At 66.9% G+C, this 85,475-nt stretch carries 81 protein-coding genes, 1 tRNA gene and 1 other RNA gene; 60 read left to right on the forward strand and 23 right to left on the reverse strand.

The features are described 5' to 3' along the window. From CXY91_RS21880 to CXY91_RS21890, 3 genes are all read right to left on the reverse strand, one after another. A partial coding sequence (locus CXY91_RS21880; protein ID WP_100963332.1) for an SspB family protein occupies nucleotides 1–444 on the reverse strand: 444 nt, incomplete at its 3' end. Between the two features lie 159 nt (nucleotides 445–603). Continuing rightward, nucleotides 604–990: a transfer-messenger RNA gene (gene ssrA, locus CXY91_RS29930) on the reverse strand. A 94-nt stretch (nucleotides 991–1,084) separates the two neighbouring features. Next, on the reverse strand, nucleotides 1,085–1,381 hold the full coding sequence (locus tag CXY91_RS21890; protein ID WP_158673542.1) for a PepSY domain-containing protein: 297 nt from the start codon (nucleotides 1,379–1,381) through the stop codon (nucleotides 1,085–1,087). A 297-nt stretch (nucleotides 1,382–1,678) separates the two neighbouring features. Here CXY91_RS21890 and CXY91_RS21895 point away from each other — a divergent pair, with 297 nt between their 5' ends. Genes CXY91_RS21895 through CXY91_RS21905 form a run of 3 tightly spaced genes read left to right on the forward strand, consistent with a single transcriptional unit; the run spans nucleotide 1,679 to nucleotide 3,472 of the window. Then, nucleotides 1,679–2,473 (forward strand): thymidylate synthase, encoded by a 795-nt coding sequence (locus CXY91_RS21895; RefSeq protein ID WP_100963336.1) that lies wholly within the window; start codon nucleotides 1,679–1,681, stop codon nucleotides 2,471–2,473. Continuing rightward, complete coding sequence (locus CXY91_RS21900) at nucleotides 2,470–2,952, forward strand: GNAT family N-acetyltransferase (RefSeq protein ID WP_100963338.1); 483 nt, start codon at nucleotides 2,470–2,472, stop codon at nucleotides 2,950–2,952. The genes CXY91_RS21895 and CXY91_RS21900 overlap by 4 nt, the downstream gene beginning before the upstream one ends. Nucleotides 2,953–2,956: 4 nt before the next feature. Further along, on the forward strand, nucleotides 2,957–3,472 hold the full coding sequence (locus CXY91_RS21905) for a dihydrofolate reductase (protein WP_100963340.1): 516 nt from the start codon (nucleotides 2,957–2,959) through the stop codon (nucleotides 3,470–3,472). A 20-nt stretch (nucleotides 3,473–3,492) separates the two neighbouring features. On the opposite strand, the gene CXY91_RS21910 is transcribed toward CXY91_RS21905, so the two are convergent. Both CXY91_RS21910 and CXY91_RS21915 read right to left on the reverse strand, forming a co-directional pair. Then, the gene (locus tag CXY91_RS21910; protein WP_100963342.1) at nucleotides 3,493–3,915 is read right to left on the reverse strand and encodes a type II toxin-antitoxin system VapC family toxin; all 423 of its coding nucleotides are present in this window, start codon (nucleotides 3,913–3,915) and stop codon (nucleotides 3,493–3,495) included. Beyond that, nucleotides 3,912–4,166, reverse strand: coding sequence for a type II toxin-antitoxin system Phd/YefM family antitoxin (locus tag CXY91_RS21915; protein WP_100963350.1), 255 nt, complete (start codon nucleotides 4,164–4,166; stop codon nucleotides 3,912–3,914). The genes CXY91_RS21910 and CXY91_RS21915 overlap by 4 nt, the downstream gene beginning before the upstream one ends. A gap of 408 nt (nucleotides 4,167–4,574) precedes the next feature. On the opposite strand from CXY91_RS21915, the gene hflK reads away from it, so the two are divergent. The 5 genes from hflK to CXY91_RS21940 all read left to right on the forward strand — a co-directional run bounded on the left by hflK (nucleotide 4,575) and on the right by CXY91_RS21940 (nucleotide 9,194). Next, nucleotides 4,575–5,765, forward strand: coding sequence for an FtsH protease activity modulator HflK (gene hflK, locus CXY91_RS21920; protein WP_100963352.1), 1,191 nt, complete (start codon nucleotides 4,575–4,577; stop codon nucleotides 5,763–5,765). Then, nucleotides 5,762–6,688: a protease modulator HflC gene (gene hflC, locus CXY91_RS21925; protein ID WP_100963354.1), complete on the forward strand. Its 927-nt coding sequence runs from the start codon at nucleotides 5,762–5,764 to the stop codon at nucleotides 6,686–6,688. The genes hflK and hflC overlap by 4 nt, the downstream gene beginning before the upstream one ends. A 20-nt stretch (nucleotides 6,689–6,708) precedes the next feature. Beyond that, entirely contained in the window at nucleotides 6,709–6,894 is a 186-nt protein-coding gene (locus tag CXY91_RS21930) for a DUF2065 domain-containing protein (protein WP_091840576.1), read from the forward strand. Between the two features lie 263 nt (nucleotides 6,895–7,157). Then, nucleotides 7,158–8,696, forward strand: a complete 1,539-nt coding sequence (locus tag CXY91_RS21935) for a Do family serine endopeptidase (protein ID WP_248307594.1) — start codon at nucleotides 7,158–7,160, stop codon at nucleotides 8,694–8,696. A 156-nt stretch (nucleotides 8,697–8,852) separates the two neighbouring features. Further along, entirely contained in the window at nucleotides 8,853–9,194 is a 342-nt protein-coding gene (locus CXY91_RS21940) for a DHCW motif cupin fold protein (protein WP_091840579.1), read from the forward strand. A gap of 3 nt (nucleotides 9,195–9,197) precedes the next feature. Here the strand turns inward: CXY91_RS21940 and serB are convergent, their stop codons facing one another. Continuing rightward, nucleotides 9,198–10,088 carry a phosphoserine phosphatase SerB gene (gene serB, locus CXY91_RS21945; protein ID WP_100963455.1) on the reverse strand — a complete coding sequence of 297 codons (891 nt, stop codon included), beginning with the start codon at nucleotides 10,086–10,088 and terminating at the stop codon, nucleotides 9,198–9,200. Here serB and miaA point away from each other — a divergent pair. The 9 genes from miaA (at nucleotide 10,056) to CXY91_RS21990 (ending at nucleotide 18,448) form a co-directional block, all read left to right on the forward strand. Further along, a complete protein-coding gene (gene miaA, locus CXY91_RS21950) occupies nucleotides 10,056–11,051 on the forward strand; it encodes a tRNA (adenosine(37)-N6)-dimethylallyltransferase MiaA (RefSeq protein ID WP_100963457.1) in 996 nt (331 codons plus the stop codon). The genes serB and miaA overlap by 33 nt on opposite strands. A gap of 210 nt (nucleotides 11,052–11,261) precedes the next feature. After that, the gene (locus CXY91_RS21955; protein WP_091840581.1) at nucleotides 11,262–13,025 is read left to right on the forward strand and encodes an acetolactate synthase 3 large subunit; all 1,764 of its coding nucleotides are present in this window, start codon (nucleotides 11,262–11,264) and stop codon (nucleotides 13,023–13,025) included. 141 nt (nucleotides 13,026–13,166) lie between these two features. Further along, on the forward strand, nucleotides 13,167–13,874 hold the full coding sequence (locus CXY91_RS21960; RefSeq protein WP_100963356.1) for an aspartate/glutamate racemase family protein: 708 nt from the start codon (nucleotides 13,167–13,169) through the stop codon (nucleotides 13,872–13,874). Further along, entirely contained in the window at nucleotides 13,871–14,584 is a 714-nt protein-coding gene (locus tag CXY91_RS21965) for a glutathione S-transferase family protein (protein WP_100963357.1), read from the forward strand. Before CXY91_RS21960 ends, CXY91_RS21965 begins: the two co-directional genes overlap by 4 nt. Then, nucleotides 14,581–15,117, forward strand: coding sequence for an acetolactate synthase small subunit (gene ilvN, locus CXY91_RS21970; protein ID WP_091840591.1), 537 nt, complete (start codon nucleotides 14,581–14,583; stop codon nucleotides 15,115–15,117). Before CXY91_RS21965 ends, ilvN begins: the two co-directional genes overlap by 4 nt. A 20-nt stretch (nucleotides 15,118–15,137) precedes the next feature. Next, nucleotides 15,138–16,412, forward strand: a complete 1,275-nt coding sequence (locus CXY91_RS21975; RefSeq protein ID WP_100963359.1) for an FAD-dependent oxidoreductase — start codon at nucleotides 15,138–15,140, stop codon at nucleotides 16,410–16,412. Then, on the forward strand, nucleotides 16,409–16,627 hold the full coding sequence (locus CXY91_RS21980; protein ID WP_091840596.1) for a hypothetical protein: 219 nt from the start codon (nucleotides 16,409–16,411) through the stop codon (nucleotides 16,625–16,627). The genes CXY91_RS21975 and CXY91_RS21980 overlap by 4 nt, the downstream gene beginning before the upstream one ends. A gap of 70 nt (nucleotides 16,628–16,697) precedes the next feature. Then, entirely contained in the window at nucleotides 16,698–17,438 is a 741-nt protein-coding gene (locus CXY91_RS21985) for a helix-turn-helix domain-containing protein (protein ID WP_100963361.1), read from the forward strand. Between the two features lie 284 nt (nucleotides 17,439–17,722). Further along, nucleotides 17,723–18,448, forward strand: a complete 726-nt coding sequence (locus CXY91_RS21990; protein WP_100963363.1) for a haloacid dehalogenase type II — start codon at nucleotides 17,723–17,725, stop codon at nucleotides 18,446–18,448. Here CXY91_RS21990 and CXY91_RS21995 read toward each other — a convergent pair whose 3' ends face one another. Then, entirely contained in the window at nucleotides 18,449–19,003 is a 555-nt protein-coding gene (locus CXY91_RS21995; protein WP_100963365.1) for a DUF924 family protein, read from the reverse strand. 146 nt (nucleotides 19,004–19,149) lie between these two features. Here CXY91_RS21995 and CXY91_RS22000 point away from each other — a divergent pair, with 146 nt between their 5' ends. The 7 genes from CXY91_RS22000 (at nucleotide 19,150) to CXY91_RS30625 (ending at nucleotide 23,313) form a co-directional block, all read left to right on the forward strand. After that, complete coding sequence (locus CXY91_RS22000) at nucleotides 19,150–19,800, forward strand: TetR/AcrR family transcriptional regulator C-terminal domain-containing protein (protein ID WP_100963367.1); 651 nt, start codon at nucleotides 19,150–19,152, stop codon at nucleotides 19,798–19,800. Nucleotides 19,801–19,834: 34 nt separating this feature from the next. Next, nucleotides 19,835–20,854 (forward strand): ketol-acid reductoisomerase, encoded by a 1,020-nt coding sequence (gene ilvC, locus CXY91_RS22005; RefSeq protein ID WP_100963369.1) that lies wholly within the window; start codon nucleotides 19,835–19,837, stop codon nucleotides 20,852–20,854. Nucleotides 20,855–21,139: 285 nt separating this feature from the next. Continuing rightward, entirely contained in the window at nucleotides 21,140–21,325 is a 186-nt protein-coding gene (locus CXY91_RS22010; RefSeq protein ID WP_091840610.1) for a hypothetical protein, read from the forward strand. A gap of 26 nt (nucleotides 21,326–21,351) precedes the next feature. Continuing rightward, nucleotides 21,352–21,570: a hypothetical protein gene (locus CXY91_RS22015; protein WP_143079780.1), complete on the forward strand. Its 219-nt coding sequence runs from the start codon at nucleotides 21,352–21,354 to the stop codon at nucleotides 21,568–21,570. 269 nt (nucleotides 21,571–21,839) lie between these two features. Next, nucleotides 21,840–22,667 (forward strand): helix-turn-helix transcriptional regulator, encoded by an 828-nt coding sequence (locus CXY91_RS22020; RefSeq protein WP_100963371.1) that lies wholly within the window; start codon nucleotides 21,840–21,842, stop codon nucleotides 22,665–22,667. A gap of 88 nt (nucleotides 22,668–22,755) precedes the next feature. Continuing rightward, nucleotides 22,756–23,136 carry a DUF1127 domain-containing protein gene (locus CXY91_RS22025; protein WP_100963373.1) on the forward strand — a complete coding sequence of 127 codons (381 nt, stop codon included), beginning with the start codon at nucleotides 22,756–22,758 and terminating at the stop codon, nucleotides 23,134–23,136. Between the two features lie 24 nt (nucleotides 23,137–23,160). Beyond that, the gene (locus CXY91_RS30625) at nucleotides 23,161–23,313 is read left to right on the forward strand and encodes a hypothetical protein (protein ID WP_199777533.1); all 153 of its coding nucleotides are present in this window, start codon (nucleotides 23,161–23,163) and stop codon (nucleotides 23,311–23,313) included. 62 nt (nucleotides 23,314–23,375) lie between these two features. Here CXY91_RS30625 and CXY91_RS22030 read toward each other — a convergent pair whose 3' ends face one another. Together CXY91_RS22030 and CXY91_RS22035 are read right to left on the reverse strand one after the other, a co-directional pair. Continuing rightward, nucleotides 23,376–23,744, reverse strand: coding sequence for a ComEA family DNA-binding protein (locus CXY91_RS22030; protein ID WP_100963375.1), 369 nt, complete (start codon nucleotides 23,742–23,744; stop codon nucleotides 23,376–23,378). A 205-nt stretch (nucleotides 23,745–23,949) separates the two neighbouring features. After that, nucleotides 23,950–24,486, reverse strand: a complete 537-nt coding sequence (locus CXY91_RS22035) for a DedA family protein (RefSeq protein WP_091840621.1) — start codon at nucleotides 24,484–24,486, stop codon at nucleotides 23,950–23,952. A 188-nt stretch (nucleotides 24,487–24,674) separates the two neighbouring features. On the opposite strand from CXY91_RS22035, the gene CXY91_RS22040 reads away from it, so the two are divergent. Genes CXY91_RS22040 through CXY91_RS22050 form a run of 3 tightly spaced genes read left to right on the forward strand, consistent with a single transcriptional unit; the run spans nucleotide 24,675 to nucleotide 27,767 of the window. Continuing rightward, nucleotides 24,675–25,544 carry an ABC transporter ATP-binding protein gene (locus CXY91_RS22040; RefSeq protein ID WP_100963377.1) on the forward strand — a complete coding sequence of 290 codons (870 nt, stop codon included), beginning with the start codon at nucleotides 24,675–24,677 and terminating at the stop codon, nucleotides 25,542–25,544. Further along, nucleotides 25,541–26,332: an ABC transporter permease gene (locus tag CXY91_RS22045; protein WP_091840627.1), complete on the forward strand. Its 792-nt coding sequence runs from the start codon at nucleotides 25,541–25,543 to the stop codon at nucleotides 26,330–26,332. Before CXY91_RS22040 ends, CXY91_RS22045 begins: the two co-directional genes overlap by 4 nt. Nucleotides 26,333–26,369: 37 nt before the next feature. Beyond that, the gene (locus CXY91_RS22050) at nucleotides 26,370–27,767 is read left to right on the forward strand and encodes a DUF3592 domain-containing protein (RefSeq protein ID WP_100963379.1); all 1,398 of its coding nucleotides are present in this window, start codon (nucleotides 26,370–26,372) and stop codon (nucleotides 27,765–27,767) included. A 98-nt stretch (nucleotides 27,768–27,865) separates the two neighbouring features. Here the strand turns inward: CXY91_RS22050 and CXY91_RS22055 are convergent, their stop codons facing one another. Further along, nucleotides 27,866–28,375, reverse strand: coding sequence for a hypothetical protein (locus CXY91_RS22055; RefSeq protein WP_158673543.1), 510 nt, complete (start codon nucleotides 28,373–28,375; stop codon nucleotides 27,866–27,868). Nucleotides 28,376–28,629: 254 nt separating this feature from the next. Between CXY91_RS22055 and CXY91_RS22060 the strand changes: the two genes are divergently transcribed. The 7 genes from CXY91_RS22060 (at nucleotide 28,630) to CXY91_RS22090 (ending at nucleotide 36,365) form a co-directional block, all read left to right on the forward strand. Next, entirely contained in the window at nucleotides 28,630–29,655 is a 1,026-nt protein-coding gene (locus CXY91_RS22060; RefSeq protein ID WP_100963383.1) for an ABC transporter substrate-binding protein, read from the forward strand. A gap of 138 nt (nucleotides 29,656–29,793) precedes the next feature. Further along, nucleotides 29,794–30,210, forward strand: coding sequence for a nuclear transport factor 2 family protein (locus tag CXY91_RS22065; protein WP_100963385.1), 417 nt, complete (start codon nucleotides 29,794–29,796; stop codon nucleotides 30,208–30,210). 158 nt (nucleotides 30,211–30,368) lie between these two features. Next, the gene (gene pdxY, locus CXY91_RS22070; RefSeq protein ID WP_100963387.1) at nucleotides 30,369–31,217 is read left to right on the forward strand and encodes a pyridoxal kinase PdxY; all 849 of its coding nucleotides are present in this window, start codon (nucleotides 30,369–30,371) and stop codon (nucleotides 31,215–31,217) included. Nucleotides 31,218–31,387: 170 nt separating this feature from the next. Then, nucleotides 31,388–32,509, forward strand: coding sequence for an endonuclease/exonuclease/phosphatase family protein (locus CXY91_RS22075; RefSeq protein ID WP_158673544.1), 1,122 nt, complete (start codon nucleotides 31,388–31,390; stop codon nucleotides 32,507–32,509). Further along, the gene (locus tag CXY91_RS22080; protein ID WP_100963391.1) at nucleotides 32,506–33,405 is read left to right on the forward strand and encodes a PhzF family phenazine biosynthesis protein; all 900 of its coding nucleotides are present in this window, start codon (nucleotides 32,506–32,508) and stop codon (nucleotides 33,403–33,405) included. Before CXY91_RS22075 ends, CXY91_RS22080 begins: the two co-directional genes overlap by 4 nt. Beyond that, entirely contained in the window at nucleotides 33,402–34,121 is a 720-nt protein-coding gene (locus tag CXY91_RS22085) for an NUDIX hydrolase (RefSeq protein WP_248307596.1), read from the forward strand. Before CXY91_RS22080 ends, CXY91_RS22085 begins: the two co-directional genes overlap by 4 nt. Before the next feature lie 171 nt (nucleotides 34,122–34,292). After that, entirely contained in the window at nucleotides 34,293–36,365 is a 2,073-nt protein-coding gene (locus CXY91_RS22090; RefSeq protein WP_100963461.1) for a M3 family metallopeptidase, read from the forward strand. Nucleotides 36,366–36,393: 28 nt separating this feature from the next. Here CXY91_RS22090 and CXY91_RS22095 read toward each other — a convergent pair whose 3' ends face one another. Both CXY91_RS22095 and CXY91_RS22100 read right to left on the reverse strand, forming a co-directional pair. Further along, nucleotides 36,394–36,729 carry a hypothetical protein gene (locus CXY91_RS22095; protein WP_091840652.1) on the reverse strand — a complete coding sequence of 112 codons (336 nt, stop codon included), beginning with the start codon at nucleotides 36,727–36,729 and terminating at the stop codon, nucleotides 36,394–36,396. 84 nt (nucleotides 36,730–36,813) lie between these two features. Beyond that, on the reverse strand, nucleotides 36,814–37,455 hold the full coding sequence (locus CXY91_RS22100) for a YoaK family protein (protein WP_248307597.1): 642 nt from the start codon (nucleotides 37,453–37,455) through the stop codon (nucleotides 36,814–36,816). Nucleotides 37,456–37,708: 253 nt separating this feature from the next. Between CXY91_RS22100 and CXY91_RS22105 the strand changes: the two genes are divergently transcribed. From CXY91_RS22105 to CXY91_RS22130, 6 genes are all read left to right on the forward strand, one after another. Next, a complete protein-coding gene (locus CXY91_RS22105) occupies nucleotides 37,709–38,194 on the forward strand; it encodes a hypothetical protein (protein WP_100963395.1) in 486 nt (161 codons plus the stop codon). Between the two features lie 482 nt (nucleotides 38,195–38,676). After that, entirely contained in the window at nucleotides 38,677–40,239 is a 1,563-nt protein-coding gene (locus tag CXY91_RS22110; protein ID WP_100963397.1) for a 2-isopropylmalate synthase, read from the forward strand. A 116-nt stretch (nucleotides 40,240–40,355) separates the two neighbouring features. Beyond that, entirely contained in the window at nucleotides 40,356–42,608 is a 2,253-nt protein-coding gene (locus tag CXY91_RS22115; RefSeq protein ID WP_100963399.1) for a tetratricopeptide repeat protein, read from the forward strand. A gap of 166 nt (nucleotides 42,609–42,774) precedes the next feature. Then, nucleotides 42,775–44,052 (forward strand): solute carrier family 23 protein, encoded by a 1,278-nt coding sequence (locus tag CXY91_RS22120; protein WP_100963401.1) that lies wholly within the window; start codon nucleotides 42,775–42,777, stop codon nucleotides 44,050–44,052. Nucleotides 44,053–44,246: 194 nt separating this feature from the next. After that, nucleotides 44,247–44,322: transfer RNA gene (locus CXY91_RS22125), tRNA-Lys, on the forward strand. A gap of 458 nt (nucleotides 44,323–44,780) precedes the next feature. Next, a complete protein-coding gene (locus CXY91_RS22130) occupies nucleotides 44,781–48,308 on the forward strand; it encodes a DUF2339 domain-containing protein (protein WP_158673545.1) in 3,528 nt (1,175 codons plus the stop codon). A 208-nt stretch (nucleotides 48,309–48,516) separates the two neighbouring features. On the opposite strand, the gene CXY91_RS22135 is transcribed toward CXY91_RS22130, so the two are convergent. From CXY91_RS22135 to CXY91_RS22160, 6 genes are all read right to left on the reverse strand, one after another. Beyond that, a complete protein-coding gene (locus CXY91_RS22135) occupies nucleotides 48,517–49,497 on the reverse strand; it encodes an ABC transporter ATP-binding protein (protein ID WP_100963405.1) in 981 nt (326 codons plus the stop codon). Continuing rightward, complete coding sequence (locus tag CXY91_RS22140; RefSeq protein WP_100963407.1) at nucleotides 49,494–50,534, reverse strand: ABC transporter ATP-binding protein; 1,041 nt, start codon at nucleotides 50,532–50,534, stop codon at nucleotides 49,494–49,496. Before CXY91_RS22140 ends, CXY91_RS22135 begins: the two co-directional genes overlap by 4 nt. Before the next feature lie 3 nt (nucleotides 50,535–50,537). Then, nucleotides 50,538–51,431: an ABC transporter permease gene (locus CXY91_RS22145; RefSeq protein ID WP_100963409.1), complete on the reverse strand. Its 894-nt coding sequence runs from the start codon at nucleotides 51,429–51,431 to the stop codon at nucleotides 50,538–50,540. A 1-nt stretch (nucleotide 51,432) separates the two neighbouring features. Further along, nucleotides 51,433–52,386: an ABC transporter permease gene (locus CXY91_RS22150; protein WP_091840679.1), complete on the reverse strand. Its 954-nt coding sequence runs from the start codon at nucleotides 52,384–52,386 to the stop codon at nucleotides 51,433–51,435. Between the two features lie 24 nt (nucleotides 52,387–52,410). Continuing rightward, nucleotides 52,411–54,009 carry an ABC transporter substrate-binding protein gene (locus CXY91_RS22155; RefSeq protein ID WP_100963411.1) on the reverse strand — a complete coding sequence of 533 codons (1,599 nt, stop codon included), beginning with the start codon at nucleotides 54,007–54,009 and terminating at the stop codon, nucleotides 52,411–52,413. Nucleotides 54,010–54,204: 195 nt separating this feature from the next. Continuing rightward, complete coding sequence (locus tag CXY91_RS22160) at nucleotides 54,205–55,857, reverse strand: ABC transporter substrate-binding protein (protein WP_100963413.1); 1,653 nt, start codon at nucleotides 55,855–55,857, stop codon at nucleotides 54,205–54,207. A gap of 123 nt (nucleotides 55,858–55,980) precedes the next feature. Between CXY91_RS22160 and ligD the strand changes: the two genes are divergently transcribed. From ligD to CXY91_RS22190, 7 genes are all read left to right on the forward strand, one after another. Next, nucleotides 55,981–56,208 carry a non-homologous end-joining DNA ligase LigD gene (gene ligD, locus CXY91_RS31330; RefSeq protein ID WP_465246885.1) on the forward strand — a complete coding sequence of 76 codons (228 nt, stop codon included), beginning with the start codon at nucleotides 55,981–55,983 and terminating at the stop codon, nucleotides 56,206–56,208. 84 nt (nucleotides 56,209–56,292) lie between these two features. Then, entirely contained in the window at nucleotides 56,293–57,333 is a 1,041-nt protein-coding gene (locus CXY91_RS22165; protein ID WP_100963463.1) for an ABC transporter ATP-binding protein, read from the forward strand. Between the two features lie 54 nt (nucleotides 57,334–57,387). Further along, entirely contained in the window at nucleotides 57,388–58,677 is a 1,290-nt protein-coding gene (locus CXY91_RS22170) for an ABC transporter substrate-binding protein (RefSeq protein ID WP_100963415.1), read from the forward strand. A gap of 4 nt (nucleotides 58,678–58,681) precedes the next feature. Then, nucleotides 58,682–59,560 (forward strand): carbohydrate ABC transporter permease, encoded by an 879-nt coding sequence (locus CXY91_RS22175; protein ID WP_100963417.1) that lies wholly within the window; start codon nucleotides 58,682–58,684, stop codon nucleotides 59,558–59,560. After that, nucleotides 59,557–60,423: a carbohydrate ABC transporter permease gene (locus CXY91_RS22180; protein ID WP_100963420.1), complete on the forward strand. Its 867-nt coding sequence runs from the start codon at nucleotides 59,557–59,559 to the stop codon at nucleotides 60,421–60,423. The genes CXY91_RS22175 and CXY91_RS22180 overlap by 4 nt, the downstream gene beginning before the upstream one ends. Nucleotide 60,424: 1 nt before the next feature. Continuing rightward, nucleotides 60,425–61,267 carry an endonuclease/exonuclease/phosphatase family protein gene (locus CXY91_RS22185; RefSeq protein WP_100963422.1) on the forward strand — a complete coding sequence of 281 codons (843 nt, stop codon included), beginning with the start codon at nucleotides 60,425–60,427 and terminating at the stop codon, nucleotides 61,265–61,267. Nucleotides 61,268–61,299: 32 nt separating this feature from the next. Beyond that, nucleotides 61,300–62,130, forward strand: a complete 831-nt coding sequence (locus tag CXY91_RS22190) for an inositol monophosphatase family protein (RefSeq protein WP_199777536.1) — start codon at nucleotides 61,300–61,302, stop codon at nucleotides 62,128–62,130. On the opposite strand, the gene CXY91_RS22195 is transcribed toward CXY91_RS22190, so the two are convergent. Continuing rightward, nucleotides 62,127–63,455 (reverse strand): NAD(P)/FAD-dependent oxidoreductase, encoded by a 1,329-nt coding sequence (locus CXY91_RS22195; protein ID WP_100963424.1) that lies wholly within the window; start codon nucleotides 63,453–63,455, stop codon nucleotides 62,127–62,129. The two genes, CXY91_RS22190 and CXY91_RS22195, sit on opposite strands and share 4 nt — an antisense overlap. A 326-nt stretch (nucleotides 63,456–63,781) precedes the next feature. On the opposite strand from CXY91_RS22195, the gene CXY91_RS22200 reads away from it, so the two are divergent. The 6 genes from CXY91_RS22200 to CXY91_RS22225 all read left to right on the forward strand — a co-directional run bounded on the left by CXY91_RS22200 (nucleotide 63,782) and on the right by CXY91_RS22225 (nucleotide 71,687). Next, nucleotides 63,782–64,633 carry a VOC family protein gene (locus CXY91_RS22200; protein WP_100963426.1) on the forward strand — a complete coding sequence of 284 codons (852 nt, stop codon included), beginning with the start codon at nucleotides 63,782–63,784 and terminating at the stop codon, nucleotides 64,631–64,633. Nucleotides 64,634–64,733: 100 nt separating this feature from the next. Further along, on the forward strand, nucleotides 64,734–66,338 hold the full coding sequence (locus CXY91_RS22205) for an ABC transporter substrate-binding protein (protein ID WP_100963428.1): 1,605 nt from the start codon (nucleotides 64,734–64,736) through the stop codon (nucleotides 66,336–66,338). Nucleotides 66,339–66,378: 40 nt separating this feature from the next. After that, complete coding sequence (locus CXY91_RS22210; RefSeq protein ID WP_100963430.1) at nucleotides 66,379–67,356, forward strand: ABC transporter permease; 978 nt, start codon at nucleotides 66,379–66,381, stop codon at nucleotides 67,354–67,356. 3 nt (nucleotides 67,357–67,359) lie between these two features. Next, the gene (locus tag CXY91_RS22215) at nucleotides 67,360–68,190 is read left to right on the forward strand and encodes an ABC transporter permease (protein ID WP_100963433.1); all 831 of its coding nucleotides are present in this window, start codon (nucleotides 67,360–67,362) and stop codon (nucleotides 68,188–68,190) included. Next, nucleotides 68,187–69,818, forward strand: a complete 1,632-nt coding sequence (locus CXY91_RS22220) for an ABC transporter ATP-binding protein (RefSeq protein ID WP_100963435.1) — start codon at nucleotides 68,187–68,189, stop codon at nucleotides 69,816–69,818. The genes CXY91_RS22215 and CXY91_RS22220 overlap by 4 nt, the downstream gene beginning before the upstream one ends. A gap of 249 nt (nucleotides 69,819–70,067) precedes the next feature. Next, nucleotides 70,068–71,687 (forward strand): GMC family oxidoreductase, encoded by a 1,620-nt coding sequence (locus CXY91_RS22225; protein ID WP_100963437.1) that lies wholly within the window; start codon nucleotides 70,068–70,070, stop codon nucleotides 71,685–71,687. A 1,173-nt stretch (nucleotides 71,688–72,860) separates the two neighbouring features. Here CXY91_RS22225 and CXY91_RS22235 read toward each other — a convergent pair. The 3 genes from CXY91_RS22235 to CXY91_RS22245 form a co-directional block, all read right to left on the reverse strand. Beyond that, nucleotides 72,861–73,367, reverse strand: a complete 507-nt coding sequence (locus CXY91_RS22235; RefSeq protein WP_100963439.1) for a cupin domain-containing protein — start codon at nucleotides 73,365–73,367, stop codon at nucleotides 72,861–72,863. A gap of 131 nt (nucleotides 73,368–73,498) precedes the next feature. Beyond that, nucleotides 73,499–74,527, reverse strand: a complete 1,029-nt coding sequence (locus CXY91_RS22240) for an alpha/beta fold hydrolase (RefSeq protein WP_100963441.1) — start codon at nucleotides 74,525–74,527, stop codon at nucleotides 73,499–73,501. A gap of 80 nt (nucleotides 74,528–74,607) precedes the next feature. Then, nucleotides 74,608–75,024 carry an organic hydroperoxide resistance protein gene (locus CXY91_RS22245; RefSeq protein WP_100963443.1) on the reverse strand — a complete coding sequence of 139 codons (417 nt, stop codon included), beginning with the start codon at nucleotides 75,022–75,024 and terminating at the stop codon, nucleotides 74,608–74,610. 149 nt (nucleotides 75,025–75,173) lie between these two features. Here CXY91_RS22245 and CXY91_RS22250 point away from each other — a divergent pair, with 149 nt between their 5' ends. Further along, nucleotides 75,174–75,656 carry a MarR family winged helix-turn-helix transcriptional regulator gene (locus CXY91_RS22250; protein ID WP_100963445.1) on the forward strand — a complete coding sequence of 161 codons (483 nt, stop codon included), beginning with the start codon at nucleotides 75,174–75,176 and terminating at the stop codon, nucleotides 75,654–75,656. A 223-nt stretch (nucleotides 75,657–75,879) separates the two neighbouring features. On the opposite strand, the gene CXY91_RS22255 is transcribed toward CXY91_RS22250, so the two are convergent. Then, complete coding sequence (locus tag CXY91_RS22255) at nucleotides 75,880–77,067, reverse strand: pyridoxal-phosphate-dependent aminotransferase family protein (RefSeq protein ID WP_100963447.1); 1,188 nt, start codon at nucleotides 77,065–77,067, stop codon at nucleotides 75,880–75,882. A 150-nt stretch (nucleotides 77,068–77,217) separates the two neighbouring features. Here CXY91_RS22255 and CXY91_RS22260 point away from each other — a divergent pair, with 150 nt between their 5' ends. The 6 genes from CXY91_RS22260 to CXY91_RS22285 form a co-directional block, all read left to right on the forward strand. Beyond that, complete coding sequence (locus CXY91_RS22260; RefSeq protein ID WP_091840730.1) at nucleotides 77,218–77,934, forward strand: GntR family transcriptional regulator; 717 nt, start codon at nucleotides 77,218–77,220, stop codon at nucleotides 77,932–77,934. Between the two features lie 128 nt (nucleotides 77,935–78,062). Further along, entirely contained in the window at nucleotides 78,063–79,043 is a 981-nt protein-coding gene (locus tag CXY91_RS22265; protein ID WP_100963449.1) for a Bug family tripartite tricarboxylate transporter substrate binding protein, read from the forward strand. Between the two features lie 195 nt (nucleotides 79,044–79,238). Further along, nucleotides 79,239–79,739, forward strand: coding sequence for a tripartite tricarboxylate transporter TctB family protein (locus CXY91_RS22270; RefSeq protein WP_100963451.1), 501 nt, complete (start codon nucleotides 79,239–79,241; stop codon nucleotides 79,737–79,739). 10 nt (nucleotides 79,740–79,749) lie between these two features. Next, the gene (locus tag CXY91_RS22275; RefSeq protein WP_100963453.1) at nucleotides 79,750–81,273 is read left to right on the forward strand and encodes a tripartite tricarboxylate transporter permease; all 1,524 of its coding nucleotides are present in this window, start codon (nucleotides 79,750–79,752) and stop codon (nucleotides 81,271–81,273) included. Next, on the forward strand, nucleotides 81,198–84,188 hold the full coding sequence (locus CXY91_RS22280) for an FAD-binding and (Fe-S)-binding domain-containing protein (RefSeq protein ID WP_100963467.1): 2,991 nt from the start codon (nucleotides 81,198–81,200) through the stop codon (nucleotides 84,186–84,188). The genes CXY91_RS22275 and CXY91_RS22280 overlap by 76 nt, the downstream gene beginning before the upstream one ends. Nucleotides 84,189–84,333: 145 nt before the next feature. Then, nucleotides 84,334–85,475, forward strand: a 1,142-nt coding sequence (locus CXY91_RS22285; protein ID WP_282569396.1) for a DNA translocase FtsK, incomplete at its 3' end; no start/stop codon positions are given.

Raw genomic sequence — 85,475 nt, forward strand, 5'->3', positions numbered from 1 at the left:
GGCCGGGGCGACGCTGGGCTCGGAGGCCGCGCCGCGCGGCGCCTTCGCCGGGGCGGCGGGCTCGCTCGCCTGCGCTTCGCCGGCGGCGTCCTGCGTCTCGAACTTCAGGCCGAACTGGACCGACGGGTCGAAGAAGGTGGTGATCGCGTCATAGGGGATCAGCAGCCGCTCCGGCACGCCGGAGAAGGAGAGCCCGACCTCGAAGGCGTGGTCGCTGACGTTCAGGTCCCAGAACTGGTGCTGGAGCACGATCGTCATCTCGTCCGGATGCTTCTCGCGCAGGCGCTGCGACAGCCGCACGCCCGGCGCGGTGGTCCGGAAGGTGATGTAGAAATGATGCTCGCCCGGGAGCCCGTCACGGCCCGCCTCGGCCAGGATCTTGCGGACGACGCCCTTGAGCGCGTCCTGCACCATCAGGTCGTAGCGGAGAATATCCTTGGTCATCGGGTCCGGGTTCCGTTTCCGCTCCTCTAGATCACGCCACGACGGGAGGGAAGCTCCTCGAAACGAAAAACGTGACCGATTCCATTAGTTTAGAGCGCTTCTCATGCAAAGGAAGACCTCCTCTGCTGCTCCGCACCGGCTGCCTCAGCCGCATAAAAAAGTGGAGGCTTCTGTTGCCAGGCGCCTCCGAGCCCCGCCTTACGCGGCTAAACGCAAGGGCTTTGGTTTGGGAACCAGCACCGCTTACGCGGCGACAGCAACCCGAGCATTGTTGTCGTTGGCAACTATGCTTTAGGCCCGATAACGGCGGTACCATGCCGAGCAAAAGAACAACCTTTACACCCTCGTCGATCCTATTTCGCCCCCGCCGCAGCCCTGCAACCTTGTGGCTGCAAGTCCCCTGCTGCTCGCGCCGCAGGGCTGTGGTGGAGGCGCCGGGTACCGCCCCCGGGTCCGAAAGGCTTATTCCGAAGTCCGTTTATCGCCATAGCCGGCCTTGCGGACGGCAAGGCGAATATAGGCACTGAGCGCGCGCGGGGAAAGAGAGCAGGAGGCCCTCCCGGCTAATTTCTGCGCAGGCGCGCGAAAGCCGCGGAAAACTCCCGCGGCTTTCGCATTGTTTCGGGAGCCGAAGCCGGGTTCAGGGCGCTGCAGCACCACCGACCACCGAGCCATCATAGGCATTGAGATCGAGCGTCACCTCGACACCGCCCTGGGCGCGCCCGGCGATCTCCCAGCGCCAATCGGAGAGGGCGATCTCCTCGATGTGGACGAGGCCGTGGCGGAAGGCGATCGAGCGCGCCTGGGATTCCGTGATCTTCGGCGCGGTGGCAGTCGCCGGGTTTTGAGGCTTGGCTTCAGCCGAAGCCGACGCCGAAGCATGCCCTGCCAGGCCGACTGCCAGAAGCAGCGCGGCCAGCATGGATAGTCTGGTCATGATACGATCCTCATCAGCCGGGCTCATGATGGAGCATCGGGTCGTTCCGTAAGCCGGAAGCCACCTTCGTCCGATGCTCCAAGCGCAGGCCCGAAGCGCCCCTTCTGTTCACCGGGCATTCACATCGGGATGGCGCTTCGGCATTGCAATATCCGCAGCGATCACGATTTCTTTCGATGCCGTGAGACTTGGCCGCCAGGGCTGCGTGAAAAGCGGTTGAGAGCTGCGGCGGGTGGGGAGCGCGCCGGCACGGATGGCGCTAAAGTCGCGCGCTTTTCAGATTCGAATTCGGGTTCAATGCACCAGTATCACGCCCTTCTGCAGCGCGTCCTCGACGAAGGCGTCCGCAAGGACGACCGGACCGGCACCGGCACGCTCGCTCTGTTCGGCCACCAGATGCGCTTCGACCTGTCGGACGGCTTTCCGCTGGTCACGACCAAGAAGCTGCATCTGAAATCGATCATCCACGAGCTGATCTGGTTCCTGCGCGGCGACACCAATGTGCGCTATCTCCAGGAGAACGGCGTCACCATCTGGGACGAATGGGCCGATGCGAACGGCGATCTCGGCCCGGTCTATGGCAGGCAATGGCGCTCCTGGCCGGCTCCGGACGGCAGTACGATCGACCAGATCGCCTGGCTGGTCGACGAGATCAAGCGCAATCCCGATTCGCGCCGGCTGATCGTCTCGGCCTGGAACCCGGCCGACATCCCGAAGATGGCGCTGGCGCCGTGCCATTGCCTGTTCCAGTTCTTCGTCGTCGATGGGCGGCTGTCCTGCCAGCTCTACCAGCGCTCGGCCGACGTCTTCCTCGGCGTGCCCTTCAACATCGCGAGCTATGCGCTGTTGACCCATATGGTCGCGCAGGTCACCGGCTTGCGTGTCGGCGATTTCGTCCACTCCTTCGGCGACACGCATCTCTATCTCAACCATCTCGACCAGACGCGCGAGCAGCTTTCGCGGACGCCGCGGGCGTTGCCGACCCTCAGGCTCAACCAGGCGGTGCGCAAGCTCGAGGATTTCCGCTTCGAGGACATCGCGATCGAGGGCTATGACCCGCATCCGGCGATCAAGGCCCCGATCGCGGTATGACGCTGACGATCCGTCCCGCCCGGCCGGGCGAAGAGGGGCTGGTGCTCTCCTTCGTGCGCGAGCTCGCCGAATACGAGAAGCTGCTCCACGAGGTCGAGGCCGATGAGGCCGACATGGCCGCCGCCCTGTTCGGGCCCGAGCCCAGGGTGTTCTGCGACATCGCCGAATGGGACGGCGCGCCCGCCGGTTTCGCGATCTGGTTCTACACCTATTCGACCTTCACCGGCCGGCACGGGATATGGCTCGAGGACCTCTATGTCAGGCCCGAGCAGCGCGGCCGCGGCATCGGCAAGGCGCTGATGGTGCGCCTCGCCAAGCGTTGCGTCGACGAGGGGCTGTCGCGCTTCGCCTGGTGGGTGCTGAACTGGAACGAGCCCTCGCGGGTGTTCTATCGCTCGATCGGGGCGGTGGCGCAGAGCGAGTGGACGGTGAAGCGGGTCGACGGCGAAGCGCTGCGCAAGCTCGCCGCCGGGGGCTGAGCCAGTGGGCAAGCTTCCCGTCGTCCTGATCGCCGCGATCGCCGACAATGGCGTGATCGGCCGCGACAACCAGCTGATCTGGCGGCTCCGGACCGATCTGCGCCGCTTCCGCGAACTGACCATGGGCTGCCCGATCATCATGGGCCGCAAGACCTTCCTGTCGATCGGCAAACCCTTGCCGGGGCGCCAGAGCGTGGTCCTGTCGCGCGATCCGCAGTTCGGGCCGAACGGCGTCTACGTCGTGCCGACACTCGACCAGGCGCTGGAGACGGCGCAGCGGCTGGGGCAGGCGATGGGCGCGCGCGCCGTCATCGTCGCCGGCGGCGGCGAGGTCTATGCGCAGGCACTGCCCTTTGCGGACCGGCTGGAGCTGACCTTCGTCCACGTCAGCCCCGAGGGTGATGCGATCTTCCCGGCTTTCGACCGCAAATCCTTCCGCGAGAGCGCCCGCAGCGAGCATCCGGCGGGCCCGGAGGACGAGCATGCCTTCAGTTTCGCATCGTTTGACAAGCAGGTTTGAGTTTTCGGTCGGGAATCCGGTCAACCCTGCCACGGGTCGATGACGACGACGCCGGCACCTTCGAAATCCCGGACATTGCGCGTCACCACGGCCAGACCGTGGACCAGCGCCGTGGCGGCGATGAGCGCATCCACTTCGTTGCGCCGATCGGGGACGTGGAGGTGTGCGCAGCGCGTGGCGATCTCGGCAGTGACGGGCAGGATGCGCCCGGCGAATTCCGGACGGACATGATTGTCGAGCCAGGCTCGCAGGCGCGCGCCCTGCGCGGCGTCCCGGCGCTGAACGCCGAGCACGCCTCGTTCCAGTTCGAGGATGGTGATGGCCGAGATGAAGAAACGCGCCGCGTCTTCCGCCGCGATCCAGGCCAAGACACGGCTGTCGGCCTTGCCGTCACCGATCTTGCGGAGCTCAGAGACGACGTTGGTGTCGAGCAGATAGCTCAAGACAGGTCGATCTTGCGCGGCGCGATCTCGGTGCGCGGTGGATCGAACTCGATGCTCGCCAGGCCGGGCATGGCGAGCGCCTCCACCAGACTGCGGCGTTTGCCGCTCAGGCGTTGGAATTCGCCATAGGTCATCAGTACATGCGAGGGCTTGCCACGGTCCGTGATCACGACGGGGCCTTCCTGCGCGGCCTTCTTGGCGCTGCTGACATCGTGGTTCAGCTCGCGACTTGAAATCGTGATCCGGGCCATGGCTGAGCTCCATGTAGGCACGTACCTACATATGGCATGTGGCATGGGACTGCAAGATCGGCCATATTTGGCATGCCCGGCAGCCACCGAATATCGGCGAGGGTTGAAGATGCCGACGATCGAATGCAAGCCGGCGGCTGCAGAACCGTGATTGACGCAATGGTGCTGATTCTGGCGCGGGTGTTCGGCGACAGCGCGGATTTATGCCCTCGCGGAACGCTGCCCGAGTGAGCTGCTCAAGCCGTCGAATGAACGACTGCGACGAAGGGTCTACGACCAAAGGCGCTTGCGTCGTTGACGAATCCGTGGCCGATGCCCAATTCAACGCCCATTGCGCCTGATGGCGCTGACAGCGTTCAACCGTTCAGCTATGCACGGTCGAAGCAAAGAATGAGGAACGGCTGAGGCATGCCTTGGAGTAACCAGAGCGGTGGAAGCGGCGGCAGTGGCGGCGGCGGTGGCGGTGGTCCCTGGGGCCAGCGCGGCGGCGGCGGCAATGGCGGCGGTCCCTGGGGCGGCGGCGGTCCTTCCGGCGGCAACACTCCGCCCGATCTCGAGGAGATCATCAGGCGCGGCCAGGATCGGCTGAAGAACTTCATGCCGGGCGGCAATCTCGGCGGGCGCGGGCTCCTGCTCGTCGGTCTCGGCCTGGTGCTGCTCTGGCTCGCCACCGGCGTCTACACGGTGCGGCCCAACGAGGTCGGCCTCAACCTGATCTTCGGCAAATATGTCGGAAAGACCGCGCAGGGCCTGAACTACAACCTGCCTTATCCGATCGGCAGCGTGATCAAGCCGCAGGTGACCAACGTCATCACCACCGAGGTCGGCTTCCGCACCGTCGAATCGGCCCGCACCTCGCGCCAGACCGATGTCGGCGAGGAAAGCCTGATGCTGACCGGTGACGAGAACATCGTCGACATCGACGTGATCGTGCAGTGGCAGATCGATCCGGGCGCGCCCGAGGCCTATGTCTTCAACATCCAGGACCCGCCGGGCACGGTGAAGGCCGTGGCCGAGAGCGCGATGCGCGAGGTGATCGGCCGGCGCAACATTCAGCCGGTGCTGACCACCGACCGCGCCGCAATCGAGACCGAAGTGCGCCAGCTGATGCAGGACACATTGAACACCTATCGGGCCGGCGTGCTGATCCGGCTGGTGCAGTTGCAGAAGGTCGACCCGCCACAGCAGGTCATCGACGCCTTCCGCGACGTCCAGGCGGCGCGCGCCGACCAGGAGCGCCTGCGCAACCAGGCCGAGACCTACGCCAACCAGGTCGTGCCCGAATCGCGCGGTCGTGCGGCGCAGCTCCTCCAGTCGGCCGAGGCCTTCAAGGACCAGACGGTCAATGAGGCGCTCGGCCAGATCAGCCGCTTCAACTCGGTCTATGAGCAGTACAAGAACGCGCCCGCCGTCACCCGCGAGCGCCTCTTCCTCGAAACCATGGAGCGCGTCTTCGGCGGCATGGACAAGGTGATCCTCGACCAGAACGGCACCGGAAACGGCGTCGTGCCCTATCTGCCGCTCGGAGAGCTCGGCCAGCAGCAGCGCCGGCCGGCCGGCCAGAACCAGGGCCAGGCCCAGCAGGGAGCGACCCGATGAGCGGCTTCCTTCGCATCGGCGTCCTGGCCGTCATCGCCATCGCGGCGGTGGTCTTCTACGCCGCGACCTTCGTCGTCCAGCAGACCCAGTCGGCGATCGTGCTGCGCTTCGGCGCGGTGCGCAGCGTCGTCACCGAGCCGGGGCTCTATTTCAAGCTGCCGGCTCCGTTCGAGCAGGTCACCTATCTCGACAACCGCATCCTCGATCTCGACTTGCCGGCGCAGGAAATCATCGCCTCGGACCAGAAGCGGCTCGTGGTCGACGCCTTCACGCGCTACCGGATCTCCGATCCGTTGCGCTTCTACCAGGCGGTCAACAACATCCCGCGCGCCAACTCGCAGCTCGCCTCGATCGTCAACGGTACAGTCCGCTCGGTCCTGGCCGAGGCGACCTTCACATCGATGGTCCGCAACGACCGCTCGCGGCTGATGAACCGCATCCGCGACGAGGTGAACCGCGAAGCAGGCCGGTTCGGCATGACCGTGGTCGACGTCCGCCTGCGCCGGGTCGACCTGCCGGCGGCCAACTCGCAGGCGGTGTTCCAGCGCATGCAGACCGAACGTCAGCGCGAGGCGGCCGAAGCGCGCGCCCTGGGCGGCCAGCAGTCGCAGGAGATCAGGGCACGGGCCGAGCGCGAGGCGATCATCATCGTCGCCGAAGCGCAGCGGAAGTCGGACGAGATCCGCGGCCAGGGCGAGGGCGAGCGCAACCGCATCTTCGCCGAGGGTTTCGGCAAGGATCCGGAGTTCTTCGCCTTCTACCGCTCTATGCAGGCCTATGAAGCGAGCCTGAAGTCCGGTGATACGCGCATGCTGCTGACGCCCGACTCGCCGTTCTTCCGCTTCTTCAACGACCCGTCCGGCAAGCGCGCCGGCGCGGCGACGAACGCAGCCCCGGCCACGCCCGCGGCTCCACAGCCCTGACCTATGACCGAGCGTTGCGCATGACAGATTTCCTCGCGGCGCTCGGCCTGGTCTTCGCCATCGAGGGACTGCTTTTCGCGTCGATACCGGAGATCGCCAAGGAGGCGCTGCGCAGCGCCTCCGAGACTCCGGCGGACCGGATGCGCCTGATCGGCATCGTCTCGGCGATCGTCGGTGTCGGCCTGGTCTGGCTGGCTCGCAGTTGATGGAAACCGGATCCGCCCGGCTTGCGCTGCGAGCCGGGCGGATTCTGTTCTGAGGGCCTCAAACGGGAGCCGCTCGGGTTCTGCCCAGGCTCCGAGCCGTTTTCCGGCGATCACGGCATTATGACGCAATCTTGCGTCGCCCTTCCGCCGTATTTTGGCGTTCTTAAGTTGCGTTCGGATTCCGGCTGCGCTGCAATGCCGTCAAGGCGACCCCGTCACCCTCGGTCTCTTGGCGCGACATCATCATGATCATGAGGACATCGATGGCATTCACACATTCCCACGCCTACCGCCTGGCGCGCGTCGCGACGGTTGCCGGCATGGCGTTCGCGACGGTGCCCGCCTTCGCCCAGGTGACGCCGGCGCCTGGCAACGTCCAGGCCACGCCGCAGGCCCACGGCACCACCATCTCGCTGGCCGATCTCGCCGAGCGGGTGATGCCGGCCGTGGTCAACATCGCGGCGGTGACGACCAGCGAGACGCGCGGCCGCAACCTGCCGCAGCTGCCGCAGCTCGGGCCCGACACCCCGTTCGGCGACCTGTTCGAGGAATTCTTCAACCGCCGCGGCCGCGGCGGCGAGCAGGGCCAGAACCAGAACCAGCCGCCGCAGCAGCGCCGCTCGCAATCGGCGGGTTCGGGCTTCGTGGTCGATCCGTCCGGCCTCGTCGTCACCAACAACCACGTCATCGGCGATGCCAACGAGATCACCGTGGTGTTCAGCGACGGCCTGCGGCTCAAGGCCGAGGTCATCGGCAAGGACACCAAGGTCGACCTCGCGCTGCTGCGCGTGAAGCACGACAAGCCGCTGCCCTTCGTCAAGTTCGGCGATTCCGACAAGATGCGGATCGGCGATCCCGTGATGGCGATCGGTAACCCGTTCGGCCTTGGCGGCTCGGTCTCGTCGGGCATCGTCTCGGCCCGCAACCGCGACATCAACCAGGGTCCCTACGACACCTATATCCAGACCGACGCGGCCATCAACAAGGGCAATTCCGGCGGCCCGCTGTTCAACATGGCCGGCGAGGTGATCGGCATCAACACCGCGATCCTGTCGCCGACCGGCGGCTCGGTCGGCATCGGCTTTGCCGTGCCGTCGTCGCTGGCGACCAACATCGTCGATCAGCTGCGCGAGTTCGGCGAGACCCGCCGCGGCTGGCTCGGCGTGCGTATCCAGAACGTCGATGACGCCGCCGCCGAGGCGCTCGGCCTCGGCACCGCCCGCGGCGCGCTGATCGCCGGCATCGACGAGAAGGGCCCGGCCAAGCCGGCCGGCCTCGAAGTCGGTGACGTGATCGTCAAGTTCGACGGCAAGGACGTCAAGGATTCGCGCGAGCTGCCGCGCATCGTCGCCGGCACTGCGGTCGGCAAGGACGTGCCGATCCAGGTGATGCGCAAGGGCAAGGAACTGAACAAGACGGTCAAGCTCGCCCGGCTCGAGGATGGCGAGAAGGTCCAGCAGGCTGCTGCCAACAAGCCCGCGGGCGAGCCCGCCAAGCCGGTGACCGCTTCGGCGCTCGGTCTCGAGTTCTCGGCGCAGAACGACGACCTGCGCAAGCGCTACTCGATCAAGGACGGGCTGAAGGGCGTCGTCATCACCAAGGTCGATGCCAACTCCAACGCCGCCGACAAGCGCATCCTCGTCGGCGAGCTGGTGGTCGAGGTCGGCCAGGAGCCGGTGAACTCGCCGGAGGACGTGACCAAGCGGCTCGACGCCCTGAAGAAGGAGGGCAAGAAGTCGGCCCTGCTGCTGGTCTCGAACGCGCAGGGCGAGGTCCGCTTCGTCGCGGTGACCATGAGCTGATCGCGTCAGCCTGATCCAGAGACAACGAAAGGCGGCCTGCGGGCCGCCTTTTTTATTGGGTGATTGTCCCGGGCGATGGCCGCGATAAGCATTTTGCATTGGTCGGGCGATAACCTCTTCGGCAGGGTGCCGGGACACGCTTCGGAGCGACTGTCCATGCGCATGAGCGAGATTCCCTTCGGCACGACCGACTGGTCCTCCGTCGAGCCGGAACATTTCCCAGGCGAGGAGGGGCAGGCCACCTGGCGCACGCGCCGCTTCGGGCCGGCGGACAATCCGATCCGCGTCAGGATGGTCGAATACTCGCCCGGCTATGTCTCGGACCATTGGTGCGAGAAGGGGCATATCCTGCTCTGCCTGGAAGGCGAGCTGGAGACCACCTTGGCGGATGGCCGGGTGATGTGGCTGCGAGCCGGGATGAGCTACCAGGTTGCCGACAAGGCCGAGCCGCATCGCTCGCGCTCGCCGAACGGGGCGCGGCTGTTCATCGTGGATTGAGGCTCAGTTCCTGACGATCTCGTCGCCGCGATAGCCTTGAGCGTAGAGCAGGGCGGAAAGGTCGGCATGGTCGAGGCGGGCATCGGCCGCGGCGGCCACCGCCGGCTTGGCGCGATAGGCGACGCCGAGCCCGGCCTCGCCCAGCATGGCAAGATCGTTGGCGCCGTCGCCGACGGCGAGCGTCGCCTCGTCCGGCAGGCCGAAACGGGTGCGCAGTTCGATCAGCGCGTCGAGCTTGGCCTGCTTGCCGAGGATCGGCTCGGCGACCAGCCCCGAGAGCAGGTTACCCTTGCTCAGCAGGATGTTGGAGCGGTGCTCGTCGAAGCCGATCGTCGCGCTGATCGGGCCGGTAAAGACGGTGAAGCCGCCCGAGACCAGCGCGGTATAGCCGCCATGGGCGCGCATGGTGCGCACCAGTGCGCTGCCGCCCGGCGTCAGCGTGATGCTGTTGGCGATGATCTCGTCGACGACGCCGAGCGCGATGCCCTTCAGCAGGCCGACGCGCTCGCGCAGCGCCGGCTCGAATTCGAGCTCGCCGCGCATGGCGCGCTCGGTGATGTCGGAGACCTTCTCTTTCAGGCCGACATAGGCGGCGAGCTCGTCGATGCATTCCTGGCCGATCATGGTGGAATCCATGTCGGCGAGGAACAGGCGCTTGCGGCGGGTCGCGGCCGGCTGGACGATGATGTCGACCGGGGCGCCGTCCAGCGCCTCGCGCAATGTCGCTTCGAGCTTGCGCCCATCGCCCGCTTCCGCGAAGAGGTCGGCCGCGATCTCGCCGTCGAGGCGCTCGACCGTCGCCGGAGCGGGCGCCGCGGCGCGCAGGCGGGCGAGCAGGCCATCGTCGAGCAGGGCCTGACCATGGGCGGAGACGAAGGTGGCGACGAGCGTCATGACGGAGCCGGAGACCAAGTGAAATACAGCGCGGTGCTCATCGCAGGTCCGACCGCGAGCGGCAAGTCGGCGCTGGCGGTCGAACTCGCCAGGCGCTTCGGCGGAGTCGTGGTCAATGCCGACTCGATGCAGGTCTATCGTGACCTACAGGTCATCACTGCACGGCCGATGCCGGAGGAGATGGGCGAGGTACCGCACCGTCTCTATGGCCATGTCGACGGAGCAGTGAACCATTCGGCAGCGGCCTATGCGGCGGAAGTCGGTGCGCTGTTGCAGGAGCTGGCCGGGCAGGGCGCCTTGCCCGTGCTGGTCGGGGGCACCGGGCTCTATTTCAAGGCGCTGACCGAGGGGCTCTCGGATATCCCGCCGGTGCCCGAGGATGTCCGCATCACGTTCCGTGCTCGGGCGGAGCAACGCGAGACCGGCGAGCTGCATGCCGAGCTCGCCGGCAGGGATCCGGAAATGGCGGCGCGCCTGCGGCCGAGCGATCGTCTGCGGGTGATGCGGGCGCTGGAAGTATTCGAAGCGACCGGGCGTTCGCTGGCGACATTCCAGGGTTCGAGGCGGCCGGGGCCGCTGGCCGGACAGGAGCTGCTCAAGCTCTTCCTCGCCCCGGAGCGGGAGCTGGTGCGCGCCAGGATCGACGCCCGCTTCGATGTGATGATGGACCAGGGCGCGCTCGACGAGGTCGCGGCCCTGCGCGAGCGCCGGCTCGATCCGCTGCTGCCGGTGATGCGCGCCCATGGCGTGCCCGGGCTGATCGCCCATCTCGACGGCAGGCTCTCGCTGGACGAGGCGGTGGCTCGGGGCAAGGCCGATACCCGCGCCTATGCCAAGCGGCAGGTGACATGGTTCCGCCACCAGATGGAGGGCTGGACCGCGGTCGCGCCGAAGGCAGCGCTCGATGTCGCGATCGCGGCTTGGGCCAGCGACGCCTCGATTGCCGGCTCTAATCCTGCTTGACCATACGACGCTGCTCGTTTAGCGTCCGGCAACTTTCGTTTCGACAGGGCTGCGACATGCGCAAGCTTATTATCGTACAGGTGCGCTGGTAGGGGCCGGTTCAACAACCGGGCGTCCCCGACGCCAGCGCACGCCCAGGCCCCTCTGAGGGCCTTTTTTATTGCCTTTTTCCGACCGACACCGACAGACAGACCTCCGCAGGAGACCGTTATGAGCGAGATGATGACCGGCGCCGAGATGGTCGTTCGCGCCCTCCAGGACCAGGGCGTGGAGCATCTCTTCGGCTATCCCGGCGGCGCCGTACTGCCGATCTACGATGCGATCTTCCAGCAGGACAAGGTCAAGCACGTGCTCGTCCGCCACGAGCAGGGCGCCGTCCACGCCGCCGAGGGCTATGCCCGCTCGGCGCCGGGCAAGGTCGGCTGCGTCCTCGTCACCTCGGGCCCGGGCGCGACCAACGCCGTCACCGGCCTGACCGACGCGCTGCTCGACTCGATCCCGCTCGTCGTCATCACCGGCCAGGTCCCGACGCATCTGATCGGCTCGGACGCCTTCCAGGAATGCGACACGGTCGGCATCACCCGCTCCTGCACCAAGCACAATTATCTGGTGAAGAGCATCGCCGACCTGCCGCGCATCCTGCACGAGGCGTTTTTTGTCGCGGCCAATGGCCGGCCGGGTCCGGTCGTGATCGACATCCCCAAGGACATCCAGTTCGCGTCCGGTGCCTATAGCCGCCCGCGCGACAACCAGCACAAGACCTATCGGCCGGTGGTGAAGGGCGACCTGAACAAGATCAAGGCCGCGGTCGAGCTGATCGCCAAGGCGAAGAAGCCGATCTTCTATACCGGTGGCGGCGTCATCAACGCAGGCCCGCACGCCTCGGCGCTGCTGCGGGAGCTGGCGCGCCTGACCGGCTATCCGGTGACCTCGACCCTGATGGGGCTGGGTGCGTTCCCGGCCGCCGACAAGCAGTGGCTCGGCATGCTCGGCATGCACGGCACCTACGAGGCGAACCTCGCCATGCATGACTGCGACGTCATGATCAACATCGGTGCGCGCTTCGACGACCGGATCACGGGAAGGCTCGACGCCTTCTCGCCGCATTCCAAGAAGATCCATATCGACATCGACCCGTCGTCGATCAACAAGAACGTCAAGGTCGACATCGGCATCATCGGCGACTGCGCCCATGTGCTCGAGGACATGGTCCGGATCTGGCGCGAGACCTCGCCGCAGATCGACAAGACCGCGCTCACCGCCTGGTGGACGCAGATCAACGGCTGGCGAGCGCGCAACAGCCTCGGCTACAAGCAGTCCGGCTCGGTGATCAAGCCGCAATACGCGCTCGAGCGGCTCCATGAGCTGACCAAGGACCGCAACACCTATTTCACCACCGAAGTCGGCCAGCACCAGATGTGGGCGGCGCAGTATCTGCGCTTCCAGGAACCGAACCGCTGGATGACCTCAGGCGGGCTCGGCACCATGGGCTACGGCCTGCCGGCGGCGATCGGCGTGCAGATGAAGCATCGCGATGCGCTCGTCATCGACGTCGCCGGCGAGGCCTCGATCCTGATGAACATGCAGGAGATGTCGACGGCGGTGCAGTACAGGCTGCCGGTCAAGGTCTTCATCCTCAACAACGAGTACATGGGCATGGTGCGCCAGTGGCAGGAACTGCTGCATGGCGGGCGCTACTCGGAGAGCTACTCGGCCTCGCTGCCGGACTTCGTCAAATTGGCGGAGGCTTATGGCGGGCACGGCATCCGCTGCTCCGACCCGAACGATCTCGACGCTGCGATCATGCAGATGATCGAGACGCCCGGGCCGGTGATCTTCGACTGCCTGGTGGCGAAGGAAGAGAACTGCTTCCCGATGATCCCGTCGGGCAAGGCGCATAACGAGATGATCCTGCCCGATTTCGAGGGCGATACCGGCGAGATCATCGACGCCAAGGGCAAGCAGCTCGTTTGAGCTAGACCTGATACGGGTCATCCCGGACCAGCCGCGGAGCGGCGCCGATCCGGGATCCAATGCCGGAACCGTTCAGGAATGGATCCCGGGTCGAGCAGTGCTCGCCCGGCATGACCTGGCGGAATTGAGTTGGGGGACCACATGGCGACCATCGGCCTGATCGGCGGGATGAGCTGGGAATCGACGGCGGTCTATTACCGGCTGCTGAACGAGGGCGTGCGGGCGCGGCAGGGCGGGCTTCACTCGGCCGATGTCCTGCTGCATTCGGTCGACTTCTCGCCGATCGCCGAAATGCAGGCGAAGGGCGACTGGGACCGCGCCGGGGCGGCGATGGCGTCGAGCGCCCGCCGGCTCGAGCAGGGTGGGGCCGTCTGCATCGTTCTTGCCACCAACACCATGCACAAGCTCGCCGACCACATCACCCAGGCGACGAACCTGCCCTTCCTGCATCTGGCCGACGTCACCGCCAAGGCGATCCGCAAGACCGCCTCGCGCCGTCCGCTGCTGCTGGCGACGCGCTTCACCATGGAGCAGCGCTTCTATCGCGACCGGCTCGGCGCCTTCGGCGTCGAGACGCTGGTGCCTCACGAGGCCGAACGGACGGATGTCCACCGCATCATCTATGAGGAGCTCTGCCGCGGAGTGGTCCTGCCGGCCTCGAAGGCGCGCTATCGCGAGATCGTCGCGCGGGCGGTGCGGGAGCAGGGCGCCGATGGCGTCATCCTCGGCTGCACCGAGATCGGGCTCCTGGTCTCGCAGGCCGATTTCGACCTCCCGGCCTTCGACACCACGGCGCTGCATGTCGAGGCTGCGCTCGACTTCACGCTGGCGATGGAGCAGGCGGCGTGAAGCTGATCATCGCCAACAAGACTCACTCGTCCTGGTCGCTGCGGCCCTGGCTTGTCCTCAAGCAGTTCGGTATCCCGTTCGAGGAGATCCTGATCCCATTCGGGCCGACCATGGACGATCCCGGCTGGAAGCGCACGGTCGCCGAGTACACGCCGGCCCGCAAGGTTCCCTCGCTGGTCGATGGAGCGATCGCGGTCTGGGATTCGCTCGCCATCATCGAATACATTGCCGAGACGCATCCGGAATTGCCGATCTGGCCGCGCGACAGGTCGGCGCGTGCGCTGGCGCGCTCGATCTGCGCCGAGATGCACTCCAGCTTCGGCGCCTTGCGCGGCGCCTGCCCGATGAACCTCGCCTGGGTGCATCCGGCGCGCGATCGCGGTGAGGCGGTCGCGGCCGACGTCGCGCGCATCACCGAGATCTGGCGCGATGCGCGCCAGCGTTTCGGTGCCGGCGGCGATTTCCTGTTCGGGGAATTCAGCGCTGCCGATGCGATGTTCGCGCCGGTGGCGACCCGCTTCACCACCTATTCGATCGCGCTCGATCCGGTCAGCGCCGCCTTTGTCGAGGCGGTACAGGGCACCGCTGGCTTCCAGGCCTGGCGCGAGGCCGCTCTGGCCGAGCCGTGGATCGTAACCGTCGACGAGCTCGACGAACCGATCCTCACCGATTTCCGTCCAAATCTCAGCCGAAGCCGAGCCCAGACATGAACACGACGCATTATCCGACCGCCCCGACCGCCCAGCCGATCGCCCGCCACACCCTGGCGGTGATCGTCGACAACGAGCCGGGCGTTCTCGCGCGCATCGCCGGGCTGTTCTCCGGCCGCGGCTACAACATCGAGAGCCTCACAGTCTCCGAGACCGAGCACGAGAAGCATCTCTCGCGCATCACCGTCGTCACCTCCGGCACGGCGAACGTGATCGACCAGATCAAGGCGCATCTCGACCGGCTGGTGCCGGTGCATCGCGTCGTCGATCTCACCCTGCAGGGCGAGGCGATCGAGCGCGAGCTCTGCCTGGTCAAGGTCGTCGGCAAGGGCGACTACCGCGTCGAGGCGATGCGACTCGCTGCGTCCTTCGGCGCGCGCACGCTCGACGCGACGCTGACCTCCTTCGTCTTCGAGCTCACCGGCGCGACCGACGAGATCGAGCGCTTCATCAAGCTGATGACGGTGGTCGGCCTCACGGAAGTCTCGCGCACCGGCATCGCGGCGATGAGCCGCGGCGCGGAGGCGATGTAGCTCGCTAGATTGGTTGCGGCATGAGTCGCAGCCTTTCGATCGCGATCATTGGGTGCGGAACCGCCGGGTTGGCGGCCGCGCTGCTGCTCGAACGGGTCGGCCACACCGTCACGCTGGTCGAGCGCTTCAACGAGCCGCAGCCGCTCGGCTCCGGCCTGATCCTGCAGCCGAGCGGGCTCGCCGTTCTGAACGAACTCGGCCTGGCCGCGCCGCTGATCGCCACTGGCAGCCGGATCGATCGGTTGTTCGGTCTGAATGCCACCACGGACTCGGTGGTGCTCGATGTGCGCTACGCCGCGCTGAAGCGCGAGCGCTTCGGCGTCGGCATCCACCGCGCGGCGCTGTTCGAGACGCTGTTCGCTTCCGTGCAGAAGCGAACTGTCGCGATCGAGACCGGGGTCGAGGTCAGCGACATCGATGCTTCTGCTGGCGGCAAGGTCTCGTTGATCGCCGCGAGTGGCCGCCGCATCGGCCCGTTCGACCTCGTCGTCGATGCGTCGGGAACGCGCTCAGCCCTGCTCGGCCATGCCGCTCGCCCTGTGAGCCGCACGCCGCTGAGCTATGGCGCGCTCTGGGCCAATGTGCCGCTCGCCGGAACCGACTTCGATCGTCACGCGCTCGAACAGCGCTATCGCCGCGCCAGCGTGATGGTCGGCGTGCTGCCGATCGGACGGCATGGAGAGGAGCTAGAGCCGCAGGCGGCGCTGTTCTGGAGCCTGAAGGCGCATGCGCTCGATGCCTGGCGCAAGGCCGGGCTGGCGGCCTGGAAAGCCGAGGTCGAGCGGATCTGGGCGGCGACCGCGCCGCTGCTCGCGCATATCGTCGCGCCGGAGCAGCTGACCTTCGCGAGCTATCGCCACCAGACGCTGCCGCTGCCTCATGGCCGGCGGATCGCCTTCATCGGCGACGCCGCGCATTCGACCAGCCCGCAGCTGGGGCAGGGGGCGAACATGGCCCTGCTCGACGCCCATGCGCTGGCGGTGGCGCTCGATGATACCGTCGATCTCGACGCCGCGCTGCGCCGTTATGCCCAGCTCCGCCGCTGGCATGTGCGGCTCTATCAGGCGGCGAGCCGGATGTTCACGCCGTTCTACCAGTCGGACAGCACCCTGCTGCCACTGATCCGCGACCGGGTGGTTCCGCCCTTGGCGCGCCTGCCCGGCATCGACCGGATGCTGGCGCTGCTGGTCGCCGGCTTGATCGGCGATCCCTTGGGGCGGCTGGGGTTGAAGGAGCCCGCGATTGCTGCTGAAAGCGATCGTCCGGCGCTGGCCGGGGAGAGGGCTGAGCGGTGACGATCGGACTGAATGAAATCTCGCTCGGCCTTGGCGGCATCGGCTTCGCCTGTTTCGCCTGGCCGATCTACCGGCGCCTGACCGGCCAGGCCGAGGCCGAGCCGCTGGGCTCGGGCAAGAGCCTGCGTTCGCCGCTGTGGTGGGCCGGCTTCGTGCTGACGGTGGCGGCGATCTTTCTGCAGCGGATCGCGGCGCAGCAGGCGGCGGGCGGCTGAGGCTCTTGATCGCCTTCGCCGATCGGCGGCAAAGTGGGCTGCATGATGCTCTCTTGCGCCTGAGCAGGTGATGTCCATCCATCTCGAACTCCGCAGCTATCGCGGCGGCGACCGCCACCGCCACGACTACAGCCAAATCCTGCTGCCGATGCAGGGCGCGATGCGGCTCGATGTCGAGGGGCATCGCAGCGTCGTGTCGAGCCAGTGCGTCGCGATCATCCCGCGCGAGCACGAGCATGATTTCGAGCCGACGGCTGATTGCAGCATGCTCATCCTCGATGTCGAGGCGGGAGCCTTCGCCGGCGAGGCCGAGCCGGCGCTGCTGCGCGACCCCGTGCCGTCGCTGACGCGGGTCGAGCCCTGGCTGTGGCGGATGTTCCGGCAGCTGGGCGCCGAGGTCGAGGCCGGCGCCTGCCGGCCGAGCGATGCCGCCCAAATGGCCATGGCGGGACTCCAACTGGTTGCGCCGTGTGCCATGCCTCGGCCGTTGTCGCGGGCGGAGGTCCGGGTCATCGAGGTCGCGCACTCTGACGGGGCAGGGAGCGTCGCGGAGATGGCGCGGACCGCGGGCCTCGGCCAGAGCCGGTTCCATGCGCTGTTCCGCGCGACCACGGGGCAGTCGCCAAAGCAGGCGCAACTGACCAGGCTGTTCGACGAAGCCGCCGAGCTGCTGGTCAAGACAGCGCTGCCGGTCTCGGAGATCGCCTACGGTCTCGGCTACCAGAACGCCTCGTCCTTCAACCGGCAGTTCAGGCGGCGCTTCGGCCTGACGCCGTCGGAATTCCGTGCCGCGAGCCGACTCAGTGGCTAAGCTCTCGTTGCCTTCGTCTTCCATCAAACGCGCGGTCATCCCGGACAAGCCGCGCTAGCGGCGCCGATCCGGGATCCATTCCGGAGCGTTGCCGACAAAGGCTCCGGAATGGGTCCCGGGTCTCCCTGCGGTCGCCCGGGACGACCAGCGCACAATCAGTTTTGAAGGATGGGGATCGGAAAGAAGCGCAGCTTCGGTCAAGTCGTTCGGAGCTTCGCCTCATCACGGCGGTGCGGGCGCTCGCTATGGTCGATGCAACTCCGCATCCATGAGGATCACCCGCGATGAAACTCACCGATTTCAAGGTTTTGACCTTCGACTGCTATGGCACGCTGATCGACTGGGAGACAGGAATCTGGAACGCGCTGCAGCCGCTGATCAGCGCCGGCCGACTCAACCTCGAGCGCGAAGAAGCGCTGGCGCGCTTCGGCAAGATCGAGAGCGAGCTGGAGGAGGCGGGGCCGTCGCTGCGCTATTCGACATTGCTCGCCGCCGTCCATGCCCGGCTCGCCAAGGATCTCGGCGTCAACATCCATGCCGATCTCAACGAGCGCTTCGGCGGCTCGGTGCCGGACTGGCCGGCCTTCCCCGATTCGGCCGAGGCGCTCGCCTATCTCAAGCGCCACTACAAGCTAGTCATCCTCTCCAATGTCGATCGGACGAGCTTCGCGGCCAGCAACCGCAAGCTCGGCGTGACCTTCGACGCGATCTACACTGCCGAGGATATCGGCTCCTACAAGCCCGACCCGCGCAACTTCGCCCATTTGCTGGCGCATCTGGACACCGATCTCGGCCTGAAGCCCGGCGATGTCCTGCACACCGCGCAGAGCCTGTTCCATGATCATGTCCCGGCCGAGCGGGCCGGGCTGGCGCGTGCCTGGATCGACCGGCGCTTCGGCATGGCTGGGAGCGGCGCGACGCAGATCCCCGCGAACCAGCCGAAGGTCGACTTCCATTTCAAGAGCATGGCCGAACTGGCCGAGGCTCATCGAAGGGCAACACGAGACTGATCAGCCGCTGAAGCCGCCATCATCGAGGAAGCGCTGCTCCTCGGCCGAACTCTCTCGGCCGAGGACGGCGTTGCGGTGCGGGAAACGGCCGAAATCGCGGATGATGTCGCGATGGATGATCGCGTATTTGACCGAGTCGTCATCGCCCGAAGCCTTGCTTAGGGCCACGCAGCGCTCCTGGTCCGCAAGGTCCTCGGAGTGCATGAACGGCATGTAGAAAAAGCGCCGCTCCGGATTCTCGAAGGCCTCGTCGAAGCCGCGCGCGATCGCCCGGCTGGCAACCTCGCGGGCCAGCGGGTCTGCGGCGAAGGCGTGGGCCGAGCCGCGATTGAGATTGCGCGGGAACTGGTCGAGCAGGATCAGCAACGCATAGACGCCCTCCGGGCTGTCCTCCCAATCCGCAAGCCTGCCGCGCGCTGCGGCATCGACCAAAGGCCGGAAGCGCCGGGCGATCTCGGCGTCGAAGTCCTCGTCCTTGGCGAACCATTTGTCCGGGCCGGCCTCCCGCCAGAAGGCGAGGACCTCGGCGGCTTCAGGTGGGGTCGTCTGTGGCATCGTAGGCTCCGGCGAGGCTGTCTTGCGGGGAAGATATAGGTGCCCTGACAGCCCAAGTGGCGATGAAATTTCTCCGGCGTGCCCTTGCGCCCCGGCAAGCCGTGCGGTAGACGCCAGAACCGTAACGTACGGTACTCTCCAGATCGATGAACGACACCGCGAACCATAGCCAAGGCGAGGCGCTGAGCGAGCGGCAGCAGGCCGTGCTCGACGCCGTGCTGGCACTGATGGTGGAGCAGGGCGACCAGCTGACCATGACCGCGGTGGCGCGGCGCGCAAGTTGCTCGAAGGAGACGCTGTACAAATGGTTCGGTGACCGCGACGGGCTGCTGACCGCGACCGTGCAATGGCAGGCCTCGAAGGTCCGCGCCGACAATTACGACCGCCAGGCGCTCGACGCGGCGACGCTGCGCAAGAGCCTGCGGGACTTCGCCGAGAACTGGCTGAGCGTGATCACGAGCCAGACCTCGATCGCGCTCAACCGCGCCGCCATCGGCCATGCCGCTTCCGGCAAGAGCAATCTCGGCGGCATCGTGCTGGCGAACGGGCGTTTCGCCATCGGCGAGCGTTTGAAGCCGGTTCTGGAAGCCGGTCGCGCCGCCGGGCTGCTCGATTTCGATGACGCGGAAACGGCGTTCCGCACCTTCTTCGGCCTGGTTGGCCGCGACGTCCAGATCAGGCTGCTGCTGGGCGATGCGCTCGCCTCCGGCAAGGCCGAGATCCAGCGCGACGCGGCCCGGGCCACCGACCAGTTCCTCGCCCTTCACGGACGGCAGGGTGCCGTACCGAAAGCCTGAAACCTACAGATCAACCCAAGGAAGGACGTATCCAATGCGCGTTTATTACGATCGCGACGCCGACATCAATCTGATCAAGGGCAAGAAGGTCTGCATCGTCGGCTACGGCAGCCAAGGCCATGCCCATGCGCTCAACCTGCGCGATTCAGGCGTCAAGGACGTCATCATCGCACTGAAGGCCGGCTCGGCCACCCGCAAGAAGGCCGAAGAGGCCGGCTTCAAGGTCATGACCCCGTCCGAGGCCGCCAAGGTCTCCGACATCATGATGATGCTGACCCCGGACGAGCTGCAGGGCGACATCTATCGCGACGAGCTGCATGCCAACATGAAGGAGGGCGCCGCCCTCCTGTTCGCGCACGGCCTCAACGTCCATTTCAACCTGATCGAGCCGCGCAAGGACCTCGACGTGCTGATGGTCGCGCCGAAGGGCCCGGGCCACACCGTCCGCTCCGAGTATCAGCGCGGCGGCGGCGTGCCGACCCTGATCGCGATCCATCAGGACGCGACCGGCAACGCCCATGACCTCGGCCTGTCCTACGCTTCGGCCAATGGCGGCGGCCGCGCCGGCATCATCGAGACCACCTTCAAGGAAGAGTGCGAGACCGACCTGTTCGGCGAGCAGGTCGTGCTCTGCGGCGGCCTGGTCGAGCTGATCAAGGCCGGCTACGAGACGCTGACCGAGGCCGGCTACGCTCCCGAGATGGCCTATTTCGAGTGCCTGCACGAAGTGAAGCTGATCGTCGACCTCATCTATGAGGGCGGCATCGCCAACATGAACTACTCGATCTCGAACACGGCCGAGTATGGCGAGTACGTCACCGGCCCGCGCATCATCACCGCCGAGACCAAGGCCGAGATGAAGCGCGTGCTGACCGACATCCAGTCGGGCAAGTTCACCCGCGACTGGATGCTGGAGAACAAGGTCAACCAGACCTCGTTCAAGGCGACCCGCGCTCGCTACGCCGCCCATCCGATCGAGGAAGTCGGCGCCAAGCTGCGCGACATGATGCCCTGGATCAAGGCCAAGGCCCTGGTCGACAAGACCAAGAACTGAGGGTTGATCCACGCTTCCTGATTTCGCGACGGCCCGGCTGCCGCCGGGCCTTTGGGATCAAGGCCAAGGCCCTGGTCGACAAGACCAAGAACTGAGGCGAGCGCCGGACTTCGCATCGCGATTCAACGCGATGGCAAGCTGATTCCGGAAAAGCTTGCAATTGCTTGAAATTGAAAGGGAACGGGCGCCTCGACGGGCGCCCGTTTCGCGTTGAGGGAACCCGGCTTGGGAACCGGCCCCCGCGCTGGACGTTGATGCTCCAGTCAATACATGCAGGAGCGTGCGATGACCGGCCAGGACGAACTGAGAGAGAGGGCGATCGAACGGCTGCATCAACGCCATGCCCGGCACGGGCTGGCCGATGTCGCTAAGCCTGTCTCGTGGGAGGATCAGCTGCCGATCCTGCTCCTGGGTGGATTTCTCGCCGTCACGCTGCTGGCGAGCGTGCTCATCCGCGCCGTCGGAGGTTGATGGCGAAGGAGCAAATGGAGGCGGTCATGCAAGACGACGTCAAGGCGCGCGAGGCGCGCATTCCTGAGCAGGGTGGCGATCCGATTCCGCCGATGCGGGCGGATGTCCATTCCAGCGCCGACCCGGCGGTCGAGACCCCGGTGGAGGCTAGGCAAGGCTTCCTCGACCGGCCAGTGCTGGTTGTCCTGGTCGCAGGCCTGGCGCTCGCGGTCGTCGGCTGGATCGTCGCGGGGGTGTGGGCCTAACAGAGCGAGCGCCAATTTCGGCGAAAGCATTCACTGACGAAACAGACCAAGCTGAACAGATGGAGGCGATGATGACACCGATCCGGTCGATGCCTGCGTCCCAGGGGTTTCAGTTCAAGCTCGCACATCTGGCGCTGGGCGCCTCGTTCGCCCTGCTGACAATGATCGTCTTCGGCGTGCTGTAGTTCGCGATGGCGCTAGAGCCGGCAGGGCTAAGCCAACTCAGCCTGGCCCGGCCGGCTCGTCTTGAGGCACCGCGGAAGGCAGGCATGTCGCAGTTCTCGGTGAGCAAGCTTCTCGACAGCGAGATCGTGCTGGTGCGCGACGTCGTCTGCTCCGGCGAGTGCCGGCATCGCAGCGACGAAGAGTGTGCGCGCGCCACCCATCTGGTCTTTCCCTATCGCGGTATCTTCGTCCGCCATGTCGGGCGTGAAGACGCGGTCGCGGAGAGCAATCAGGTCCTGTTCTTCAATCCGCATGAGGGCTACCAGGTCAGCCACCCCGTTGCCGGCGGCGATACCTGCCTCGATTTGCGCCTCAGCCAAGACATTCTGGACGAACTCGCGCCGGCAGAGCTGTTGCGCAAGGGGGCGGGCTCCTTCCTGATGCAGCGCCGCCGGATCGACCCGCGCGCGCAGGTGCTCGTTGCCCTGTTGCGGCACAGCCTGCAGCGCGGCATTTCCGAGCCGCTCGAAGCGGAGACGCTGGCGTTGACGCTGGTGCGGCGTGCCTTGGGCGAACGGACCTCGCATACTGCCGGGGCTTCAACCGGGCGGCGCAAGCTGGTCGACCGGGCCAAGCTGGTGATGGCCTCCGATCTCGCCCGGCGCTGGACATTGGCCGAGATCGCCTCGGAGGTCGGGGTCTCCCCGGTCTATCTCACGCAGGTCTTCGCCCAGGTCGAGGCCGTGCCGCTCTATCGCTATCACTTGCGCCTGCGGCTGGCGCGGGCGCTCGACCTGCTCGGCGGTTCTGACGACCTGACCCAGCTCGGGCTCGATCTCGGTTTCTCCAGCCACAGCCATTTCAGCGCCGCGTTCCGGCAGGCCTATGGCCGCACGCCGGCGGAGTTCCAGCGCTCCCTCAATCTCCGCTGACAGACGCTGTCACTGATCGCGAAAGATTCTGACAGCGGCTGACAGCCAGAGGGTGTCCTGTTCCGTCTCACAACGACGGAGACAGGTCATGATCAGCTTCATCATCGGATCGGCCAAGCCTGTGCTCGCGATGTTCGACGTGCTTGGCCGCATTCTCGGCACGCTCGACAATTGGCTGCAGTCGCGCCGCGACTATCGCACCCTTTGCGACATGAGCGAACGCGATCTGCGCGATCTCGGACTGCGCGACAGCGATCTGCGCGACGCCACGGCGGCGCCGTTCTTCGGCGACCCGACCGGCATCATCTCGCTGCGCGTCGAGGAGCGGCGGGGTCTTGCGGGTGGGGAAAGCGTGGATCAGGCGCTGCGCGGCCTGAGCGCCGGAACCTCGGTTTCACCCGAGCGGATCGCTAAAGAATCCGACAGCGCGGAGGGCGGCCGGGTGGTCCTTCTCAGGGCGGCCGAATGAGCGGCCGCGAGAAGGAGGAAGGCGATGAGGGGAACCTGCGCAGCCTGCGATTGCGAACTCGACGAAACCCCGATCAAGGTCACGATCGGCGGCAATACCGTCGAGGTCTGCTGCAACGACTGTGCCCAGGCGCTGCGGGAGGCTGATGCCTCGCAGGCGCAGGGCGATGGCATCTAGCCCGCCCGGAAACGGCAGAGCCGGCCGCGAGAGCGGCCGGCTCTTTTTTCGCTTGAGGGGGATCAGAAGGTGATGTGATCCTTGATCTCGGCCTCGACGTTCGAGGGCAGCACGCTGCGCTTCACCAGATCGTCGAAGTTCTTGAACTTCGCCTTGCCGCGCTCCTCGACGATCTTCTTGGAGCGGGCCTCGCCGATGCCCTTGAGCTGCTCGAGCTCGGCGGCGCTGGCGGTGTTGATATTGACCTTCTTGGTCTGGGCCTGGGTGGTCGGCGCGGCCGGTTTCGCCGCGGGGGCGGCCGGTGTGGCGGGCGTCGTCACGGGCGCAGCCGGCTTGGCCGGGGTGGTGGGCTGGGTCGCGGTCTGTGCGAGGGCCGGGCCGGCGGCGAGCGCGAGCGCGGCGAGGCCGATAGCGAAACGAGACATCGTCATGGCGTGGACTCCTGTAAGCCCTGCCCGGGGAAGCTGGAGCTGCGCGGATGCCGGGCCGTCCGCGCCGCCGCGCCGGTTACGGACCGGAGGATCCGGTCCAGGCGCGATGGCTGGACTTTCGGCCGGGGCGGCTGAACGCGATCTGAGGCGAGCGTTCAGCTGGCGTTATGCTCCTCGCCGGGTTTTCGCCGCGATTGGCGCGGCCTTATTTGCCGGTGAACTGCATCATGTATTCGGAGAAGCGACCGGCCCCGTAGATCAGGCCGAAGCCCCAGGCGAAGGACGCAGCGAAGTTCGCGATCTGGAAGGGCCAGAACGGCATCTTCACGATGCCGGCGACGAGCGCGATCACCGCCCGGATGGGTCCGAAGAAATGGCCGATAGCGACGCCGAGCACGCCCCATTTCTCGAAGAAGTCGTGGCCACGCTGAAGCAGGGCCGGGTTGTTGCGGATCGGCCAGTGGTCATTGACGCGCGGGCCGAGGACGAGGCCGACCCAGTAAGAAATCCAGAAGCCCGAGGCCGCGCCGAGCGCTGCCGCAAGCGAGAGCGGCACGAGGTTGAGTCCGGAGGCGCCGGCGATCGCGCCGAAAGCGGTGAAGAACACTGTCGCCGGCACCAGCCAGGACAGGATCGCGACGCATTCGGCGAAGGCGATGAAGAAGACGATCGGCGCCGCCCAGTACTGGTTGACGCGCATGAACGCGACAAGCTCGTGCATCCATTGCTCAAGCTGGGGCATGGGCTGGCGATTCTCCTGAAGCCGGCGCGAACGATACCCGGAGCGATAGAGCAGAAGCGTCGCTTTTTCGCTACCAGTTAGCAGGCTGGCGGGGCGGGTTGCCTTCGCGGGTTGATTGCCTAGTGTTCGCGACGAACGGAAATAAGCCGCGCGCCGGAAGGCTGGCGACGGCAGGGGATGGGATATCCATGGAGTCCAAGGTCAGCCCGCCCGGCGATAGGGGCGCGGCAGCGGAGCAGCCGGCGGTCAGGCTCGCCGGCATCGACATCACCTTCCATCTCAAGGGCGGCAGCCGCTACCAGGCGGTGAAGGGCATCGACCTGTCCGTCGCGCCGGGCGAGTTCGTCTCGGTGGTCGGACCGACCGGCTGCGGCAAGTCGACCCTGCTCAATGCCGCCGCCGGTCTGCTGACGCCGTCCGCCGGCAAGGTCTCGATCTTCGGCCAGCCGCTGTCCGGCCTCAACCGCCGCGCCGGCTATCTCTTCCAGCAGGACGCGCTGATGCCGTGGAAGACGGCGCTCGACAACGTCAAGGTCGCGCTGGAGCCGATGGGCGTTTCGGATGCCGAAGCCGACAAGCGGGCGCGCGACTGGCTTGGGCGCGTCGGCCTGCGCGCCTTCGTCGAGCGCTATCCGCACATGCTCTCCGGCGGCCAGCGCAAGCGCGTGGCCCTCGCGCAGATGCTGATCCGCGATCCCGAGATCCTCCTGATGGACGAGCCCTTCGGGCCGCTCGACGCGCAGACCCGGCAGATCATGGGCAATCTCCTGCTCGATCTCTGGTCGAAGGACCGGAAGGCGCTGATCTTCGTGACGCACGATCTGGAGGAGGCGATCGCGCTCTCCGACCGGGTCGTGGTGATGACGGCCGGCCCCGCCGCCGGCATCGTCGCCGACTATCGCGTGCCGCTGGCGCGGCCGCGCGACATCGCCGAGATCAGGCTGGAGAAGGCCTTCCACGAGATCCATCGCGACATCTGGGCCTCGCTCAGGGTCGAGGTCCAGAAGGCCTATGCGATGGGCGAAGGCAAAGAACTGGTCGAGGGGGCCTCGTCATGAACCGCGTCAAGCTCCTCTCGCTCCAGATCCTGGTCATGATCGTCTTCCTGACGATCTGGCACATCGTCACCACCACCAGCCTGTTCGGCGACATCAAGACGACGCAGTTCTTCTTCTCGACCCCGGCCGACGTGCTGGCCCGGACCTGGAAGCAGCTCACCGGGGCAGATATCTACTACCATCTCGGCATCACCCTGACCGAGACGGTGCTCGCTTTCGTCATCGGCTCGGCGGCCGGCATCTTCTTCGGCTTCGCCTTCGCCCGGAACGAACTGCTGGCGGCGGTGTTCGATCCCTATATCAAGGCGGCGAACGCACTGCCGCGCGTCGTGCTGGCGCCGATCTTCGCGCTCTGGTTCGGCCTCGGCATCTGGTCGAAGGTGGCGCTCGGCTTCACGCTGGTGTTCTTCATCGTCTTCTTCAACGTCTACCAGGGCGTGCGCGAGGTCTCGCCGACCGTGCTGGCCAATGCCCGCATGCTGGGGATGAACGAGCGCCAGCTCTTCCGCCATGTCTACTGGCCCTCGGCGCTGACCTGGATGTTCTCCTCGCTGCACACTTCGGTCGGCTTCGCGCTGGTCGGCGCGGTGGTCGGCGAATATCTCGGGTCCTCGGCCGGACTGGGCTACAAGATCCACGAGGCCGAGAGCGTCTTCGACGTCACCGGCGTGTTCTCGGGCATGCTCATCCTGGCGATCTTCGTGATCCTGATCGATTCGATCGTGACGCTGGTCGAGAACCGGCTTCTGGTCTGGCGGCCGGGCCAGAGCTCGACCACCACGACGTAGGGTCAGCGTGACTTGATTTAAGGCCTTAACGAGCGCCATGCTCGCCCTTCCATCATCGGGGGCGATCATGGAACTCGATGTCTGCGATCGCATAACGACCGATCCGACGGCCGAGGACATAACCCGCGCCGTCGACCAGCGCGGCAACGATCCCGACTGGTTCATCACCCTCTCCGACGATGACGGCTATGTCGAAGCGGGGCTGGAAGGGAGAGGTCGGTTCCGGTTGGCCTACCACTCGGGCAAGGCGCGGTTCGATGCGGCCGAGACGGTCGATGCTCCGACGCTGAAGCGGATACTCGTCGCCTATCTCGGCGGCGACAAGACCTGGCGGGGCAAGCTGGCTTGGCAGCCCAAGGTCTCGCCTGCCAAGGCGGCCGAGGCTAGAGGCGAGCCGCCGACCTGGGCGGTGATAGCCGTCGTCGCCTCGCTGGCGCTGATCTTCGTGATCGTGGAGGTGCTGCCGGAGAGCTGGGTCGAACGGCTGCCTTTCGCCGGAACGACCATGGGTAATATCGCGCTGATCGCGCTGCCGATGGTGGTGATGGTCGCCGCCATGATCGTCAATGCGATGCTCAAGGTGCGGCGCGCCAGCAGCTGGTCGCAGGCGCCGGGGCGCATCATCCGCTCACAGATGGCCGTGCGGCGCCCGCCCGAGGGCAACGAGATCGGGACCGTCGTCAACGTTCCCGCCGTGACCTACTCCTTCTCGGTCGGCGGAGTGACCTATCAGGGCACGCGGGTCAGCCTTGGCGACATCAGCGGCAAATATGCGCAGGAGGCGCTGGCGCGCTATCCGGCGGGCAGGAACGTGACCGTCCATTACGACCCGGCCGATCCCAGCGACTCCGTTCTGGAGCGCGAGGCGCCGAAGGGCGCGGTCAAGGGTTGCGGCCTCGCGCTGCTCGTCGTCTTGCTCCTCGTCTGGGGGCTTTACTGGGTGGCGACCGAGGGGGCCGAAGTCCTCAAGGCGCGCATGCCGGATGCGGATGTCCCGGTGATGCTGTTCGCCGGCCTGTTCGGCGGCGCGGCGCTGCTGTTCTTCGTCGGCCACCGGCGCTATCTCGCCCGCGCCAATGCCTGGCCGGTCACTGCCGGGGAGGTCGTCTCCAGCACCGTAGAGCAGCGCCGCTCGACGCAGAACGGCAAGACGCACACGACCTATCTCCCTGTCGTCGAATTCGCCTACATCGTCGAGGGCAACCGCCTGCACAGCCGGCAGGTCAAGCTCGGCCTTGAGGTCTCGGGCTCGGCGAGTTTTGCGCAGGGCATCGCCGATCGCTATCCGGCCGGCTCGCCGGTCGAGGTGCATTACGATCCGCAGGACCCATCCAACGCGGCTTTGGAAAACCCGACGGGAACGAACTGGATCCTGCTCGGCGTCGCGCTCGCCTGCTTCGCGATCGCGCTCTATGCGAGCCGCATCTTCCGCTAGAGCATTTCCGCAATTCTTTGAATCGCGAAATTGCTCTAAGTCCTTGCTTTATCGCATTTTCTTCACGCGAACCGGTGTCCACTTCGCTCGAAAATGCTCTAGCCCGATTCGTCCGTGCTCTTCTGGCCCGGCGAGGCTCCGAGCATCCGTATCAGCTCGGCATAGCGCGGCATCAGCTCCTCGCGCCGCTGCATGTCGCGGTCGAACTGCTCCTGTTTGTCCGTCGTGCCGCCCTCGTCCTTTACTGCGGCGCCACCCTGGAACATCTCGTCGAGCGCATTGGCCATCGCGCGGTCGTTGAGCCAGACGAGCTCCTGCTGGAGCGCCGTGTACTCCGTCATCAGCTTGAAGCGCTTTTCGACCCAGCTCGGCTCGGCCGGGTCGTCCCCGCCGGCTCCTGGTGTCCGCCCGCTTGTGCTGCCCTGGGCGAGGGCGGCGCGAGCCTGGTCGGACAGATCGAGGATGACGGCATCGTCCCGATCGGGCGTTGCCGAGGTCACCGTGGCAGGCGAAGAGCTCGCACTATCCGGAGCCAGCACGCCAGAGGGCAGGCTCTGCGGAAGCTCATAGGGGGAAGGCGCAGTCCGGGCCGCTACTGCGTCCACCATGACCGTCTCCTGTTTCGTCCGTTCTGGTCGAAAGCCGTCGTCGAGGCATCGTCGGAAGTTGCTGCGACGGCCAGTGTGGAAGACCGGCTTTAACAAGCCTTGAATCTTTCCTGTCGCTTCCGCGGCGATCGGCCCCGGCTTCGCGCGCTGTGCATCGGCATGCCTGCGCTTGCCCCGCTTGCGGCAATGCGCCTATCTTCGTCGCGAAATCGCGCCTTTTTCGAAGCGCGTCATCGCTCAACCGGAGGAAACCGATGTTTTTCACTCGTCGTGCGGCGCTGGCCGCGCTCGCTGTCACCACGGCCCTCGGCCTCTCGCCGGCCTTCGCCCAGAATGCCGAGAAGTCCAAGCTGACGCTTGGCGTCGGCGGCAAGCAGCTGCTCTACTATCTCCCGCTGACCGTCGCGGAGAAGAAGGGCTTCTTCAAGGAGCAGGGGCTCGACGTCGAGATCAACGATTTCGGCGGGGGCGCCAAGTCGCTGCAGGCGCTGGTCGGCGGCTCGGTCGACGTCGTCACCGGTGCCTATGAGCACACCATCCGCATGCAGGCCAAGGGCCAGGACATCCGCGCCGTGATCGAGCTCGGGCGCTTCCCGGCGATCACCATTGCGGTACGCAAGGACCTTGCCGACAAGGTCAAGTCCGCGGCCGATTTCAAGGGCCTCAAGATCGGCGTCACCGCGCCCGGCTCCTCGACGGCGCTGACCGCGCAATACGCCATGGTCAAGGCGGGCCTGAAGGCGAGCGACGCCGCGATCATCGGCGTCGGCGCTGGCGCCAGCGCGGTCGCGGCGATCAAGCAGAAGCAGGTCGACGTGATCTCGCATCTCGACCCCGTCACCTCGAAGCTGGAATCGGACGGCGACATCGTCTCGCTGATCGACACCCGCACGGAGGCCGGTACCAAGGCGCTGTTCGGCGGCTCGAATCCGGCTGCGGTGCTCTATCTCAAGAACGACTTTGCCGAGAAGAACCCGGTGACGACGCAGAAACTCGTCAACGCGCTGATGAAGTCGCTGAAATGGCTGGAGACGGCCAAGCCCGAGGATGTCGCCGATCTCGTCCCGGCGGAATACCATCTCGGCGACAAGCCGCTCTACCTGACGGCGGTGAAGAACTCGCAGGAGAGCTATTCGCGCACCGGCATCCCGACCGCCGATGCGATGAAGAGCATGTACGACTCGCTCAAGCTGCTCGACCCCGAGCTGACGAACTCCAATGTCGACCTGACCAAGACCTTCATCGACTCGTTCGCGAAGAAGGCGGCTGCAGGCTCCTGATCTCGTTTCGGCGCGACGCCGACCAAGATGGCGCCGCTGCAAAGCGGCGCCATCTCCATTTGAGAGCGGCGCAACTGCACGCTGGACTTGCAGTCTCTACGGCGCGAGACTGTGTCCGATGACGCAAGGAGAGGTCAGATGACTGAGCGCTCCGAGATCAAGGGCTTGATCGAGAAGGCCTATGCCGCACGGGTAAAAGGTGATCTCGACGCGTTGATGACCTATTTCCATCCCGATTGCCGGTTTCAGCTCATGGGAGCGGCGGAGCGCGAGGCTATCTGCCGGCCGCTGGAAGGCTGCGTAGCGGTGCGCGGTCAGATGGCCGAGTTCATCGGCGCTTTCAGATTTACGAATTTCGAGACGCTGGATGTCGTCGTCGAAGGCGACCGAGCCGCCTATCACTGGCAGGCCGATGTGACCTTCGTGCCGACCGGCCGCACCGAAACTTTCCAGACGCTCGATCTGCTGAGTTTCGAGGACGGCAAGGTGCGCAGTCTCGCGCAGTTCACCGATACGGCCGGGGTAGCGCGCATCACGGCTGCTGCGGTGAGCTGAGCGCTTTCGTCATCGCTCCCATCACCGCTTTCAATTGGCGCGGGCCCCGCCAGCCATCTTGCCGTCATCGCGCAATTCCGGCCGCAAAACCGCTACGCACTTTTGCTGGAATTGCTTTAGGTTCGCCGCCTCGTCTCGTCGAAGGCTGGCCTACCCTCATGAACATCCTCTCGATCCAGTCCCATGTCGCCTATGGCCATGTCGGCAATGCCTCGGCTGTGTTCCCGATGCAGCGGCTCGGCGTCGAGGTCTGGCCGATCCACACCGTGCAGTTCTCGAACCACACCGGCTATGGCGCGTGGAAGGGGCAGGTCTTCGATGGTGCGACGATCGACGAGTTGATGACGGGCATCGGCGAGCGCGGCGTGCTCGCCAAATGCGACGGCGTGCTGTCAGGCTATATGGGCTCGGCCGATATCGGCCACGCCATCCTCTCGGCGGTGGCAAGAGTGCGCGAGGCGAATCCCAAGGCGAGGTATTGCTGCGATCCGGTGATCGGCGACGTCGGCCGCGGCGTCTTCGTCCGGCCGGGGATCCCCGAATTCATGCGCGAGCAGGCGGTACCGGCGGCCGACATCGTCACGCCGAACCAGTTCGAGCTGGAATTGCTCACCGATGTCGAGGTCAGGACGCTCGCCGACGCCCATCGCGCCGTCGAGGCGCTGCGTGATGCCGGGCCGAAGGTCGTGCTGGTGACCTCGCTGATCACCAACGAGACGCCGGCGGATTCGATCGACCTGATGGCGGCGGACGGGCAGGGGACGTACCGGGTGCGCACGCCGAAAATCGACATCAACATCAATGGTGCCGGCGATGCGATCGCGGCGCTGTTCTTCGTCCATTATCTGCGCGACGGCTCGGCGGCGAGCGCGCTCGGCAAGGCGGCCTCCTCGATCTACGGGCTGCTGAAGCGGACCAAGGAGGCAGGCTCGCGCGAGATCCTGACCGTGGCGGCGCAGGACGAGTTCGTCACGCCCTCGCAACTCTTCGCAGCCGAAGCGGTCTGACTGGTGCTGGTGCTTTCCTCAGCCCTCATCCTGAGGAGCCGCGCAGCGGCGTCTCGAAGGATGCTCCAGGAGGCTCCGGAACCAGCTGGAGCATCCTTCGAGACGCAGCCTTCGGCTGCTCCTCAGGATGAGGGCTCGCGTTGGATGCCGCGGAATATCATGGGCGTGCCATGAAGCTGCGCCTCGGCACCTTCAATGTCGAGAACCTGCTGACGCGCCATCGCTTCGAGCCCGGCGGGCGGACCGAGACGGCGGCGGCGATGTCGCTGTTCCATTTCCCGCGCGCCGACGAGCGCGACGCGGTCGAGCGCTCGCTCGCCGTCGCGCTCGAGGACGACAAGCGCCAGATGACGGCGCTCGCCATCGCCGAGGCCAATGCCGATCTCTGGATGCTGCAGGAGGTCGACTCGCTGGCGAGCCTGCAAGCCTTCTTCGCCAATTACGTCCACCGCATCGCCGACCATCGCTACGGCCATTTCACGCTGCTCGACGGCAATGACCGGCGCAATATCGATATCGGCTTCGCCGCACGGCGCGATCTGGTGAAGCCGCCGCAGGTCACGGTGCGCTCCTACAAGGGCATGAGCTTTGCGGACGCTGACGCGTTCTCGCCCGGGATCGCCGCCTTCGGCATCAATCCGCGCGACAAGGTCTTCGCCCGCGACTGCCTTGCGGTCGAGCTCGACTTCGGCGACCGGCGGCTCACCCTGTTCGGCTGCCATTTCAAGTCGATGAACAATGGCCGCGACGATGGCCGGCAGGCGACCTTGCCGATCCGCCGAGCCGAAGCGCTGGCGGTGAAGACGATCATCAAGGACTGGTTCGGTCCTGGCTGGCGCGAGGCGAACTGGGCGATCCTCGGCGATCTCAACGGCTACCAGATCGGGCTCGGGCCGCTCGCCGCTCCGGTCGACGAGGGCGACAGCGGCATCGAGCCGCTGCTGGAGGATTTCGCCGTCGATCCGATGGAGAGCCTGCCGCCGCATGAGCGCTGGACGCATTTCCGGCGCTACTGGTCGGAGGAGCGCCAGGCGCTGATCGACAGCCATATGCCGCTCGACCACATCCTGCTCTCGCCGGCGCTCGCTGCGGCCAATCCGAACCCGGCGATGCAGCTGATCCGGCGCGGCCTGCCGTACCGTGTGCCGCTCGATCCGCGCGAGGCCGATCGCTCGATGGCCAAGCTCGCCCTGACCTGCGACCGCTATCCGCGCGTCGGCTGGGACCGGCCCAAGGCCTCCGACCATTGCCCGCTGACGATCGAGCTTACCATTCCGAAGGAGACCGCATGAGCCGCCGCTTCGTCACGCTCGACGTGTTCACGGCAAGACCGCATGCGGGCAATCCGCTCGCCGTGGTGCTGGATAGCGAAGGACTGGACAGCGCGGCGATGCAGGCGATCGCCCGCGAGTTCAACCTGTCGGAGACGGTTTTTGTCGCGCCGCCGGCCAACCCCGCCCATCGCGCGGCAATCCGCATTTTCACGCCGGGGCAGGAGCTGCCCTTCGCCGGCCATCCGACGGTCGGCACCGCCGCGCTGCTGGCCCTGCGCGATGCGGCCGAGGGACGGGCGGCGGACAGGCTCGTGCTGGAGGAGAAGGTTGGGCTGGTGCCCTGCATGATCGAGCTCGGCAATGCGCGGAGCGCCCGCGCCACCTTCACTCTGCCGAAGCTGCCGGAGCAGATCGCGCAGCCGATCGCTGTTGCCGAGCTGGCGGAGGCGCTTGGGCTTGAACCCGCTGATCTCGGCTTCGAGGTGCATCGGCCGAGCGCCTTCTCGGCTGGCGTCGCCTATACGGTGGTTCCGGTTGCTGGCCGCGAGGCGATTGCCAAGGCGCGCGTCGCAGGAGCGTTCGAACGCGTGATGGCGCCGGCCCAGAACGGCAATGCCTTCCTCTATTGCCGCGAGACGGAGGAGGCCGGTCATCACTATCACGCCCGCATGTTCTGGCCCGAGGCCGGCGTGACCGAGGATCCGGCGACCGGCTCGGCCGTCGCCGCCTTCGCCGGCGCGATCATGGCGTTCGACCAGCCGGGCGATGGCGCGCACCGCCTCGTTATCGAGCAGGGCTACGAGATGGGCCGGCCCTCGCAGATCGAATTGACGCTGACGGTCGCGGGCGGCGCGCTCGCTTCGGCGACGATCGGCGGCGCGGCGGTGGTGATGAGCGAGGGCGTGCTGCTGTGAATGGTGTACTCGATGGCGAGATCGTCGCGCTCGATCGCGTCGACGCAAAGGTCGAAGCTTACGACTGGGCTTTCGCTCGCGAGCGCGCAGATGAGATCGCGGCGCATTGGGCTGCGATCAGCGCCGGCAAGCCCTCGATGTTCAACGGCCGCGTCATGCTGCAGCACCGCGCCGCGATCGAGGGCGGGGTGTTCCACGCCGGCTATTTCGAGGCTGATTACGCCGCTTTCCTGAGCTGGCGCGATTTCGGCCAGCCGGGGCCGGCGATCCGCAACGGCTTCGCCATGGCGGCGCTCAGGGCGGCCGACGGCGCCTTCCTGCTCGGGCGGATGGGCGACCACACTGCCAATCCGGGCAAGGTCTATTTCGCCGCCGGCACGCCCGACCGGGAGGATGCCCGCCCGGACGGCACGCTCGACCTTGCCGGCAGCGTCACCCGCGAGCTCTGCGAGGAGACCGGGCTGACGCTCGACGAGATTTCTGTCGAGGAGCGCTGGACCGCGGTGATTGTGCCAGGGCGAGTGGCCTTCATGCGCCCGGTCGGGATCGACCTGCCGGCTGACGAGGCGCGTGAAATGATGCTGGCGCGGATCGCACTGCAGGACGAGCCGGAGTTGTCCGACATCGTGATCGTCCGCAATCTCGCCGATTGCGCGGCTTATGACATGCCGCCCTTCATGATGCCCTATCTCACCCATATCTTCGGTGGTGAGTAATCCGTCTCCTGGATCTCGGTCGTCCCGGACAAGCGGCGAAGCCGCGCCGATCCGGGACCCATTCCTGAGCCTTTCCAAGAGAGGTTCAGGAATGTGTCCCGGGTCTTCGCTTCGCTCCGCCCGGGACGACCACTCTATTCGATCGATGCAGTAATGCTGAAAGGCCAGCCCATGATCGCGTCCGAAGTCCTTGCCCTGCCCACCGGCAACCCATTCGGGCGCGCCTGGGAGACGCCGTTCGGCCTGCCGCCGTTCGCCGAGATCACGCCCGAGCACATCAAGGCGGCCTATCCGGCTGCACTGGAGCAGCATCGGGCCGAGATCGAGGCGATCAAGGCCGAGAAGGCTGCGCCCAGCTTCGCCAATACGATCGAGGCGCTCGAACGCTCCGCCCGTGGCATGAGCCGGCTCGGCGGCGTGTTCTATAATCTCGCCGGGGCCGACACCAACGAGGCGCTGCAGGCGATCGAGCGCGAGATGTCGCCGGTGATGTCGCGGCACTGGTCGGCGATCATGATGGATCACGAGCTCTTCGCCCGCGTCGATGCGGTGTTCGACGCGCGCGAGACCCTCGGGCTGAGCGAGGAGCAGCTTCGCCTGCTGGAGCGGACGCATCGCGGCTTCATCCGCTCGGGCGCCAGGCTCGAAGGCGAGGCCAAGGCGAGGCTCGCCGCGATCAACGAGCGGCTGGCCGGCCTCGGCACCAGCTTCGGCCAGAACCTGCTCAAGGACGAGGCGAGCTATGCGCTGATCATCGAGAACGAGGCTGATCTCGATGGCCTGCCACCCTTCGTCGTCGCGGCGATGGCGCGCGCCGCTGCCGATCGTGGCCGGGAGGGCAAGCATGCGGTGACGCTGGCGCGCTCGATCATCGAGCCCTTCCTGACCTTCTCGACTAGGGCAGCGCTGCGCGAGCAGGCCTTCAGCGCCTGGAGCAAGCGCGGCGAGAATGGCGGCGAGACCGACAACCGCGCCATCGTCGCCGAGATGGTCAAGCTCCGGGCCGAGAAGGCAAAGCTGCTCGGCTTTGCCACCTTCGCCCATTTCAAGCTCGACGATTCCATGGCGAAGACGCCGGAGAACGTGCGCAATCTGCTCGAGCTGGTCTGGAAGCCGGCCCGCGCCCGCGCCGGGCAGGAGGCGGCCGATCTTGCCGCGCTCGCCCAGAGCGAAGGGGAGAACGCGCCGATCCGCCCGTCCGACTGGCGCTTCTACGCCGAGAAGGTCCGGCAGAAGACCTATGCGCTCGATGAGGCCGTGCTGAAGCCCTATCTCCAGCTCGACAGGATCATTGCCGCCGCCTTCGACACTGCCGGCAAGCTGTTCGGGCTGTCCTTCGCCGAGCGCCCGGACCTCAAGGGCTATCACCCGGATGTCCGTGTCTTCGAGGTGAGCGAGACCGCCACCGGCCGGCATATCGGCCTCTTCCTCGGCGATTATTTCGCCCGCGCCTCGAAGCGCTCCGGCGCCTGGATGAGCGCCTATCGTGGCCAGCGCAATTTCGACGGCGAGGTCCGCCCCATCATCGTCAACGTCTGCAACTTCGCCAAGCCGGCCGAAGGCAAGCCGGCGCTGCTCTCGATCGACGATGCCCGCACGCTCTTCCACGAGTTCGGCCATGCCCTGCACGGCCTGCTCTCGGATGTGCATTACGGCTCGCTCGCCGGCACCTCGGTCTCGCGCGACTTCGTCGAACTGCCCTCGCAGCTCTACGAGCACTGGTTCCTCACCAGGGAGGTCATGCAGCGCTTCTGCCTGCATGCCGAGACCGGAGAGCCGATCCCGGATGCGCTGATCGAGAAGATCAAGCGGGCGCAGACCTTCAACCAGGGCTTCGCGACGGTGGAGTACACCTCATCGGCGCTGGTCGATCTTGCCTTCCACTCGCTGGAGGCGCCGGCGGAGGTCGATCCGCTCGCCTTCGAGGCGAAGGAGCTGGCGCGGATCGGCATGCCCGCCGAGATCACCATGCGCCATCGCACGCCGCATTTCTCGCATGTGTTCTCGGGCGACGGCTATTCGGCCGGCTATTACAGCTATCTCTGGTCGGAGGTGATGGACGCCGACGCCTTCAACGCCTTCATCGAGGCGGGCAACGTCTTCGCCCCGGAAGTCGCCGGCAAGCTCAAGCGCTACATCTATTCGGCCGGCGACACGCGCGATCCGGCCGAGGCTTATACGCTGTTCAGGGGCCGCCTGCCGACGCCGGACGCGCTCCTGGAGAAGCGGGGGCTGGCGGCCTGAGCTTCCTTCTCCCCCGAGAGCAGAGGGATCAGCCGGCCGGATAGCCGAACTTTGCTCGCGTGGCGCGGATCTGGGAGGTCGCACCGGCATCGTTGCCCGCAGCGCAGCTCTTTCGGGCCGTGTCGATCTCGGCGCTGACGCGGGTGTGGACGCCCTTGGTGGTGTGGCCGGTCTGCAAATCGTTGTCCATCACCGCCTGGAAGCGATCGACCTCGCCAGCGCAGCCCGAGCCGGTCGGCATCCGGAAGGTGTTGGGCGTGACGCCGGTCGGCGCCTGCTCGGGCGATGGTGCCGGCGGGGGAGCAGCCGTTTGGCAGGCGGCGAGGGAGAGGCCGAGGGCGGCGGCGAAGAAGGCAACGCGCATAAGCGGAGCTCCGGCTGGTCGGACCGGAACCATGGTTGATTCCATTCGCGAGGCAAAGGTCCCCGATGGAACGGATCTGATCGCTCAGTCCTCACTGGGCATGAAGAAGGCGACGATGGTGAACACGGCTGCTGCCATGGCCGCCAGCCAGATCGCCGCCAGTCCGACATGCCTGTGGGCATAGGCGCCGAGCAGCGCGCCGGCGAGCAGGCTTAGCCAGAGCACGAAATGGCGCAGGAAGGCGCGCTTGGGGCCGCCCAGCAGCGCGCCGGCGAGGCGCTGGCCCATCTTGACCAGCGTGCCGGTCATGTAGGTCAGGCCGATCGTGACCTCGCCGTCGCGCTGGAAGACGGCGTTCTCGGCACCCATCGCCAGAGCGAGGGTGCCGGCGGCGGCTATCGCCAGCCCGGCGCCGTAGAGACCGGCCGAAAGCGCCAGCGCCAGCGTGACGAAGGCGAGCACGGCAGCCTGACGCCGGTGCTTGCCGACATGGCCGACGAGCGAGCCGCAGATCACCCCGACGACGAAGAGAAGGATGATCATGCCGGCCACCAGGACGCCGTCCAAGCGACCTTCCACCAGCTCGATGCCGAGGCGGGTGGTGTTGCCGGTCATGAACGAGACGAAGAAGCCGCCGATGTTCAGGAAGCCGAGGGCGTCGACGAAGCCGGCGAGCCCCGAGAGGCCCAAGGCGAGTCCGACGGCTGGACGATCATAGCGCAACACAGGCAAACCACTCCGGTTAGGCAGGTCGGCCCTGCGTGCTGAGAACCCGCCTGGAAACTCCCCCGAGCCCTCATCCTGAGGAGCCATTCCGTTGGGAATGGCGTCTCGAAGGATGCTCCAGTAGACTCCGGAACCATCTGGAGCATCCTTCGAGACGGCCGCTGACGCGGCCTCCTCAGGATGAGGGCTGAGTTTCCAAACAGACTCTTAGAGCCTCTTACTCCCGTCACAATTCGACGGAACCCTGATTGTCATGACCGTGCTGCATACCACCGAGCTCGAAGTCTTCGCCGACTACTTCCAGTTCTATCTCCAGGACGAGGCGGTCGATGAGGATTGGGGGACGTTCTGGACCGATGAGACGGTGGAGCGGATGCTCGCCGTGGGCGACTGCTCGGTCGGCATCGCCACCGCGAGGAATATGAACGTACCCGTCGTGCTCTCGGTCCATGATGAGGCGCCGGAGGCCGATTTCGGCGAATGGGAGCTGGTCAACGAGTGCTCCTTCCGCGCGCGTTCGGGCCAGATGATGCTGATCGGCTGCACGGAAGGGGCGCCACAGGAGCGGGCCCGCTTCTCGCTGGCGCCCGGGAGCTACCGTTTGCGGGTCTCCTATGTCGGCCTCGACGACCTGAGCGATGACGGGCTGGAGGGGGACGACTTCTACCGGTTGCAGGTCTGGCCGGGGCCGTTCGGCGAGACCAGGACGCTGAAGGAGCGGGCCGGGGCGGCTGGATGAAGTGCGCGGGGAACCCCTCTCCCGGATGGGAGAGGGGCAGGGGTGAGGGCCCGCCGCTGATCATCTGAACGCAGCAGCGCCGCTGCGGCCTAGCCAGTTAGGGCAGGCCCTCATCCGGCGCTCCGCGCCACCTTCTCCCATCCGGGAGAAGGAAGAGGGGGCAGCGCACGAACGTTCAAGACCTTAGAGGCTTGCCTTCCTATCCTCCGATCCGGTAGACAGCCCAAGTCGTCGAGAGGATCGTTCGTGGCCGCATCCGCCACCCATGCCGAGAGCCTGAACCGCGCCGCTGCGCGGACGGCCGGCCTGTGTGTCCCGTCACGCGCCCCCTCGCTCCTTGGTCAGCTGCTTCTTCTTACCTGCCCCTGAGGGCCGGCCGGGCACGTGTGCCTGGGCGCTCAGGGGATGACGGGAACCAAGCTCCAGACCTCGCGCGCCAGCCCGAACCGAAATGCGGCGCGCCCTGACCAGGGACAAGACCGATGAGCAATGCAGGCAACACCGTGTCCGCCAAGGACCGCGTCCTGATCTTCGACACCACCTTGCGCGATGGCGAGCAATGCCCGGGCGCGACCATGACCTTCGAGGAGAAGCTCGAGGTCGCCGACATGCTGGACATGATGGGCGTCGACATCATCGAGGCCGGCTTCCCGATCGCCTCGGAGGGCGATTTCGAGGCTGTTTCCGCTATCGCCGGCCGGATAAAGCGCGCGACCGTCGCGGGCCTCGCCCGCGCCATCCCCGCCGATATCGCCCGCGCCGGCGAGGCGGTGCGCCATGCCGCCAGGCCGCGCATCCACACCTTCGTCTCGACCTCGCCGATCCATCTGCAGCACCAGATGCGCAAGAGCGAGGAGGAGGTGCTGGAGATCATCACCCGGACGGTGACGCAGGCGCGCAACCTGGTCGAAGACGTCGAATGGTCGGGCATGGATGCGACCCGCACGCCGATCGACTATCTCTGCCGGGCGGTCGAGACCGCGATCAAAGCCGGCGCGACCACGATCAACCTGCCCGATACGGTCGGCTACGCCACGCCGGACGAATACCGCGCCATGTTCAAGGCGGTGCGCGAGCGCGTACCCAATGCCGACAAGGCGACCTTCTCGGCGCATTGTCACAATGATCTGGGTCTTGCCGTCGCCAATTCGCTGGCGGCGATCGAGGGCGGGGCGCGCCAGGTCGAGTGCACGATCAACGGCATCGGCGAGCGCGCCGGCAATGCGGCGCTGGAGGAGATCGTGATGGCGCTGCGGGTGCGCGGCGACGTGATGCCCTACGACACCGGCATCGACGCGACCTATCTGATGCGCGCCTCGAAGGCGGTCTCGAGCGCCTGCTCCTTCCCGGTGCAGTACAACAAGGCGATCGTCGGCCGGAACGCTTTTGCCCATGAAAGCGGCATCCACCAGGACGGCATGCTGAAGCACCAGCAGACCTACGAGATCATGACCCCGGCCTCGGTCGGCGTAACCAAGACCTCGCTGGTGATGGGCAAGCATTCCGGCCGCGCCGCCTTCCGCTCGAAGCTGACCGAGATGGGCTACACGCTCGGCGACAACCAGCTGGAGGACGCCTTCACCCGCTTCAAGGCGCTCGCCGACCGCAAGAAGCATGTCTATGACGAGGATATCGAGGCGCTGGTCGACGAGAACCTCGCCACCGCCCATGACCGCGTGAAGCTGGTCTCGCTGACGGTGATCGCCGGCACGCGCGGCCCGCAGCGCGCCATGCTGAAGCTCGACATCGACGGCCGGGTCGTGGCCGAGGAGGCCGAGGGCAACGGGCCGATCGATGCGGTGTTCAACGCGGTCAAGGCGCTGGTGCCGCATGAAGCGGTGCTGGAGCTCTACGACGTCCATGCCGTCACCGAGGGCACCGATGCTCAAGCCGAGGTCACCGTACGCCTCGGCCAGAACGGCGCGGCCGTAACCGGGCGCGGCGCCGATCCCGATACGCTGGTCTCGTCCTGCAAGGCCTATCTGGCGGCGCTCAACAAGCTGGTCGCGCGCGGCAGCCGCGTGCACGCGCAGGCAGCGGAGTAATCTTCGGGTGTCGAAGCCGGAGCCGCTGTGCCGTGCTGTGACCAGCGCGGCACAGCGGCTCATTTTTTGCTTTCCACAGGAACAAAGTCTGGATTCGCAAAACGGGTGTCGCTCTCATGGGCACTTGGGATCACCGCGAGACGTTCCTGATGAACCTGCTGCGCCTTATCTCGGTCAGCGCATTTGCCATGTTGGCCGCCTGTCCCGCCGTGGCCTATGCGCCGGCCGTGCCGCCGGAGCGGGCCGAACGGGTCCAGGAACGCCTGCGCATCTGCATGGGTCCCATCGAGGCCGGCAGCGCCGAGCGGCGAGCGGCCTGCGACGAGAGCCTGACCGGCGAGTTCAACCGCGCCGTTCGCGCCGATCTGCTCGCCAGCCGCGGCTGGATTTCCGAGGCCGAGAATGCCCTCAATGAGGCGCTGCGCGATTTCGATGCGGCGCTCAAGGCAGTGCCGAATCATCTGGCCGCCATGCGTGGCCGGGCGCACACCTTGTCCGAGCTCGGCCGGCATGCCGAAGCGGCAGCGCTGATCGAGCGGGCGATGGTCCTCGGCGGGCGCGCGACGCTGCTGGCCGACCGGGCCCTGCTGCGCGAGCGCGCCGGCAACATCGCCGGAGCGCGCGCCGATCTCGACGATGCGATCGCCCTCGATCCGTCCAATAGCTGGGCGCGCGGTACGCGGGCGCGGTTCCGGCAGGACGAGGGCGCGCATGAGGCGGCGCTCACCGATTTCGATGCCGCCCTGGCGTTGGAACCGGAGGTCACCTCCTATCATTACCGGCGCGGGCTCTCGCTTGTCGCATTGGCGCGGCCGCGCGAGGCGGTTGCCGCCTTCGACGGCGCCCTGCGGCTGGAGCCGACCGTCGTGCAGGTCTGGCTGGAGCGCGGGCGGGCTTTCGAAGCGCTCGGGCATGAGGGCCCGGCGCTCGCCAGCTATGAGCGGGCTCTGCGCCTTGACGGCCGGCACGAGGCATCGCTGTCCCGGCGCGCCTTCCTGTTGCAGCGCATGGGCCGCGCCGAGGACGCGATTGCGGCCTATGACCGGCTGCTCGCGGTCCAACCCCACGCTGCCTTCGGCCTCAACAATCGCGCCGGCCTGCTTGCCGGGCTCGGCCGGCGCGAAGAGGCGTTGCGCGACCTCGACCGCGCCATCGCGCTCGTCCCGGGCGACGGGAATGCGCTGCGCAACCGCGCGCAGCTCCTGCTGCAGCTCGGCCGCAACGACAAGGCATTGCGCGATCTCGACCGGGCCGGTCCCGGCCATGATGCCGGCGCTTGGCATGGCATGCGCGGCGACGCGCTGCTGGCGCTCGGCCGGCCGGTCCCGGCGCTGGCGGCGTATCGCGCCGCGCTCGCGCTGAAGCCGCAGGATCACGCCACCCTGTTCGGCTTCGGGCTGGCGCAGGAGATCCACGGCGATCGCAGCGCCGCCGCCGCCGCCTATGGCGCGCTGCTCGCGGTCGATCCGGAGCATGAAGGGGCGCTCGAGCGGCGCGAGGAGCTGCTGCCGGCGCTCGGCCGCTCGATCGAGGTCTGGCCGGCGCGCCTCGCCGGGCTGTGGCGGAGCGCCAGCGATCGCTATACGCGGGAGCGTGCCGCGCTCCAGGGCGCCTATCGCGCGTTGCGGCCGCAGCCGCAGGCGGCCCTGGTTGCCTTGCCCGTCCCGCCCAATCCGCTGGCGGCGCTCGATGCCGCGCTGGCGCTCGACGCCTTCGACGTGCCGCGCCTGATCCGGCGAGCCCAGTACAGCATCGGCCAGCCGCAGCGCGAGGCGCAGGCGCGGGCCGACCTTGCCGTCGCCCTGCTGCTCGAGCCGGATAACCCGTCAGCACTGGTGCAGCGCGCCCGGCTGAATTTCCGCGACGGCGCCTTCGTTGCGGCGCAGGCCGATGCGGATGCAGCGCTGCGCAGCGAGCCGCGCTCGATCGAGGCGCTGTTCCAGCGGGCGAGGGCGTTGACGGCGCGCGGCCAGCTCGGCGCCGCGCTCAAGGCCTATGACGATGTCGTCGCGGTCGCGCCCGCCAATGCCGCGGCCCTGCTCAACCGGGCGCTGCTGCTGCAGCATGCGCGCGAATATGAGCGGGCGCTGGCCGATCTCGACGCTGCCGTCGCGGCTGACCGAGCCGATCCGGATGGCTGGGTGGCGCGTGCTGCATTGCGCACGGCGCTCGGCCAGACCGATGCGGCGATCGCCGATTTCGACCGGGCGCTGTCGCTCGACGCACGGCTCGGCCAGGCCTGGTACGGCCGCGCTTTGGCGCATCAGCGCCGCGGCGATGCGGCGGAGGCGGCGGCCGATTTCGCCAGGGCCAAGGCGCTCGACGCACAGGCCGAGGAGCGCTACCGCGCCTTCGGCGTGGTGCCCTGAGGCGCTTCGGCAACCGATCCTGAGCGCGAAGAGCGGCTTTCAACACGGTTCTGCGTCCTAGCGCGCTGTTTGCGGTGGACGGCTTGTGTCGTTCGCTTGGCGCAGGCCCGATTCTTGCCACTATTAAATCCCGGTGCGTGCAGGCGCGTTGGCTGGGAGCGGCGAGATGGCTGGCTATTTTCCGAATTGGACGCTGAAGACCTCTGGCGACGTGATGCCGGACGAGCGCCTGCCGACCGGGCAGACGATCATTGCCGGCCTGCAGCATGTCGTCGCCATGTTCGGCGCGACCGTACTGGCGCCGATCCTGATGGGCTTCGACCCGAACGTCGCGATCTTCTTCTCCGGCATCGCGACGCTGCTGTTCTTCGTCATCACCGGCGGACGGCTGCCAAGCTATCTCGGTTCTTCCTTCGCCTTCATCGGTGTCGTCATCGCCGCGACCGGCTATGCCGGCACCGGCCCCAACGCCAACCTGCCGGTCGCGCTCGGCGGCATCATCGCCTGCGGCGCGGTCTATGCCCTGATCGGCCTGATCGTGCAGGGCGTCGGCACGCGCTGGATCGAGACGCTGCTGCCGCCGGTGGTGACCGGCGCCGTCGTCGCGGCGATCGGCCTCAACCTCACCGCCGTCGCGATGAACATGATCTCGGCCAGCGCCTATACCAAGTGGATCGCGTTGTTCACGGTGATCGCCGTTGCGCTGATCGCGGTCTATGGCCGCGGCCTGGTCCAGCGCCTGCCGGTGCTGATCGGCGGCCTTGCGGCCTATGTCCTCTACGCCGCGACGGCGACGAGCTTCGGCGCGCCGCCCGTCGATTTCGGCAAGGTCGCGGCCGCCGCCTGGTTCGGCCTGCCGAACTTCGTCGCGCCGGTGTTCGACGCGAAGGCGATCGCGCTGATCGTGCCGGTCGCGATCATCCTGGTCGCGGAGAACCTCGGGCACATCAAGGGCATCTCGGTGATGACCGGGCGCAATCTGGACGGGCTGATCGGGCGCGGCTTCTTCGCCGACGGCGTTGGCACCATGATCGCCGGCTCCGGCGGCGGCACCGGCGTCACGACTTACGCCGAGAACATGGGTGTGATGGCGGTGACGCGGGTCTACTCGACGCTGGTCTTCGTCGCTGCCGGCGCGATCGCCATCCTGCTCGGCTTCTCGCCCAAGTTCGGCGCGGTGATCGGCACGATTCCCGTGGCGGTGCTGGGCGGGCTCGCCGTCGTCGTCTTCGGCCTGATCGCGGCGACCGCCGGCCGTATCTGGGTCGAGAACAAGGTGAACTTCGCCGAGCCGAAGAATCTCCTGACGGTGGCGACCGCGCTGATTCTCGGCGCCGGCGATCTCAAGCTGCCGATCTTCGGCTACGAGCTCGGCGGGATCGGTACGGCGACCTTCGCCGCGATCGCGCTCTATCATCTGCTGAATCGCCGCTCGGCGGCCTGAAAACCCCCGGAAAACGGCCTGCCGCACTCGGTGCGGCAGGCATTCTCCGAGTCCGCCACGCGGCAAGCCGAAAGTCTCCCGAGCGAGTTTGCATATTCCTGTCGCAAACGGGTGGACAGGGGCGGGGGTGTTTGCTACATCGCCGCCCGTCGGGACGCGGTCCACGCCTCGCCGATAACGTCTTCGTGGCGTATGGGTGATTAGCTCAGTTGGTAGAGCAGCTGACTCTTAATCAGCGGGTCGTAGGTTCGAGCCCTACATCACCCACCACGAACTTCAATGACATAGCCGTTGTTGAAGCCCGCCGAAGCGGCCGGGCTTACCATTTGCTGTCCACCGCTGATCGAGATTGACGCTTGCGACGCCCTCTTCCTGAGGAGCGCGGACTCGATCGGAGAGTTCCTTCGGCATGCCGCGGAGGCGCTGAGACTGGTCAAGCCCTGCCTTGCCGGCGGCCGTCCTCGCAATGACAACACTGATCCGCCGCGATAGGCTGTTCGCGCGCTTCGCATGTTGCGCCGATCGGGGGCCGATCAATCGTCATGGAATGGGTGATTCTCGGCCTGCTCTTTGGTTTCTTCTTCTTTGTTATTGTCCCTTGGGCGGCCCTTCGCGCATCCGGTCGCAGCACTGCCGCCCTCGAGCAGATCGTACAGCTGAAGTCTGAACTCGCCGCGCTCCGCGAGGAGCTGGCGAGCCTGAAGCTCAGCGGCGTTGCAGCGACAGGCGTGGAGTCCGTCCAGGCCGCCGCGATCGCGGCCGAGCCCTCACCGCCAGTGACGATCGAGCCAGAGGCCGACGAACCGGCCGGGCCTGTCGTGGCGCCCGAGCCTGTCGCACCCACGCTCGATGAGGTCCCGCCCGAAGCGATCGCACTCGCGGCTCGGACGGGCGACGAAACGCTTCCCGAGCCAGCGGCCGATCCTGCTCCGACGCCCCCCGACCGCTTCGAACAGGAGGTTCGGCCGGAGGCGGACGCGGAGGCCGCAGCACAACCGCCAAGCCGCGACATCGAGGAGACCATCGGCTCGCGCTGGGCCGTCTGGGTCGGCGGCGTGGCACTCGCCTTCGGCGGCCTATTCCTCGTCCGCTACTCGATCGAGGCCGGCATCTTCGGTCCCGGGGTGCGGCTGCTGATGGGCGCGGCGTTCGCCCTGCTGCTGGCAGGGGCAAGCGAGTATCTGCGCCGTCGCGAGGGGCCGTTGCCGTTCAATGCGCCGGGCGTGCTGCTCAATGCCAACATCCCCTCCGTACTTGCCGGTGTCAGCGTTCTCGCCGGGTTCGGGGTCGTCTTCGCCGCCCATGCCATCTATGGCTTCATCGGCGCGACACCCGCCTTCGCGATCATGGCGCTCATCGGTCTGTCGGCGCTCGCGGCATCGCTGCTTCACGGGCCGGCACTCGGTCTATTCGGCCTGGTCGGCTCCTATGTCACGCCCTTTCTGATCGCAAGCACTGTCCCGGCCTTCGCCACGCTCTCGTTCTTCATCGCCTTCGTCACGGCTACGGCCTTCGTGCTGCACGCCCAGCGCCCGAGCCGAATTGTCACCCTGGCGGCTGTCGCCGGCCACGGCGCCTGGACTGTGATGATCGCCTTCGCCATGCGCGGGCTGCTCTGGCCCTCATTCCTCGCAATGGCCGGCGCCGTGCTCGCCTGGCTGCTTTTGAAGGAGCTGCCGCTGCTGCTCCGCCGCAGCGAAGTGGTGCGCGGGCGCCTCGTCTCCTTCGACATCACTGGCATCGTGGCCATCGCCGTGCCGCTGGTCATCGCCGGTGTGCTCTGGGTCGGGATGGGTGCCCAGGGGCCACTGCATGTCGCGATTCTCGTCACCGTCGCGGTCGGCATCGTGGCGGCCGTGCGCCATCGCGATCTCGCGCCGCTCGCCCTCGTCGCTGGAGCCGGCGCCGTTGGCATGGTGCTGCTCTGGCCCCGCGAGGAGGGGCCGCTCGGCCTTTCGCCCGCGACCCTGCTCGACCTCGTCCGGCTGAGCATCGCCCCCGATGCCGGGCCGGGGCTGGTCTGGACCGCCGCCCTTTTTGCGGCAGTGATCGCCGGCTTGCCCTTCGCGGCGCTGGCCACGCGCCGCTGGGCCGGATCCGGCGGCTATGTCGAGCGCGGCTGCCTGGCTTTCGCGTCGGCGCTGGCGCCGGTCTGCCTGCTGCTGGCGACGACGCTGCGCGTCAACGGCTTCGAGCGCGCGCCCGGCTTCGCAGCCCTGGCCGCGCTGCTGGTCGCAGCGTTGTTCCTTGCCTCGGAGCTGCTGCTGCGGGTCGAGCGCGCCAGAACCAGATCGCGCGGCAATCCGCTCGCCCTGATCGGCTCCGCCGCCTATGCCGCCGCGGGTGCGATCGCGCTCGGCCTTGCCGTGGCACTGGCCCTGCGCGAGACCTGGCTGGTGGTGGGCTTCGCGATCTCCGCAGCCGGCCTCGCCATTCTCGCCCGCATCCGCCCGATCCCACTGCTGCGGACGATGTCCGCCAGCCTCGCGACCGCGGCCTTCGTCCGCTGGCTCTGGGCTCCGATCCTCACCGACATGGGCGCGTGGCCACTGCTCAACTGGCTGATCCCGGCCTATGCCCTGCCGGCCCTGTGCTTCTGGGTGGCCGCGCTGGCGCTGCGCGACGGACAGGATCGGCCGAAGATCGTGCATCAGGCGTTGGCCGCCTTCTTCACCGCCGCCTTCGTGCTGCTGCAGGTCCATCAAGTCTTCGTTGGCCCGGATCTCACGCCCGATCTGGCCTGGATCGCCGGCCACTATGCCCAGCCCCGCAACAGGCTGTTCGAGGAGGTTGCCTGCATGACCATGGCAGCCGGCCTGCTCGGCGCCGGTTTCCAGCGCCTCGGCCGCCTGGTCGGCGACACTCCCTTCCGGATCGCAGGGCTGGCCGCCGCTGCGCTCACGATCCTTCTCGCCGTCGGCGGGCTCGGAGCCCTGCTCAATCCGCTTTTCGACGGCACCACAGTCGATGGTTGGCCGGTGCTGAACCGGTTGCTCTGGTATGTCGTCGCCGGCAGCGCGCTCGGCGCGCTGGGCTTTGCCATGGGGCGCGAGGACAGCTCGCCCGTCGCGAATGCGCTCAGCGCCTGCGGCGCATTCCTGGTCTCGCTCGGCATCGTGCTGATCACGCGGCAGGCCTTCGCCGGGCCACAGCTCTCGCCGCTCGACGGCGCCTCGGTCGGCTATGCGGAGGCCGTTATGATCACGGTCGTGCTGATCGCTCTGACCGCCGCGGCACGGCTCTGGCATGATGCCGCGCCGGGCCTGATAGCGCGTCTCAGTGTTTCGACGCTGGGGGCCATCGCGATCGGCTGGGCCGTGCTCGCTCTCGGCTTCGGCCGCAACCCGTTCCTCGACGGAAGCGCGGTCGAGGGACCGGTCATCTTCAACCGCATTCTCTGGGGCTATGGCCTGACGACCCTGGCCCTTGCCGGCGCCGCATGGTGGCTGCGCGATGGCTTCGCCACGCTCTCGCGCGCCTTCGGACTCGCCGCGGCCGCGGCCGCCATCGGCTGCGCCTTCCTGCTGCTGCGCCACGGGCTGCACGGCCCGACTCTCTCGTCCGAGGTGCCGATCACCCTGGCCGAATCCGGAATCTACGCCTCACTCGCCTTCATGCTGGCCATTGGGGTCATGATCGCGGGCGCCGTCCGCTGGCAGGGGCGCAGTGTGCAAATCGACCCGCTGGTCGCGACGCTCGCGTCTTGCGGCTTCTTCGCCGTTGCCGCGTTCATCGCAAGTCCTGCGATGACCGACCAACCTCTGGCAGGCATTCCGATCCTCGACAACGCGCTCCTCGGCTATTTGCTGCCGGCGGCGCTCGCCTTCGCGGCCGCCGCCTGGTCGCAGGCCTATCTTCGCCGGCCGCTGATCGTGCGGATCTATGGCATTGCCGCCATTCTCGGGGCGTTGGCTTATGTCGTCACGGAGGTCCGGCGGGCCTTCGTCGGTGCCGACCTGTTCGGCACCGATGTCAGCGCCGGCGAGCTCTATGCCTATTCGGCCGCTATCCTGTTCTACGGCGTGGCCCTGCTGGCGTTGGGTTTTCGAGTCCGGTCGCGCGATCTGCGCCTGGCGTCGCTCGGCATCGTCACGATTGCGATCTGCAAGGCCTTTCTCGTCGACATGTCGGGGCTGGAGGGGCTGCTACGAGCCCTATCCTTCATCGGTCTGGGCGGGAGTCTCGTCGCGATAGGTCTCGCCTATCAGCGCGTTTTGCGCCGCGGGACGGAGACCGTCACGCCTGCCAGCGCGTAGTGGGGATGTCCGTAACGGCGCCAGTTCCGGCGTCCACCACCAGAGCCGCGAGCGTCCGCTTCCGGGTGCAGGTCCAACGCCCGCTGCCGGCATAAGAGCGCCTCACGTGCCGTTTCCGCAGCCGCTCAGGCCGGAGGACCGTGAGGCGCTGCGGGGCGATTATGTTCGCATCTACGGCAGCTGACCGAAGAGCCGGACGGCTGGGCGCTCATGCAGGCTGAAGCGCCGCTTCGGCCTGAACGCAGCGGACGAGCCGGCCTTCGCCAAGTGCCACGGCAGGAGGCAAGTTCGCTCGGCATATGTCCTGCGCCTGCTTGCAGCGTGGCGCGAATGAGCAGGAGGAAGGCGCCTCGTTCAGCGGCGGTGGCGCGCCGGGGATCGCCTCCAGCCGCTCGCCCTTCTTCGCGCCATGCAGGTTCGCCGCAAGGAGACCACGCGTATAGGGATGGCGCGGATCCCTGAGCAGTTCGCGCACCGTGCCGGTCTCGACGATCTGGCCGGCATACATCACGGCGAGACGGTCCGAGACCTCGACCGCGACGCCGATGTCGTGGGTGACGAAGATCACGCCCATGCCGAGATCGCGCTGGAGCTGGCGCAGAAGCAGGAGGATCTGGATTTGCACGGTCGCGTCGAGTGCAGTCGTCGGCTCGTCTGCGAGCAGGAGCTTCGGGCGGGCGGCGAGCGCCAGCGCGATCATGGCGCGCTGGCGCATGCCGCCGGACATTTCGTGCGGATAGGCCTTGAGGCGTCGCTCGGGCGAGGGGATGCGCACCAGTTCGAGCAGCTCGAGCGCGCGCGCCATCGCCTGCTTCGCCGAGAGCTTCTCATGCCGGACGATCGCCTCGGCGATCTGCTCGCCGACGGTGTAGACCGGATCGAGCGCCAGCGCCGGATCCTGGAAGATCATCGAGGTGACGGCGCCGCGATAATCCGAGAGTTCCTGTGCGCCAAGCGCCAGCACGTCCTTTCCGTCGACCATGACCTTGCCGCCGATCTCGGTGCGGCTCTCCGGCAGGAGGCGCAGCAGCGTCTTCAGGGTGACGCTCTTGCCGGAACCGGATTCGCCGAGAATGCCGAGCACCTTGCCGGGCTCCAGCGTCAGCGAGACGCCATTGACCGCATGGACCGTCTGCGCGCCCTTGAAGCGGACGGTGACGTTCTCCATCGCGACGAGCGGTGTCGTCATGCGGCATCCTCCAGCGCCGGGGCGCGGCTATGGCCGGAGCCGGGAATCTCCATGTGGCAGGCAGCAAGCCGCTGGCCGGCACCGACCGGGGTCAGCGCCGGCTTGGCCTTGGAACAGACCGTCTGCGCCTGCGGACAGCGCGGATGGAAACGGCAGCCTTCCGGCGGATTGATCGGGTTCGGCGGATCGCCGGCGAGCGGCGCCTCCATCGTCCGGTTTTCCGGGTCCATCGACGGCATCGCCGAGAGCAGCGCCTTCGTATAGGGATGGCGCGGATCGTCGTAGAGCTCCTCGACCGGGCCGATCTCGACGACCTCGCCGAGATACATCACCATGACGCGGTCGCTGATGAAGCGAACGACGTTGAGATCGTGGCTGATGAAGATGTAGGTCAGCCCGAACTCCTCGCGCAGGTCCATCAGCAGGTTGAGCACCTGCGCCTCGACCGATTTGTCGAGCGCCGAGACGGCTTCGTCGAGGATGACGAGGCGCGGCCCCAGCGCCAAGGCGCGGGCGATGTTGACGCGCTGGCGCTGGCCGCCGGAGAGCTCGTGCGGATAGCGTGCCGCGAAGCGGGCCGGATCGAGCCCGACCCGGGCGAGCAGGTCGCGGGCCCGCAGGATCGCGCCCGACTTGGGGACGCCGTGCACCATGGGCCCGAAAGCGATCGAATCCTCGATGGTCAGCCGCGGGTTGAGCGAGGCGAAGGAATCCTGGAAGACCATCTGCGCCTGGCGGCGATAGTCCTTGAGCGACAGCGCCGAGCTGCCGACGGCCTCGCCATCGAACAGCATCTGGCCCTCGTCCTGCGGGATCAGCTGCATCACCACGCGCGCGGTCGTCGACTTGCCGCAGCCGGATTCGCCGACGACGCCGAGCGTCTCGCCCTTCATCACCGTGAAGTCGACACCGTCGACGGCGCGCACCACCGCGCCGCGCCCGAGCGGGAAATGCTTGGTCAGCGTCCGCGCCTCGAGCAGCGGGGTGCCGGCGCCGCCGCGGTCGAGTCCGTCTTCGGCATGGAGCGAGAGCGACATGGCTCAGCCTTTCACGTCCATGGCCGAGCGCAGCCCGTCCGAGAGCAGGTTGAAGGAGATCGAGGTGATGAAGATCGCGACGCCCGGCAGCGCTGCGACCCAGGGCTGGACATAGATCGCGGTACGCAGCGTGTTCAGCATCAGGCCCCATTCCGGCGTTGGCGGCTTGGTGCCGAGGCCAAGGAAGGAGAGGCCCGAGGCCAGGATCATCGAGACCGAGATCAGGCTGGTGGCGTAGACGAAGATCGGACCGAGCACATTGCCGAGGACGTGAACGCGAATGATCGTGCCGGAGCCGGCACCGCTGGCCCGCGCCGCCTCGACATAGTCCATCGAGCGCACCTGCGTGGTGACGCTCTCGGCGATGCGGGCGATCGGCGGGATGAAGACGATGGTCAGCGAGAGCAGCGAGTTGAAGACACCGGCGCCGAGAGCGCCGGAAAGCGCGATCGCCAGCAGCACCGAGGGGAAGGCGTAGAAGATGTCGACGGTGCGCATCGTGATCGTGTTGAACTTGCCGCCGAAGAAGCCGGCAGCGACCCCGATCAGCGAGCCGAAGCCGAAGGCGATGAAGACCGGCACCACGCCCATGAACAGCGACAGCCTGGCGCCGTGGATCAGGCGCGAGAGCATGTCGCGGCCGAGCTCGTCGGCACCGAGCGGATAGCCCGGCGTGCCGATCGGGCGCAGGCGCCGCAGCATCGAGGAACGGGTCGGGTCGGCCGGGGCGATATAATCGGCGAAGACCGCCATCAGGATGATCAGCAGCACGACGATGCCGGCACCGACCGCGACCTTGTCCTTGCGGAAGCGCCTGAAGACGCCGGACCAGTAGCCGGGAGAGCGCACCGGCTGGGGGACAGCCGGCATGGCGGCCGGAGACGTCACAGCACTCATCTCAACGCCTCCTCACGCGCGGGTCGAGCAGGCCCTGGACGATGTCGACGAGGACATTGAGGCCGACGAAGAACATGGCGAGGACGAGGATCGTGCCTTGCAGCAGCGGTAGGTCGCGTTGGAAGATGGCGTTGCCGAGCAGGAAGCCGGTGCCCGGCCAGGAAAAAACCGTCTCGATCAGGATCGAGCCGCCGAGCAGGTAGCCGAGCTGCAGGCCCATGACCGCGAGCGCGGTCGGCGCGGCGTTCTTCACGACATGGCGGAAGACGCCAAAATCCATCAGGCCCTTGGCCCGCAGCGCCGGCACGAATTCCTGGTTCAGGATATCAGCGACCAGCGCGCGAACCGTGCGCGAGATGATGCCCATCGGGATCACCGACATGGTGATGGCCGGCAGGATCATGTGGCTGACATGCTCCCAGTCCCATTTCCAGGAGGCCGAGCCGCCGGGGCCGGCACCGCCCGGCGGCAGCCAGCCGAGCTGCACCGAGAAGACGATGACCAGCACCATGCCGAGCCAGTAATGCGGCACGCTGACGCCGAGCACCGCCAGCATCGAGGCGAACTTGTCGAGGAAGGAGCCGCGGAAATAACCGGCGACGAAGCCGAAGAAGCAGCCGAGCACGAAGCCGATCACGGTGGCGAGGCAGGCAATCAGCAGGGTGTTGCCGACGGCGCGCCAGACCTCGGCGGCGACCGGGCGGCCGGTCGCGATCGAGGTGCCGAGATCGCCCTGCACCGCCTTCCAGAGCCAAAGCCCGAACTGCACCGGCAGCGGCCGGTCGAAGCCGTAGAGCTTCCTGATCTCCTCCTGCATCTGCTGCGAGGCGTCCGGCGGCAGCACCGAGGTCAGCGGGTCGCCCGGCGCGATATGGACGAGCAGGAAGCAGAACAGGCTGACGCCGAGCGCCACCGGCAGCACATAGAGGATGCGCTTGGCGAGATAGGTCAGCATGGCCGGCCTCGCGTCATTCGCTGCTCACTTGTCCATCGAGATCGGCGAGAAGTCCTGGAACCAGTTCTGCGCCTGGACGAAGCCCTTGACCTTGGCCGACAGCGCGCGCGGGTTGACGTCGTGCGTCACCATCAGGAAGAGCGCGTCGTCGACGTATTTCTCGTGCGTCTTCTGCAGGATCTTGGTCTGCTCCACCGGGTCGAAGGTGGTGCGGATCTGGTCGAACAGCTTGTCCATTTCGGGGTCGCAATAGATGCCCCAATTGGTGCCCGCCGGCGGCTTCAGATCGCATTGCAGATGGCGGATGAAGCCGGTGAACGGGTCCTGGATGAAATAGGTGTAGTTCATCCCCGTCGCCTTGCGGGACGAGTCGTGGTTCGCGCCGGCCCGCCAGATGTTGATCAGCGTGTTCCACTCGACCACCTCGAAATCGACCTTGATGCCGACCTCGGCGAGGTTCTGCTGGACGAACTCGTTCATCGGCAGCGGCTGCATCTGGCCCGAGCCGGAGGGCGAGATCAGGATGCGGGTCTGGAGCGGCTTTGCCGGGGAGTAACCGGCCTCGGCGAGCAGCTTCTTGGCCGCCGCGGGGTCGTAGCTCAGCTTGAAGCTCGGCTTGCCGAACCATTGATGGCCGGGCGGGTAGAACCCCTCGGCCGGGATCATCATGCCGCCGAGCAGCTCCTTCAGTCCGGCGCGGTCGATCGCGAGATTGGCCGCCTTGCGCACGCGGATGTCGTTCCAGGGCGAACCCTCGACGCGCGAGAGATGCCAGGTCCAGTTGTGCGGATAGGCGTTGGTGACGATCTTGTAGCCGGCGCCCTTCAGCGACTCGACGAGATCGGGCGCCGGCGCCTCGATCCAGTCGACCTGGCCGGAGCGCAGCGCGGCGGCGCGTGCATTGGGCTCGGGCAGCGGCAGCAGCACGAGCTTGTCGAGCTTGGGTACCCGCGCCTTGTCCCAATAGTCCTTGAACGGCGAGAGCTCGGCCCGCTCGCGCGGCTGGAAGGCGGTGAGCTGCCACGGGCCGGTGCCGGACGGCGTCCTGGCGAAGGCTTCCCAGTTCTTGCCGACCTTCTCCCACTGCGCGGGCGACGACATCATGATCCAGGCGAGCTGGTAGGGCAGGGTCGCGTCGGGCGACTTCGTCGTGATCTCGACCTTGTACTTGTCGATCACCTTGTAGGCGGCGACGGCCGGGATGCGCGAGCGGCCCTGCGCCGCCTGGCGCTGGTCGAATTGCGGACTGTCGTTCTTGAGCAGCTTGTCGAGGTTCCAGACCACCGCCTCGGCGGTGAACTCGGAGCCGTCATGGAACTTCACGCCCTCGCGCAGGGTGAAGGTCCACTTGGTCTTGTCGCTCGCATCGACCGCCCAGGCGGTGGCGAGGCCGGGCTTCAGGTCGGAGGGCTTGTCTGCGCTGGAGAGGTCCCAGTTGATCAGCGCGTCATAGACCGTATAGCCCATGAACCGCATGCCCTCGCCGCCCTGGTCGGTCTGGCCTGTGGTCAGCGGAATGTCGGAGGCGGTCATCGCGATGCGCAGCGTGCCTTGCGCCAGGGCCGGCTGGGCAAGAAGCGCGACGCCGGCAGCGAGCGAGAGGGCCAGGGCAGTGCGAAGCATCGGGCACCTTTGATCTGGAAGAGTTCTGAACCGGCTGAGCAAGGGCCGTGCCATGGGCATGAAGGCGCCCGAACCGCACCGTCATGCTCGCCCTTGTGGCGAGCATCCACGTCTTGAACGCTGCGCTCGACCGGCGAAGACGTGGATGGTCGGGACGAGCCCGACCATGACGGAAACGGCAGGCTCTAAGCCCTGTCACTCCATCGACATCGGGGCGATGTCGATGAACCAGCTCTTGGGCTGGACCACGCCCTTGACCTTGGCGCTCATCGCGCGCGGGCCGACATCATGCGCCACCCAGACGAAGGGCGCCTCCTCGACGATGCGGGCGTGGAGCTTGGCAAGCGCCGCATCGCGCGCCGTGCCGTCGAAGGAGGTGCGGGCGTCGGCGATCAGCTTGTCGAACTCGTCATTGCCGAAATAGCCCCAGTTGTTGGAGACCGGCGGGAAGGTCTTGGTCGAGACGAAGCGGACCATGGCGAAAAACGGGTCCATCGCCGCATAGGTGACGTTGGTGGCGTTGGCGCCGCGGGCATTGGCGTGCTTGGCGCCCTCGCGCCAGTTGGTGAAGACGGCGTTCCACTCGCCGACCTCGAGCGCGACGTCGAAATAGCAGTCCTTCAGGGCCTGCTGCATGAATTCGTTCATCGGCAGCGGCTGCATCTGGCCCGAGCCCGAGGCCGAGGTCAGCACCTTCACCTTCGCCGGCTTGGAGGCCGAGAAGCCCGCTTCGGTCATCAGCTTCTTGGCGGCTTCGAGATCGTATTTGATCTCGAACTTCGGATTGCCCCACCAGGGATGGCCGGGCGGTACCGTGCCCTTCGGCACCTCCATCAGCCCGCCGAGAAGGGTCTTCAGCTCCTCGCGGTTGACGCACAGATTGGCGGCGTGGCGGACCTTCTTGTCGAGCCAGACCGAACCTTCGGCGAAGGAGAGCTGCCAGGGCCAGACATGCGGCTGGGCATTGGTATAGATCGAGAAGCCGCGCTGCTTGATCTGCGGCACGGCGTCCGGCGCCGGCGCCTCGATCCAGTCGACCTGGCCCGAGAGAAGGGCAGCGGTGCGGGCATTGGCTTCGGGCAGCGGCAACAGCACGACACGGTCGACCTTCGGTACCCGCTTGGGATCCCAGTAAGCCTTGTTGGCGACCATCTCGAAGCGTTCGCGCGGCACGAGCCGGACGCCCTTGAACGGGCCGGTGCCGGACGGGTCGGCCGAGAAGGCGGCCCAGGCCTGCTTGGAGCGTTCGGCGGCGTCAGTCACCGAGGCCGGGACGGCGGCGAGCTTGGCTGCCCAATGCGTGGGCGAGGCCATGTAGAGATTGGTCAGGTTGATCGGCAGGAAGGCGTCGGGCTCGGAGGTGGTGAGCTCGACGGTCAGCGGATCGATCGCCTTGGCCGACTTCAAGGTCGGCATGCGCGAGACGGTGACGCCCACCTGATCGGCAGCAAAGTGGGCTGCCTCTTTATTGAGCACTTTTTCGACGTTCCAGACTACCGCTGCGGCATCGAAGGCCGAGCCGTCCTGGAACTTCACACCCGGGCGCAGCTTGAACACCCATTTCGTCTTGTCGCCGGCGTCGACCGCCCATTCGGTGGCGAGGCCGGGAATGACGACGCTGGCCTTGTCGGCCGAGGACAGGTCCCAGTTGGTCAGCCCGTCATACATCGGGATGCCGGTGAAGCGGTTGCCTTCGAAACCCTGGTCGGGCTGCCCATGAGTCCGCGGGATATCGGCGGCGGTCATGCCGATGCGCAGCACTTTCTCCTGGGCGAGCGCGGTGCCCGCGAGCGTGGTTGAAAAGCCGAGCGCCAGCATGACGGCGCGCGTGGTGAACCTGGACGACATGACGGTGCTCCCCTCGAGGCCCGGCGTTGGTTCGCGCGGATTGGGGAGGGGCTAGCAACGGGCGTGCCATAGGCTCGGTGGCAGAAGAGAAGGCATTGCTACAATACCACGCAAGCCTCACGCATCTTCCCGGAATGCCCGCCATCTAGCGCGGAAGGCGAGGGCGGGCGCCGGAATTCGGGGGCCTGGGCCGAGGTCAAGACCTTCGCCAGCGACGTCGCCAAGACGATGAAGCAGGCCGAACCCAAGCGCTTCACCGCGCCCCTGTCGAAAAAGGCCCGCAATGGCCGGATCTTCATCGACTATCTGCGCAATGCGGCGGCGCCACTCTTGTCTCTGCCCGACTTTTAGCATCAATCTCACCGCTTGATCGTAGCCGGCGAGTCCGGTTTTCTGCGCCGGCTCACGATGGCGCTGGGGATGGCCGGGTCGCGCATGGTTTCGGTAGATCTCAAGGCCGTTTCGAAGCACTGGGGCGGCGCGGCGGCGGTCGACGACATCAGCTTCACGGTCAAGGGTGGCGACCTCGTCGCGCTGCTCGGCCCGTCCGGCTGCGGCAAGTCGACCACGCTCCGGCTGATTGCGGGGCTGGAGGACAGCAGCAGCGGCACCATCGCGATCGGCGGGCGCGACGTGACCGGCGCGGCGCCCTCGCAGCGCGGCATCGCCATGGTGTTCCAGAACTACGCGCTGTTCCCGCATCTCTCGGTCGCCGAGAACATCCTGTTCGGCCTGAAGGTGCGCAAGGTCTCGCGCGCCGAGCGCGACGAGCGGCTCAAGCGCGCCGCCACGATCCTCGGACTCGCCGGCCTGCTCGAACGCAAGCCCTCGCAGCTCTCCGGCGGCCAGCAGCAGCGCGTCGCGCTCGGCCGTGCCATCGTCGCCGAGGCACCGGTCTGCCTGATGGACGAGCCCCTCTCCAATCTCGATGCCCAGCTGCGCGTCGAGATGCGCCGCGAAATCCGCGAACTGCAGCAGCGCCTCGGCATCACCATGGTCTATGTCACGCATGACCAGGTCGAGGCGATGACGATGGCCGACCAGGTCGTGCTGATGCGCAACGGCCGGATCGAGCAGGATGCGCCGCCCGACCAGCTCTACGAGAACCCGGCGACGATCTTCGTCGCGCGCTTCGTCGGCACGCCGCCGATGAACGTCATTCCGCTCGCATCCGTCCTGGCGGCGGGCGGAGACGAGCTCGCGCCGCCATCCCATGCCGAACCGGGCTCGCTGGCTGTCGGCATCCGCCCTGAAATGACCGAACTCAGCGAGACCGGCATCGCGGCCGACGTCGTGGCCGTCGAATATCTCGGCGCCGACACGCTGGTCGAGACGCGGATCGAGGGCCAGCCCTTCATCGTGCGCCGGCCCGGGAAGGTCCGTGCTGTGGCAGGCGATAAGGTCCACATCAGGCTGTCGCAATCGGCGGTGCACTGGTTCGACCTGAAGACCGAGCAGAGGCTCGTCCTCGACTGACGACGCCTGAACAACCAGGCGCTCAAGCGCCGCAACCAAGGGGAGAGCACGACTATGGACAGGCGGGAATTTCTGGGTGGTTCGGCGGCGGTGGCTGGTTCGCTCGCCATGGCGAGGCCTGCGCTCGCCCAATCGGCCGAGTTGTCCTTCTTCTACCCGGTCGCCGTGGGCGGGCCGATCACCAAGCTGATCGACGCCTATGCCGCCGGCTTCGAGAAGGACAACCCGACGATCAAGGTCAAGCCGATCTATGCCGGCACCTACCAGGAGACGATCGTCAAGGCGCTGACCGCGCACAAGAGCGGCACGCCGCCGGTGCTCTCGGTGCTGCTCTCGACCGACATGTTCACCCTGATCGACGAGGAGGCGATCGTTCCCTTCGATCCCTTCATCAAGACCGAGGACGACAGGAAGTGGCTCTCCAGCTTCTTCCCTGGCTTCATGGCGAACAGCCAGACCGGAGGCAAGACATGGGGCATCCCGTTCCAGCGCTCCACGGTGGTGCTCTACTGGAACAAGGAGCTGTTCAAGGAGGCCGGCCTCGATCCCGAGACGCCGCCGAAGACCTGGGCCGAGCAGCTCGAATTCGCGCAGAAGCTGACCAAGCGCGACGCCGCCGGCAACACTAGCCAGTGGGGCATCCAGATCCCGTCGTCGGGCTTCCCCTACTGGCTCTTCCAGGGGCTGACCACGCAGGCCGGCGCCATCCTCGCCAATGCGGCCGGCGACAAGACCGACTACGCCAATCCCGGCGTCGTCGAGGCGCTGCAGTACTGGGTCGACCTCTCGCAGAAGCACAAGGTCCATCCGCCGGGCATCGTCGAATGGGGCACCACGCCCCGCGACTTCTTCGAAAAGAAGGTCGCGATGATGTGGACGACCACCGGCAACCTGACCAATGTCCGCACCAACGCCAAGTTCCCCTTCGGCGTCGCCGTGCTGCCCGCCGGCAAGAAGCCGGGCAGCCCGACCGGCGGCGGCAATTTCTACCTCTCCAAGAAGGCGAGCCCGGCCGAGCAGGAAGCGGCGTTCAAGTTCGTGCGCTGGATCACCACGCCCGAGCGCGCCGCACAGTGGAGCGCCGATACCGGCTATGTCGCGGTGACGCCGGCGGCCTACGAGACCGAGGCGATGAAGAAATACGTCGCCGACTTCCCGCAGGCTCTTGTCGCCCGCGACCAGCTGCCGACCGCCGTCGCCGAGCTCTCGACCCATGAGAACCAGCGCGTCACCAAGGCGCTGAACGACGGCCTGCAGGCAGCCTTGACCGGCACGAAGCAGCCACAGAAGGCGATGGAGGACGCGCAAGCGGAAGCCGAGCGCATCCTGAAGGCCTATCGCTGAGCCGATGACCAACCGCGCAACCGCGACGATCCATGGCTGGCTGCTCCTGCTGCCGGCCATGGCGTGCCTGGCCCTGTTCACGCACTGGCCCGCGGTCGCGAGCTTCGTCGACAGCTTCATGTCGACGCCGCGGGCGCGCCGCCCGGCCCGCTTCGTCGGGCTCGACAATTACGAGCAGATGGCGGCCGACCCGATCTTCTGGAAGGCGATGGCGAACAATCTCTGGTTCGCCATGGGCACGATCCCGACCTCGATCGCGCTCGCTTTACTGATGGCGGTCTGGGTCAATGACAGGATCGCCGGCCGCACTTTGGTCCGGATGGCCTATTTCACCCCGACCATCCTGCCGATGATCGCGGTCGCCAACATCTGGCTGTTCTTCTTCACTCCGCAATACGGTCTGCTCGAGCAGATCGTCGGTGCCTTCGGCGGGCGCTCGACGAACTGGCTGGGGTCGCAGGATACGGCGCTCTACGCCGTCACCATCGTCGCGATCTGGAAGGAGGCCGGCTTCTTCATGATCTTCTACCTTGCGGCGCTGCAGGCGATTCCGCCCAGCCTGGGGGAGGCGGCGGCGATCGAGGGCGCCTCGCGCTGGACCTATTTTCGGCGCATCCAGTTCCCGCTGCTGATGCCGACGACGCTGTTCGTGCTGATCAATGCGGTGATCAATGCCTTCCGCATGGTCGACCATATCTTCGTGATGACGCGCGGCGGCCCGGACAATGCGACGACGCTGCTGCTGTTCTACATCTACCAGGTCGGCTTCGGCTTCTGGGACACGGCCTATGCGGCGGCGCTGACCTGCGTGCTGCTCGCGCTGCTCGCGCTTGTCGCCTTCGTCCAATACGGCTGGCTCGAGCGCAGGACGCATTACCGATGAGCGGCGCGCCTAGCCCGCAGCCGGTGGCCGCGACCCGACCCGACCCTTACGCGCCGAAGGGCCTTTCGCTGACGCTCGAATCCCTGGGCGCGATCCTGCTCGCGCTGATCTGGGTGCTGCCGCTGGCCTATGCGGTCTGGGCCGCGATCCATCCGGCCGAGTACACCACCCGCTTCGAGCTGACCGCGCCGCTGACGCTGGACAACTTCACCCGCGCCTGGGCGGCCGCGCCCTTCGCCCGCTATTTCCTCAACACCTTCATCCTCGTCACCATGATCCTCGCCTTCCAGCTCGTTCTGGGGACGCTCGCAGCCTATGCGCTGGCGCGGCAGGATTTCTGGGGGCGCGACGTCGCCTTCGCGCTGATCCTGGCGCAACTGATGATCATGCCGGATGCGCTGATCGTCGAGAACTACCGCACCCTCGCCAAGTTCAACCTGATCGACACGATCCCGGCGATCGCCTTGCCCTATATCGCCTCGGCCTTCGGCATCTTCCTGCTGCGGCAGACCTTCAAGACCGTGCCCAAGGAACTCGACGATGCCGCCCGCGTCGAGGGCGCCAGCCCGCTGCAGGTGCTGATGCGGGTTTATGTGCCGCTCGCCAAGCCGACCTACATCGCCTACGGCCTGGTCTCGGTGAGCTATCACTGGAACAACTTCCTCTGGCCGCTGCTGGTCACCAATTCGGTGGAGTCGCGGCCGCTGACGGTCGGCCTGCAGGTGTTCTCGTCGAGCGACCAGGGCATCGACTGGGCGGTGATCTGCGCCGCGACGCTGATGACCTCGGCGCCGCTGCTGGTCGGCTTCCTGCTGTTCCAGCGCCAGTTCGTGCAGAGTTTCATGCGCGCGGGAATCAAGTGAGATGAAGCTGATCACCTGGAACATCCAGTGGGCCCGCGGCATGGACGATCGCGTCGATCCGTCGCGTGTCGTCGCCCATGCCCGGCAGATGGCGGATTTCGACGTGCTGTGCCTGCAGGAGGTCGCCGACAACTTTCCCGAGCTCGACTTCAACGACGAGACCGACCAGTTCGCCCGCTTCGCCGAATTGCTGCCGGGCTTCACCGCCATCGAAGGCGTCGGCGTCGATGTCGCCGACGGCAAGGGCGGCCGCCAGCGCTTCGGCAACCTGCTGCTGACGCGCTATCCGGTGGCGCAGGCACTGCGCCATCTCCTGCCCTGGGAAGCGGCGCAGACCCGCAACATGCCGCGCATGCTGATCGAGGCGATGGCGCTGACGCCATTGGGCCCGGTCAGGCTGATGACGACGCATCTCGAATACTCGGCCTCGGAGCTGCGCGCTGCGCAGGTCGAGGGCATCCGCGAGGCCCACCGCATGGCGCTGGCCCGTCATGCCAAACCCCGGGCGGCCGGGCCGCACACCTACCGGATGACGCCGAGCTCGCCGAGCGCGGTGCTGACCGGCGACTTCAACATGCGGCCGGACGATCCCGTGCTGGCGCGCCTGCTGGCGCCCTTTGACGGTGGCGAGCCGCCTTTGGTCGACCTCTGGGCCGCGGTCAAGGGCGACGCCCCGCATCCGCCGACCGCCAATCTGTTCGACCAGACCTATGGCCAGCCCGGCTGCCTCGACTATGTGTTGGCGACGCCCGATCTCGCGGCGCGCGCCCGCAGCATCATCTGCGATGTCGAGACCCAAGTCTCCGACCACCAGCCGATCCTGGTCGAATTCGACCTCGGCTGATTCCTGCGCACTCCCTTGCCGACTGGACCACGATGATCTTCACCCGCCAGGACCATCAGAGGCTCGCCGGCATCCTCGCCGAGGCGGGCCGGCGCGAGGTCATGCCCCGCTTCCGCAATCTCGGTGAGGGCGAGATCCGCGAGAAGCGTTCGGCGACCGATCTCGTCACCGAAGCCGACGAGGCGGCGGAGCGCTTCATCAGCGCCGAGCTTGCGCGCGCCTTCCCGGGTGCGGTGCTGATCGGCGAGGAGGCTGCCGCTGCCGATCCCATGCTGATCGAAAAGCTCGGCGATGCCGAGCTCGCCTTCGTCATCGATCCGATCGACGGTACCTTGAACTACGCCTCCGACCTGCCGCTCTTCGCGGTGATGGCGGCGGCGGTCGTCAAGGGCGAGGTCGTTGCGGCGGTGATCCACGATCCCGTCGTCGCCGACAGTGCCATGGCGCTGCGTGGCGAAGGCGCCTGGCTCGCCGGCGACGGCACCAGCCGCGACCTGCGTGTGGCGCAGGCGGCTGCCCCGCGCGAGATGACCGGCATGATGAGCTGGCAGTATTTCCCGGAGCCGCTGCGCAGCACGCTGCCGGGGCGCACGCCGGCCTTCGCCAATGTCTGCTCGCTGCGCTGCTGCGGCCACGAATACCGGCTCGCCGCCGCCGGCAACGGCCATTTCCTGCTCTATGGCCGGCTCAACCCATGGGATCACGCGCCGGGCTCGCTGATCCATACCGAGGCCGGCGGCCATGTCCGCATGCTGGACGGCCAGCCCTATCGGCCGGCGCAGCCGACGCTCGGCCTGCTCTGCGCGCCCGATGCACAGAGCTGGCAGGAGATCCGCGGTATCCTGGTAGGGGAGCCCGCCTAAATCTCCTGCGCATCCAGCCTGCGGTAGAGCGGCAGGGCCAGCGGCGCGATCCGGCGGATCAGGCCCTGGAAGGGCTGCGGCTTCGGCGTCGAGAGCGGCAGGCCCAGCGTCTCCAGCGCCGTCCCCTGAATCGCTTTCGCCAATTCGCGGCCGAGCGAGATCGACAGCGCGACGGCGCGGCCATTGCAGCCGACCCAGCCGAAGCCGTTCGGTCCGAGCTGGTGGATACGCGGATAGCCCGGCACCTGCGGTTGCAGCAGGTTGTCGGGGGTCATCCCGACATAGCCGGACCAGACATAGTCGAACGCGACATCGCCGAGCTGCGGCCAGAGCCGCTTCAGCCGTGCCGCGACCGTCGGGCGCAGATTGGCCCCGCCGGCGCCGGGCAGGATCGCGGCGCCGCCGGTGACCAGGCGATTTCGGGCGTCCCAGCGGGCGAAATAGAGCTCGCGATGCGTGTCCGACATCGCCTGCCGGCCGGGGATCACCGTCTTGGCGATGTTGTCGCTGACCGGCCTGGTCGCCATCTGCCAGGACAGGACGGGGATAACCTCGGCGGCGATCTCCGGGGCGAGGCCTGGCTCGAACTCGCCTGTATAGGCGTTGGTCGCCAGCACGAGTGCGCGGGCCGTCACCGAGCCCTTCGCCGTCGTCACCAGCCAGCGGCCGTTCTGGTGCACCATGCTCACCGCCGGTGAACGCGCATGAATGGTGGCGCCGAGCCGGAGCGCGACTTCCGCGAGCCCGCGGGTCAGGGCCAGCGGGTTGATATGGCCGCCGGTGCGGTTCCAGAAGCCGCCGAACCAGGCATCTGAGCCGAGCATCTCCGCAGTCGCGGCACGATCGAGCAATTCGACCGGCGCGCCAATCGCCGACCATTCCCGGACGCGCTTCTCGGCGAGCTTGAAGCGCCCCGGCGAATGCACCGGCTGGACCCAGCCAGCCTGCTCGGCCTCGGCCGGGATCTCATATTTGCGCACGAGATCGAAGAGATATTGCGCAGCGTCGCGCAGCACGGCGTTGAAACGTTCGCCGGCCTCGCCATGCCGGGCGGTCATCGCCGAAGGGTCATGACCGGCGAGCGTCGGGATGACCTGGCCGTTGTTGCGCCCCGAGGCGCCCCAGCCCGGCTCGGCCGCCTCCAGGATGGTGACGCCGACCCCGCTCTCGCGCAGATGGATCGCGGTCGAAAGCCCGGTGAAGCCGGCGCCGATCACCACGACATCGCTCTCGATCGCGCCTTCAAGCGTCCCGAGCACAGGACCGGGCTGGGCCGTGGCGGCCCAGAGCGATGGCGGCCAGGTGACGGAGGAAGGGGCAGTCATCGGCGGCGTCTTTCGGCTGGGCATCAATGAGCGAGGGCCCACATGACGGGCCAGCCTCATCCTTGCCGCCATGTCCGCCAAGCTGCAAGCAGGCTGTTCCCGGCCGTTCATCCGACGGAGGATAATTTTCTATTTTTCTTGGATGGAACGACCGGGTTCTACCAAATTTTGGCTTCTCCGATCGTCTCCTTGAAAAGACTATTCTCCCGACGCTATGTCTCCGGCGCAGCGGGGGCTGCTGGAATCGTCATCCCGAAACGGTTGCGCCCTAACTTCCGTTCGGATGAACTCTCCCGTCCGCTGGGTTCTGGTCACAAGGGGGCGTCATGCCGCTCAAGCATATTCTCGGTCTCGACCATGTCGTGGTGACGGTTCGCGATCTCGACGCTTCCGCCCGGCAATGGCAGAGCCTCGGCTTCACCGTGTCGCCGCGCGGCACGCATTCGCCCATTCTCGGCAGCGGCAACTACACGATCATGTTCGGCGACGACTATGTCGAGCTGCTCGGCATCCTCGCCGAGACCGAGCACAACAAGCCGACCCGCGACTTCCTCAAAGAGCGTGAAGGCATCGAGCGGGCCGCCTTCACCACCGATGATGCCGCCGCCGGCGCGGACGAGCTCAAGAGCCGCGGTCTCGAAGCGCTCGGCCCGGTGCATTTCGGCCGCCCGGTCGACCTGCCCAATGGTGGCAAGGGCGAAGCCAAGTTCAACGTCTTCCGCTGGCCGCTCGACGAGAACCCCGGCAGCCTGCGCATCTTCGCCTGCCAGCATCTGACCCGCGAGACCGTCTGGATTCCGGAACTGCAGAGCCATGCCAATGGTGCGAGCCGGATCATCCGCGTCGAGGTGCTCGCCGACGATCCGAAGGCCGCAGCCGAGCATCTCAGCCGGCTGATCGACGAACCGGTGAAGCAGCAGGACGATGGCTGGCTGGTGCCCTCCGGCGGCAAGCGCGCCGATTTCCTGTTCTACGATGCCGCCGGCCTCGCCAAGCGCTATCCGGATGCGGTGCGGGTCGGCGCCGGACCCGGCGGAGCGGTGGCGATCGTGCTGGCGAGCACGGATCTCGACGGCGCGGCCAAGGCGCTCGGTTCGGTCGGCGTCCGCCATGGCGCGGCGGTCAGTGTCCCCGCAGCCTCCGCCAATGGCCTGATCGTGAGCTTCCTGCCGCAATAGTGCGGTTTTTCGCTTTTCGAGAACGGCCTCGTCGCATTGACGGGGCCTTGTGACGCCCGCATCGTGCCGAGCCTGCACGCCGGCCCCCAGGAGACCATCCATGGATATGACCCGCCGCGCCGCGCTGATGACCAGTGCCGCAATCGCCTCCAGCGTGCTGTTCCCGATGCGCTCCTTCGCCCAGGAGACGCCGCGCAAGGGCGGTGTCTTCACCGTCCACTACGGCGCCGAGCAGCGCCAGCTCAACCCGAGCCTGCAGGCCTCGACCGGCGTCTACATCATCGGCGGCAAGATCCAGGAGCAGCTGGTCGATCTCGACGCCAAGGGCCAGCCGGTCGGCGTGCTCGCCGAAAGCTGGGAGGCCGCGCCCGACGGCAAGACCATCACCTTCAAGCTGCGCCCCGGCGTGACCTGGCATGACGGCAAGCCTTTCACCTCCGCCGACGTGCAGTTCACGGCGATGGAGATGTGGAAGAAGATCCTGAACTACGGCACCACGCTGCAGCTCTTCCTCACCGCGGTCGATACGCCCGATCCGCTGACGGCGGTGTTCCGCTATGAGCGCCCGATGCCGCTCAACCTGCTGCTGCGGGCGCTGCCGGACCTCGGCTATGTCTCGCCGCGCCATCTCTACGAGGGCAAGGGCGACATCCGCCAGAACCCGGTCAACCTCGCGCCGGTCGGCACCGGCCCGTTCAAGTTCGTGCAGTACGAGCGCGGCCAGCACGTCATCGCCGAGCGCAACCCGAACTACTGGCGCGCCAATGCGCCCTATCTCGACCGGATCGTCTGGCGCGTGGTCACCGATCGCGCCGCGGCGGCCGCCCAGATGGAAGCCGGACAGATCCATTACAGCCCGTTCTCGGGCCTGACGATCTCGGACTCGGCCCGCCTCGGCAAGGACCCGCGCTTCATCGTCTCGACCAAGGGCAATGAGGGCAACGCCCGCACCAACACGATCGAGTTCAATTTCCGCCGCAAGGAGCTCGCCGATATCCGCGTCCGGCGCGCCATCGCGCATGCGCTCGACATCCCGTTCTTCATCGAGAACTTCCTCGGCGACTTCGCCAAGCGCGGCACCGGGCCGATCCCCTCGGTCTCGACCGATTTCTACCCGGCCGACAACGGTCCGCAGTACCCGTTCGACAAGAAGCTCGCCGCCAAGCTGCTCGACGAAGCCGGCTTCAAGCCCGGCGCCGGCGGGACGCGCTTCTCGCTGCGGCTGCTGCCGGCTCCCTGGGGCGAGGACATCTCGCTCTTCGCCACCTTCATCCAGCAATCGCTCGCCGATGTCGGCATCAAGGTCGAGATCGTCCGTACCGATGGCGGCGGCTATCTGAAGCAGGTCTATGACGACCATGCCTTCGATCTCGCCACCGGCTGGCACCAGTACCGCAACGACCCGGCCGTCTCGACCACGGTGTGGTACCGCTCCGGACAGCCCAAGGGCGCGCCGTGGACCAATCAGTGGGACTGGACCGATCCGACCATCGACAAGATCATCGACGATGCGGCGACCGAGGTCGATGCGGCCAAGCGCAAGGCGCTCTATGGCGACTTCGTCCGGCGCGCCAATACCGAGCTGCCGATCTGGACGCCGATCGAGCAGATCTTCCTGACCGCGATCACTGCCAAGGCGCGCAACCACTCCAATACGCCGCGCTGGGGCTCGTCCTCCTGGCACGATCTTTGGTTGGCGGAGTGACGCTCCCGCCTGCGTTGTCAGCCCAATACGGCCAGTTGCCATGCGTGTCCTAAGTCTCGCGGGGCGGCGTCTTGCCGCCTCGATCCCGACCCTGTTCCTGATCCTGATCGGGGTCTTCCTCTTGCTGCAGCTCGCGCCCGGCGACACCGTCGATGCGCTGATGGCGCAGATGGGCGGCGGCGACGCCGCGACCGCCAAGCAGCTGCGCGAATTCTACGGGCTCGATCTCTCGGTCTGGGCCCAGCTCGGCAATTATCTCTGGCGGCTGGTCCGGCTCGATCTCGGCTTCTCCGCGATCTATGGCAAGCCGGTCGCGACGGTGATCGCCGAGCGTTTGCCCGCGACCATCCTCCTGATGACGGCCTCGCTCTCCTTCGCCTTCTTCTTCGGGCTGATCCTCGGCGTCGTCGCGGCGCGCGGCGTCAACAAATGGCCGGATACGCTGATCTCCACACTCGGCCTGACGTTCTACGCGATGCCGACCTTCTGGTTCGGGCTGATGGCGATCGTCGTCTTCTCGATCTACCTGCAATGGCTGCCTGCCGGCGGCTTCGAGGACATCACGGTCAGCTACACCGGCTTGCGGCGGACGCTCGACATTGCGCTGCATCTCGTCCTGCCGACGCTGACGCTCGGCCTGTTCTACATGGCGATTTACCTCCGCATCATGCGCGGCTCGATGCTCGAGGTGCTCAATCTCGACTTCGTCCGCACCGCGCGCTCGAAGGGCATGGACGAGACACGCGTCGTGGTGCGCCATGTGCTGCGCAACGCGCTGCTACCGATGGTGACGCTGATCGGCCTGCAGGCCGGCACCATGCTCGGCGGCTCGGTCGTGGTCGAGAGCGTGTTCTCCCTGCCGGGGCTCGGGCGCCTCGCCTATGAATCGGTGATCCAGCGCGACCTCAACACGCTGCTCGGCATCGTCTTCGTCTCGGCACTGCTGGTGATCGCGGTCAACTTCATCGTCGACCTGCTCTATGCCCGGCTCGACCCGCGCATCACGACGGCGAGCTGAGCCATGGACCTGGTGAAGCTCTACTTCCGCAGCCCTTCAGCCGTCATCGGCCTCGTGCTGCTCATCCTCGTCCTCGCCATGGCCGCCAGCGCCGACTTCCTCTATCCGCGCGATCCGCTGGCGCTCGCCGGGCGACCGCTGATCTGGCCGTTCAGCAATCCGCGCTTCCTGCTCGGCACCGACAATTCCGGGCGCGACATCGCCGCCCAGATCTTCCATGGCGCGCGCATCTCGCTCCTGATCGGCGGCGTCGCGACGGTGATCTCGGTGATGATCGGCATCACCATCGGCGCGCTCGCCGGCTATTACGGCAGCTGGGTTGATACCGCGCTTATGCGCATCACCGAGGCGTTCCAGACCCTGCCGAACTTCCTGCTGCTGCTGGTGCTGGTCGCCGTCTTCGGCTCGACCATCACCACCGTGACGGTCGCGATCGGGATCGTCTCCTGGCCCGCTTCGGCCCGGCTGACGCGGGCGGAGTTCCTGTCGCTGCGCAACCGCGAATTCGTGCAGGCGGGCCGGACGCTCGGTCTCAGGGATATGAGGCTGATCTTCGGCGAGATCCTGCCAAACGCGCTGCCGCCGGTGATCGTCTATGCCAGCGTCGTGATGGCGATCGCGATCCTGCTCGAAAGCGCGCTCGCCTTCCTCAAGCTCTCCGATCCGAACGTCGCCTCCTGGGGCAATCTGATCGGCGCCGGCCGCGACGTGCTGCGGGTGCAATGGTACGTCTCGGCCATTCCCGGCATCGCCATCCTCGTCACCGTGCTCGCTGTCTCGCTGGTCGGGCAGGGGCTCAACGACGCCCTCAATCCGAGGCTGAAGAGCCGATGAGCCCGATCCTCGTCCTCGACGATGTCAGCGTGAAGCTGCCGGCCGGCGGCGACCGCTCGCATGCGATGGTAAAGGTCTCGCTGTCGCTGGCGGCGAACGAGATCCTCTGCGTCGTCGGCGAATCCGGCTCCGGCAAGTCGATGACCGCCAACGCGATCATGCGGCTCCTGCCCGGCGGCGTCACCATCGACGGCGGCCGCATCCTGTTCGAGGGCCGCGATCTCTGCGGGCTGGACGAGGCGCAGATGCGCAAGGTGCGCGGCGCCGGCATCGCCATGATCTTCCAGGAGCCGATGACGGCGCTCAACCCGCTGCGCAGCATCGGCGACCAGATCGGCGAGATGTTCGAGCTGCACAGCGAGTTGTCGGCGGCCGAGATCAAGGCGCGCACGCTGGCCTTGCTTGAGGAAGTTCGCATTCCCGATCCGGCTCTCGCCTTCAAGGCCTATCCGCACGAGCTCTCCGGCGGCCAGCGCCAGCGCGCCATGATCGCGATGGCGCTGGCGCTCGATCCAAAAGTGCTGATCGCCGACGAGCCGACGACGGCGCTCGACGTCACCACCCAGGCGCAGATCCTCAAGCTGATCCGCGACCTGCAGCGCCGCAAGGGCACGGCCGTCCTGTTCATCACCCATGATTTCGGCGTGGTCGCCGAGATCGCCGACCGGGTCGCGGTGATGAGCAAGGGCGAGGTCGTCGAGCAGGGTGCGACCGCCTCCGTGCTCGGCAGCCCGCAGCACGCCTATACCAGGCAACTGATCGCCGCCGTGCCGCCGCTGAAGGCGCCGCCGGCGCGGCTGTTGTCCGACGAGCCGATCATGACGATCGGCCATGTCTCGAAGACCTACCGCACCGGCGGCTTCCTCGGGCGCGGGCAGCGCGTCACTCATGCGGTCAAGGATGTCTCGCTGGTGCTGCCCAAGGGCGCGACGCTCGGCATCGTCGGCGAATCCGGCTCAGGCAAGTCGACCTTGGCGCGCTGCCTCGTGCGCCTGATCGATCCCGAGAGCGGGGAGATCCGCCTGAACGGCGTCGATCTGGCCAGCCTGAGCCGCGAGGAGATGCGCTCGGCGACGCGCGATATCCAGATGGTATTCCAGGATCCGTTCGCCTCGCTGAACCCGCGCCGCAAGGCCGGCGAGGCGGTGGCGCAGGGCCTGATCGTGCACGGCATGGCGCGGCCCCAGGCTCTGGCCCGCGCCAAGGAACTGTTCGGCCTGGTCGGGCTCGACCCGGCGGCAACCGAACGCTATCCGCACGAGTTCTCGGGCGGCCAGCGCCAGCGCATCGGCCTCGCCCGGGCTCTCGCGCTGGAGCCGGCGGTCCTGGTCGCGGACGAGCCGGTCTCGGCACTCGACGTTTCCGTGCAGGCGCAGGTGCTGAAGCTGCTGGCGGAGCTGCGCCAGCGCCTCGGCCTCTCGATCGTCTTCATCACCCATGACCTGCGCGTCGCCGCGCAGGTCTGCGATCTCGTCGCGGTGATGAAGAGCGGGGAGGTGGTGGAGGCCGGGCCGATCGGCAAGGTCTTCGGTGAGCCGCAGCACCCCTACACGCAGGCGCTGCTGGCCTCGATCCCGGGCCGTGGGTTCGGCGAAGGGCAAGGGCCCGCTCGAGAGGCGATGGCTTGATCTGCCGACGATAGGCGCAGATCGGAGCAGGTCGAGACACCGCTCTCCGGCGCTGTCCCGTCGTTTCAGCCCGGCATCCGTTGCCGAGGGCGCATCGCCGCTCTATCCCTGACGAAAGACAAGAGCATTCTCGAGCGAAGCGGACACCGGTTCGCGCGAAGACAATGCGACAAAACAAGGACCTAGACCATTTCCACGATTCGAAGAATTGCGGAATTGCTCCAGGCGAACAGGGCAGGGCGGCGACCAATGGCCGGCGAGATCAATATCGGCAGCTTCGACTACGTCGTCATCGGTGCCGGCTCGGCCGGCTGCGTGCTGGCCAACCGGCTCTCCGCCGATCGCCGCCGCAAGGTGCTGATAGTCGAGGCCGGCGGCAAGGACGACTGGATCTGGTTCCACATCCCGGTCGGCTATCTCTACGCCATCGGCAATCCCCGCGCCGACTGGCTGTACCAGACCGAGGTCGAGGCCGGGCTCGGCGGCCGTGTCCTCGCCTATCCGCGCGGCAAGGTCGTCGGCGGCAGCTCGGCGATCAACGCGATGATCTACATGCGGGGACAGGCGGCCGACTATGACGGCTGGCGCCAACAGGGGCTGACCGGCTGGGGCTGGGACGATGTCCTGCCGCTCTTCCTCAAGCATGAGGACCATATCGCTCCGGATGGCCGCTTCCATCGCTCGGGCGGCGAGATGCGCGTCGAGCATCCGCGCGTGCGCTGGGACATCCTCGATGCGGTGCGCGACGCGGCCGAGGCAGCCGGCATCCGCAAGATCGACGATTTCAACACCGGCGACAACGAGGGCTCGTCCTATTTCCAGGTCACCCAGAAGCGCGGCCGGCGCTTCAGCGCGGCGCGCGCCTTCCTGGAGCCGGCGCTCGATCGCGACAACCTGCGGGTCGAGCTCGGCTGCATGGTCGAGCGCATCGTCGTCGAGGAGGGCCGCGCCACCGGCGTCGTGCTGACGCGGGGCGGCGAGCGCTATCTCGCCCAAGTCTCGGGCGAGGTGCTGCTCAGCGCCGGGTCCGTCGGCTCGCCTGCCATCCTCGAGCGCTCCGGCATCGGCGACGGCGAGCGCCTGAGCGGGCTCGGCATCGAGACCGTCCGGCATGCGCCCGGCGTCGGCGAGAACCTGCAGGACCACCTGCAGCTGCGGCCGATCTACAAGGTCGAGGGCGTGCGCACGCTCAACACCGACTATGCCAGGCTCTGGCGCCGGCCGCTGATGGCGCTGGAATATGCGGCGCGTCGCACCGGTCCTTTGACCATGGCGCCCTCGCAGATGGGCGCCTTCGCCAGATCGGCGGCGCATTACGCCACGGCCAATCTCGAATTCCATTTCCAGCCGCTCTCGCTCGACAAATGGGGCGACGGGCTGCACCCGTTCGGCGCCTTCACGGCGAGCGTCTGCAATCTGCGCCCGTCGAGCCGCGGCAGCGTCCACCTCAAATCGGCCGATCCCGCCGCTGCGCCCGCGATCGCACCGAACTATCTCTCGACTGAAGAGGACCGGCAGGTCGCGGTCGATGCGCTGAAGCTCGCCCGCCGCATCGTCTCGCAAGCGCCGCTGGCGCGCTTCAGGCCGCAGGAATATCTGCCCGGGCCGGGCTATGACAGCGACGAGGCGCTGGCCGAGGTCGCGGGGCGGATCGGCACCACGATCTTCCATCCGGTCGGCACGGTGAAGATGGGCCGGGAGGACGACGCCATGGCCGTGCTCGACGAGCGCCTGCGTGTCCGTGGAATCGCGGGCCTGCGTGTCATCGACGCCTCGGTGATGCCGGCGATCACCTCCGGCAACACCGCCGCGCCGAGCATGATGATCGGCGAGAAGGGCGCGCAGATGGTGCGCGAGGACGCGCGCTAGAGCAATTCCGCAATTCTTCGAATCGCGGAAATATTCTAGGTCTTTGTTTTATCGCATTTTCTTCACGCGAACCGGTGTCCACTTCGCTCGAAAATGCTCTGGCTAAGCCGATAGCCCCGCCGGCTTCCGCCGCGAGGGTCTGAAGGCGAGCGCGAGCCCAAGGGGTGCGCGGGGTCCGGTTGCGGCGGCCCGTCGCCGCCATGTCGAATGTCGATGTCGAGTGTCGAAGCGGCGATGCTTGCCGCCTCCGAACCCCGCGCGCGGTTCTCTTCAAGGTGCCTCGCCAGGCCTTCAGGGTCGGGCAAGACCTGGCTTCGCCCGGACGAGGCCCCTCCGCCATTCCAGCCCGCGACGACTGTTCAGTACGGACACCGCTCTCCTGTCCGGCCGCACGATGCCTCGCGACAGCCCCCTTGGTCGGACGGGACGGGGAGAGAATACGACAGGTTTCGGGACCGGGCATCGATTGTGGCTTTATCCCCGCGCGCCTGCGAGCGAAATCGACCGCCGGCGCAAAGCTCTTGGAACGGCGGGGCTGTCGTTCGCCGGGATGAGCGCCATTACGGAACGCTTTCCTGCGTGTGGTGCGCAATGGCTGCAACTTGAAGTTGAGGCAGTATGCTGTGTTCTTGGAGGGGGTAAGCAAGACCAAAAGGGGATCGCTGCGGCTCGGCGTCCGTGACATTCGGCGATTGCGTCCGAAGGCGATGGACCCGTGCGTTGCGGCAAGTCCGCAACACAGCGCCGCCGACAACGGATGTGAACGGTGGTTCATGGCTCGCCGGGGCGCTGCGCGATAGATTGCGGTTTGGTTGGGGGGATTTCGTGAGATTCGCGCGCTTCGCCGAGGCTGAGAAGCCGTGTTGCGTACGGCTTGCTGCGCTCCTGCGTGCCAGCACGGCGCTTGTCCCGGTCGCCATGGTGCTCGCCGGCCCGGCGCTGGCCGATGGTGGTGCCGGCGGCGGCGCCGGTGCCGGAACAGGAGGGGCCGGGGGGCTGGGGCCTCCAATATTTTTGGTACGTCCGGCAGCGGCGGCGGTGGTGCTCACGGCGAAGCGAAGGGAAGGCTAGGCGCGGCGACCGATCCGAGACGCTGAATTCCGGCAAAGCATAAGAAAAGCCCGGCCAGATCGGCCGGGCTTCTTCCTTCTTGCGAATAGAGCTTTGAGCCGCTCAGGCGGCGAGGCCGCCCTGCGAGCCGCGATCACCGCGCAGCATGTTGCGCAGCTGGTAGGCGAGGGCGACCGGCGCCGGCAGGCGCTTGCGGCAGAAGGCAATCTTGCGGACGTAAGTGTCGATCCGCCATGTCGCCCAGGTCTTTCCGGCGAAGTAGGCGATGTCGCCCTGGCGCAGCGTCCGCTCCGAGCCGTCCTGCGCGGTGACGTGCACCTCGCCTTCCAGGATCATCACGGTCTCGTCCCAGTCGAAGAACCAGCGGAACTCGCCGGTAGTGCAATCCCAGACCGCCGTGGAGGCAGCGTCGTCGCCGCTGCGCGAATGCAGGCCGACGCGGGCCATCGGCTCTCCTGCGAGGATCCAGGACGGCTCGATCGGGGCCGGCTCCATCGGCAGGGCGTCCAGCGCATGCGACACCACCGGCGTCTGCTCGACCGGAACGGCCAGCGGAATCTGTCTGAGCATCATGGCGGCCGCGCCGGCGAGCATCATCTTCAAGGCCATCGATATCTCCCTAAAATCGCGGGAGATCATAGGGAGGAGGGGTAAAGGCGGCCCTCGCGATTTCCTTACATTTGTAGGGACCCGGTGGCGGCTCGGGTAACCCTCCCAAGCCGCTCTCCGCAACGTCGCTTTCAGGCGCGATCGACCGCGATGATCGCCTCGGCAAAGGCGGCCGGAGCCTCCTGCGGCAGGTTGTGGCCGATGCCGCCATCGAGCGTCCGGTGTCGATACCAGCCGGAGAACTTCCGGGCATAGGCGGCAGGATCGGGGTGCGGCGCGCCGTTCGCGTCGCCTTCCAGGGTGAATGTCGGCACGGAGATCACCGGGAAGGCTGCAAGCTTGCTCTCCAGGGCATCGAACTGCGGCTCGCCCTGCGCCAGGCCGAGGCGCCAGCGGTAATTGTGGATCGAGATCGCGACATGGTCTGGATTGTCGAAGGCCGTTGCCGAGCGCGCAAAGACCGCGTCGTCGAATGCCCACTTGGGCGAGGCTGTCTCCCAGATCAGGCGGGCGAAATCGCGGGTATTCTTCGCGTAGCCGGCTGCGCCCCGCTCGGTGGCGAAATAGAACTGGTACCACCATTGCTGCTCGGCCTTCGGCGGCAACGGCGCCTCGTTCAGCTTCTGGCTGCCGATCAGGTAGCCGCTGACGGAGACCAGCCCCTTGACGCGCTGCGGCCAGAGCGCCGCGACGATGCAGGCCGTGCGCGCGCCCCAGTCGCAGCCGCCGAGCAGGACCTTGTCGAGCTTAAGCGCATCCATCAGCGCGATCACGTCGACGGCGAGCGCCGTCTGCTGGCCGTTGCGCGGCGTATCGGCGGAGAGGAAACGGGTTCCGCCATAGCCGCGCAGGGACGGCACGATCACCCGGTATCCCGCCTTGGCGAGAAGCGGCGCGACGTCGACATAGGTGTGGATGTCATAGGGCCAGCCATGCAGCAGGATGACGGCCGGGCCATCGGCCGGCCCCTGCTCTGCATAGGAGATGCTGAGCACGCCTGCGTCGATCTGCTTGAGGGTGCCGAAGGACGACAGCGCAGGCGAAGCCGCCAAGGCTGACCGGTTCAGGCCGAGCCCGGCTGCCGCGACTGCTGTGGCCATGGCACCGATGAAGAGGCGGCGGCTGGGATCGAGGGGGCCGAGAGCTTTGGTCTTGTCCATGGTGGCGATGCCTTCTGCGCTGGGATGGTCAGGTAAGGAGGCGCCGGCGGAGATCTCCGCGCGGCGCCGTCCGGTAAGGCTCAGACGAGGTTGATCTCGACGTCGATGTTGCCGCGCGTCGCCTTGGAGTAGGGGCAGGTCTGATGCGCGGCATCGACCAGAGCCCGGGCCGTCTCGCGATCCAGCCCTGGCAGGGCGACGTTCAGGCGAGCCTGCAGGACATAGCCGCGCTCGCCATGGCGCAGGTCGACCTCGGCGTCGACAGCAGTCTCGGCGGGCACCGCGACCTTGCGCTCGCGCGCCGCCAAGCCGATCGCGCCGATGAAGCAGGCCGACCAGCCGGCGGCGAAGAGCTGCTCGGGATTGGTGCCGACGCCGGGAGCGCCGGGCGAGGTCAGCTTGACGTCGAGGCGGCCATCCGAGCTGCGGGCAGCGCCGTCGCGACCGCCGGTGGTGTGGGTGCGGCCGGTGTAGAGAACCTTGTCGGTGGAGGGCATGTTGAGCTTCCTCGTATGATTTAGATCGCATCCGATCTAATCGGATGCGGCTATATATGTGAAGCAAGGACATGATGTCAACACTTCCGATTTAATCGGATGCGATATATATCAGGGTGGCGATGACGCACTCACGATGAGGCTCGACCATGCCCGCTCCGACCCAAGACGATCCGAAGGTGCCCAGGCTGGCGGATTTTCTCTGCTTCGCGATCTATTCGGCCAATCTGGCCTATGGGCGCGCCTACAAGCCGATCCTCGACGAACTCGGCCTGACCTACACCCAGTACATCGCGATCGTCGCGCTGTCGGAGGAGGACAATCAGAGCGTCGGCGGCCTGGGCGAGAAGCTGTTCCTGGAATCGAACACGCTGACCCCGATCCTGAAGAAGCTCGAAGCGCTCGGCTATGTCCGCCGCCAGCGCGACCCGGCCGATGAGCGCCAGGTGCGCGTCAGCCTGACGCCGGAGGGGCGCAAACTCAGGGAGAAGGCGCTGCCGATGAACCTGGTGGCGGCCGCCGGGCTCGGCGAGGATTTTCCGGTGGTGCAGAAGGCTGTGGTCAGGCTGCGGGAGAATCTGCGGCGTGCCGCGCGCGGGCAGGAGACGAAAGCGGCTGGGGCGGCCGAGTGAGGATCGCGCCGAATTTCCAGCAAACGATGGTCAAATCGGCATCCGCGAGGAACCCTTCTCCCGAGTGGGAGAAGGGCAGGGATGAGGGCCTGCCCTAACCGCAGAAAACACAACGGCGCCGCAGCACCTCAATAGTCAGCGGCAGTCCCTCACCCCTACCCCTCTCCCATCCGGGAGAGGGGATCCCGCGCTTGTCCGATATCGCGCCGCTTTTCCTTGCAACTCAAGCGACAGCCTTCGCCTGATTGCCGGCCTCGGAGCCTTCGAACTCAGCCATCGCCGCGGCCACGCCGCCACTTCGATGGGGCACGCCCGCCGCGGCAAGACCCATCTCGACGCCAGAGAGGGCGCCGAGCAGAGCGAGCTCGTTGCACTCGCCGAGATGGCCAATGCGGAAGACCTTGCCGGCGACCTTGCCGAGGCCGGAGCCGAGCGAGATGTTGTACTTCTCCAGGGCGATCTTGCGGAAGCGGTCGGCGTCATGGCTCGGCGGCATCAGGACGGCGGTGAGCACAGGCGAGTGCTCGGCCGGATTCTGGCAGAGCACCTCGAGCCCCCAGGCCTTGACGGCGGCGCGGCAGGCGCTGGCGAGGCGCTGGTGGCGGGAAAAGACGTTGTCGAGGCCTTCCTCCCGCAGCATCGCGAGTGCCTCCTTCAGCCCGTAGAGGAGGTTTGTCGCCGGCGTGTAGGGGAAGAAGCCGCCGGCGTTGATCTTGATCATCTCCTGCCAGTCCCAGAAGGAGCGCGGCAGCGTGTTGCTCTTCGAAGCCGCCAGCGCCTTCTCCGAGACGGCGTTGAAGCTGAGGCCAGGCGGCAGCATCAGGCCCTTCTGCGAGCCCGATACGGTGACGTCGACCTGCCATTCGTCATGGCGGTAGTCGACCGAGGCGAGCGAGGAGATGGTGTCGACCATGAACAGGGCCGGGTGCCCGGCCGCGTCGATCGCCTTGCGGATCTCGGCGACGCGGCTGGTCGCGCCGGTCGAGGTCTCGTTGTGGACGACCATCACCGCCTTGATCTGGCGGGACTTGTCCTCGGCGAGACGTGCCTCGATCGCGGCCGGATCGGCGCCCCGGCGCCAGTCGCCCGGGATAAACTCGACCTCGACGCCGAAGCGCGTGGCGATCGTCTTCCACAAGGTCGCGAAATGGCCGGTCTCGGCCATCAGCACGGTGTCGCCGGGGGAGAGGGTGTTGACGATCGCGGCTTCCCAGGCACCGGTGCCTGAAGAGGGATAGATCACCACGGGCTGCTTCGTCTTGAAGACGGCTTTGCTGCCGTCGAGGACCTCCTTGCCGAGCGCGGCGAACTCGGCGCTGCGATGATCGATGATCGGCATCGCGATGGCGCGCAGGATGCGGTCCGGAATCGGGCTCGGGCCGGGGATGTGCAGGAAGTGACGCCCTTGCATGATCTTGTTTTCCTCCCGTCAGGGCTTGAGCGCCGGAGCGCCATTGCCGATCATTTTGCATTCATTTTTTGGAAGATCAACTGCGGTATGGTATGCCGATGATCGACAATCGGGCTCGACAGCTGGTCCGAACCGACTTAGCGATGATGCATGAGCGAACCATTTCTCGATACGCTTGATGAGCAAAGCCCGGCGCCTGCCGAGATTGCGAAGCCGGTCGCCTCATTGCACGAGGGGCTGCTGGTCGCGCTGCGGGACTTCATCGTCGAGGGCAATCTCGAGGATGGTGCCCGCGTTCCGGAGCGGGCGCTGTGCGAGCGCTTCAACATCTCGCGCACGCCCCTGCGCGAGGCGCTGAAGGTGCTGGCGGCGGAGGGGCTGATCGAACTTCTGCCCAATCGCGGCGCGCGAGTCCGCGAACTGAGCTCTGCCGATCTGCGCGAACTCTTCGATGTCATGGGCGGGCTGGAAGCCTTGGCCGGGCGCCTCGCCTGCGAGCGGATAACCGAGGTGGAATTCGCCGAGATCGAGCGGATTCATCACGAGATGTATCGGTTTTACCTGCGGCGCGACATGCATGGCTATTTCCATTGCAACCAGGCGATCCATCAACTGATCGTCGCGGCCGCAGGCAATGCCACCCTGAGCGCGACCTATGCCGGCCTGGCCGGCCGTATCCGCCGCGTGCGCTATTCCGCCAATCTCGCCAAGGATCGCGACCGGCTGGGAGAGGCGATGCGCGAGCACGAGGCCATACTCGACGCCCTGCGCCGTCGCGCCGGTTCCGAACTCAGCGACATCCTGTTCCTGCATCTGCGCAACAAGCTGAAGGCGGCGCAGGCGCCTGCTTTAGCTGCGGGCGCGTGAAGAGATCCAGTGAAGGCGAAGATGGTCGTCAATTTGAAAGGCATCAACTTTTAGATTGAATGCAAAATTTTTTGACCTTAGGCTCACTCCCATAGCGCCACCAGAGCGCGCTCAGGGAGAGAGCGACCATGAAGCACTATTGGCTTGCCGCAGTCCTGCCGCTCGGCCTCGTCGCGCCGGCTTTCGCCTGGGAGCCGACGAAGCCGATCGAGATCGTGGTGCCGTTCTCGGCGGGCGGAGCGTCCGACCAGATGGCGCGGACGATCCAGGGCATCATCCAGAAGCAGCAGTTCACCAAGCAGCCGATCATCGTGGTCAACAAGCCGGCTGCCGGCGGCGCCGAGGGCATGCTCGACATCCAGAAATCGGCCGGCGACCCGCATAAGCTGATCACCACCTCGAGCGGCATCTTCATGACGCCGATGGCGACCAAGCTGGCGCTGAACTGGACCGACTATACGCCCGTCGCGATGCTCGCGCAGGATTCCTTCCTGCTCTGGGTCAATGCCAAGGCGCCCTACAAGACCGCGGGCGACCTGATGACGGCGGCCAAGAGCGCCAACCCACCGATGAAGATCGGCGGCACCTCGTCCAAGCGCGAGGACAACCTGCTCGTCTTCGCCATGGAGAAGCAGGGCGGCACGAAATTCGCCTATATCCCCTATACCTCCGGCGGCCAGGCCTCGACCCAGCTCTCGGGCGGGCATGTCGAGGCGACGACCAACAATCCGGCCGAGGATCTCGCCAACTGGCGCGGCGGCGCCACGCGCCCGCTCTGCGTCTTCGCCGAGCAGAAGATGGCCTATACCGAGAAAGTCGCGGACGGACAGTCCTGGGCCGACATCCCGACCTGCGCCTCGCAGGGGCTCAATGTCAGCTACCAGATGCTGCGCGGCATGTTCATGCCCGGCAAGGTCAGCAAGGAGCAGCAGGCCTTCTATGTCGACCTATTCAAGAAGGTATCCGAGACGCCGGAGTGGAAGGACTATCTCGCCCGCAATGCGCTGGCGGCCGACTACCGCGACGGCGAGGCCTTCGTCTCCTTCCTGAAGGCCGATGAGGCCAAGCACGAGAAGCTGATGACCGAAGCAGGCTTCATGGCGAAGTGAGGCGACCGTAATCGCGCCTCGGCGTCATGGTCGGGCTTGTCCCGACCATCCACGTCTTCGTCTCATCGATCGTGAGCGGTGTTCAAGACGTGGATGCTCGCCACAAGGGCGAGCATGACGAAACCGTAGCGGCTGGGTGTCGAGGGGCGGGGCCGAGCCCTCGTTCTGGCACGGAATGATGAGCGGGAGTGATCGATGTCGTTGCCTTCCGAAACCGAAGCACCCGAACGCGGCATCTCGCGCCGCCCGGTCGAGATTGCCACGGCGCTGCTGCTGATCGGGCTCGCCGGCATCGTGCTCTACGACTCGCATGGGCGTGGCGCCGGCTGGGATGGCGGCCCGCAGAACGGCTTCTTCCCGGCTCGCGTCGGCTGGATCTTCCTCGCCGCCTCGCTCTTCATCCTCTGGCAGTCCTTCCGCCGGCCCGACGGGGTCTTCGTGACCTATGAGCAATTGCGCCAGGTCGTCCGGGTGCTGGGGCCGCTCATCCTGTTCGTGGCGCTGATCGGCCCGCTCGGCATTTATGTCGCCTCGGCGGTCTTCATCATCGCCTTCATGGCCGTGGTCGGGACCTCGCGTTGGTGGTCGATCGGGCTGACCGCGCTGCTGGTGCCGGTCGTCTGCTTCTGGGTGTTCGAACTGCAGTTCCGCGTGCCCCTGCCTAAGGGCCCGCTCGAAGCCATGCTCGGCTACTGAAGGACGACCGATGGACGATCTCTCCTCGCTCATCGCCGGCTTCCAGGTCGCGCTCTCCTGGCACAATGTCGGCTTCATGGCGGTCGGGGTCATTCTCGGCATCATCGTCGGGGTGCTGCCGGGCTTAGGGGGACCGAACGGCGTCGCGATCCTGCTGCCGCTGACCTTCGGCATGGACCCAACCTCGGCGATCATCCTGCTCTCGTCGATCTATTGGGGGGCGCTGTTCGGCGGCGCGATCACCTCGATCCTGTTCAACATCCCAGGCGAGGCCTGGTCGGTCGCGACCACCTTCGACGGCTATCCGATGGCGGTGCAGGGCAAGGCGGCCGAGGCGTTGACGGCGGCGTTCACCGCCTCCTTCATCGGCGCGCTTTCCGGCGTCGTGCTGATCACCTTCGTCGCGCCGCTGGTCGCGCAGTTCGCGCTGCGCTTCGGCCCGGCCGAGTTCTTCGCCGTCTTCCTCCTGACCTTCTGCTCCTTCATCGGCATGGGCCGGGAGAACCGCGCCAAGATCATCGCCTCGCTATGCATCGGCTTCCTGCTCGCCGCGGTGGGACTCGACTCGATTTCGGGCGATCTGCGCATGACCTTCGGCTCGACCGAGCTGATGCGCGGCTTCGACTTCCTGATCGTGGTGATCGGCCTATTCGGCGTCAGCGAGATCCTGCTGACGGTCGAGGAAGGGCTGGTGTTCAAGGGCAAGCAGGCCAAGATCGACCTCAAGGTGGTGCTGCGGACCTGGGCCGGCCTGCCGCGCTACTGGGCGACGCTGCTGCGCTCCGCGATCGTCGGCATGTGGATGGGCGTGACGCCGGGCGGGGCCATCGCCGCCTCCTTCATGGGCTATGGTCTCGCCAAGCGCTTCTCGAAGCATGGCAGGAATTTCGGCAAGGGCGAGATCGAAGGCGTGCTGGCGCCGGAGACCGCCGCCCACGCCGCCGGCACCAGCGCGCTGCTGCCGATGCTGGCGCTCGGCATTCCAGGTTCCGCGACGGCGGCGGTGCTGCTCGGCGGCCTCTTGGTCTGGGGCCTGCAGCCGGGGCCGATGCTGTTCGTCGAGCAGAAGGATTTCGTCTGGGGGCTGATCGCCTCGATGTATCTCGGCAATCTCGCCGGGCTGATCATCGTGCTGGCGACGGTGCCGCTCTTCGCGGCGATCATGCGGATCCCGTTCTCCTTCGTCGCGCCGGTGATCCTGATCGTCTGCGCCATCGGCGCCTACACGATCTCGAACTCGATCTTCGACATCTGGCTGATGCTGATCTTCGGCATCATCGGCTATGTCTTCAAGAAGCTCGATTATCCGCTCGCGCCGATGATCCTTGCGCTGGTGCTCGGCGACAGGGCGGAGGACGCCTTCCGCCAGGCGCTGCTCGGTTCGGGCGGGTCGCTGAACGTGTTCTGGGCGAACGGTCTCGTCGGGACGCTCGTCGTGCTGGCGCTGCTGCTGTTGCTCTGGGGGCCGATGGGCGACCTGATCGCCACGCTGCGTGGCAAGAACCAGCCCAAGACCGCCGAGGCTGCGGAATGAACCAGACGACATTGCCGCGCCCGCACAGCCGCAATCTCGGCTTCGAACGCAAGCTGTCGCAGGCGCTGGAAGGGGAGGTGCGTTTCGACGCCTTCACCCGCGGGCGCTACGCCACCGACGCGTCGATCTATCAGATCGTGCCACAGGGCGTCGCCTTCCCGACGAGCGAGGCCGATATCGCAGCGGCGCTGACGATCGCGGCCGAACATGGCGTGCCGGTGATCGCGCGCGGCGGCGGCACCTCGCAGAACGGCCAGCCGATCGGCGATGCGCTGATCCTCGACATGAGCCGGCATTTCAACGCGATCCGCGACTACGATCCGGCCGCGCGCACGGTTTCGGTCGCGCCCGGCATCGTGCTCGAGGCACTCAATACGCATGTCAGGAAGGATGGCTTGTTCTTCCCGGTCGAGCCCTCGACGGCGAGCCGCTGCACCATCGGCGGCATGGTCGGCAACAACTCCTCGGGCGCGCGCTCGCTGCGCTACGGCAAGACGGTCGACAACGTCATCGCGCTGAAGGCGATGTTCCATGACGGCGAGCCCTTCGCGCTCGGCGAGGGGCCGGTCGGCGACAACGCCTCGCCGCGGGCTCGGGCGTTGATGGAGCAGATGCTGGGCCTCGCCGACCGGCATCGCGACGAGATCGAGGCGATCTTCCCCAAGGTGCAGCGACGCGTCGGCGGCTACAACCTCGACGAGCTGATCGTGCCGCGGCCGAACCTGTCGCATCTGCTGGTCGGCTCCGAGGGCACGCTGGCGCTGACGACTCAGGCGACGCTGAAGCTCTCGCCGCTGCCGCAGCACCGCGTCATGGGCGTCTGCCATTTCCCGAATTTCCGCGCGGCGATGGAGACGACGCAGCACCTCGTCGCGCTCGGGCCGGTCGCGGTCGAGCTCGTTGACAATAATGTGCTGGTGCTTGGCGCCGACATCCCGCTCTTCGTGCGCACGCTCGCCGACATCACCAAGGGCAAGCCCAACTGCCTGCTGCTGGTCGAGTTCGCCGGCGACGATCTCGCCGCGCTGAAGGGCGACCTCAGGCGCCTCGACCAGTGCATGGCCGATCACGGCTTTCCCGATGCGGTGGTCGAGGTCGTCGAGCCTGCCCGGCAGAAGCCGGTCTGGGAGGTGCGCGAGGCCTGCCTCAACATCATGATGTCGATGAAGGGCGACGGGAAACCGGTCTCCTTCATCGAGGACTGCGCCGTGCCGCTTGAGCACCTCGCCGACTACACCGATGCCGTCACCGCCCTGTTCGAGCGGCACGGCACGCGCGGCACCTGGTATGCGCATGCCTCGGTGGGCTGCCTGCATGTCCGCCCGATCCTCAACATGAAGACGGAAGCCGGAGTGAAGGCGATGCGTGGCATCGCCGAGGAGGCCTGCGAGCTGGTGCGCCGCTTCAAGGGCTCGTTCTCGGGCGAGCATGGCGACGGCATCTCGCGCTCGGATTTCGTCGAGCCGATGTTCGGCGGGCCGCTGACCCGCGCCTTCGAGGCGGTCAAGGACGGTTTCGACCCTAACAACCGGCTCAACCCCGGCAAGATCGTCCGGCCCTATCATATGGATGATCGCAGCCTGATGCGCTTTCCGCCCGGCTACGCCACGCCGGTGCCGGCGGAGACGGCGCTCGACTGGACCGACTGGGGCGGCCTCGGCGGCGCAGTCGAGATGTGCAACAACAACGGCACCTGCCGGAAGATGGCCGGCGGCACGATGTGCCCGTCCTACAGGGCGACGCGCGAGGAACAGCACGTCACCCGCGGGCGGGCCAATACGTTGCGCCTCGCCATCTCCGGCCAGCTTGGGCCGGATGCCTTCACCTCGCCGGACATGAAGGAGGCGCTCGATCTCTGCGTCTCCTGCAAGGGCTGCAAGCGCGACTGCCCGACCGGCGTCGACATGGCCCGGATGAAGGTCGAGTTCCTGCATCATTACCACGGCAAGCACGGCCTGCCGCTGAAGGAACGCCTGATCGCCTACCTTCCGCGCTATGCGCCGCTCGCCGCCAAGCTCGCGCCGCTGATGAATCTGCGCGACCGCATCCCGCTGCTGGCCAGGCTCAGCGAACGTTGGCTCGGTTTCTCGGCGCGGCGCTCGCTGCCGGTCTGGCGGGCGCCCTGGCGCGAGGCGGCTGGACCTTCGAGCCCGTCGGCCGTGCGGGGCGACGGCCGCGACATCGTGCTCTTCGGCGACACGTTCAACCGCTATTTCGAGCGCGAGAATCTGGAGGCGGCGGAGCGCGTGCTCAAGGCCGGCGGCTACCGCCTGCATCACGTCGAAGCCGCAGGGGGAGGCCGGCCGCTCTGCTGCGGGCGCACTTTCCTCTCGGCTGGATTGGTGGATGAAGCCCGGGCCGAGGCGCGCCGCACGCTCGATGCGCTCGCGCCTTTCGTCGCCAGGGGCGCGCGCGTCGTCGGGCTCGAACCGTCCTGCGTGATGAGCTTCCGTGACGAGTTCGGCGCCCTGCTGCCGAAGGCCGAGGTCGAACCCCTGGCCAAGGCGGCGCTGTTGCTCGAGGAACTGCTGGCTGCCGACATGGCGGCGGGCCGGACCAGCCTGCCACTGCGCGACCAAGGCGGACGCGTCGCGCATCTGCACGGGCATTGCCACCAGAAGGCCTTCGACGCGATGGGCGCGGTCGAGAAGACCTTGCGGGCCGTGCCGGGGCTAGAGGTCAGGCCGATCGAATCGAGCTGCTGCGGCATGTCTGGCGCCTTCGGCTATGGCGCCGCGACGATCGACGTCTCGCTCGCCATGGGCGAGCTCTCGCTGCTCCCGGCGGTGCGAAAGGCTGCGGCGGGCGATCTCGTCGTCGCCGACGGCACGAGCTGCCGCCACCAGATCCATGATGGAGCAGGGCGCGAAGCCGTGCATGTCGTCAGGGTGCTCGACGGAGCGCTGAAGGACTGACCTTTCGGAGGAACCACACCACTCAAGGAAGCAGGCTTGGCAGGCCGCGATCCACAGCAATCTCCGGCGCGGGTTCAGGGGCTGTTAACCCTGCGCCGGTACCTCTCGATGCTCAGTCGAGCGAGTGTCGGGCCAGCGTTGATCCATGCGTCGAATCCATCGCAATCTGCAGACGAACAACGCCTCTCCCGCAGCCCGGATCTCGGATCAACTCACTGATTTCGCAGATATTCCGGAGGCGGTTCCGGCCGATCCCCGCGCCGGCACTGCGGGGCTTGTCCGCTACGGGCGCACCCCCGACAAGGTTCGCCGGCAGGCGGTCGAGCGCGTTGCCGCGCAGGTGGCTACCCCGCTGCCCGCGCCCGAGCCGGAGGCACCCGTCGATCCCGGTCGCGTCCGCTATTGGCGCACCCCCCAGCGCATGCTGCAGCAGGTCTGGGGTGGCGGGTCTCCCGAGGCGCCCATGCCCGAGATTATGCCGGAAGCTGGGGTAGAGATGGCGGGGGCGGGTGAGGATGCCTTGATGGCGCCCGACCTCGATTCGCTGCTGCCGGAAGAGACCCCGGCCGAGGCAGTGACGACGCCCTTCGCCTTCCTCTCCGATGCCGCCTTCTGGGAGTTAATCCCGGACGCCGAGCAGGAGGATGAAGCGGCCTTCGAGAGTGCGCCGCCGGTCCTTGCAGCGAGGGCCCCGGTGGAGACGGCTCGGCCGATCGCGCCGACGGCCGTGACCGAATCGGCGCAACACGCGCCTACGCTGATTCCTCCCGTTGCGTCGGCGACGATGACGTTCGGCTGGACGCAGCCCTATCGCTTCGAGTTGAGCCTGACGCCGCCGGCTCTGCAGATGGTCGCACCTGCCCCGGTGCCGGCCGTCCCGACTCCCGCTCCCAAGGCTGCGGTTGCAGCTCCGCGCCGCAGGATCATGGGGCAGCTCGCGCCTGCTGCGACCCCTGCCGCCGCGCCTGCGAAGGTCGCTGAGCCGGAGGTCGCGCCCGCGACCGCGCAGCCGAAGGTCTCGGTCGTGCCGGCGGCGCCGAAGCTGCGCGCGGCCATGCCGGTTTCCAAGCCGATCGCGTCGATGGGCTTCGAATTGCCGCCGATCGAGTTCCTGGCCGAGCCGCCGCAGATCGCGACGGCTATCCCGATCGAGATCATCCAGCAGAACTCCGGCCTGCTCGAAGGGATCCTGGAGGACTTCAACGTTCGCGGCGAGGTGGTTCAGGCCTGCCCCGGCCCGGTCGTGACCTTGTACGAGCTCGAGCCTGCGCCTGGGACGAAGTCGTC

The organism is Allobosea sp. FBZP-16, from assembly GCF_002831785.1.
Taxonomy (GTDB): domain Bacteria; phylum Pseudomonadota; class Alphaproteobacteria; order Rhizobiales; family Beijerinckiaceae; genus Allobosea; species Allobosea lupini.

What these genes read in the sequence shown, in the direction of transcription:
- CXY91_RS22225 (WP_100963437.1), top strand. Translation starts at nt 70,068, where the DNA reads ATGGCCGGCGAGATCAATATCGGCAGCTTCGACTACGTCGTCATCGGT.
- CXY91_RS22055 (WP_158673543.1), bottom strand. Translation starts at nt 28,375, where the DNA reads ATGGTGGACGCAGTAGCGGCCCGGACTGCGCCTTCCCCCTATGAGCTT.
- CXY91_RS22120 (WP_100963401.1), top strand. Translation starts at nt 42,775, where the DNA reads ATGGCTGGCTATTTTCCGAATTGGACGCTGAAGACCTCTGGCGACGTG.
- CXY91_RS22190 (WP_199777536.1), top strand. Translation starts at nt 61,300, where the DNA reads ATGATCTTCACCCGCCAGGACCATCAGAGGCTCGCCGGCATCCTCGCC.
- CXY91_RS21985 (WP_100963361.1), top strand. Translation starts at nt 16,698, where the DNA reads ATGTCCATCCATCTCGAACTCCGCAGCTATCGCGGCGGCGACCGCCAC.
- CXY91_RS22195 (WP_100963424.1), bottom strand. Translation starts at nt 63,455, where the DNA reads ATGACTGCCCCTTCCTCCGTCACCTGGCCGCCATCGCTCTGGGCCGCC.
- CXY91_RS22155 (WP_100963411.1), bottom strand. Translation starts at nt 54,009, where the DNA reads ATGCTTCGCACTGCCCTGGCCCTCTCGCTCGCTGCCGGCGTCGCGCTT.
- CXY91_RS22115 (WP_100963399.1), top strand. Translation starts at nt 40,356, where the DNA reads ATGGGCACTTGGGATCACCGCGAGACGTTCCTGATGAACCTGCTGCGC.
- CXY91_RS21940 (WP_091840579.1), top strand. Translation starts at nt 8,853, where the DNA reads ATGCGCATGAGCGAGATTCCCTTCGGCACGACCGACTGGTCCTCCGTC.
- CXY91_RS21975 (WP_100963359.1), top strand. Translation starts at nt 15,138, where the DNA reads ATGAGTCGCAGCCTTTCGATCGCGATCATTGGGTGCGGAACCGCCGGG.
- CXY91_RS21895 (WP_100963336.1), top strand. Translation starts at nt 1,679, where the DNA reads ATGCACCAGTATCACGCCCTTCTGCAGCGCGTCCTCGACGAAGGCGTC.
- CXY91_RS21955 (WP_091840581.1), top strand. Translation starts at nt 11,262, where the DNA reads ATGAGCGAGATGATGACCGGCGCCGAGATGGTCGTTCGCGCCCTCCAG.
- CXY91_RS22040 (WP_100963377.1), top strand. Translation starts at nt 24,675, where the DNA reads ATGGAGTCCAAGGTCAGCCCGCCCGGCGATAGGGGCGCGGCAGCGGAG.
- CXY91_RS22210 (WP_100963430.1), top strand. Translation starts at nt 66,379, where the DNA reads ATGCGTGTCCTAAGTCTCGCGGGGCGGCGTCTTGCCGCCTCGATCCCG.
- CXY91_RS21960 (WP_100963356.1), top strand. Translation starts at nt 13,167, where the DNA reads ATGGCGACCATCGGCCTGATCGGCGGGATGAGCTGGGAATCGACGGCG.
- CXY91_RS22205 (WP_100963428.1), top strand. Translation starts at nt 64,734, where the DNA reads ATGGATATGACCCGCCGCGCCGCGCTGATGACCAGTGCCGCAATCGCC.
- CXY91_RS21995 (WP_100963365.1), bottom strand. Translation starts at nt 19,003, where the DNA reads ATGCCACAGACGACCCCACCTGAAGCCGCCGAGGTCCTCGCCTTCTGG.
- CXY91_RS22235 (WP_100963439.1), bottom strand. Translation starts at nt 73,367, where the DNA reads ATGGCCTTGAAGATGATGCTCGCCGGCGCGGCCGCCATGATGCTCAGA.
- CXY91_RS22095 (WP_091840652.1), bottom strand. Translation starts at nt 36,729, where the DNA reads ATGCGCGTTGCCTTCTTCGCCGCCGCCCTCGGCCTCTCCCTCGCCGCC.
- CXY91_RS22275 (WP_100963453.1), top strand. Translation starts at nt 79,750, where the DNA reads ATGGACGATCTCTCCTCGCTCATCGCCGGCTTCCAGGTCGCGCTCTCC.
- CXY91_RS21900 (WP_100963338.1), top strand. Translation starts at nt 2,470, where the DNA reads ATGACGCTGACGATCCGTCCCGCCCGGCCGGGCGAAGAGGGGCTGGTG.
- CXY91_RS22160 (WP_100963413.1), bottom strand. Translation starts at nt 55,857, where the DNA reads ATGTCGTCCAGGTTCACCACGCGCGCCGTCATGCTGGCGCTCGGCTTT.
- serB (WP_100963455.1), bottom strand. Translation starts at nt 10,088, where the DNA reads ATGACGCTCGTCGCCACCTTCGTCTCCGCCCATGGTCAGGCCCTGCTC.
- ilvN (WP_091840591.1), top strand. Translation starts at nt 14,581, where the DNA reads ATGAACACGACGCATTATCCGACCGCCCCGACCGCCCAGCCGATCGCC.
- pdxY (WP_100963387.1), top strand. Translation starts at nt 30,369, where the DNA reads ATGAACATCCTCTCGATCCAGTCCCATGTCGCCTATGGCCATGTCGGC.
- CXY91_RS22260 (WP_091840730.1), top strand. Translation starts at nt 77,218, where the DNA reads ATGAGCGAACCATTTCTCGATACGCTTGATGAGCAAAGCCCGGCGCCT.
- miaA (WP_100963457.1), top strand. Translation starts at nt 10,056, where the DNA reads ATGGGCGGAGACGAAGGTGGCGACGAGCGTCATGACGGAGCCGGAGAC.
- CXY91_RS22170 (WP_100963415.1), top strand. Translation starts at nt 57,388, where the DNA reads ATGGACAGGCGGGAATTTCTGGGTGGTTCGGCGGCGGTGGCTGGTTCG.
- CXY91_RS30625 (WP_199777533.1), top strand. Translation starts at nt 23,161, where the DNA reads ATGAGGGGAACCTGCGCAGCCTGCGATTGCGAACTCGACGAAACCCCG.
- CXY91_RS22245 (WP_100963443.1), bottom strand. Translation starts at nt 75,024, where the DNA reads ATGCCCTCCACCGACAAGGTTCTCTACACCGGCCGCACCCACACCACC.
- CXY91_RS22150 (WP_091840679.1), bottom strand. Translation starts at nt 52,386, where the DNA reads ATGCTGACCTATCTCGCCAAGCGCATCCTCTATGTGCTGCCGGTGGCG.
- CXY91_RS22060 (WP_100963383.1), top strand. Translation starts at nt 28,630, where the DNA reads ATGTTTTTCACTCGTCGTGCGGCGCTGGCCGCGCTCGCTGTCACCACG.
- CXY91_RS22065 (WP_100963385.1), top strand. Translation starts at nt 29,794, where the DNA reads ATGACTGAGCGCTCCGAGATCAAGGGCTTGATCGAGAAGGCCTATGCC.
- CXY91_RS22215 (WP_100963433.1), top strand. Translation starts at nt 67,360, where the DNA reads ATGGACCTGGTGAAGCTCTACTTCCGCAGCCCTTCAGCCGTCATCGGC.
- CXY91_RS22000 (WP_100963367.1), top strand. Translation starts at nt 19,150, where the DNA reads ATGAACGACACCGCGAACCATAGCCAAGGCGAGGCGCTGAGCGAGCGG.
- CXY91_RS22010 (WP_091840610.1), top strand. Translation starts at nt 21,140, where the DNA reads ATGACCGGCCAGGACGAACTGAGAGAGAGGGCGATCGAACGGCTGCAT.
- CXY91_RS22240 (WP_100963441.1), bottom strand. Translation starts at nt 74,527, where the DNA reads ATGGACAAGACCAAAGCTCTCGGCCCCCTCGATCCCAGCCGCCGCCTC.
- CXY91_RS21990 (WP_100963363.1), top strand. Translation starts at nt 17,723, where the DNA reads ATGAAACTCACCGATTTCAAGGTTTTGACCTTCGACTGCTATGGCACG.
- CXY91_RS22030 (WP_100963375.1), bottom strand. Translation starts at nt 23,744, where the DNA reads ATGACGATGTCTCGTTTCGCTATCGGCCTCGCCGCGCTCGCGCTCGCC.
- CXY91_RS22220 (WP_100963435.1), top strand. Translation starts at nt 68,187, where the DNA reads ATGAGCCCGATCCTCGTCCTCGACGATGTCAGCGTGAAGCTGCCGGCC.
- CXY91_RS22180 (WP_100963420.1), top strand. Translation starts at nt 59,557, where the DNA reads ATGAGCGGCGCGCCTAGCCCGCAGCCGGTGGCCGCGACCCGACCCGAC.
- CXY91_RS22025 (WP_100963373.1), top strand. Translation starts at nt 22,756, where the DNA reads ATGATCAGCTTCATCATCGGATCGGCCAAGCCTGTGCTCGCGATGTTC.
- CXY91_RS22185 (WP_100963422.1), top strand. Translation starts at nt 60,425, where the DNA reads ATGAAGCTGATCACCTGGAACATCCAGTGGGCCCGCGGCATGGACGAT.
- CXY91_RS22175 (WP_100963417.1), top strand. Translation starts at nt 58,682, where the DNA reads ATGACCAACCGCGCAACCGCGACGATCCATGGCTGGCTGCTCCTGCTG.
- CXY91_RS22140 (WP_100963407.1), bottom strand. Translation starts at nt 50,534, where the DNA reads ATGTCGCTCTCGCTCCATGCCGAAGACGGACTCGACCGCGGCGGCGCC.
- CXY91_RS22200 (WP_100963426.1), top strand. Translation starts at nt 63,782, where the DNA reads ATGCCGCTCAAGCATATTCTCGGTCTCGACCATGTCGTGGTGACGGTT.
- CXY91_RS22045 (WP_091840627.1), top strand. Translation starts at nt 25,541, where the DNA reads ATGAACCGCGTCAAGCTCCTCTCGCTCCAGATCCTGGTCATGATCGTC.
- CXY91_RS22105 (WP_100963395.1), top strand. Translation starts at nt 37,709, where the DNA reads ATGACCGTGCTGCATACCACCGAGCTCGAAGTCTTCGCCGACTACTTC.
- CXY91_RS22255 (WP_100963447.1), bottom strand. Translation starts at nt 77,067, where the DNA reads ATGCAAGGGCGTCACTTCCTGCACATCCCCGGCCCGAGCCCGATTCCG.
- CXY91_RS22165 (WP_100963463.1), top strand. Translation starts at nt 56,293, where the DNA reads ATGGTTTCGGTAGATCTCAAGGCCGTTTCGAAGCACTGGGGCGGCGCG.
- CXY91_RS22135 (WP_100963405.1), bottom strand. Translation starts at nt 49,497, where the DNA reads ATGACGACACCGCTCGTCGCGATGGAGAACGTCACCGTCCGCTTCAAG.
- CXY91_RS21915 (WP_100963350.1), bottom strand. Translation starts at nt 4,166, where the DNA reads ATGGCCCGGATCACGATTTCAAGTCGCGAGCTGAACCACGATGTCAGC.
- hflK (WP_100963352.1), top strand. Translation starts at nt 4,575, where the DNA reads ATGCCTTGGAGTAACCAGAGCGGTGGAAGCGGCGGCAGTGGCGGCGGC.
- CXY91_RS21890 (WP_158673542.1), bottom strand. Translation starts at nt 1,381, where the DNA reads ATGACCAGACTATCCATGCTGGCCGCGCTGCTTCTGGCAGTCGGCCTG.
- CXY91_RS22265 (WP_100963449.1), top strand. Translation starts at nt 78,063, where the DNA reads ATGAAGCACTATTGGCTTGCCGCAGTCCTGCCGCTCGGCCTCGTCGCG.
- CXY91_RS22035 (WP_091840621.1), bottom strand. Translation starts at nt 24,486, where the DNA reads ATGCCCCAGCTTGAGCAATGGATGCACGAGCTTGTCGCGTTCATGCGC.
- CXY91_RS22075 (WP_158673544.1), top strand. Translation starts at nt 31,388, where the DNA reads ATGAAGCTGCGCCTCGGCACCTTCAATGTCGAGAACCTGCTGACGCGC.
- CXY91_RS22015 (WP_143079780.1), top strand. Translation starts at nt 21,352, where the DNA reads ATGCAAGACGACGTCAAGGCGCGCGAGGCGCGCATTCCTGAGCAGGGT.
- CXY91_RS22270 (WP_100963451.1), top strand. Translation starts at nt 79,239, where the DNA reads ATGTCGTTGCCTTCCGAAACCGAAGCACCCGAACGCGGCATCTCGCGC.
- CXY91_RS22250 (WP_100963445.1), top strand. Translation starts at nt 75,174, where the DNA reads ATGCCCGCTCCGACCCAAGACGATCCGAAGGTGCCCAGGCTGGCGGAT.
- CXY91_RS22020 (WP_100963371.1), top strand. Translation starts at nt 21,840, where the DNA reads ATGTCGCAGTTCTCGGTGAGCAAGCTTCTCGACAGCGAGATCGTGCTG.
- CXY91_RS21930 (WP_091840576.1), top strand. Translation starts at nt 6,709, where the DNA reads ATGACAGATTTCCTCGCGGCGCTCGGCCTGGTCTTCGCCATCGAGGGA.
- CXY91_RS22145 (WP_100963409.1), bottom strand. Translation starts at nt 51,431, where the DNA reads ATGAGTGCTGTGACGTCTCCGGCCGCCATGCCGGCTGTCCCCCAGCCG.
- CXY91_RS22080 (WP_100963391.1), top strand. Translation starts at nt 32,506, where the DNA reads ATGAGCCGCCGCTTCGTCACGCTCGACGTGTTCACGGCAAGACCGCAT.
- CXY91_RS22090 (WP_100963461.1), top strand. Translation starts at nt 34,293, where the DNA reads ATGATCGCGTCCGAAGTCCTTGCCCTGCCCACCGGCAACCCATTCGGG.
- CXY91_RS22050 (WP_100963379.1), top strand. Translation starts at nt 26,370, where the DNA reads ATGCTCGCCCTTCCATCATCGGGGGCGATCATGGAACTCGATGTCTGC.
- CXY91_RS22110 (WP_100963397.1), top strand. Translation starts at nt 38,677, where the DNA reads ATGAGCAATGCAGGCAACACCGTGTCCGCCAAGGACCGCGTCCTGATC.
- hflC (WP_100963354.1), top strand. Translation starts at nt 5,762, where the DNA reads ATGAGCGGCTTCCTTCGCATCGGCGTCCTGGCCGTCATCGCCATCGCG.
- CXY91_RS21935 (WP_248307594.1), top strand. Translation starts at nt 7,158, where the DNA reads ATGGCATTCACACATTCCCACGCCTACCGCCTGGCGCGCGTCGCGACG.
- ilvC (WP_100963369.1), top strand. Translation starts at nt 19,835, where the DNA reads ATGCGCGTTTATTACGATCGCGACGCCGACATCAATCTGATCAAGGGC.